79 protein-coding genes, 2 pseudogenes and 2 riboswitches are annotated in these 97,059 nt (G+C 70.7%); of the genes and pseudogenes, 55 read left to right on the forward strand and 26 right to left on the reverse strand.

What is annotated here, in order from left to right; genetic code table 11:
• The coding region (locus ACZ7L1_RS29620) for a maltotransferase domain-containing protein (protein WP_471441324.1) at positions 1–696 on the reverse strand (696 nt) is incomplete at its 3' end.
• Positions 697–928: 232 nt separating this feature from the next.
• Positions 929–2,131: a S8 family peptidase gene (locus tag ACZ7L1_RS29625; protein ID WP_471441326.1), complete on the reverse strand. Its 1,203-nt coding sequence runs from the start codon at positions 2,129–2,131 to the stop codon at positions 929–931.
• 389 nt (positions 2,132–2,520) lie between these two features.
• Here ACZ7L1_RS29625 and ACZ7L1_RS29630 point away from each other — a divergent pair, with 389 nt between their 5' ends.
• Positions 2,521–5,145, forward strand: coding sequence for a glycosyltransferase family 1 protein (locus tag ACZ7L1_RS29630; protein ID WP_471441328.1), 2,625 nt, complete (start codon positions 2,521–2,523; stop codon positions 5,143–5,145).
• A 240-nt stretch (positions 5,146–5,385) separates the two neighbouring features.
• Here the strand turns inward: ACZ7L1_RS29630 and ACZ7L1_RS29635 are convergent, their stop codons facing one another.
• From ACZ7L1_RS29635 to glgX, 8 genes are all read right to left on the reverse strand, one after another.
• Positions 5,386–5,898, reverse strand: coding sequence for a DUF1990 family protein (locus ACZ7L1_RS29635; RefSeq protein WP_471441330.1), 513 nt, complete (start codon positions 5,896–5,898; stop codon positions 5,386–5,388).
• Positions 5,899–5,964: 66 nt separating this feature from the next.
• Positions 5,965–7,623, reverse strand: coding sequence for a M4 family metallopeptidase (locus tag ACZ7L1_RS29640; RefSeq protein WP_471441332.1), 1,659 nt, complete (start codon positions 7,621–7,623; stop codon positions 5,965–5,967).
• 242 nt (positions 7,624–7,865) lie between these two features.
• Positions 7,866–9,908 carry a M4 family metallopeptidase gene (locus tag ACZ7L1_RS29645; protein ID WP_471441334.1) on the reverse strand — a complete coding sequence of 681 codons (2,043 nt, stop codon included), beginning with the start codon at positions 9,906–9,908 and terminating at the stop codon, positions 7,866–7,868.
• A gap of 316 nt (positions 9,909–10,224) precedes the next feature.
• The gene (locus ACZ7L1_RS29650) at positions 10,225–11,979 is read right to left on the reverse strand and encodes an ABC transporter ATP-binding protein (protein WP_471441336.1); all 1,755 of its coding nucleotides are present in this window, start codon (positions 11,977–11,979) and stop codon (positions 10,225–10,227) included.
• On the reverse strand, positions 11,976–13,706 hold the full coding sequence (locus ACZ7L1_RS29655) for an ABC transporter ATP-binding protein (RefSeq protein WP_471441338.1): 1,731 nt from the start codon (positions 13,704–13,706) through the stop codon (positions 11,976–11,978). The genes ACZ7L1_RS29650 and ACZ7L1_RS29655 overlap by 4 nt, the downstream gene beginning before the upstream one ends.
• 48 nt (positions 13,707–13,754) lie before the next feature.
• Entirely contained in the window at positions 13,755–15,623 is a 1,869-nt protein-coding gene (locus ACZ7L1_RS29660) for an ABC transporter ATP-binding protein (protein WP_471441340.1), read from the reverse strand.
• Complete coding sequence (locus tag ACZ7L1_RS29665) at positions 15,620–17,434, reverse strand: ABC transporter ATP-binding protein (protein WP_471441342.1); 1,815 nt, start codon at positions 17,432–17,434, stop codon at positions 15,620–15,622. The genes ACZ7L1_RS29660 and ACZ7L1_RS29665 overlap by 4 nt, the downstream gene beginning before the upstream one ends.
• Before the next feature lie 336 nt (positions 17,435–17,770).
• A complete protein-coding gene (gene glgX / locus ACZ7L1_RS29670; RefSeq protein ID WP_471441344.1) occupies positions 17,771–20,032 on the reverse strand; it encodes a glycogen debranching protein GlgX in 2,262 nt (753 codons plus the stop codon).
• Between the two features lie 150 nt (positions 20,033–20,182).
• Between glgX and ACZ7L1_RS29675 the strand changes: the two genes are divergently transcribed.
• From ACZ7L1_RS29675 to ACZ7L1_RS29700, 6 genes are all read left to right on the forward strand, one after another.
• On the forward strand, positions 20,183–21,397 hold the full coding sequence (locus ACZ7L1_RS29675) for a L,D-transpeptidase (protein ID WP_471441346.1): 1,215 nt from the start codon (positions 20,183–20,185) through the stop codon (positions 21,395–21,397).
• Positions 21,398–21,749: 352 nt separating this feature from the next.
• On the forward strand, positions 21,750–22,979 hold the full coding sequence (locus tag ACZ7L1_RS29680; protein ID WP_471441348.1) for a L,D-transpeptidase: 1,230 nt from the start codon (positions 21,750–21,752) through the stop codon (positions 22,977–22,979).
• 87 nt (positions 22,980–23,066) lie between these two features.
• Positions 23,067–23,834 (forward strand): enoyl-CoA hydratase/isomerase family protein, encoded by a 768-nt coding sequence (locus ACZ7L1_RS29685; RefSeq protein ID WP_471441350.1) that lies wholly within the window; start codon positions 23,067–23,069, stop codon positions 23,832–23,834.
• 313 nt (positions 23,835–24,147) lie between these two features.
• The gene (locus ACZ7L1_RS29690; protein WP_471441352.1) at positions 24,148–24,651 is read left to right on the forward strand and encodes an ATP-binding protein; all 504 of its coding nucleotides are present in this window, start codon (positions 24,148–24,150) and stop codon (positions 24,649–24,651) included.
• Between the two features lie 62 nt (positions 24,652–24,713).
• Positions 24,714–25,580 carry a polysaccharide deacetylase family protein gene (locus ACZ7L1_RS29695; protein WP_471441354.1) on the forward strand — a complete coding sequence of 289 codons (867 nt, stop codon included), beginning with the start codon at positions 24,714–24,716 and terminating at the stop codon, positions 25,578–25,580.
• The gene (locus ACZ7L1_RS29700) at positions 25,580–26,755 is read left to right on the forward strand and encodes a YVTN family beta-propeller repeat protein (protein ID WP_471441356.1); all 1,176 of its coding nucleotides are present in this window, start codon (positions 25,580–25,582) and stop codon (positions 26,753–26,755) included. The genes ACZ7L1_RS29695 and ACZ7L1_RS29700 overlap by 1 nt, the downstream gene beginning before the upstream one ends.
• 7 nt (positions 26,756–26,762) lie before the next feature.
• On the opposite strand, the gene ACZ7L1_RS29705 is transcribed toward ACZ7L1_RS29700, so the two are convergent.
• Positions 26,763–27,404: a GNAT family N-acetyltransferase gene (locus ACZ7L1_RS29705; protein WP_471441358.1), complete on the reverse strand. Its 642-nt coding sequence runs from the start codon at positions 27,402–27,404 to the stop codon at positions 26,763–26,765.
• Between the two features lie 48 nt (positions 27,405–27,452).
• Here ACZ7L1_RS29705 and ACZ7L1_RS29710 point away from each other — a divergent pair, with 48 nt between their 5' ends.
• The 3 genes from ACZ7L1_RS29710 to ACZ7L1_RS29720 all read left to right on the forward strand — a co-directional run bounded on the left by ACZ7L1_RS29710 (position 27,453) and on the right by ACZ7L1_RS29720 (position 29,562).
• Positions 27,453–28,367: a MerR family transcriptional regulator gene (locus tag ACZ7L1_RS29710; RefSeq protein ID WP_471441360.1), complete on the forward strand. Its 915-nt coding sequence runs from the start codon at positions 27,453–27,455 to the stop codon at positions 28,365–28,367.
• A 59-nt stretch (positions 28,368–28,426) separates the two neighbouring features.
• Positions 28,427–28,639 (forward strand): EF-hand domain-containing protein, encoded by a 213-nt coding sequence (locus tag ACZ7L1_RS29715; protein WP_388998701.1) that lies wholly within the window; start codon positions 28,427–28,429, stop codon positions 28,637–28,639.
• 236 nt (positions 28,640–28,875) lie between these two features.
• Complete coding sequence (locus ACZ7L1_RS29720; RefSeq protein WP_471441459.1) at positions 28,876–29,562, forward strand: NADPH-dependent F420 reductase; 687 nt, start codon at positions 28,876–28,878, stop codon at positions 29,560–29,562.
• A gap of 130 nt (positions 29,563–29,692) precedes the next feature.
• On the opposite strand, the gene ACZ7L1_RS29725 is transcribed toward ACZ7L1_RS29720, so the two are convergent.
• A complete protein-coding gene (locus ACZ7L1_RS29725) occupies positions 29,693–30,250 on the reverse strand; it encodes a glycoside hydrolase family 25 protein (RefSeq protein ID WP_471441362.1) in 558 nt (185 codons plus the stop codon).
• A 98-nt stretch (positions 30,251–30,348) separates the two neighbouring features.
• Complete coding sequence (locus tag ACZ7L1_RS29730) at positions 30,349–31,380, reverse strand: phosphatidylinositol-specific phospholipase C domain-containing protein (protein WP_471441364.1); 1,032 nt, start codon at positions 31,378–31,380, stop codon at positions 30,349–30,351.
• 613 nt (positions 31,381–31,993) lie between these two features.
• Here ACZ7L1_RS29730 and ACZ7L1_RS29735 point away from each other — a divergent pair.
• From ACZ7L1_RS29735 to ACZ7L1_RS29760, 6 genes are all read left to right on the forward strand, one after another.
• Positions 31,994–32,278 carry a hypothetical protein gene (locus ACZ7L1_RS29735; RefSeq protein WP_263232186.1) on the forward strand — a complete coding sequence of 95 codons (285 nt, stop codon included), beginning with the start codon at positions 31,994–31,996 and terminating at the stop codon, positions 32,276–32,278.
• A 4-nt stretch (positions 32,279–32,282) separates the two neighbouring features.
• A complete protein-coding gene (locus ACZ7L1_RS29740; RefSeq protein ID WP_471441366.1) occupies positions 32,283–32,639 on the forward strand; it encodes a hypothetical protein in 357 nt (118 codons plus the stop codon).
• Positions 32,640–32,851: 212 nt separating this feature from the next.
• Positions 32,852–33,142, forward strand: coding sequence for a lactococcin 972 family bacteriocin (locus ACZ7L1_RS29745; protein WP_471441368.1), 291 nt, complete (start codon positions 32,852–32,854; stop codon positions 33,140–33,142).
• Between the two features lie 130 nt (positions 33,143–33,272).
• Positions 33,273–35,369, forward strand: a complete 2,097-nt coding sequence (locus tag ACZ7L1_RS29750) for a bacteriocin-associated integral membrane family protein (protein ID WP_471441370.1) — start codon at positions 33,273–33,275, stop codon at positions 35,367–35,369.
• A 52-nt stretch (positions 35,370–35,421) separates the two neighbouring features.
• Positions 35,422–36,072, forward strand: coding sequence for an ABC transporter ATP-binding protein (locus ACZ7L1_RS29755; protein WP_471441372.1), 651 nt, complete (start codon positions 35,422–35,424; stop codon positions 36,070–36,072).
• Between the two features lie 409 nt (positions 36,073–36,481).
• The gene (locus tag ACZ7L1_RS29760) at positions 36,482–37,882 is read left to right on the forward strand and encodes a glycosyltransferase family 39 protein (protein ID WP_471441374.1); all 1,401 of its coding nucleotides are present in this window, start codon (positions 36,482–36,484) and stop codon (positions 37,880–37,882) included.
• A 108-nt stretch (positions 37,883–37,990) separates the two neighbouring features.
• On the opposite strand, the gene ACZ7L1_RS29765 is transcribed toward ACZ7L1_RS29760, so the two are convergent.
• The 4 genes from ACZ7L1_RS29765 to gcvT form a co-directional block, all read right to left on the reverse strand.
• Complete coding sequence (locus ACZ7L1_RS29765) at positions 37,991–39,358, reverse strand: L-serine ammonia-lyase (protein ID WP_471441376.1); 1,368 nt, start codon at positions 39,356–39,358, stop codon at positions 37,991–37,993.
• Positions 39,359–39,464: 106 nt separating this feature from the next.
• Positions 39,465–40,727, reverse strand: coding sequence for a serine hydroxymethyltransferase (gene glyA, locus ACZ7L1_RS29770; protein WP_471441378.1), 1,263 nt, complete (start codon positions 40,725–40,727; stop codon positions 39,465–39,467).
• Positions 40,728–40,742: 15 nt separating this feature from the next.
• Entirely contained in the window at positions 40,743–41,120 is a 378-nt protein-coding gene (gene gcvH, locus ACZ7L1_RS29775; RefSeq protein ID WP_471441380.1) for a glycine cleavage system protein GcvH, read from the reverse strand.
• Positions 41,121–41,229: 109 nt separating this feature from the next.
• Positions 41,230–42,348, reverse strand: coding sequence for a glycine cleavage system aminomethyltransferase GcvT (gene gcvT / locus ACZ7L1_RS29780; RefSeq protein ID WP_471441382.1), 1,119 nt, complete (start codon positions 42,346–42,348; stop codon positions 41,230–41,232).
• A gap of 68 nt (positions 42,349–42,416) precedes the next feature.
• Positions 42,417–42,532: riboswitch (glycine riboswitch) on the reverse strand.
• Positions 42,533–42,644: riboswitch (glycine riboswitch) on the reverse strand.
• A 215-nt stretch (positions 42,645–42,859) separates the two neighbouring features.
• Here gcvT and ACZ7L1_RS29785 point away from each other — a divergent pair.
• From ACZ7L1_RS29785 to ACZ7L1_RS29830, 10 genes are all read left to right on the forward strand, one after another.
• Positions 42,860–43,552, forward strand: a complete 693-nt coding sequence (locus ACZ7L1_RS29785; RefSeq protein WP_471441461.1) for an AAA family ATPase — start codon at positions 42,860–42,862, stop codon at positions 43,550–43,552.
• Positions 43,553–43,618: 66 nt separating this feature from the next.
• Entirely contained in the window at positions 43,619–44,410 is a 792-nt protein-coding gene (locus tag ACZ7L1_RS29790) for an enhanced serine sensitivity protein SseB (RefSeq protein ID WP_471441384.1), read from the forward strand.
• Between the two features lie 211 nt (positions 44,411–44,621).
• Positions 44,622–45,416, forward strand: coding sequence for an enhanced serine sensitivity protein SseB C-terminal domain-containing protein (locus ACZ7L1_RS29795; protein ID WP_471441386.1), 795 nt, complete (start codon positions 44,622–44,624; stop codon positions 45,414–45,416).
• A 323-nt stretch (positions 45,417–45,739) separates the two neighbouring features.
• Positions 45,740–46,747 carry an ABC transporter permease gene (locus ACZ7L1_RS29800; RefSeq protein ID WP_471441388.1) on the forward strand — a complete coding sequence of 336 codons (1,008 nt, stop codon included), beginning with the start codon at positions 45,740–45,742 and terminating at the stop codon, positions 46,745–46,747.
• Positions 46,748–46,816: 69 nt separating this feature from the next.
• The gene (locus ACZ7L1_RS29805; RefSeq protein ID WP_471441390.1) at positions 46,817–48,610 is read left to right on the forward strand and encodes an ABC transporter substrate-binding protein; all 1,794 of its coding nucleotides are present in this window, start codon (positions 46,817–46,819) and stop codon (positions 48,608–48,610) included.
• A 111-nt stretch (positions 48,611–48,721) separates the two neighbouring features.
• The gene (locus ACZ7L1_RS29810; RefSeq protein ID WP_471441392.1) at positions 48,722–49,720 is read left to right on the forward strand and encodes an ABC transporter permease; all 999 of its coding nucleotides are present in this window, start codon (positions 48,722–48,724) and stop codon (positions 49,718–49,720) included.
• On the forward strand, positions 49,717–50,814 hold the full coding sequence (locus ACZ7L1_RS29815) for an ABC transporter ATP-binding protein (RefSeq protein ID WP_471441394.1): 1,098 nt from the start codon (positions 49,717–49,719) through the stop codon (positions 50,812–50,814). The genes ACZ7L1_RS29810 and ACZ7L1_RS29815 overlap by 4 nt, the downstream gene beginning before the upstream one ends.
• A gap of 23 nt (positions 50,815–50,837) precedes the next feature.
• The gene (locus ACZ7L1_RS29820) at positions 50,838–52,304 is read left to right on the forward strand and encodes an ABC transporter ATP-binding protein (protein WP_471441396.1); all 1,467 of its coding nucleotides are present in this window, start codon (positions 50,838–50,840) and stop codon (positions 52,302–52,304) included.
• 105 nt (positions 52,305–52,409) lie between these two features.
• The gene (locus tag ACZ7L1_RS29825; RefSeq protein ID WP_471441398.1) at positions 52,410–53,810 is read left to right on the forward strand and encodes a M1 family metallopeptidase; all 1,401 of its coding nucleotides are present in this window, start codon (positions 52,410–52,412) and stop codon (positions 53,808–53,810) included.
• A 68-nt stretch (positions 53,811–53,878) separates the two neighbouring features.
• Positions 53,879–54,577, forward strand: a complete 699-nt coding sequence (locus ACZ7L1_RS29830; RefSeq protein ID WP_471441463.1) for a trimeric intracellular cation channel family protein — start codon at positions 53,879–53,881, stop codon at positions 54,575–54,577.
• A 289-nt stretch (positions 54,578–54,866) separates the two neighbouring features.
• Here the strand turns inward: ACZ7L1_RS29830 and ACZ7L1_RS29835 are convergent.
• A pseudogene (locus ACZ7L1_RS29835) lies at positions 54,867–55,667 on the reverse strand (alpha/beta hydrolase); the annotation flags it as partial.
• 220 nt (positions 55,668–55,887) lie between these two features.
• Between ACZ7L1_RS29835 and ACZ7L1_RS29840 the strand changes: the two are divergent.
• A complete protein-coding gene (locus ACZ7L1_RS29840; RefSeq protein WP_471441400.1) occupies positions 55,888–56,748 on the forward strand; it encodes a thioesterase family protein in 861 nt (286 codons plus the stop codon).
• A gap of 402 nt (positions 56,749–57,150) precedes the next feature.
• Here the strand turns inward: ACZ7L1_RS29840 and ACZ7L1_RS29845 are convergent, their stop codons facing one another.
• On the reverse strand, positions 57,151–57,354 hold the full coding sequence (locus ACZ7L1_RS29845; protein ID WP_402436710.1) for a cold-shock protein: 204 nt from the start codon (positions 57,352–57,354) through the stop codon (positions 57,151–57,153).
• A gap of 310 nt (positions 57,355–57,664) precedes the next feature.
• On the opposite strand from ACZ7L1_RS29845, the gene ACZ7L1_RS29850 reads away from it, so the two are divergent.
• A complete protein-coding gene (locus ACZ7L1_RS29850; RefSeq protein ID WP_471441402.1) occupies positions 57,665–58,630 on the forward strand; it encodes a helix-turn-helix transcriptional regulator in 966 nt (321 codons plus the stop codon).
• A gap of 57 nt (positions 58,631–58,687) precedes the next feature.
• On the opposite strand, the gene ACZ7L1_RS29855 is transcribed toward ACZ7L1_RS29850, so the two are convergent.
• Complete coding sequence (locus ACZ7L1_RS29855) at positions 58,688–59,314, reverse strand: TetR family transcriptional regulator (RefSeq protein ID WP_471441404.1); 627 nt, start codon at positions 59,312–59,314, stop codon at positions 58,688–58,690.
• A 134-nt stretch (positions 59,315–59,448) separates the two neighbouring features.
• Between ACZ7L1_RS29855 and ACZ7L1_RS29860 the strand changes: the two genes are divergently transcribed.
• The 3 genes from ACZ7L1_RS29860 (at position 59,449) to ACZ7L1_RS29870 (ending at position 61,217) form a co-directional block, all read left to right on the forward strand.
• Entirely contained in the window at positions 59,449–59,616 is a 168-nt protein-coding gene (locus ACZ7L1_RS29860) for a hypothetical protein (protein WP_471441405.1), read from the forward strand.
• Positions 59,617–59,655: 39 nt separating this feature from the next.
• Complete coding sequence (locus tag ACZ7L1_RS29865) at positions 59,656–59,964, forward strand: DUF4190 domain-containing protein (RefSeq protein WP_471441406.1); 309 nt, start codon at positions 59,656–59,658, stop codon at positions 59,962–59,964.
• Positions 59,965–60,053: 89 nt separating this feature from the next.
• A complete protein-coding gene (locus tag ACZ7L1_RS29870) occupies positions 60,054–61,217 on the forward strand; it encodes a cysteine desulfurase family protein (protein ID WP_471441408.1) in 1,164 nt (387 codons plus the stop codon).
• Positions 61,218–61,233: 16 nt separating this feature from the next.
• Here the strand turns inward: ACZ7L1_RS29870 and ACZ7L1_RS29875 are convergent, their stop codons facing one another.
• Entirely contained in the window at positions 61,234–61,890 is a 657-nt protein-coding gene (locus ACZ7L1_RS29875; protein ID WP_471441410.1) for an N-acetylmuramoyl-L-alanine amidase, read from the reverse strand.
• Positions 61,891–61,974: 84 nt separating this feature from the next.
• Between ACZ7L1_RS29875 and mnmA the strand changes: the two genes are divergently transcribed.
• Positions 61,975–63,099, forward strand: a complete 1,125-nt coding sequence (gene mnmA / locus ACZ7L1_RS29880; protein ID WP_471441412.1) for a tRNA 2-thiouridine(34) synthase MnmA — start codon at positions 61,975–61,977, stop codon at positions 63,097–63,099.
• 22 nt (positions 63,100–63,121) lie between these two features.
• On the opposite strand, the gene ACZ7L1_RS29885 is transcribed toward mnmA, so the two are convergent.
• Together ACZ7L1_RS29885 and ACZ7L1_RS29890 are read right to left on the reverse strand one after the other, a co-directional pair.
• Positions 63,122–63,904: an alpha/beta fold hydrolase gene (locus ACZ7L1_RS29885; RefSeq protein WP_471441414.1), complete on the reverse strand. Its 783-nt coding sequence runs from the start codon at positions 63,902–63,904 to the stop codon at positions 63,122–63,124.
• A 36-nt stretch (positions 63,905–63,940) separates the two neighbouring features.
• Positions 63,941–64,264: a DUF427 domain-containing protein gene (locus ACZ7L1_RS29890; protein ID WP_471441416.1), complete on the reverse strand. Its 324-nt coding sequence runs from the start codon at positions 64,262–64,264 to the stop codon at positions 63,941–63,943.
• 51 nt (positions 64,265–64,315) lie between these two features.
• Here ACZ7L1_RS29890 and ACZ7L1_RS29895 point away from each other — a divergent pair, with 51 nt between their 5' ends.
• From ACZ7L1_RS29895 to ACZ7L1_RS29915, 5 genes are all read left to right on the forward strand, one after another.
• On the forward strand, positions 64,316–64,855 hold the full coding sequence (locus ACZ7L1_RS29895; protein ID WP_471441418.1) for an LOG family protein: 540 nt from the start codon (positions 64,316–64,318) through the stop codon (positions 64,853–64,855).
• A gap of 15 nt (positions 64,856–64,870) precedes the next feature.
• The gene (locus ACZ7L1_RS29900; RefSeq protein ID WP_471441420.1) at positions 64,871–65,569 is read left to right on the forward strand and encodes an SDR family oxidoreductase; all 699 of its coding nucleotides are present in this window, start codon (positions 64,871–64,873) and stop codon (positions 65,567–65,569) included.
• 29 nt (positions 65,570–65,598) lie between these two features.
• The gene (locus ACZ7L1_RS29905; RefSeq protein ID WP_471441422.1) at positions 65,599–66,606 is read left to right on the forward strand and encodes a methionine synthase; all 1,008 of its coding nucleotides are present in this window, start codon (positions 65,599–65,601) and stop codon (positions 66,604–66,606) included.
• A 15-nt stretch (positions 66,607–66,621) separates the two neighbouring features.
• A complete protein-coding gene (ligA, locus tag ACZ7L1_RS29910) occupies positions 66,622–68,817 on the forward strand; it encodes an NAD-dependent DNA ligase LigA (RefSeq protein ID WP_471441424.1) in 2,196 nt (731 codons plus the stop codon).
• A 225-nt stretch (positions 68,818–69,042) separates the two neighbouring features.
• A complete protein-coding gene (locus tag ACZ7L1_RS29915; protein ID WP_471441426.1) occupies positions 69,043–71,376 on the forward strand; it encodes a putative bifunctional diguanylate cyclase/phosphodiesterase in 2,334 nt (777 codons plus the stop codon).
• Positions 71,377–71,393: 17 nt separating this feature from the next.
• Here ACZ7L1_RS29915 and ACZ7L1_RS29920 read toward each other — a convergent pair whose 3' ends face one another.
• The gene (locus tag ACZ7L1_RS29920) at positions 71,394–71,978 is read right to left on the reverse strand and encodes a TetR/AcrR family transcriptional regulator (protein ID WP_471441428.1); all 585 of its coding nucleotides are present in this window, start codon (positions 71,976–71,978) and stop codon (positions 71,394–71,396) included.
• 87 nt (positions 71,979–72,065) lie between these two features.
• Here ACZ7L1_RS29920 and ACZ7L1_RS29925 point away from each other — a divergent pair, with 87 nt between their 5' ends.
• The 12 genes and pseudogenes from ACZ7L1_RS29925 to ACZ7L1_RS29980 all read left to right on the forward strand — a co-directional run bounded on the left by ACZ7L1_RS29925 (position 72,066) and on the right by ACZ7L1_RS29980 (position 84,340).
• Positions 72,066–72,437 (forward strand): DUF4267 domain-containing protein, encoded by a 372-nt coding sequence (locus ACZ7L1_RS29925; RefSeq protein ID WP_471441430.1) that lies wholly within the window; start codon positions 72,066–72,068, stop codon positions 72,435–72,437.
• Positions 72,438–72,468: 31 nt separating this feature from the next.
• Positions 72,469–72,963 carry a cupin domain-containing protein gene (locus ACZ7L1_RS29930; RefSeq protein ID WP_471441432.1) on the forward strand — a complete coding sequence of 165 codons (495 nt, stop codon included), beginning with the start codon at positions 72,469–72,471 and terminating at the stop codon, positions 72,961–72,963.
• Positions 72,964–73,238: 275 nt separating this feature from the next.
• Positions 73,239–73,535, forward strand: coding sequence for an Asp-tRNA(Asn)/Glu-tRNA(Gln) amidotransferase subunit GatC (gene gatC / locus ACZ7L1_RS29935; protein WP_004925108.1), 297 nt, complete (start codon positions 73,239–73,241; stop codon positions 73,533–73,535).
• 6 nt (positions 73,536–73,541) lie between these two features.
• On the forward strand, positions 73,542–75,044 hold the full coding sequence (gatA, locus tag ACZ7L1_RS29940; RefSeq protein ID WP_471441435.1) for an Asp-tRNA(Asn)/Glu-tRNA(Gln) amidotransferase subunit GatA: 1,503 nt from the start codon (positions 73,542–73,544) through the stop codon (positions 75,042–75,044).
• Complete coding sequence (locus tag ACZ7L1_RS29945) at positions 75,041–75,283, forward strand: hypothetical protein (RefSeq protein WP_103838024.1); 243 nt, start codon at positions 75,041–75,043, stop codon at positions 75,281–75,283. The genes gatA and ACZ7L1_RS29945 overlap by 4 nt, the downstream gene beginning before the upstream one ends.
• 16 nt (positions 75,284–75,299) lie before the next feature.
• A complete protein-coding gene (gene gatB, locus ACZ7L1_RS29950) occupies positions 75,300–76,814 on the forward strand; it encodes an Asp-tRNA(Asn)/Glu-tRNA(Gln) amidotransferase subunit GatB (protein ID WP_471441437.1) in 1,515 nt (504 codons plus the stop codon).
• Between the two features lie 271 nt (positions 76,815–77,085).
• Positions 77,086–79,326 carry an MMPL family transporter gene (locus tag ACZ7L1_RS29955; RefSeq protein WP_471441439.1) on the forward strand — a complete coding sequence of 747 codons (2,241 nt, stop codon included), beginning with the start codon at positions 77,086–77,088 and terminating at the stop codon, positions 79,324–79,326.
• Positions 79,304–79,878 (forward strand): annotated as a pseudogene (locus ACZ7L1_RS29960) (GNAT family N-acetyltransferase). The gene ACZ7L1_RS29955 and the pseudogene ACZ7L1_RS29960 overlap by 23 nt, the downstream one beginning before the upstream one ends.
• Positions 79,879–79,954: 76 nt before the next feature.
• Entirely contained in the window at positions 79,955–80,530 is a 576-nt protein-coding gene (locus ACZ7L1_RS29965; protein WP_471441441.1) for a hypothetical protein, read from the forward strand.
• 195 nt (positions 80,531–80,725) lie between these two features.
• Positions 80,726–80,902 (forward strand): hypothetical protein, encoded by a 177-nt coding sequence (locus ACZ7L1_RS29970; protein WP_471441443.1) that lies wholly within the window; start codon positions 80,726–80,728, stop codon positions 80,900–80,902.
• Between the two features lie 154 nt (positions 80,903–81,056).
• Positions 81,057–84,101, forward strand: a complete 3,045-nt coding sequence (locus ACZ7L1_RS29975; RefSeq protein ID WP_471441465.1) for a helix-turn-helix transcriptional regulator — start codon at positions 81,057–81,059, stop codon at positions 84,099–84,101.
• Positions 84,102–84,139: 38 nt separating this feature from the next.
• Positions 84,140–84,340: a DUF6191 domain-containing protein gene (locus tag ACZ7L1_RS29980; protein WP_471441445.1), complete on the forward strand. Its 201-nt coding sequence runs from the start codon at positions 84,140–84,142 to the stop codon at positions 84,338–84,340.
• Positions 84,341–84,354: 14 nt separating this feature from the next.
• On the opposite strand, the gene ACZ7L1_RS29985 is transcribed toward ACZ7L1_RS29980, so the two are convergent.
• Both ACZ7L1_RS29985 and ACZ7L1_RS29990 read right to left on the reverse strand, forming a co-directional pair.
• Positions 84,355–85,512: a PQQ-dependent sugar dehydrogenase gene (locus tag ACZ7L1_RS29985; RefSeq protein WP_471441447.1), complete on the reverse strand. Its 1,158-nt coding sequence runs from the start codon at positions 85,510–85,512 to the stop codon at positions 84,355–84,357.
• 131 nt (positions 85,513–85,643) lie between these two features.
• Complete coding sequence (locus ACZ7L1_RS29990) at positions 85,644–86,642, reverse strand: aldo/keto reductase (protein ID WP_471441449.1); 999 nt, start codon at positions 86,640–86,642, stop codon at positions 85,644–85,646.
• Between the two features lie 74 nt (positions 86,643–86,716).
• On the opposite strand from ACZ7L1_RS29990, the gene ACZ7L1_RS29995 reads away from it, so the two are divergent.
• The 6 genes from ACZ7L1_RS29995 to serA all read left to right on the forward strand — a co-directional run bounded on the left by ACZ7L1_RS29995 (position 86,717) and on the right by serA (position 96,947).
• Positions 86,717–87,658, forward strand: coding sequence for a 2-hydroxyacid dehydrogenase (locus ACZ7L1_RS29995; protein WP_471441450.1), 942 nt, complete (start codon positions 86,717–86,719; stop codon positions 87,656–87,658).
• A gap of 547 nt (positions 87,659–88,205) precedes the next feature.
• Positions 88,206–91,265 (forward strand): putative bifunctional diguanylate cyclase/phosphodiesterase, encoded by a 3,060-nt coding sequence (locus ACZ7L1_RS30000; protein ID WP_471441452.1) that lies wholly within the window; start codon positions 88,206–88,208, stop codon positions 91,263–91,265.
• 341 nt (positions 91,266–91,606) lie between these two features.
• The gene (locus ACZ7L1_RS30005) at positions 91,607–93,454 is read left to right on the forward strand and encodes an acetolactate synthase large subunit (protein WP_471441454.1); all 1,848 of its coding nucleotides are present in this window, start codon (positions 91,607–91,609) and stop codon (positions 93,452–93,454) included.
• A 21-nt stretch (positions 93,455–93,475) separates the two neighbouring features.
• Positions 93,476–94,000, forward strand: coding sequence for an acetolactate synthase small subunit (gene ilvN / locus ACZ7L1_RS30010; RefSeq protein ID WP_365922829.1), 525 nt, complete (start codon positions 93,476–93,478; stop codon positions 93,998–94,000).
• Positions 94,001–94,117: 117 nt separating this feature from the next.
• Positions 94,118–95,116, forward strand: coding sequence for a ketol-acid reductoisomerase (ilvC, locus tag ACZ7L1_RS30015; protein ID WP_471441456.1), 999 nt, complete (start codon positions 94,118–94,120; stop codon positions 95,114–95,116).
• Between the two features lie 241 nt (positions 95,117–95,357).
• Complete coding sequence (gene serA / locus ACZ7L1_RS30020; protein WP_471441458.1) at positions 95,358–96,947, forward strand: phosphoglycerate dehydrogenase; 1,590 nt, start codon at positions 95,358–95,360, stop codon at positions 96,945–96,947.
• Positions 96,948–97,059: the final 112 nt, after the last annotated feature.

Here is a 97,059-nt window from a genome sequence, read left to right on the forward strand (position 1 = left end):
CAACGGCAACGGATCCGAACACGTCACCAACTCACGCAACGGATACCGGGCCAGCACCGCACCCACCTCAGGAGTCAACGCCGCCGCGAGACGGGAGGCGGCCGGGCGGCCGGTGTCGCGCAGGGCGTCGGCCGCGGCGAGCAGCACCTGCCGCCCGTCCTCGCCTTCGGGGACGCCGTCGGCTGCGCGCTCGTACAGCCGTGCGCCCTCCTCCAGGACGAGCTCGGTGTCCATCCCCGCCGGGATCTTGATCCCCGCGTGGTGGCGCCAGGTGCTGACCGGATCGCTCCACGCCTCCACCGCGTAGGTCCAGCGGCCCTCGCCGGGCAGGGAGACGGTGGCTCCCCAGCGGTCGGTGCCGGGGGCCAGTTCACGCATCGGTGTCCAGGGTCCCCGGCGGCCTTCGGTGTCGGTGAGGACGACGTTCGCGGCGACGGCGTCGTGGCCCTCGCGGAAGACCGTCGCGGAGATCTCGAACTCCTCACCGACCACGGCCTTGGCCGGGCGTCGGCCGCCGAGGACGAGGGGGCGTACGTCGAGGACGGGGATGCGTCCGAGGACGGGACCGGTGTCCGGCGCCGGGCTCGGCCCCGCGTCCGAGGCGGGTGTCCGCTGGGCGGGGGGACCGGCGTCGGTGTGTTGTGCAGGGATGGTGCCAGGTGCCGGGGGTGCCGGCGAGTGGTGCGTCGGGGGCATGACCGCTCCTGTCCGCGTCAACATGTCCGGGCGGATGGGGTGTCGGAAGGTGGGCCGGCGGGTTACCGGATGAGCCTTCCCGCAGTACGGGTGGGCATTCCGGCACTTTGTTAACTACTCACGCGTACGTCTACGTTCAAGACCGGCCGCATTCAGTACAGCCAAGAGGACCGGCCCCGCCCGCGACAAGGGGCGAGGCCGGTCAGAGTACGCGTGTCCGGTTAACCGGGGGTCAAGGATTGGCGACCTGGAGCAGCTTGTCGGGTGACCCGATCCCCGCGCCCTTGATCTTCCCGGAGGCCGCCTGCCGTACGAGGGCCTGGCTGACCTGTGCCGGGGCGGCCTTGGGATGGCGGGCCAGGTAGAGGGCGGCGGCGCCCGCGACGTGCGGTGTCGCCATCGACGTGCCGGAGAGCGTGGCGGTGCCGGTGTCGCTCGCGTTCGAGTCCGAGGTGATCGCCACACCGGGGGCGAACAGGTCGAGACTCGAACCCCAGTTGGAGAAGCTCGCCCGGGCGTCCTTCCGGTCGCTGGCACCGACCGTGATGGCCTGATCGACCCGGGCCGGGGAGTACAGGCCGGCCGCGAGCCCGTCGTTGCCGGCGGCGACCGCGTAGGTGACGCCGGAGGCGATGGAGTTGCGCACGGCCGCGTCCAGCTGCGCGTTCGCGTAACCGCCCAGGCTCAGATTGGCCACTGCGGGCTTCCTCGCGTGCTTGGTCACCCAGTCGATGCCCGCGATGACCTGCGCGGTGGTACCGGCGCCGTTGTCGTCGAGGACGCGCACGGCGACGACCTCGGCCTGCTTGGCCACGCCGTACGTGGCGCCCGCGATGGTGCCGGCCACGTGCGTGCCGTGTCCGTTGCCGTCCTGGGCGGTCGCGTCGTTGTCGACGAAGTCCCAGCCGTAGCTCGCCCGGCCGCCGAAGTCCTTGTGCGAGATGCGGATGCCGGTGTCGATGACGTACGCCGTCACGCCCACTCCCGCCGGTTCGGGCCAGGTGTAGCCCTTGTCGAGCGGCAGGTTCGGCTGGTCGATCCGGTCCAGGCCCCATGAGGGCGGGTTCTTCTGGTAGTGGTCGAGCGCGACCCGGGTGTCCTGGACGACCGAGGCCACGCGGGAGTCGGCGGCGAGACGCCGGGCCTGCCGCTCGTTGACGGTCACCGCGTAGCCGTTGAGCGCGCTGCCGTAGGTGTGGCTGATTCTCGCCCCGTACTTCTCGGCGATGCCCTTGCCGGCGGGCGACAGGGCCCGGGTTCCCCCCTTGAGCGTCACGATGTAGCTGCCGCCGACGGCGCCGGGAGCACCGGCGCCGAGGACGGTTCCTTCCGGGGCGGCCTGCGCGGGCTGTGCGACGGCCGCGAGCGCCGCGACCGTGGCGATGGTGGTCAGACCGCCCGCCCAGCGCAGACGCGCCTCTCTCATCCGTGCCATGACTCGAGTTCCCCTCCCAACTCGGCGCGGCCCGGGCGCAGTTCACGGCCGGTGCGCCGCCTGAAGCCTCTCGTGCGGGCGCGAACCGCCACAAGGTCGCCTATGCGTGGGGAATCGGCCATATCGGGGGATGGCGGATGTGTAAAAGTTGCGTTGTTTTTCGGTCGGCTCGGGCGCAGAGCGACGGGTTCGCGTCGCAGCCGCGTCCAGCGCTTGAGGACGAGGCCGTTCAGGCCGATCGGGGGTACGGGGCGGAGCCCCCGGCGACGGCCGCCGCACTCCCGGGTGCCTACGAACCCGGCGGTAACCGAGCAGACGCCGTCGCCCCCACAGCGGAGCGCAGCGTACCGTCGGAGACGCTACGTACGTCCTCCGTGAAGGTGGAATTCGTGAAGGCCATCCGCAGGTTCACCGTACGTCCCGTCCTCCCCGAAGCCCTCCAGCCGCTGAGCGACCTGGCGCGCAATCTGCGCTGGTCGTGGCATGCGGAGACCCGTGACCTCTTCAAGTCCGTCGACCCCGAGCGGTGGGCCGCCTCGGGCGGCGACCCGGTGCGGCTGCTGGGGAGCGTGCCGCCCGCCCGGCTCGCCGAGCTGGCCGAGGACCGCCGCTTCCTGCGCCGCCTCACCGCGGCCGCCGACGATCTGCACGACTACGTCACCGGCGAGCGCTGGTACCAGTCCCAGGACCGGTCCTCCGGACTGCCCGCCGCCATCGCCTACTTCTCGCCCGAGTTCGGCATCACGGCCGCGCTGCCCCAGTACTCGGGCGGCCTCGGCATCCTCGCCGGGGACCATCTGAAGGCGGCCAGCGACCTCGGCGTCCCGCTCATCGGCGTGGGCCTGCTGTACCGGCACGGCTACTTCCGGCAGACGCTCTCCCGCGACGGCTGGCAGCAGGAGCACTACCCGGTGCTCGACCCGAACGAGCTGCCGCTCACACCGCTGAGCGAGGCGGACGGCACCCCCGCCCAGGTCTCCCTCGGCCTGCCCGGAGGCCGCCGCCTGAAGGCCCGCATCTGGCTCGCCCGGGTGGGCCGGGTGCCGCTGCTGATGCTCGACTCGGACGTGGAGGAGAACGACCTCGGCGAGCGGGGCGTCACCGACCGGCTGTACGGCGGCGGCAGCGAGCACCGGCTGCTGCAGGAGATGCTGCTCGGCATCGGCGGGGTGCGCGCCGTGCGCACGTACTGCCGGCTGACCGGGCATCCCGAGCCGGAGGTGTTCCACACCAACGAGGGGCACGCGGGCTTCCTCGGCCTGGAGCGGATCGCGGAACTGTGCGAGGGCGGGCTCGACTTCGACTCCGCCCTGGAAGCCGTGCGCGCCGGCACGGTCTTCACCACCCACACCCCCGTCCCGGCCGGCATCGACCGCTTCGACCGGGAGCTGGTGGCGCGCCACTTCGGCCCGGACGCCGAGCTGCCGGGCATCGACGTGGAACGGATCCTGCGGCTCGGCATGGAGACCTACCCGGGCGGCGAACCGAACCTGTTCAACATGGCCGTGATGGGCCTGCGCCTCGGCCAACGCGCCAACGGGGTCTCCCTCCTCCACGGCAACGTCAGCCGGGAGATGTTCTCGGGCCTGTGGCCGGGCTTCGACGCCGACGAGGTGCCGATCACGTCCGTGACGAACGGGGTGCACGCGCCGACCTGGGTGGCACCGGAGGTGTTCCGGCTCGGCGCGCGGCAGATCGGCGCCGAGCGCACCGAGGACGCCATGACGGAGGGCGGGCGCGAGCGCTGGGACGCGATCGCCGAGATCCCCGACCAGGACATCTGGGACCTGCGCCGGGTGCTGCGCGAGCAGCTGGTCCTCGAGGTCCGGGAGCGGCTGTACGCGTCCTGGCGGCAGCGTGGTGCCGGAACGGCGGAGTTGGGCTGGATCGACGGCGTCCTCGATCCGGACGTCCTGACGATCGGCTTCGCGCGCCGCGTTCCGTCGTACAAACGTCTGACGCTGATGCTGCGCGACCCGGACCGCCTGATGGAACTGCTGCTGCACCCCGAACACCCGGTCCAGATCGTGGTGGCCGGAAAGGCCCACCCCGCCGACGACGGCGGAAAGCGCCTGATCCAGGAACTGGTCCGGTTCGCGGACGACCCGCGGGTGCGCCACCGCATCGTGTTCCTCCCCGACTACGGCATGGCGATGGCGCAGAAGCTCTACCCCGGCTGTGACGTGTGGCTGAACAACCCGCTGCGCCCACTGGAGGCGTGCGGGACGAGCGGGATGAAGGCGGCGCTCAACGGCTGCCTCAACCTGTCGGTGCTCGACGGCTGGTGGGACGAATGGTTCCAGCCGGACTTCGGCTGGGCGATCCCCACCGCCGACGGCGCGGGGACGGACGAGGACCGGCGCGACGACCTCGAGGCCGCGGCGCTGTACGAGCTGCTGGAGCAGCGGGTGGCTCCGCGCTTCTACGAGCGGGGCCAGGGCGGACTGCCGGACCGCTGGATCGAGATGGTCCGCCAGACCCTCATGAACCTGGGCCCGAAGGTGCTCGCCGGCCGGATGGTCCGCGAATACGTCGACCGCCTGTACACCCCGGCGGCCCACGCGCACCGGTCGATGACACCTCAGGCGGCGCGGGAGCTGGCGGGCTGGAAGGCGCGGGTGCGCTCCGCCTGGCCGTCGGTCACGGTCGACCACGTCGAGACGTCGGCCACGACGGAGACGGCGGAACTGGGCACGACGCTGGCGCTCCGCGTGCGGGTCGGCCTCGGCGAGCTGGGGCCGGACGACGTGGAGGTGCAGGCGGTGGCGGGCCGTGTGGACATGGAGGACCGCCTGGAGGACGCGACACCGGTGCCGCTGAAACCGGCGGGCGCTCCGGACGCGGAGGGCCGCTGGCTGTACGAGGGGCCCCTGTCCCTGGACCGCACGGGCCCGTTCGGCTACACGGTCCGCATCCTGCCGTCGCATCGACTGCTGGCGTCGAGCGCGGAGATGGGGCTGGTGGCGGTGCCGGCGGAGGACGGGGTGGGGGCGGCGGGGGTGCTCATGCGTTAGCGCCCGCTCGACAACCCGGGGCAGCGGTATCGGCGTCCGACCGGTGGCCGGGCGCCGATGCCGTCAGGTCAGCCCGTTGATGTGACGGCCCGGCCGAGATGCCGGGCGAAGAACGGGACCGCGCTGTCGGCCTCGAACCTGGGCAGATCCCTGGACCTGCCCGCGTCGGCGTGCATCGTCTTCCTTCGAGGAGAAGGCGTCGAACCGTGGTCGTGGTTCGTCGTTTCCGTACGGCCGGAACTACGTCAGCTCGTCCGGCTCCGCGCACAGCCGGCGCAGCACCGCCCCGCACCGCCGTGCGTACGCGTGCTGGAGGCCCCGCGCGGCCGGTCCGCCCGCCCTCGTGTACCACCTGGCGGGCCGGCTGAAGGCCGTGATCGTCAGCCAGACCGTGCCGTCGCCCGTGCGGTCCACCACGAAGGACTCCTCACCGCACTCCGGGTGGCCCGGCAGCGTGCCGTACGCCCAGCCGGCGCGGCGGGGCTCCTCGAGCGTCCAGACCACGCGGCACGGGGCCTTGATCATGCCCGCCAGGGTGATGGTGACGTCGACCCCCGGGGCCGCCCTGTCCTCGGTGACCGAGACTCCGACGCCCATCGCCCGGTGCAGCTCCCAGGTCAGAACCGCCTCGGCGGCCCTGTGGAACACCTGTTCGCCCTCGCCGATGCGGGCACGGACGTGCAGCGGGCGGAAGCCCTCGGGGCAGTGGCCGGGCTCGCGGGTGGCGCCGACATCCTCGTAGGTGAAGGACATGCGCCCCAGCCTAGGGCGGCCCCCGGCGTGACCTTCCCGCCGGGGGCCGCCGTGTCGGCGTACGTGCTAGTTCACGTTGACCGCGGACCAGGCCGCCGCCACCGCGTTGTACTCGGTGCTGCCGGAGCCGTACAGGGATGACGCCGCGCTCAGGGTCGCCGTGCGGGCGCCCTTGTAGTTCGTCGTCGACGTCATGTACGTGGTCAGCGCCTTGTACCAGATCTGCAGCGCCTTGGCGCGACCGATGCCGGTGACCGTGGAGCCGTTGTACGTCGGCGAGTTGTAGCTGACGCCGTTGATCGTCTTGGCGCCGCTGCCCTCCGACAGGAGGTAGAAGAAGTGGTTGGCGACACCGGACGAGTAGTGCACGTCCTTGCTGCCGACGCTGGAGGACCAGTAGTCGGCGGAGCCGCCGTCCTTGCTGGGCTTGTCCATGTAGCGCAGCGGGGTGCCGTCGCCGTTGATGTTGATCTTCTCGCCGATGAGGTAGTCACCGGGGTCGGAGGCGTTGTTGGCGTAGAACTCCACGCCCGTACCGAAGATGTCCGAAGTGGCCTCGTTCAGGCCGCCCGACTCGCCGCTGTAGTTCAGGCCGGCCGTGTTGGAGGTGACGCCGTGGCTCATCTCGTGGCCCGCCACGTCGAGGGAGGTCAGCGGGTGGGTGTTCCCGGAGCCGTCGCCGTAGGTCATGCAGAAGCAGCTGTCGTCCCAGAAGGCGTTGACGTACGCGTTGCCGTAGTGGACGCGGGAGTAGGCCGCCTTGCCGTCGTTCTTGATGCCGCTGCGGCCGAAGGTGTTCTTGTAGAAGTCCCAGGTCACCTGGGCGCCGTAGGCGGCGTCGGCGGCGGCCGTCTGGTCCGTGGACGAGCTGGAGGCCGCCCCCGTGCCCCAGACGTCGTCCGAGTCGGTGAACAGGGTGCCCGTGGACGAGCTGCTGCTGTGCTTCAGGTTGTACGTCTTGTGGCCGCCCCGCGTGGTGTCGTACAGCTGGTAGGTCGACCCGGACAGGGTGGTGTTCAGGGTGACCGTGCCCGAGTACAGGCTCTTGCCGGTGCCGGTCTCGATGCCCTGGTACTCGTACAGCTTCTTGCCGGTGGCCGCGTCGGTGATGACGTGCACCTGGTTCGGGGTGCCGTCGTCCTGGAGGCCGCCGACGACCGTCTCGTAGGCGAGGACCGGCTTGCCGCTGCCCGCCCAGATCACCTTGCGGGGCGCGCTGTCGGCGGCGGTCTTGTCCGAGCCCGCGGCCTTCGCGACGGTCAGCGCCTGCTTCTCGGCCTTGGCGGCGGCGATCTGCGGCTTGAGCGAGGCCACCTTGATGGCCGCGCCGCTCGCTCTGGTCACGCCCTCGGCCTTGCCGGACTTCGAGTGGACGACGAGGTCGCCGCCGAGGACCGGCAGGCCGGCGTAGGTACGCTCGTAGCGGGTGTGGACCGTGCCGTCGACGTCCTTGACGACGTCCTTGACGACCAGCTTCTCCTTGGCGCCGAGGCCTATCTGCCGGGCCGTCTCGGCGGCGTTCTCCTCGGCCGTCGCGATGAGCGAGGTGCGGGCCGCGGCGGACAGGTAGGTCGGGGCGGCGGCGAGGGGCGCCTTGCCGGCGGAAGCGGCCTGGGTCTGGGCCGAGGCGTTCGCGGTCAGGCCCGTGGTGAGGAGGGCTCCGGCGGCGACGGCGGTGGCGATGGCCAGCGTGGTGCGCTGGTGACGCGCGTAGCGGGGAGTCACACAAGCTCCTTCTGTGGGGGATTCCGGTCGGCGTGGGGTTACCAACCGGATCGGTTGTGAAGTTGCGGTGCATGTGCGGCGGCGGTGGAAGCGTGACATGAGGTCGCGTACATGTCAGGAGCTCGAAGTGATGTTGGCCGAAAGTCGACTCGTAGGTGAACATTGCGGGCATGTAAACGGGCGCCGCCCCGAGGTCGCCCACCTCGGTGACGGCGCCCGATCCGCGCTGCTCGGGGTGCGGTTTACGGGAAGGTCAGCTTCCAGCTGTTCAGGGTGCCGACATCCTGCGCCGCCTGGTCCTGGACCTTCAACTTCCAGGTGCCGTTGGCCGTTTCGGAGGAGGCGTTGACCGTGTAGGTCGCCTTGACGTCGTCCGCCGAGTCGGAGGAGCTGAAGTTCTTCAGGCGGTAGGAAGCGCCCGAGGGGCCGACCAGGTCGATCACGAGGTCGCCGCGCCACGTGTGCGTGATGTCGACGGTCACCTGGAGGTTGCTTGGCGCGTTTCCGGTCCTGCCGGAGACGGTGATCGACGATGTGATGGCGGGTCCGTTGTCCGGGATGGAGACCGGGGTCGTGTTCTCGTACGACGTGCCACCGCCGCCGCCCCCACCCGAGCGCGACCCGACCGCGACGGCCGCCCAGGCGTCCTGCACCGCCTTGTACTCGGCGCTGGAGGTGCCGTAGAGCTCACCCGCCGCGGCGAGCGTGCCGGTGCGGGCGCCGGCGTAGTTGGTGGTCGAGGTGAACTTCGTGGTCAGCGCCCGGTACCAGATCTGCAGCGCCTTGTCCCGGCCGATGCCGGTGACCGGAAGGCCGTCCGCCGTCGGCGAGTTGTAGCTCACGCCGCCTATGACCTTGGCGCCGCTGCCCTCCGACAGGAGGTAGAAGAAGTGGTTCGCCACGCCCGACGAGTAGTGGACGTCGAGGTTGCCCACGCCCGAGTACCAGCTGTCGGCGGAGCCGCCGTCCTTGCTGGGCTTGTCCATGTAGCGCAGCGGGGTGCCGTCGCCGTTGATGTTGATCTTCTCGCCGATGAGGTAGTCACCGGGGTCGGAGGCGTTGTTGGCGTAGAACTCCACGCCGGTGCCCATGATGTCGCTGGTCGCCTCGTTCAGACCGCCGGACTCGCCGCTGTAGTTGAGTCCCGCGGTGTTGGAGGTGACGCCGTGGCTCATCTCGTGGCCCGCCACGTCGAGGGAGGTCAGCGGGTCGGCGTTGCCGGAGCCGTCGCCGTAGGTCATGCAGAAGCAGCCGTCGTCCCAGAAGGCGTTGACGTACGCGTTGCCGTAGTGGACGCGGGAGTAGGCCGCCTTGCCGTCGTTCCTGATGCCACTGCGCCCGAAGGTGTTCTTGTAGAAGTCCCAGGTGACGGCCGCGCCGTAGTGCGCGTCGGCGCCGGCGGTCGCGGCGTTGGAGGTGGTGCCGTTGCCCCAGGTGTCGCTCGACTGCGAGAACAGCGTGCCGGTGCCGGAGGTGCCGCGGTTGAGGTTGTACGTCTTGTGTCCGCCGCGCGAGCCGTCGTTCAGCGTGTACGTCGACCCGGACTGCGTGGTGGTCAGGGTGACCTGGCCGCTGTACTGGGTGTTGCCGATGCCGGTCTCGATGCCCTGGTAGCGGTAGAGCTCCTTGCCGGTGGCGGCGTCCGTGACGACGTGCAGTTCGTTCGGGGTGCCGTCGTCCTGGAGGCCGCCGACGACCGTCTCGTAGGCCAGCACCGGCTTGCCGCTCGCCGCCCAGATCACCTTTCGGGGCGCCTGGTCCGCGCCGGTCCTGCTCGAGCCCGCCGCCCGGGCCGCGGACAGCGCCTGCTTCTCCGCCTTGGCGGGGGCGATCGCGGGCGTGAGCGAGGAGACCTCGAGGGCGGCCTGGGTGGCCTTGGCGACCTTCTCGGCCGTCCCCGACTTGCTGGTGTCGACGACCAGGTCGCCACCCAGGACGGGAAGGCCGGCGTAGGTACGCTCGTAGCGGGTGTGGAGCGTGCCGTCGCCGTCCTTGACGACGTCCTTGACGACCAGCTTCTCCTGGGCGCCGAGGCCGATCTGCCGGGCGGTGTCCGCCTTCGCCGCGTCGGCGTCGCGGATCAGCTCGGCGCGCTGCGACGGGGAGAGCTTCAGGGCCGCGTGGGCGGGGTCGAACTTCCCGGCGGCGGGGCCGGCCGGGGCGGCGCTCGCGGCGCCCGACTGGACGGCGGCGGCGAGCAGCGCGGAGACGCCGACGAGGGCGACGGCGGCGGCGCGGTGGGCGGGGGTGTGGGAGGTGCGTCTGCGAGAGGAACTGCTTCTCAACACTGACTCCTTCTGCGTGGCCGCGGATCGCACGGCCAGGGGAGACCGGACGGAGGGTGGGCCGTCCGGGCAGAACAGGGGAACGCGGAACCAGGTGCGGGTGCGCAGTGCGTGAGGGGTGTCTCGGCCCGGCACGGCGTTCGAAGCTGTGGGGTTGCTGTGCAGGGGTCGTGGGAAGCGTGGCAGAGAGCGATGGAGTTGTCAGGAGCGCATCAATAGGTTGGCTGGAAATCGTTCGTTGGCCGGTTGGTCATGTTCGGTATACGAACTGTTCAATCAATGCTGGACACATGCTCCAGGGACTGTCGCGAAGGCCCTACGACGCACCTCGGCCGTGCCACGTCCGCCACAACGCCGCGTACGCCCCGTCCGCCGTCACCAGGTCCTCGTGCGTGCCCAGTTCCGTCAGGAGGCCGTTCTCCATCACCGCCACCCGGTCCGCGTCGTGGGCCGTGTGGAGACGGTGGGCGATCGCGATGACCGTGCGGCCCTTGAGGACCGCCGCCAGCGCGCGCTCCGTGCGGCGGGCCGTCGTCGGATCCAGCAGGGCCGTGGCCTCGTCGAGGATCAGCGTGTGCGGGTCGGCCAGCACCACGCGGGCCAGCGCCAGTTGCTGGGCCTGTGAGCCGTCCGTGCGGCAACCCGCCGGCCCCAGCTCGGTGTCCAGGCCGTCCGGCAGCTCCCGCGCCCAGTCGTCGGCGCCCACCGCGGCGAGCGCCGCCCACAGCTGCTCGTCCGTCGCCGACGGTTCGGCGACCCGCAGGTTGTCGCGGACCGTCCCGAGGAAGACATGGTGTTCCTGGGTGACGAGGACGACCTGGCGGCGCAGCCGCTCCGGCCCCAGGTCCGCGACCGGCACACCGCCCACCGTCACCGAGCCCTCGGTCGGCGTGTCGATGCCGGCCAGCAGCCGGCTCAGGGTGGTCTTCCCGGCGCCGGAGGGGCCGACCACCGCCAGCCGTTCGCCCGGCCGCACGGTCAGGTCCACCCCGCGCAGCACCTCGCCCCCGCGGTCGTAGGCGTAGCGAGCGTCCGTCACGTCGATCCGGTCGTCCGCCGGGACGGCCGGCGTGCCCTCGGGGCCGGACTGCGGGGCCCGGGCGAGTCCCTCCACCCGGGCGAAGGACGCGCCGCTGCTCTGCAACTGCTCGACCCGCATCAGGATCTCGTCCAGCGGTGAGCTGAACTGCTGCAGATACACCGCGGCGGCCACCACCGACCCGAGGCTCATCACCCCGTGCGCGTGCAGCGCGCCGCCGGCCAGCAGCACCCCGGCCACCGGGAGGACGTAGGAGACCTCCACCACCGGGAAGAACACGGACCGCAGGGACAGCGTGTACAGGCGCCGGCGCCGGGAGACGTCCAGCGCGTCCCGGCTCGTCGCCACCCGCCGCTCCTGCAACCGGAACGCCTCCACCGTGCGCGCCCCGGAGGCCGTCGCCGCCACGATCTCGGCGATCTGGGAGTTCGCCTCGCCCTCGGCGAGGTAACCGTCCCTGGCCCGGCGCAGATACCAGCGCAGCACGCACCAGATGGGCATCAGAGCGAACACGCCGATCGCCCCGAGCAGCGGGTCGAGCGCGAAGACCGCGCCCAGCAGGAACAGCGCCTGCACGGTGTTGATCAGCAGCTCCGGGCCGGCGTCGCGCAACGTGGTGCCCACGGTCGCCACGTCGGCGGTGCCGCGCGCGGTCAGGTCCCCGGTGCCGGCCCGTTCCACCACGGCGGCGGGCAGCGCGAGGACCCGGTCGACGAACTCCTCGCGCACGCGGGCCAGGGTCCGCTCCCCGAAGCGGTGCCCCACGTACCGGGCCCAGCGCGACAGCAGCAACTGCGCCAGGGAGCACAGCAGGATGCCGAGCGCCAGGCGGTCCACCGCACCGACGCCGCCCCCGGACCGGACCTCGTCGACGATCCGCCCGAGCAGCCACGGACCGGCCAGCCCGGCCCCGGAGGCCGCCGCGTTCAGGGCCAGTACGGCGGCGAAGGCCCGCCCGTCGGCCCGCACCAGCCGTACGGCGGCCCGCCGCACGTCGACCGGTTCGGCCACGGGCAGCTGTCCCCGGCTCACGCCACGACCTCCTCGGCATCGGCGGTGTCGGCGTCCCGCGCCACCAGCGCCCGGTAGCCCGGCTCCGCCTCGAGCAGCCGCCGGTGGCTCCCGCTGGCCGCGACCTTGCCGTCGACCAGGTAGTGGACGGTGCCCGCGCGGTCCAGGACCAGCGGGGAGGTGGTGGTCACCACGGTCGTACGGCCCACGCGCGCCTCCCGCAGCCGCTGCGCGACCGCCGCCTCGGTGTGCGCGTCCAGCGCCGACGTGGGCTCGACGGCCAGCAGCACCTCCGGGTCGGCGAGCAGCGCCCGCACGAGCCGGAGGCGCTGCCGCTGGCCGCCGGACAGGTTGCGTCCCTGCGCGTCGACCGCCGAGCCGAGCCCGTCCCGCAGGCCCTGCACGATGTCGTCGGCCACAGCGGCGTGCACCGCCCGCCCGATCGCCGCGTCGTCGATGTCCTCCGCCTCCCGGGCGCCGGCGACCAGCTCGCGCAGCGTCCCGGCGAACAGGTCGGCCTCGTTGTCGGCGACCAGGATCCGCTCCCGCACCTGTGACAGCGGGATGCCGTCCAGGCGCACCCCGCCCCACGTCGCTTCCGACGGGACGTACCGGCCCAGGCGGTCGACGACCGCTGCGGTGTCCGCGGGCCGCGCCCCGGCCAGGGCGGTCAGCCGCCCCGGCGGCACCCGCACCCCGGACTCCGGGTCGTGCAGCACGGACGGCTGCGGGGGAGCGTCGCACGTGCCGTCGTCCGGCTCCGGCTCCAACCGCAGCAGCCGTACGACGCGCCGGGCGGCCACCACGCCACGGCTGAGCTGGTAGCCGCACTCCAGGAAGAACGCCACCGGACGCACGATCACGGCGACATACCCGTACACCGCCACCAGCTCGCCCACGGTGATGTCCCCCCGCGCGGCGAGCCGCGCCGCGAGCCAGGTCACGACGGCGAGGAACAGCGTCGGCAGCCCCACCCCGAGCGCCTGCATCCAGCTGGTCACCGACCCGACCCGGTACCCCTGCTCCCGCAGCCGCTGGGAGTCCCGGCGGAAGGCGTCCGCGAACAGCCCCTTGCCGCCGAGGCCGTTGAGGACGCGCAGCCCGCCCGCGAGGTCGCCGATCCGGGCGGTCAGCACGCCCTGCCGCTCCCGGTACTCCGCCTCCGTGCCCTGCAACCGCCCCATCAGCGGTCCGACGATCAGGGCGATCACGGGCACGCCGAGCAGCACGACCGCGGCGAGCCGCACGGAGACCGACAGCAGCAGCCCGGCGACCACCAGGTACGCGACGACCGCGCCCACACCGGGGCCCACGACCGTCAGCGCGCCGGCGATCGTCTGCACGTCGCCCACGCCGATCGTGACCACCTCACCGGCCCCGGCCCGCCGCGGCAGCGCGGCCCCCAGCCGGACCGCGTGCCCCACGACCACCTTCACCGTGCGGAAGTTGGCGTCCATCCGCACCCGGGTCATCACCCGGTGCCGCATGATGCTCAGCCAGGCGTTGAACGCCCCGACCGCGAACAGCGCCGTCGACCACCCGGCCAGAGCACCCATGTCACCCGGCCGAAGACCCTCGTCGACCGCACGGGCCATCAGATACGGCGTCGCCGCCAGCAGCACCATCCAGACGCTGCCGAGCAGCGCCCCGGCCACGGAACGTCCCGGCTGCCGCCTCACCAGCCACCACATGTATCGCCAGCCGCCGCGACAGTCGGGCTCCCCGGGATCCTCGTACGCGTCGATCATCGTCCCGTCTCCCCGTTCTCCCCGTCCTCGCCGTTCTCGCCGATCCGCTCACGCCAGGCTGTCCCGCCAGGCCCGGTGCAGATCCGCGAACCGTCCCGTCCCCGCGATCAGTTCCGCCGGGCTGCCGTCCTCGACGATGCGGCCGCCCTCCATCACGAGCACCCGGTCGGCGATCTCCACCGTCGACAACCGGTGCGCGATCACCACGGCCGTACGGCCCCGCAGCACCGTCTCCATCGCCCGCTGCACGGCCCGTTCGCCGGGGACGTCGAGGGAGCTGGTCGCCTCGTCGAGGATCAGCACCGCCGGGTCGGCGAGCAACGCCCGAGCGAACGCGACGAGTTGGCGCTGACCGGCCGAGATACGGCCGCCGCGTTTGCGGACGTCGGTGTCGTAGCCCTCCGGCAGCGCGGCGATGAAGTCGTGCGCGCCGATGGCCTTCGCCGCCCGCTCCATCTTCTCGCGGCTCGCGTCCGGGCGGCCGATCGCGATGTTCTCGGCGACCGTCCCGGAGAACAGGAACGCCTCCTGGGTCACCATGACCACCCCGCGCCTGAGGTCGGGCAGCGCGAGGTCGCGCAGGTCCACGCCGTCCAGCAGGACGCGGCCGTCGGTCGGGTCGTAGAAACGGGCCAGCAGCTTGGCGAGCGTCGACTTGCCCGCGCCGGTCGCGCCGACCACCGCGACCGTCTGCCCGGCCGGCAGGGTGAGCGAGAAGCGCGGCAGCACCTCGCCGCCCGTACGGTACGCGAACCGGACCTCCTCGAAGACCACCTCGCGGCCCGGCTGGTCGCCCTTCAGGGGCGGAAGCTCGCCGGGGTGGGCCGGCTCCGGCACGGACGGCGTCTGCGCCAGCAGCCCCGCGATCTTCTCCAGCGAGGCCGCGGCCGACTGGTAGGAGTTCAGGAACATGCCGAGCCGGTCGATGGGGTCGTACAGCCGCCGCAGATACAGCACCGCCGCCGCCAGCACACCCAGCGCGAGGGAGCCCTCCGTCACCCGGTAAGCGCCCCACAGCACGATTCCGGCCACCGCCGTGTTGGCCACCAGACGGGAGCCGGTGACATAGCGGGCCATCTCCAGGAGCGCGTCGCCGTTGGTCCGCTCGTGCCGCCGGTTCAGGACGCGGAAGTCGGCGTCGTTGGCCTCCTCCCGACGGAACGCGCGCACCGGGCGGATGCCGTTCATCGTCTCCGCGAACTTCACGATGACGGCGGCGATCGCGGTCGACCGCCTGCGGAAGACGCGTCCCGCCCGGCGCCGGTAGAGCCGCACCAGCCCGTACAGCGGCACCAGGGAGGCCACCGCGACCGCGCCGAGGCCCAGGTCCAGCCAGAGCAGCATCACCGAGATGTAGACGAACGACAGGATGACCGTGACCAGTTCCTGAAGGCCCTCGCTGAGCAGTTCGCGCAGCGACTCGACGTCCGTCGTGGACCGCGAGATCAGCCGGCCCGAGGTGTAACGCTCGTGGAAGTCGATGCTCAGCGCCTGCGCGTGGCGGAAGATGCGGCCGCGCAGATCGAGCAGCACATCCTGGTTGATGCGGGCGGAGGCGATCGTGAACGCGTACTGCAGGACGCCGGAGGCCACGGCGGACAGCAGGTAGCCGACCGCCACCGCGATCAGCGGGCCGTGGTCGCCGTGCCGGAACGCCGGTACGGCGCGGTCGATGGCGTACGCCACCAGCAGCGGGCCCACCTGCACCGCCGCCTGCTGGAGCAGCAACAGGACGCAGGTCAGGGCGGTTCGGGCCTTGAGGGGGACGAGCAGCGAACGCAGCAGTGCGGCGGTGGCTCCCGGGGGTGTGGGCAGGGCGTCGCGGTCGAAGGGGTCGTCGGAGGCGGCGGGGTCCGGGGCGGGTCCGTCCCGGTCCTGTTCCTCGTCGTTCGGCGCGGTCGTCGTGGGCGCCGTCATAGGACCTCCTCGCTGCCCTGGGAGTGTGCGGGGTCTCCGGACATCAGATGGGCGTACTCGGCGTTGGTGCGCAGCAGTTCCTGGTGGGTGCCGACGGCGGCGATACGGCCGCCGGAGAGCAGGGCGACGCGGTCGGCGAGCAGAACGGTGGACGGGCGGTGCGCGACGACCAGGGCGGTCGTGCCGTCGAGCACCCGGCGCAGGGCGGCCTCCACCGCGGCCTCGGTGTGCACGTCGAGGGCGGAGAGGGGATCGTCGAGGACGAGGAAGCGGGGAGTGCCGACGACGGCGCGGGCCAGCGCGAGGCGCTGCCGCTGGCCTCCGGAGAGGCTGAGGCCCTGCTCGCCGACCTGGGTGCGGGTGCCCTGGGGGAGGGCGTGGGCGAAGTCGGCCTGGGCGACGGCGAGGGCGCGCTCCAGCTCCCTCTCGCCGGCGGTGTCGGGGGCGCCCATGAGGACGTTGGCGGCGACGGTGGCGGAGAAGAGGGTGGGTTCCTCGAAGGCGACGGCCACCTGGGAACGGAGCTCTTCCCGGGACATGGCGGTGATGTCCACTCCGTCGAGGGTGATGCGTCCCGAGGTCACCTCGTGCAGGCGGGGGATGAGCGCGGTGAGGGTGGTCTTGCCACTGCCGGTGGCTCCTACCAGGGCCATGGTCTCGCCGGGGCGGACGTGCAGGTCGATGCCGTCGAGGATCGGCGGGGAGTCGCCCGGTGCGTCGGGGTAGCGGAAGCAAACGTTGTCGAACCGCAGGCCGTCGGGTTGCCCGGTGCCGGTGCCGGCCGGGGGGTGGGTCCGCAGCTCGGCGGTACGAGGCGCCTCCGGCTCCTCGTCCATGACTTCGAAGTACCGCTCCGTGGCCGTCGCCGCCTCCTGGCTCATCGCCAGCAGGAAACCGATGGACTCCACCGGCCACCGCAGCGCGAGAGCCGTGGAGAGAAAGGCCACCAGCGTTCCCGCCGACAACCCGCCGTCCGCGACCTGCACCGCCCCGACGACCAGCGCCGCCCCGAGGGCCACCTCCGGCAGCGTCACGATGACCGCCCAGATCGCCGCCAGCAGCCGCGCCTTGGCCAGCTCGGTCCCGCGCAGCGTCCGCGACAGCTCCCGGAACGCCCGGGCCTGGCTGCGGTGTCGCCCGAACCCCTTGATGATGCGGATGCCGAGCACGCTCTCCTCGACCACGGTCGTCAGGTCGCCCACCTGGTCCTGCGCCCGCCGCGCCACCAGCGCGTACCGCCGCTCGAACACCGCGCACATCACGACGACCGGGATGCCGGGCCCCAGGACGACCAGTCCGAGAGTCCAGTCCTGGAGCAGCATGATGACCACACCCACCAGGATCGTCACGCCGTTCACCAGCAGGAACGTCAGCGGAAACGCCAGGAACTGACGCAGCAGCATCAGGTCCGTCGTGCCCCGGGACAGCAACTGTCCGGACGCCCACCGGTCGTGGAAGCCGACCGGCAGCCGTTGCAGATGCCGGTACAGATCCGCCCGCATCTCCGCCTCGACGTGCGACAGCGGCCGCGCCACCAGCCACCGCCGCACTCCGAACAGCCCGGCCTCGGCGATCCCCAGCAGCAGCAGGTACAGCGCGCCGAGCCACACCCCCGCCGGGTCCCGGTCGGTGACGGGCCCGTCCACCATCCACTTCAGGACGAGCGGGATCACGAGCCCCACGCAGGAGGCGACGATCGCGACGAACGCCGCGGTGAACAGCCGCAGCCGCACCGGGCGCACATACGGCCACAGGCGCAGCAGGGTGCGGACGGCGGAACGGTCGCTGGTGGTTGCACGTGTCGTCGGCATCAGTGCGAGCCTACGGATCGGCACTGACACTGCCCACCGAGTTTCGGCCCGGCCGAGGTCCACCGCTGGTCCTACGACCTGGGTGTTCAAGGGGCCGTACGATCTGGCGGTCACGCGGTCGTATCACCCCGTCAGCCGATCGGTTGATGCTCCTTCGAGCGGGACGGCCGATGTGCCGACCCCGGCCCGCCCGGGACCCTCGATGCATGACCAGCATGACCAGCATGACCAGCATGACCAGCATGACCCGGACGACCTGCGTCAACGACCGCGCTGCGGCGGTGGCGGTGGCCTACGACCGGGGCATCCTGGGCTGACGGGCGCCGGGCCGGGCCCTCAGTCGGCGACCTTCAGCAGCAGCACCGCGCGGGCCGGCACCGTCACCGTCGCGCCCGCCCGGTACTCCGTCCCCGGGGCCTCCGCCTGTTCCTCGCGGGAGGTGTCCACGACCAGTTCGTACCGCTCGGCCCACGGCGGCCCCGGCAGCACGAAGCCCACCGGGCGGTCCCCGGCGTGCAGCACCGCGAGAAAGCTGTCGTCCACCACGGGTGCGCCCCGGGCGTCCCGGCCCGGTATGTCCCGGCCGGACAGATACATGCCGAGGGTCGCGGCGGGCGCGTACCAGTCGCGTTCGGTCATCTCCGCCCCTCGGGGGGTGAACCACGCCAGGTCCCTCAAGCCGTCCGCCGCCTGCGGTCGCCCGGAGAAGAAAGCCCGGCGGTGCAGCACCGGATGGCGGTGGCGCAGCGCGATCAGACGGGACGTCAGGTCGAACAGCGACCGCCACCCGGGGTCGGACGGCAGGCTCCAGTCCACCCAGCCGATCTCGTTGTCCTGGCAGTAGGCGTTGTTGTTGCCGCGCTGGGTGCGGCCCATCTCGTCGCCCGCGACCAGCATCGGCACGCCCGTCGACAGCAGGAGCGTCGTCAGGAGGTTCCGCAGCTGCCGGCGCCGCAGCGCCCGTATCCGCTCGTCGTCGGTGTCGCCCTCCGCGCCGCAGTTCCAGGAGCGGTTGTCGTCCGAGCCGTCGTGGTTGCCCTCGCCGTTGGCCTCGTTGTGCTTGCGCTCGTACGACACCAGGTCGCGCAGGGTGAAACCGTCGTGCGCGGTGACGAAGTTGACCGAGGCGTACGGGCGGCGGCCGCCCCACGCGTACAGGTCGCTGGAGCCCGACAGGCGGTAGCCCAGGTCCCGCACGTCCGGCAGCGCGCCCCGCCAGAAGTCCCGTACGGCCCCCCGGTAGCGGTCGTTCCACTCCGTCCACAGCGGGGGGAACGCCCCGACCTGGTAGCCGCCCGAGCCCACGTCCCACGGCTCCGCGATCAGCTTCACCCGGCGCAGCACCGGGTCCTGGGCGATGACCGCGAGGAACGGGGAGAGCATGTCGACGTCGTGCATGGACCGCGCGAGCGCCGCCGCGAGGTCGAAGCGGAAGCCGTCCACGCCCATCTCCGTCACCCAGTAGCGCAGCGAGTCGGTGATCAGACGCAGCACCTGCGGCTGCACCACGTGCAGGGTGTTGCCGCAGCCGGTGTAGTCCGCGTAGCGGCGCGCGTCGGACTGCAGCCGGTAGTAGCCGCGGTTGTCGATGCCCTTCAGCGACAGCGTCGGGCCCAGCTCGCCCGCCTCCGCGGTGTGGTTGTAGACCACGTCGAGGATCACCTCGATCCCGGCCGCGTGCAGGGCCTTCACCATGCGCTTGAACTCGCCGACCTGCTGGCCGGCGGTGCCGGTGGAGGCGTAGGCGGCGTGCGGGGCGAAGTAGCCGATCGAGTTGTAGCCCCAGTAGTTCCTCAGGCCGCGGCCCAGCAGGTGGTCCTCGTGCGCGAACTGGTGCACGGGCAGCAGCTCGACGGCTGTCACGCCCAGCTTCACCAGGTGCTCGATCGCCGCCGGGTGCGCGAGGCCGGCGTAGGTGCCGCGCAGCTCCTCGGGGATGTCCGGGTGCAGCCGGGTGAAGCCGCGCACGTGCAGCTCGTAGATCACCGAGTCCGCCCACGGCGTCTTCGGGCGGTGGTCGTCGGCCCAGTCGTCGTCATCGTGCACCACGACGCCCTTGGGGACGTGCGGCGCGGAGTCCCTCTCGTCGCGCACGGTGTCGGCGACGTGCTGGTCGGGCCAGTCCCGCACGTGCCCGTAGACCTCGGGCGGCAGGGAGAACTCCCCGTCCACCGCGCGCGCGTACGGGTCGAGGAGCAGCTTGGCCGGGTTCCAGCGGGCGCCGGTCCACGGGTCCCAGCGGCCGTGCACCCGGTAGCCGTAGCGCTGCCCCGGCATCACGCCCGGGACGAAACCGTGCCATATCTCGTGCGTCAGTTCGGTCAGCCGGACTCGGGTCTCCCGGCTCTGCGGACCCGGCCCGTCGAACAGGCACAGCTCGACCGCCTCCGCGCCCCCCGCCCACAGAGCGAAGTTGGTGCCCGCGACCCCGTCCGGGCCGGCCCGGAAGCGCGCCCCGAGCGGGGTCGGCGCACCCGGCCACACGGGCACCGTGGGCACCGCGCGCCGCCTGCCGTTCAGCACGGCGGCAGAGCGCGCGGACCGTCCCTCGCCCGCCCGCTCCTCCTGCACTGCCTCCTGCTCGGCTGCGCTGGACACCTGCACGCCTCCCGCGGCTCGCGGAACGACGGAGAACGGGTGCACGGCGTCCCGGCCGCGTACCCTCATCCCGTCGTCCTCCCCCCTGTTCTGCCCAGTGCGCGGCTCGCACTCACGTTTCCCGGGAGCGGCTGGGTCGTTGAGATCGTCGTGACGCACGCACACACGCGCGCGCGGCGCGCAGGCGCCGCACTGGCCGCGGCACTGACTTGGGCGGCCCTCCTGGCCGGCTGCACCGGCCATGGACTCGACGGCGTCTTCGGAAAGAATCCGGCGCCCGCGGACCTCATCCGGATCTCCCCCGACGACGGCAGCAGGGCCGTGCCGGCCGGCCGGCGCCTGCGGGTGCGGGTGGCGAGCGGCCGCCTGGAGTCGGTGACCGTCGTCAGGTCCCAGGACGCCCGGCAGTCCCCGGTCCCCGGCCGTCTCTCGGCGGACGGCACCGTCTGGGAGCCGGACGACCCCCGCCTCGCCCTCGCCGCCCGGTACACGGTCGACGCGGTGGCCCGCGACGGCCACGGCCGCCGCTCGGCCCGTCACGCGACGTTCACCACGTTCGTCCCCGAGCAGCGGTTCATCGGGTACGTCATCCCGGAGGACCGCTCCACCGTCGGCACCGGAATGATCGTGTCCCTGCAGTTCAACCGGCAGATCGAGAACCGGGCCGCCGTCGAGCGCGCGATCCGTGTGACCGCCAGGCCCGCCGTCGAGATCCGCCCGCACTGGTTCGGCAGGGACCGCCTGGACTTCCGGCCCGAGGACTACTGGAAGCCGGGCACCCGCGTCACCGTCACCCTGCGACTGCGCGACGTGGAGGGCGCGCCCGGGGTCTACGGACAGCAGTACCGGACCGTCGCCTTCACCATCGGCCGCAGCCAGGTCTCCGTCGTGGACGCGGCCCGGCACACCATGCGGGTCCTCCGCGACGGCCGGCTGCTCGCCACCGTGCCGATCACCGCGGGCGCCCCGAAGACCACGACGTACAACGGGAAGATGGTGGTGATGGAGATGCTCCCGGTCACCCGCATGAACAGCCGCACGGTCGGCTTCGGCGGCGAGTACGACATCCCGGACGTCCCGCACGCCATGCGCCTGACCGAGTCCGGCACGTTCGTCCACGGCAACTACTGGGCCCCGGAGGCTCCCGGACACAGCAACGTCAGCCACGGGTGCGTGGGCCTGAAGGACGTCAAGGGCGGCCGCTCCGACACCCCGGCGGGCTGGTTCTTCGACCGCAGCCTCGTCGGCGACGTCATCGAGGTCGTGCACAGCGACGACAAGCAGGTCGCTCCCGACAACGGGCTCGGCGGGTGGAACATGAGCTGGAGCGACTGGACAGCGGGCGGAGCCGTCAACCAGCCCTGAACGGGCGGGTGTCAGCGGGAGTATTCGGCGTTTCGAGCATCGAAACGGACTTTCGCCCACGCCTTCGGCCACCGCGATGCAACCTCAGGCCGGTGCCAAGCATCAAGTGCTATGAAACGAAGATGTTGCCCGCGATGACCTGAAAGGGTGACAGCCCGGCTCAGCGGCACGTCAGGGGGGCGCATCCGGCAGTCGACGGTGCGCCTGCGCGCGGTCCCCGGTGGGGACTGAACAGTGACAGCGGCGGGGAGTCATCGGGCCGTGGCGTGTGATTGATTTGCGCAATGCGCGTGCGGGACGCGCCGGCGTTGGGGGGCCTGAGGCGATCAGGCCGTGCGAGGGGAGAGGGAACGTGAACGGGCGACCCATATCGGGCGCGTCGACCGGTGCGCGGGGACGTGGTGGCAAGAGATTCTCGGCGCTGATACTCGGTGCCCTCCTGCTGACCGTCACCGCGTGCGGCGGGGGAGGGGGAAGCGGTGACGCCAAGGACAAGGACTCCGGCAAGGCGGCGGCCAAGCAGTCGCAGGCCGTCGTCACCATTGCCCCGAAGGACGGCGCCAAGGACGTGGACACCGGCGGCGCCCTCGAGGTGACCGCGGCCAAGGGCAGACTCACCCAGGTCAGGGTCGAGGACCTCAAGGGCCACGAGATCGCCGGGACCATCACCGGCGACGGTGCCTCCTGGACCCCGTCGACCCACCTCGCCGCGGCCACCACGTACAAGGTCCACGCGGTCGCCGAGGACGCCTCGGGCCTCACCTCCGCCGCGGACTCCTCGTTCACCACGCTCACTCCGAAGAAGACCTTCGTCGGCGTCTACACGCCCGACAACGGCTCCACCGTCGGCGTCGGCATGCCGTTCTCGGTCCGGTTCAGCCGGGGCATCACCCACCCGGCCGACGTCGAGAAGGCCATCACCGTCAAGACCGAGCCCGCCGTGGAGGTCCGCGGCCACTGGTTCGGCAACGACCGCCTCGACTTCCGGCCCAAGGACTACTGGAAGCCCGGCACCAAGGTCACCGTGAACCTGAACCTCGACGGCGTCGAGGGCCGCCCCGGCGTCTACGGCGAGCAGGCCAGGACGGTGAGCTTCACCATCGGCCGCAGCCAGGTCTCCACCGTGGACGCCAAGGCGCACACGATGGTCGTCAAGCGGGACGGCAAGGTCGTCAAGACCCTCGCGGTCACCACGGGCAAGGCCGGCTACGACACCTGGAACGGCCAGATGGTCATCAGCGAGCGCCAGGTGGTGACCCGGATGAACGGCGAAACGGTCGGCTACGGCGGCGAGTACGACATCAAGGACGTGCCGCACGCCCAGCGCCTGACCGACTCCGGCACCTTCATCCACGGCAACTACTGGGGCGGCGACGCCTTCGGCAACTACAACGCCAGCCACGGCTGCGTCGGCCTGCGCGATGTGAAGGGCGGCTACGACAGCTCGGTGTCGGCCGCCTGGTTCTACGACCACTCGATGCTCGGTGACGTCGTCATCGTGAAGAACTCCCACGACGCCACGGTCGCGCCCGACAACGGGCTCAACGGCTGGAACATGCCCTGGGACCAGTGGATCAAGTAACGGCCGATCCGCAGTGACCGGGCCCGGTGTGCCGCTGTGAGCGAGCACACCGGGCCCGCTGTCGTTAGTCCCCGTTAACCTCCTCCCATGACTGTGCATCTCGAAGTCGCCGAGGGCGTGGGCACCCTCCGTCTGGACCGCCCGCCGATGAACGCGCTGGACGTCGCCACCCAGGACCGGCTCAAGGAGCTCGCCGAGGAGGTCACGCGCCGCGACGACGTGCGCGCCGTGGTCCTCTACGGCGGGGAGAAGGTGTTCGCCGCGGGCGCGGACATCAAGGAGATGCAGGGCATGGACCACACCGCGATGGTCCTGCGCTCCCGCGCCCTGCAGGACTCCTTCACCGCCGTCGCCCGCATCCCCAAGCCCGTCGTCGCCGCCGTCACCGGCTACGCCCTGGGCGGCGGCTGCGAGCTGGCGCTGTGCGCGGACTACCGCATCGCCGGCGAGAACGCCAAGCTGGGGCAGCCGGAGATCCTGCTCGGCCTCATTCCGGGCGCGGGCGGCACGCAGCGGCTGGCCCGGCTGATCGGCCCGTCCAAGGCCAAGGACCTGATCTTCACGGGGCGCCAGGTGAGGGCGGACGAGGCGCTGACGCTGGGCCTGGTCGACCGGGTCGTACCCGCCGAGCAGGTGTACGCCGAGGCGCACTCCTGGGCCGCGAAGCTCGCCCAGGGTCCGGCGATCGCGCTGCGGGCCGCCAAGGAGTCGATCGACACGGGTCTTGAGACGGACATCGAGACCGGTCTCGCCGTCGAACGCAACTGGTTCGCGGGCCTGTTCGCGACGGAGGACCGCGAGCGCGGGATGCGCAGCTTCGTGGAGGAGGGGCCGGGCAAGGCCAAGTTCGTCTGAGGACCCGCCTGAAGGGCGTAACCTGAGAATTGTTCAGCAAGTCCCGCTGATCCACTCCCAGTTGACGCGGCGTCCCGTTTCCTGTCCCTCGATGGGGCGGATTATGGAAGCCTTAAGGCAGCCTTAAGGCTGTCGCGCCGATCTCGCCCGGTGATTGCCCCCAACTGGCTCGTTTCCGCAGGCCAGTTGGGGTGCGACAGTCCCTGGCTTGCGGATGGCATATGCCGGCCGAATGGTGAGGAATGTGTGCTTCCCGGGGGCGCATTCCGTCGTAACGACCCCGAGCCCCCTTCCGGACGGCCATGATGGGTCCATGGCGGGGCTGGAGGGTATGGAGCCGCCGCGGCGGCACGGGGGTGCCACCGCGGCACGCTGGTCGCCTGCGGTCGAGGACGAACAGGCGCTCAAGGCGCTGGAGTTGTACGGGAACCCCGCCGAGGCCGATGTGCCGCTGCCGTCCCGGCCGGAATCCGCCGCCACCGCGCGCAGGCTCGCCCAGGTCGTGATCCTGCGGCAGTGGGGGCTCGGCCCGCGCATGACCGAGGACGCCGTCCTGCTCGTCTCCGAACTCGTCGGGAACGCCGTACGCCACACCGGCGCTCGTGTCTTCGGATTACGGATGCGGCGGCGCCGCGGCTGGATCCGCGTCGAGATCCGCGACCCCTCCCGCGGACTGCCGTGCCTGATGCCCGTACAGGAACTCGACCTCAGCGGCCGTGGCCTGTTCCTCGTCGACAAACTCGCCGACCGCTGGGGCGTCGACCTGCTGCCGCGCGGCAAGACCACCTGGTTCGAGATGCGGGTCGCCGACCGGTGAGCACGACCCGCCCCTTCCAGGAAAAGGTCAAATCGTCGATTTCAGCATCAACACGTCCTTAAATGGGGAGAGTGACCACCCCCGTCCCTCCCTCCTCGTCCAACCGTGAGACCGACCGTGAGACGGACACCGCGCGCACGGTGCCCGGCCGCCGCGCGGCTCTGCGCGCGGGCGCGGGGCTCGCCGCCGCCGGTGCCCTCGCCGCCGCCTGTTCCCCAGGCGACACCGTCGTCAACCGGCCCCTCCCGTCCCGCGCCACCGCAACCTCGCGCTCCGCCACCGGATCGCACGCCCCGGTCGCCGCACCCGTCCCGCGCTCCTTCCCGGGGCAACCCGCCCAGATCGCGAGCGGTCCACGCAGCCGTCCCCGGGTCGCGCTCACCTTCCACGGCCAGGGCGACCCCTCCTACGCCACGGCGATCCTCGACGCGGCCGAGAAGGCGGGCGCCAAGGTCACCGTCCTCGCGGTCGGCACCTGGCTCGACGAGCACCCCGAGGTCGCCGGCCGCATCCTCGCGGGCGGTCACGACCTCGGCAACCACACCCTGCGCCACCTCGACATCAACACCATGTCCGAGCAGCAGGCGTTCGCCGAGATCAAGGGATGCGCCGAGCGGCTGTGGCACCTCACCGGAGGCATCGGCGCCTGGTTCCGTCCGTCCCGGGCGCAACGCGCCACCCCGCTCGTGGAACGTCTGGCCCGCCGCGCCGGCTACCCGCACATCCTGTCGTACGACCTCGACTCGCTCGACTACACCTCACCGGGCGCCGCCGCCATCACCCGCAAGGTCACCGACGACATCCACAACGGAGCGGTGGTGAGCCTGCACTTCGGGTACCCGGACACGGTCGCCGCCGTCCCCGACATCCTGCACGCACTCAAAGACCGCGGCCTCGCCGCGGTGACCATCACGGAGCTGCTGAGCTGATGCATCCCTCGACCGTCACGCGCGTACTGATCGCCGGCGCCGCCCTCGCCGTGCTGGCCGGCTGCAGCAGCGGATCCCCCCACAAGAAGGACGAGGACACCGCCTCCAAGACCCCCGTCCGGAGCGCCCAGCCGCAGGCCCCCCAGGGACTGCCGGGCATGCCGCCCGTGCTCGACCCCAAGGACGTCTACGCCGCAGACCGCCCGGGGCAGCTCTCCCCGGTGGTCAAGGGCTTCCAGTCCCGGGTCTACGTGCCCAACACCAACTCCGACACCGTCTCCGTCATCGACCCGAAGACCTACAAGGTCATCGAGACGATCCGGGTCGGCCGCCAGCCCCAGCACGTGGTGCCCTCCTGGGACCTGAAGACGCTGTGGGTCAACAACGACCTCGGCAACTCCCTCACCCCCATCGACCCGGGGACCGGCGAGGCGGGCAAACCGGTCGCCGTGCACGACCCCTACAACCTGTACTTCACACCGGACGGCAAGTACGCGGTGGTGATGGCCTCCAAGGACCGCCAGCTGGTCTTCCGCGACGCGCACACCATGAAGGTGAAGAAGGCCGTCCCGGTGAGCTGTTACGGCGTCAACCACGCCGACTTCTCGCTCGACGGACGCTACTTCATCGTCTCCTGCGAGTTCAGCGGGGAACTGCTCAAGGTCGACACCGAGAAGATGAAGGTGATCGGCCAGCAGAAGCTGCCCCACCGCGGTGCCATGCCGCAGGACGTCAAGATCTCCCCGGACGGCAAGAAGTTCTACATCGCCGACATGGTCGCCGACGGCATCTGGATCCTGAACGGCGACACCTTCGCCGAACCGTCCTTCCTGCCCACCGGCAAGGGCACGCACGGGCTCTACGTCAGCCGCGACTCCCGCGAGATGTACATCTCCAACCGGGGCGAGGGCACCATCTCCGTCTTCGACTTCAAGGAGAACCGGCTGACCAAGAAGTGGCGCCTGCCGGGCGGCGGCAGCCCCGACATGGGCGGTGTCTCGGCGGACGGCAAGGTGCTGTGGCTGTCCGGCCGCTACAACTCCGAGGTGTACGCCATCGACACGCAGACCGGTCGGCAGCTGGCCCGGATCAGGGTGGGCAGCGGGCCGCACGGCCTCGCCGTCTACCCCCAGCCGGGCCGCTACTCGCTCGGCCACACGGGCGTCTACCGCTGACGCCGCCCTACCGCGCGAGGAGCAGTGCCTCCGCGCCGACCGGCAGGTACCCCGCCGCCTGGAACGCCCGCATGCTGCGGGCGTTCCCCGGTGCGATCTGCGCCCACACCGGCTCGGCCGCCAGTTGCCGGGCCGCACCCACCAGCCGACGCCCGAGCCCCCGCTGCCGTACCCCCTCGTCCACCTCGACCGAGACCTCCAGCCGCCCGGCGACCCCGCGCCCCAGCACGAGCACGCCGCCGTCCGCCGCCCAGGCGCGCACGTCGTCGCGCCGCCGGCGGGCGTAGCCGACCCGGGGATGGTCGGGCTCCTTGATCTCCTCCAGTGCGAGCGACGGCTCGCCCGGCAGGGGAGCCCCGACGAGGAGCGCGTCGATGGTCTCGGCCCCGCGTCCCGTCCGCTCCATGAGGGCGGCCAGGAACCGGGCGTTCATGGTGGCGGCCAGGGGGTCGCAGTCGGTACGCCGCAACGTCTCCCGCACCCATCGCGGATCCTCGTCCGTGAACACGACGGAGTGCGCGGTGAAGGCGAGGACCCCCGCATCCCGGCGGGAGGGCTGCGGCACGACGGTCGTCCGGCCGTCCGGCGGCGGGAAGACGCCCCGTGCCGCCGCGTCCAGGATGCCCCGCAGAGTCTCCGCAACCGCCACCGTACGCTCCTTGAGTCTCCACCCACTGGAAGGCCCAGACTCGCAGACGTGATCGACGACGGCACCGGCCTCTTCACCATCGGCGACCTGGCCCGCGCCACCGGACTGACCGTGCGCACCATCCGCTACTGGTCCAACGAGGGCGTCCTGCCCCCGGTGGCCCGCTCCACGGGCGGCTACCGGCTGTACGACGCCGCGTCCGTGGCGCGCCTGGAGCTGATCCGGTCCCTGCGCGAGCTGGGCCTCGGCCTGGCAGACGTGCGCGGAGTGCTGGGGGGCGAGCGGACGGTCGCGGAGGTGGCGGCCGCGCACGTGGCGGCCCTGGACGCGCAGATCCGGTCTCTGAAGGTGACCAGGGCGGTGCTGTCGACGGTGGCGCGACGGGGCTCGAGTGCGGAGGAGATGGCTCTGATGAACAAACTGGCGCGGCTTTCGGCGGCAGAGCGGAAACGGATCATCGATGACTTCATGGCGGAGATCTTCGAGGGTCTCGACACGGTGGACCCCGACATCCGCAAGCGGCTCCGGTTCGCCGCGGGGAACCTGCCCGACGACCCCACGCCCGAGCAGGTCGACGCCTGGGTGGAGCTAGCGGAGCTGATCCAGGACCCGGACTTCCGCGCACACATGCGCAGGATGGTCGAGTTCAACGCTGCGGACCGGGGACCGGACGTCCCGGCAGGAACGTCCCTGTGGTTCATGAGCCGCCTGGTGCAGTTGGCGGCCCAGGCGCTGCGGCAGGGCATCGCCCCTGAGGCGCCGGAGGCCGAGGACGTGTTGCGCGAGCTGCTCGGCGACGGGGACCGAGCCGCCGTACTGGAGCGTCTGACGGCGGTCTCGAACGTCCGACTCGCCCGCTACCGTGAGTTGACCGCCGTCGTGAACGGCCTCGAACCCCTGCCGTCCCCCGACGAGGAGTTCGCCTGGGTGGTCGCGGCACTGAGGGCGCGCGTGGCCCGTTAATCTGACCTGCGTCAGTACGACAGCAAGACAGAAGAAACGCGACACAAAGGGGCGGACCGGTGGCGGACATCGAGGAAGCACGCAAGCACTTCGAGCGGATCGACGCGGACGGTGACGGTTTCATCACCGCCGCCGAGTTCAAGACCGCCCTGGCTCAGGGGGGCGACTGGAACGTCACCGAGGCGGTGGCCGAGGCCATCATCAAGTCCCGTGACCTCAACGGTGACAAGGTGCTGTCGTTCGACGAGTTCTGGGCACACCTGAGCAAGTGACGCGACAATGTGGGGCGCCGGCCGTTCGGGCCGGCGCTCCCTTCGTCGTGCGCGGCGGCTGTCCGTAGGTTCGATACGCCGACTTCGTCGTCACCGGTACCACGGACGGCCGCCACCGTGCCGCGCACTGCATCGCCTCGGGGTCTCGGACGGACGTCACCCGTTCGCCCGCGGACGGAATAGCCCGCCGTGTCCGGTGGTTGGGGACAGCCCACAGAGGCTGTGCACGAACACCGATCCCCGGAAGGGCGAAACACATCATGAAGATCGGCATCATCGGCGCGGGCAACATCGGCGGCAACCTCACCCGGCGGCTCACCGCCCTCGGCCACGACGTCTCCGTCGCCAACTCGCGCGGCCCGCACACGCTCACCGCACTCGCCGAGGAGACGGGCGCGACCCCCGTCACGGTCGACGAGGCGGCCCGCGGCGCCGAGGTCGTCGTGATCACGATCCCGGTGAAGGCCGTACCGGACCTGCCGCCCGGGCTGCTGGACGGCGCGGCGAAGGGGGTCGCCGTGATCGACACCGGCAACTACTACCCGCAGCAGCGGGACGGGAGGATCGCGGCGATCGAGGACGAGGGCCTCACCGAGAGCCGCTGGACCGAACGGCAGATCGGCCACCCTGTGATCAAGGCCTTCAACGGCACCTACGCCCAGGACATCCTGGAGCGCCCCCGCCCGGCCGGCGCCCCCGACCGCATGGCGCTCCCGGTGGCGGGGGACGACGAGTCGGCGAAGGCGAGGGTCAGGGACCTGATCGAGGAGCTCGGCTTCGACACGGTGGACGCGGGCGGCATCGACGACTCCTGGCGCCAGCAGCCCGGCACCCCGGTGTACGGCCTGCGCGCAGGCGCCGACGAGGTCACCAAGGCCCTGGAGCAGGCGTCGCCCGAGCGCTCCGCGGAGTTCCGCGCGTAGGCGTCGCCTCATCGAAGCGCGTCCGGCGACCCCGCCGGGCCGCCGGACGTCAGCCCTACGGACCTCGGCCGCGGAGTCGGCGAGCGCGACGCCCGGGGCATGGCCCGCCCGGGCGGCGGGCCGGCTCCGGTCAGGCGTCCCCGGCCCACTCCTCGAGCGCCGCCTTGCTGGAAAAGTTCGCCACGTTCCGGTCCACCGGGTCCGACGTGTACTGGTGGAAGCGCCACCCGGCCTTGATCCGGGGCTGTCCCGCGGTCACGTAGTCGGCGATCCACAGGCCGTCCCCGGCGTAGGACGTGGTGTCGATGGTCAGCCAGAAGTGGCGGCTGGTGTAGAGGAGCACGCGGTTGTCCGGGCGGAGCTGCTTCACCTTGCGGATGAAGGCGTCCTTCTCCGCGTTGCTCGCGTGCGTCCCGTCCCCGGTCGTCTCCCAGTCCACCGCGAGCAGATCGTCCGCCCTCTCCGGAGCCTTCCCGACGAAGTACTCGGCCTGGGCGGTGATGTCACCCGGCCACAGGAAGTGGTAGAAGCCGACCACACAGCCGGCGTCCCGGGCGGTCTTCGTCTGGGCGGAGAGTTTCGGGTTCACATACGAACGCCCCTCCGTCGCCTTGATGAAGACGAAGGAGAGGCCGTCCGTGTCGTACGCGGAGGACTGGTACGCGCTGACGTCGATGCCTCGCAGCATGGGGGCTCCCTGAAGAGGTGGTGGGGGGAACGGGCATCGACAGGGATCGATGCCTGTTGTCACCTTTGTACGCGTGGTATGCCCCCTGGGTTCGGACGTCAGCCCCGGTCGACCGCCGAACTGAGGACCGACGCCGACTTCGCCGCCCAGTCGGAGGTGATCACACTGGCGTGGTCGTGGGCGAGCAGCGACAGGCGTGCCGCCACCTCGGCGTCCGTCGGGTCGGTGGACGAGATCGCCGGGGCGACGCCGGCCGCGTCCGTCGTGATCAGGATGTAGTGGTTGGTGTCGTACCAGGACGTGTCGTAGCCGTTGTTGACGTACGTCGCCGCGTCCCCGTCGAAGAACACGAACCACGGGCGGATGGAGGTGTCGTATCGGCCGGTGCGCGGGTCGCCGGGGGCCGCGCCGAGAACCGCGGGGAAGGCCTGAGCCTTGGAGATGTTCCCGGCGGCGTACAGGTCGCGCAGGTAGTCGCCGTACTCGCGGTCGGTCCAGTAGTGGTCGAACGGGTTGTTCATCTCGACCGTGCCGGGGATGAGTTCGAAGACGACCTTGCCCTTGAGGGAGTCCCGGGACGGCCAGGCGTTCGCCTTCGCGGCGGCGTCGAGCGTGGAGTAGGAGGAGCCGAGCAGGTCGGACGGCTTGTAGACGATGCTGCCGAGCTTCTGCTGCACCAGCGCGTCGAATTCGTCGGGTCCGAGGCCGCCGTTGTTGTTGAAGCCGTTCTTCATCTCCACCTTGAAGACGATCGGCCGGTGGTCCGGGTGCAGCTGGTGCCAGGCCGCGATGTTGTCGAGGCAGCTGCCGAGGTCCTGGTTGCGGCTCTTGCTGTACAGCTCGCTCGGACTCTTCGCGGCCTCGCAGTTGTTGTCGTCGCCGAACGGATTGCTGTGACTGACCCGCCAGCGCTTGCTGATGCTGTCGGTGTAGACGTCCAGTTCCAGAAGTGAGGCCCCCGAGTCCAGGGCCTGGGTGAAGTAGGTGTACTTGGCCTTGTCGTACGCGTTGTGCGTCCCGATCGTGGTCACGTCCGCGAACGTGGGCGACGCCGCGTGGGCGTTCCCCGGTACCACCATCAGCATCGCGGCGGCACCCAGCAGCGCCGCCAGCCGTCTCACCACACGCATGAGCCAACTCCCCTTCGTCGTCCATGAGTTGGCGGCAGCGTAGGAGAGGGTGGTTACCATGCGGTAGCCCCTGGACGAAGGGCAGGAGCGCACCGGCCGCACGTTCCAGGAGAACGCGGTTCGCTCCGACGCCAGGATCAGGTCGCTATGGCCGAAATTCCACCCCCTTCGCCGGGCAGCAGCCTGCCCTCCGTCAAGTGTGGTCCACATCACACGTATTTCAGTTGTGTGCAAAGTGACGGCAATGTAGCTTCATGATCGCCACCTGACCAGTGGCAAAAAATCGGGGTACAGCTTCATGCTTCGCCGCTCGACCAGCGGCGAGAATGCAAGATCGTGTTCAGCCGTGTGCGGACACGCCGTCTGGCCTCTTGTGGGCCAAACCGGGGGAATTCTTCATGTCTTTCCATGATGACCGGCAGTGGCAAGAGCCCTGCCGACGAGGCCGAGTGGGCAGTCAAGGCATCCGCGTCAGCTGCGGTTCTGCGGGCCTCCATCGTCGATAAGCCGACAGGAAATCAGCACGTCTCGGCAACCGGGCCGCAACATAAGCGGCCCGATGACGGTCAGTTGTGCCCCCCGTACGGAATATCGATCTCTTGGAGAAACGCTTATGCGTAAGTTGTTCGCCGCCGGCCCTCTTGTCGCCACCGCCGTCGCGGCGTTGCTCTCCTTCGGTGCCGCCGCTCCCGCGGAGGCGGCGAGTGGATGGGCGGCGCATGTGCAATGCACCAAGATGCGCATCTCCGACAACACGGCCCATGGATTCGTCCAGGGGCACGGCGAAGCCAAGACGCAGCCGGACGCCTGGAAGGCGGCCATCAAGAACGCCAACGACCAGATGCCCACCGGCTACCGCGCAAAGCACTGCACGAAGAAGACGATCACGAGGATCTGATGCCATGAGGGCGCGCACTCTGAGGTTCGGCTTGTACGCGGACGAACACGGACTGGCGTGGGTCAGGGGGCTCGTCGAGGAGGCCGCGGCTTCCCGGAGCGCACGAATCGTCGGAGTGACCGTCGCGCACACCCTCCCCGGGAGCGAACTGACGACCTCGGACGTGTACGACATCCTGGCGGAACAGTGGGCCTGGGAGCATCCCGACCAGGACCGCGGCGCGCGGGAACCGGTCGAGTTGGGCGTCCGGTTGGTCTGCTCCCTGCGGACATGGAGAGCGATCCGCAAAGCGGTGATCAAGGCTTTGTGTCCGGAGGGCATGGAGCCCCATGCCTGCCGCGTTCCGTGGATCGCCGCCTGATCCGGTTCGCGCATTCCGACGCCGCCGGCTCGGTGCGGCCATGAATTTCCGGCTTTCCTCCCACCGGTGTATTCGCTGCGCACGGTGGCCTGTTGTAAGGCCAGGAATCTCCGCGATCAATTTCGGCAAGCAAAAAGAATTGATCCGGTCATGTCGGAATCGTAAGATCAATGCGCCAATCAAGGCAAAATCAAACCGAAAAGGAATTCTTTATGAGAATCAAAGGCGGACTCAAGGCCGTTGCTGCGGCCGGCATCATAGTCATGGCCGCTGCCGCCCCCGCGCTGGCCAAGTCGGTCGACGTCAGCGGGGGTAGGTGGAGCTACGACGTGGGCGCGAACTACGCGTATTCGAACTTCTACCACAAGGTCAATTACCACTCGTCTTCCGTGCACGGGGCGATCTGGGCCTACAGCGGCTGCACCAAGAACGGGACGTGGTCCAAGGCCTCGGTGGAGAAGTCGGACATCCGCAACGACGCGTTCTACGACGCCTCCTGCTGACATCGCTCCACACGCGGCCCCTCAGGGTTGCGAGGCCTGACTGCGGGAATGCCGTCCCGCCCGCAGTCAGGCTTTTCACAGCACATCCCACGACACGCGCGCTCCCCGAGTGCCCGAACCTAGGTAACCGATGCTGCACCGAGGTATCAAGTTCGTCCACGCCGCCGTGCTGGTCATCTCCACGATGACGGCCTTTCTGTTCGTGCGAGGGCTGGACGAGGAGTTGGTCCTGGGTAATTCGGCTCAGATCTGGGTGTTCGACTCCAACGATTCGGTGAGCGGTGCACAGGTGACCCGCGCCATCGCCTCGTTCTCGGTCGAGCACAGGGTCTCGGTGGCTCGTGAGCTGCCCGACGCGAGGAATCCCGACGGGCGTCGGCATCTGTATCTGACCTCGGGTGTCCCGAAATCCGATGCTGCGTCATGGCTGGACGAGGGCTACCCGGAGTTCAGCAGACACTACGCCACGGACGTACATCCGATCGCCGATCTCGGACAGCGGGACCCCCGGGGCTACTACTACGTCTTCGGATCGTCGGAGGCCGCGGATGCCTTGGTCGCCGAGTTCGCGGATCTCGGCCTGCGGGCAAGCGTGCAGCACCCACTCTCGTACCGCGAACTCGTCCTTCGATTCTCGGGCGGCGACCTGTTCCGGTCCTTCCTGGTGGTCGCTCTCGCCGCCGTGACGATGACCGGTGCAAGCGTGCTGCTGAGCGCGAAGGCGTACGGGGTACTGCGCCTGCAGGGCAAGTCCTTCATGGACATCCTCGCCCGTGACCTCAGACAGTTGGCGTTGTTCTGGTCGGTCGCAGCCGGTGCAGTGGCCGCCGTCGTGTCGGCTCTTCTCGGCTTCTACAACGGTCTCGCCTGGCTGGGGCTGTTCGCCGCGGTGACCGCGGCCCTCGCAGGCGTGCTCATTGTGCTGGTACTGGCCACCCATGCCGCCGTGCTCGCGCTGACCTTCAAGGTCGAGGTACTGCGTGCCCTCAAGGGCGAGCTACCCGCCCGGGCGGCGTTCGTCTGCACCTACCTGGTGCGTATCCCCGCGCTGCTCCTCGCCCTCGGCATCGCCATGGACATCGCGCTGGCCGGCCAGGACGTGCTGGCGCGTCAGGCCGACCAGGACACCTACGCCAAGGTGGGCGACGCCGTGACCATCCGCCTCAACGGCAGCCTGGTGGGCCAGGAGGAGCAGGTGATCACGCAGGTGGGCCGGTGGCTGCGCCGGGCCGACGCGGCGGGCGAGATCATTGTCGCCGGGCGCCGCGATCTCCAGGACGCCTCCTCCGACGCGCACCTCCCACAGGGCGAGATGCTCGTCGTCAACGACACCTTCCTCGCCCAGCAGCCGGTTCTCGGCCCGATGGGGCGGCGGTACTCTCCGGTGGCTCAGGACGGGAAGGCGTCAGAGGCCCATGCGGTGCGCCTCATCGTCCCCGAATCCCTCGGTCGCCACGCATCGGACATCAGCGCGGCGGTCCCCGATGTCCTGGGCCGACTGGATCCCGAACTCCGTCGGCATTTGAGGGTGGAGACACTCCGAGCGCGAAGTGGCCAGCGCGTCTTCGGCTACAACTCCGGCGGACGCCCGAACGAGGACCGGTCGCTGGTGCGTGACCCGGTCCTCGTCGTGGTGCCGAACGGTTCTAGGATCCTCACCGACGACACCTACACCGCGTTCGCCACCCAGGAGGGGATCATCTTCCCCGACCCCGAGGACGCCCTGAACGCCATGGCGGCCGACAAGAGCGGACTGGGAACGTATGTGACCTCCGTGCGGCCGGTCGGGCAGAGCGCCGCACTGCGGCTGAGGGACGCCGTCAACGGCCTCCGACTGCGGCTCTTCAGCCTCGTCGCAGGCGTGGCCGTGCTGCTCGCCACCGGTGTCGGCGTCTGTTTCATCCACGCGCGCAAGCACGCGCAGGCAGTTTTCGCGCAACACATCAGCGGTTGGAGATTCGCCGCAACCCACCGTTTCATCCTCGCGGTGGAAGCCGTCCTCGCGGCATTCATCGCCTGGTGGGTTCCTATCCAGGTCTGGCAACAGCACCAGGAAATCAAGGAGTTCACCTCCCGCGGCATCCCCGCTCCCTTCCCGCCCCTCCAGATCACCGCATCGGACCTCGGTGTCATTGCCGGGCTGGTCATCACCGAAGTCTGTGTCGTGCTTCTCGCTCTCGCAGTGTTCCACCGGCGCATCGTGACAGAGGGGGCTGCCGAGAGGTGAGCCGGCACAGACGCATTCCCCCCACTCAGCAGGAGCACTCAGGAGCGTTGTCGTGATCGATATTGTCAAGCTGTCGAAGACCTTCGGCACCCGCACTCTGTGGTCCGATGTCACCGCCACCGTGAGCCGCGGCGAGATGCTCGCCCTGGTCGGCCCCAGTGGATCGGGGAAGTCCACCCTCCTCAACTGCATCGGCCTTCTGGACAAGCCGAGCGCCGGGACGATCCGTCATGAGGGAAAGGACATAACCCGTTTCGGCCGGGGCGAGATCCGCCGGTTCCGTCGAGATGTTCTCGGTTACCTCTTCCAGAGCTATGCCCTGATCGAGAATGCCACCGTCGCGGCCAATCTGGAGGTTGCCGTCAAGCCGCAGCGGACCCTGCGGGGCAATGCCGGTACGACCATCGCCGAGGCCCTGGAGCGCGTTGGCCTGGCGGGACGGGAGAAGGAGAAGATCCACCACCTCAGTGGCGGAGAACAACAGCGTGTGGCGCTCGCCCGGCTCATGGTCAAGAAACCGGCGCTCGTGCTCGCCGACGAGCCGACCGGAGCCCTCGACCATGCCAACACCACAGTGGTCATCGACATCCTCCGGGAGTTGAGCGCTGACGGATGCGCCGTTGTCATCGCCACCCACGACGACTACGTGCGCGACCGATGCGACGCCGTCTTCTCGGTCCACGAGAGTTCCGTTGTCGCTTGAGCGGCGACCCCGGCCGTCGATCACACATCCGCCGGGCGTTTCGGCTACGGCGCCATGCTCTCGCACTGGCCTGTGTGCCAGAGAAAAACCGGACATGTACCGAAAGCAAGTGAAGGTCGCCTCTCCTGCGAGTCGAACAGCCTCTGCGGACTCCTCCGCCGTCGCTTCACCGCCCCGTCGGGCGGCCTTTGTCATAGCCGTCACGCTCACGGTGGCCGCGGCGCTGCAACAGCTTCTGATCATCATCGGGTTGGGGGGCCGGCTGCCCGGGTGGCAACCCTGGCCGTACCTGCTCGGAGCTGCTCCCGCTTGGCTGCTGTGCCGTCCCCGCTGGGCAAAGGCCGATGTACCGGCCCCTGTACAGAGGGCACTGGCCCTGCTGCGGCGTGTGCCGGCCGAGGTGTACGCCGTGGGCGTACTGCTCCTGGCGTGCGGCGTCTGGGCGTGGTTGCAGGACGACGAGCCTCACTTCGCTCACGAGGAAGCCGTCTACGCCAACAAGGCCCGCTCCTGGCTGGACGGCACTCCTGACGCGGGCTGGGGCCTCTACCGCCCGATCGGGCTTCCGGCTCTCGGCAGGCTCGCGCTCGCCGTACACGACGACGTCGGCGCCCTTCGCGTCGTCGCGCTGCTTCTGAGCCTGTTCACGCTCGCGGTCGTGTATCTCGTCGCCGCTCAGTGGATGTCGCGCCGCCGGGCCGTCGTGGTGATGCTCTTGCTGCTCAGCGGACTCGGTTTCCTCCGCCGGCTCCCTGAGTTCCTCAACGACATAGGCGCCACCGGGCTGTTGCTCATCGTGGTGTTCCTCCTGGTCCGGACGCAGGAGAAGAAGAACTCCCGGGCGCTGCTCCTGTTGCCGTTCGTCACACTGGCCGCCTTCTACCTGCGGTACGGAGTCGTCGGAAACCTGCTGGCGATAACTTTGGCCGCCGTCATCGCCTACGGGCCCCGTGCCTGGCTCGCCCAGGGGCGGCGCCTGGGTCTCGCGGCGGTGATCCTGGTACTCGGCCTCCTGCCGCACTTCGTCTACGCGACCCGAACCACCGGCTCACCGCTGGGAATCATCTTCTGGGCGACCGACCAGGCCGAACGCAGATTCATAGGCGACGGTCTCGTCTACTACGTCGCGATCTTCCCCTACCGCCTGGCCGGTGACTTGGGAGCCGTCGTCATGGCCGCGGGGCTCGTGGCGATGGCAGGGGCGGTACGACGACTGTGGCGTGCCCGTCGTGCGCATGGCGGGGAACTGCGTGCACATGACCGGCGAACCGCGTTTCTGGGCATGTCCGCCGTTCTGATCTGCGTCGTCCTGGGAATCGCCACGGACGGAGAGCCCCGGTTCATATACCTCTCGGTTGTGCTTCTCACCGTTTTGGGGGTCTCCGAGACGGCGGACCGGGTCGGCCACTGGGCGTCAGGAGTTCTTGCGGCCATCGCGGCCCTGACCGCGGTGACGGTGCTCGGAACCGCTCAAGTCGTCGCCCACGGCGCGATGCCCGGCCCGGAACGACTCGGTGCCTCCACCGTGCCCGTAGCCCGGCAGCTCGCCTCCGACGAGCCCTGTCTCCTGGTCACCGGATACGAGCCCGAGATGGGTTGGTACTCCGGGTGCGACGCGGTCACATACAGCCAGTACCGTCGGATGAAACCGCCCCCCCACACAAGAGTCAGCCTTGTGCTCTTCGAACGAGGTCGCTTGCAACCTGGCCCGGCGGCCCTGAAGCAGCTCATCGCCGGGCGGGCAACCACAACGCGGAAGATCCCCACCCGGGGAGCGGTCGGCGACGCGACGGTGGTCACCCTGCACTGAGACCCGGCCGAGCGACCCGACCACCCCGTGGCGCAGACGGCCGTGTGTCCCCTCAGGACCGGGGGCCGCTCCCGGCGGCCGCGACGTGCAAGGCCGGGGCCTGTTCCCTCAGCACTCGATGATGTTGACGGCCAGCCCGCCCCGCGCCGTCTCCTTGTACTTGACGCTCATGTCCGCACCGGTCTCCTTCATCGTCTTGATGACCTTGTCGAGGGAGACCTTGTGCGAGCCGTCGCCGCGCATCGCCATCCGTGCCGCCGTGACCGCCTTCACCGCGGCCATGCCGTTGCGTTCGATGCACGGGATCTGGACGAGGCCACCGACCGGGTCGCAGGTCAGGCCGAGGTTGTGCTCCATGCCGATCTCGGCCGCGTTCTCCACCTGCTCGGGGGTGCCGCCCAGCACCTCCGCCAGCGCGCCCGCCGCCATGGAGCAGGCCGAGCCGACCTCGCCCTGGCAGCCGACCTCCGCGCCGGAGATGGACGCGTTCTCCTTGAAGAGCATGCCGATCGCTCCCGCGGCGAGCAGGAAACGCACGACCCCGTCCTCGTCCGCGCCGGGTACGAAGTTGATGTAGTAGTGCAGGACCGCCGGGATGATGCCCGCGGCACCGTTCGTGGGAGCGGTCACGACCCGGCCGCCGGCCGCGTTCTCCTCGTTGACCGCCATCGCGTAGAGCGTGATCCACTCCATCGCGTGGGCCGTCGCGTCGCCCTCGGCGCGCAGCTGGCGCGCGGTGACGGCCGCCCGGCGGCGCACCTTCAGACCGCCGGGCAGGATGCCTTCCCGGGACATCCCCCGCGCCACGCAACGCTGCATGACCCGCCAGATGTCCAGCAGCCCGGAGCGGATCTCCTCCTCCGAACGCCACGCCCGCTCGTTCTCCAGCATCAGCGAGGAGATCGACAGGCCCGTCTCCTTCGTCAGCCGCAGCAGCTCGTCGCCCGTGCGGAAGGGGTACTTCAGGACCGTGTCGTCGAGCTTGATGCGGTCGGCGCCCACCGCCTCCTCGTCCACGACGAAGCCGCCGCCGACCGAGTAGTACGTCTTGGAGAGCAGCTCCTTGCCGTCGGCGTCGTACGCCCGGACCGTCATGCCGTTGGCGTGGTACGGCAGCGCCTTGCGGCGGTGCAGGATCAGGTCGTCGTCGAAGGAGAACGGGATCTCGTGTTCGCCGAGGAGCTTCAGACGGCCCTCCGCCTTGATCGCCTCGACCCGCTGGTCGGCCGTCTCGACGTCCACCGTGCGCGGGGAGGCGCCTTCCAGGCCGAGCAGGACCGCCTTCGGGGTGCCGTGACCGTGGCCGGTCGCGCCGAGGGAGCCGTACAGCTCGCAGCGCAGGGACGCCACCGACGCCAGCAGGTCCTCGTTGCCCAGCCGGCGGGCGAACATGCGGGCCGCGCGCATCGGGCCGACCGTGTGGGAGCTGGACGGGCCGATGCCGATCGAGAACAGGTCGAAGACCGAGACGGCCACGGGTGACTCCTCACTACGGGGGGTGGTGCCAGAAGGGGTGGTGCGGGGGTGCGGGCACCGCGCACGCCGGTACTCCCAGTGTGCGCGGTGCCCCGCACAAGGTGACTTACTTGTTCAGACCCGGGTACAGCGGGTGCTTCTCGGCCAGGGCCTTGACCCGGGCCTTGAGCCCCTCGGCGTCGTAGGACGGCTTCAGCGTCTCGGCGATGACGTCCGCGACCTCCGCGAAGTCCTCGGCCGTGAAGCCGCGGGTCGCCAGGGCCGGCGTGCCGATGCGCAGGCCCGAGGTGACCATCGGCGGGCGCGGGTCGTTCGGGACCGCGTTGCGGTTGACCGTGATGCCGACCTCGTGCAGGCGGTCCTCGGCCTGCTGCCCGTCCAGCTCCGAGTCGCGCAGGTCGACCAGGACCAGGTGCACGTCCGTGCCGCCGGTCAGGACGTTCACGCCGGCCTCGCGCGCGTCGGCGGCCGTCAGCCGCTCGGCGAGGATCTTCGCGCCCTCGACCGTACGGCGCTGGCGCTCGCGGAACTCCTCCGTCGCGGCGACCTTGAAGGACACCGCCTTGGCCGCGATCACATGCTCCAGGGGGCCGCCCTGGAAGCCCGGGAAGACGGACGAGTTCAGCTTCTTCGCGAACTCCTTCTTGGCGAGGATGATGCCGCCGCGGGGACCGCCCAGCGTCTTGTGGGTGGTGGAGGTGACGACATCGGCGTACTGCACCGGGTTCGGGTGCAGGCCCGCCGCGACCAGACCGGCGAAGTGCGCCATGTCCACCCACAGGTGGGCCTCGACCTCGTCCGCGATCCGGCGGAACTCGGCGAAGTCCAGCTGCCGCGGGTACGCCGACCAGCCGGCGATGATCACCTTCGGGCGGTGCTCCTTGGCGAGCCGCTCGACCTCGGCCATGTCGACCAGGCCGGTGGCGTCCACGTGGTAGGCGACCACGTCGAACTGCTTGCCCGAGAAGTTCAGCCGCATCCCGTGGGTCAGGTGGCCGCCGTGCGCGAGGTCGAGTCCGAGGATGGTGTCGCCGGGCTGGGCCAGCGCGAACAGGGCGGCCTGGTTGGCGGAGGCGCCGGAGTGGGGCTGCACATTGGCGTACTCCGCGCCGAACAGCTCCTTGATCCGGTCGATGGCGATCTGCTCGGTGACGTCGACGTGCTCGCAGCCGCCGTAGTAGCGGCGGCCGGGGTAGCCCTCGGCGTACTTGTTGGTGAGCACCGAGCCCTGCGCCTCCATGACCGCCAGCGGGGCGAAGTTCTCGGAGGCGATCATCTCGAGGGTGGACTGCTGGCGGTGCAGCTCGGCGTCGACCGCTGCGGCGACCTCCGGGTCGAGCTCGTGCAGGGACGTGTTCAGAAGGGTCATCTGCGGGTGCGCTCCTCAGCCGGCGATGTGGGCGTCGTACTCGTCGGCGGACAGCAGGTCGGCCGGCTCCTCGGACACGCGTACCTTGAAGAGCCAGCCGCCCTCGAAGGGCTCGGAGTTCACCAGCGACGGGTCGTTGACCACGTCCTCGTTGACCTCCGTGATCTCGCCGGTGACCGGGGAGTACAGGTCGCTGACCGACTTGGTCGACTCCAGCTCGCCGCAGGTATCGCCTGCGGTCACCGTGTCACCGACCTCTGGGAGCTGGACGAAGACGACATCGCCGAGCGCGTTCGCCGCGTGCTCCGTGATGCCGACCGTCGCGACGCCGTCCTCGGCGTCCGACAGCCACTCGTGCTCCTTGCTGTAGCGCAGCTGCTGGGGGTTGCTCATGACCTGAATTCTCCTGTACGCGGGGGAGTGGTGGGGAAGGGAGTACTGCTGCAGACGTGCGTGAGCACGGCGGAGGTGCGCGGGATCACGTCCCCCGTCCGCCGAGTGCCTACTTCTGGCGCTTGTAGAACGGCAGTGCCACGACCTCGTGCGGCTCGTGGCTGCCCCGGATGTCCACCCCGACCCCGGGGGTGCCCGGCGCGGAGTGCGCGGCGTCGACGTACGCCATCGCGATCGGCCTGCCCAGCGTGGGGGAGGGGGCCCCGGAGGTGACCCCGCCGATCACCTCGCCGCCCGCGACGACCGGGTACCCGGCCCGCGGCACGCGGCGGCCCTCGGCGACCAGGCCGACGAGGACGCGCGGCGGGTTCTCCTGCGCACGGGAGGCGGCATCCTCCAGCGCGGCACGCCCCACGAAGTCGCCCTCCTTCTCGAACTTCACCACCCGGCCGAGCCCGGCGTCGAAGGGCGTCAGCGAAGTGGTCAGCTCGTGCCCGTACAGCGGCATGCCCGCCTCCAGGCGCAGCGTGTCCCGGCAGGAGAGCCCGCAGGGGGCCAGACCGACGGGGGCGCCCGCCTCGGTCAGCGCCTGCCACAGCTTCTCGGCGTGCTCGGGCGCGACGAACAACTCGAAGCCGTCCTCGCCCGTGTAGCCGGTGCGCGCGATGAGGGCGGGAACGCCCGCCACCGTGCCGGGCAGGCCGGCGTAGTACTTCAGGCCGTCGAGATCGGCGTCGGTGAGGGACCGCAGGATGCCGGGGGACTCGGGGCCCTGGACGGCGATCAGCGCATACGCGTCCCGGTCGTCGCGCACCGCGGCGGCGAAGCCCGCGGCACGCTCGGTCAGCGCGTCGAGGACCACCTGGGCGTTGGAGGCGTTGGCGACGACCATGTACTCGTTCTCGGCCAGCCGGTAGACGATCAGGTCGTCCAGGATGCCGCCGTCCTCCTGGCAGATCATGGTGTAGCGGGCGCGGCCCACGCGGACGGAGGCGATGTCGCCGATCAGCGCGTGGTTGAGGAACCGGTCCGCCTCGGGCCCGGTCACCGTGATCTCACCCATGTGCGAGAGGTCGAACAGCCCCGCCCTGGTACGGACGGCGACGTGCTCGTCGCGCTCGGAGCCGTACCTGAGGGGCATGTCCCAGCCGGCGAAGTCGGTCATCGTCGCGCCGAGCGAACGATGCAGGGCATCGAGCGCGGTGCGGCGCAGGGGGCTACTGCTCATCGGTTGTGCTCCCAGGGCGTGGGTCCCCGCGCGCGAGCGAATGCGAGCGTGGGGAAGGGCGAGGTCGGTCCTCCCCATCTGTCATCGGAACCTGAGAGGTTCGCCATGAACGCCCGCACGGCGGGTCGTCACGGCTTGCACCTTGGGTGGAGCCACCGAGAAGCGGCCCGCTTTCCAGATGTGCCTCGCCCGCGCGGTATCGGGGCCTGAGAGATTCAAGGGAGGGACTTGCTCCTTCGGCGCCCGGGCCCACGTACGTACCCCGTACGTCCCCGGAACTCTCCCGCGCGGATTCAAGCGGCCGGTATGCAGTTGGCGCGCACATCATTGCACGCCTCGCCCGGTCGTGGCAGGCCGCGTGGGCAACCGGCCCGGGGCCGCCTCCGCGACCGGCTTCCGGGCGCATCTGTGACCGGGTTGTGGCAGTAGGCGAACGCCATCGGGAGAAACCGTCCATTACCTTCTCTTTACACTCGGCGGGGATGGGACTTCCTGACCGCAAGGGAGGACGATCACGGTGGACAGGACGACGGCGTACGCCATGACCACGGGCATCGCGGTACCCCGGCAGCCCGGAGCCCCGGCCCGGGAGGCCGGCGCGCCGGTGCCGGAGCCGGTGGTCCGCGACCTGCGCGACCGAGGGGGCCACAGCCCGTACGGACTCACCTTCGGCGCCCGCGACCTCGTCGTGGTCACCGGCCTGCCCGGCAGCGGCAAGTCCACGCTCATGCGGCGCACGGTGCGCGGCGCCCGCGTCGACTCCCAGGACACCCGGGACCGCTGGGACGCCCGCCTGGCCCGCTTCCTGCCGTACGGGGTCTACCGCCCCCTGGTCCGCCTCGCGCACTACGCCGGCCTGCGCCGGGCCCTGCGCGCCGGCAGCGGAGTCGTCGTGCACGACTGCGGCACCCAGACCTGGGTGCGCACCTGGCTCGCCCGCGAGGCCCGGCGCCGCGGCGGCACGCTCCATCTGCTCCTGCTCGACGTCACTCCCGGCACGGCCCTGGACGGCCAGCGCGAGCGGGGCCGAGGGGTCACCCGTTACGCCTTCCTGCGTCACCGCCGCGCCATCCGCCATCTGCTGCGCGCCGTCGAGCGGGGCCGGCTCCCGGAGGGCTGTGGCTCGGCGGTCCTGCTCGACCGGGACGCGGCGGACGTGCTGCGCCGGATCGACTTCGCGGACCGGGCGGAAGGAGCGGAATGAATCGCGGTGCCCGCGCACCCGTTAGCCTTTTCGCCACACCAGTGGTACTCGGCAGGCGGTAGGCAGATGGACATCCCGGCGGACCTTCCCGCGGACTTCCCGGCACAGGCGCACCCCCATCCGCACGGCGGATGGCCGGGCAACGAGCTGGAGGAGGTGCTGTCCGCCTCGCTCGGCATCCCCTCGGCGGGCGGCCGGATCGTCGAGGTGCTCGGGCGCAGCTTCCTGTGGGTGCCGCTGCCGAACGGCGGCGGCCCGCACAGAGGCCCCCTCGACCTGCCCACGCTGGAGATCGAGGGTCAGGCGTACGTCCCGGTGTTCACCTCGGAGGAGCAGTTCCGCCATGCCGCCGGCGGCCACATGTCGTACACCATCGCGCCCGCCGCCGAGTTCGCCCGCGGGCTGCCCCCGCAGGTCGGCATCGCGGTCAACCCGGGCGGCGTGGTCGGCATACCCCTGCCTCCGGAGGCGGTGGCCGAGCTGTGCCGCGTGGGACGCACCCCGCTGGACGGCCCCACGACCGGCGGCCGCGTCCGCCTCTTCGAACCGGACTGGCAGGACGACCCGGTGGACTTCCTCGCCGCCGCGTCCGCCGAGTTCACGGCGACCGGCGTGGTCCTCACGGCACGTCGCTGCCTCGCCGCCGTCGAGACGGCGGACCCGGTGCTGTTCGTCGGCGTGGAGCTCTCCCAGTGGGAGGGCGACCTCCGCACCCTCCCCCTGGACGCCCTGGGCCGCGCCCTGGCCAAGGCCGCGGTCAAGTGGCCGGTCAACCTGGTCCTCCTGGACGTGGCCCAGGACCCGGTGGCCGACTGGATGAGGGAGAAGGTCCGGCCGTTCTACCAGCAGGGGTACTGAGCAGGGCGCCCGTCAGGGGGCGCCCTGAAAGGGGCGCGGGGAACTGCGCGACAAGCCACGACGAACCTGCACCCGTCCACTGGCGGCAAGCCCCGAGCTCCAGGGCCCACAGCCAGCGGCAGCCACTGCGCACCGGCTGTCAGCGGACCCGCCTAACCTGGTTTCATATGCGGAGCACATCGTCAGCGAAGGGGCGGTAAAGGTGAGCGGGGTGAGCGCCAGCGGCACCACGGCCGGCCAGGTCGAACACATGCTGCGCCAGGTGACGCCCGGGCGCTACGACGCCTACGAGGCGCTCCTGCGCGCGCTCGCGACCCCGTCCACCGGCAGGGTCTGGATGCTGTTGTGGCACGGCCAGGCAGGCTCGCCCGACGCCCAGTACGCGACCATGGAAGTGGACGGCCACGGCTACGCGCCCTGCGTCACCTCCGCACAGGAGCTCTCGGCCAGCGGCTGGAGTCGCTCCTACGAGGTGATCGACGGCGCCGACGTGGCCCGCGCCCTCTACCCCGGACACTACGGCCTGTGGCTGAACCCGCATGCGCCGGGCGGTGGCGTCGGCATCCCCTGGCTGGACCTGCGCCGCATCGCCGCCGGTCTGGAGCACCAGCCCGCGGGCCCCCTGCGGCTGTCCGAACCGGCCATCGAGATCCCGCAGTTCTACGCCCTGCTCACCCAGAACGCCCACCGCACGCCCGCCGTGCGCTCCTTGCGTCGCGCCTGGGTGCAACCGGCCCTCGGCGCTCCGTACCTGGCGATCGGCCTGGACGTCTACGACACCTCACCGCCCGCCGTCGACTCGGTGCGGGCGATGATGCAGCAGTCCGTCACGGCCGTCCCGGAGGGCCTGCCGGTGTCGACGGTCGCGCTGTCCGACGAGGACGACCCGGTGGCGATGTGGCTGCGCGTCAACTCCCGCCCGTTCTACGACCGCGAGGCCCACGCCCCGGCACCGGCCCCCGCGGCGGGCGGCTACGGCTATCCGCCGGCGCGCGGGGCGTACTGACGTCCGTACTCCCCGGGCGGAGGGACCGGGTTCGGCACCCGGAGTCCTTCTCCGCGCGTAGATGAGGGTGGATGGCCCCTCTCTCGTGTTAAATGCCCTGATTTGGTGGTGCCCGCACCGCGTTACCAGCTGTCCGGATAACGGATCTCCCCAGTCCGCATCACGTTTATGCATCCTTTCACTGTCAAGTCTGGTCACTGATCGCCGAAGCATTGAAGACTCCGGCTTCAAGGGGTTTCGCCCCTGTGTACGACGGACTGAGTCATGCCGCCACAGCGGCAAGCGCGGGCCGGCCACCGCCGGTTGAGAGGGGTCCCTGCCAGATGACGGCACCATTGCACGAGCCGACTGCGGAAGCGGCCCCGGGAGCGGCCGAGGAAGCAGCGGCTGCCGCCACCGCCGCGAAAGCCGTTCAGGGCCGTTCCCTGGGACGGATCGCCTGGGAGCGTCTCAAGCAGGACAAGCTCGCCCTCACGGGGGGCGTCGTCGTGCTCCTGCTCATCGCGGTCGCCCTGCTCGCGCCCGTGATCTCCAACCTGGTCGGGCAGGATCCCGACGCCTACCACGAGAACCTGATCGACCCGCTCTTCGGTACGCCCAGGGGGTCCCTGGGTGGCATCAGCGGCGATCACCTGCTGGGTGTCGAGCCGGTCAACGGCCGTGACATCTTCGCCCGCATCCTCTACGGCGCGCGGGTCTCGCTGCTGGTCGGCTTCCTGTCCGCCATGGTCGCCGTCATCCTCGGCACCATCCTGGGTGTCCTGGCCGGCTTCTTCGGTGGCTGGGTCGACTCGATCGTCAGCCGCGTCATGGACGGTCTGCTCGCCTTCCCGCAGCTGCTGTTCACCATCGCGCTGGTCTCCGTCATGCCGAACAACATGCTGGGGCTGACCGGCTCCAACGTGCGCGTGTTCGTGATGATCCTGGTCATCGGCTTCTTCGGCTGGCCCTACATCGGACGCGTGGTTCGCGGCCAGACGCTCTCGCTGCGTGAGCGCGAGTACGTCGAGGCGGCCCGCTCGCTCGGCGCCGGGCGCCTCTACATCCTCTTCAAGGAGCTGCTGCCCAACCTCGTCGCGCCGATCATCGTGTACACGACCATGATGATCCCCACCAACATCCTCACCGAGGCGGCACTCAGCTTCCTGGGCGTGGGCGTCAAGCCGCCCACGGCCTCCTGGGGACAGATGCTCTCGAGCGCGATCGACTACTACGACTCGGATCCCATGTACATGGTGGTCCCGGGCGTGGCGATCTTCATCACCGTTCTTGCATTCAACCTCTTCGGCGACGGCGTACGCGACGCGCTGGACCCGAAGGGCTCCCGCTGAACTGCCGTACCCCAAGCTTCCCGTGGCACCTGCACGGGGTCTCTCATCAAATCCGGAGGATCCGAGATCGTGACTACCCAACGCACCTCAGGGCGGCGCAAGCAGGCCATGGCCGCTGCCGCCGTGGTCGCCGCGCTGCTGACCACGGCGGCGTGCGGCGGCGGCAACGACGACAACAGCGGTTCGAAGAACGGTGCGGCCGGCTTCGATGCGGCGAACAACAAGGTCGCCCAGGCCTCTGAGGCCAAGAAGGGCGGCACGCTGAAGTTCGGTGGGGCCCAGGACGCCGACTCGTGGGACACCACGCGCGGCTACTACGGCTTCGCCTGGAACTTCATGCGCTACTACAGCCGCCAGCTCGTCACGAACAAGACGGAGCCCGGTAAGGAAGGCGCCAAGCTGACCCCGGACCTCGCCACCGGGCTCGCCAAGGTCTCCGACAACGGCAAGACGTACTCGTACACGCTGCGCGACGGGATCACCTGGGAGGACGGCAAGCCGATCACCTCCAAGGACGTCAAGTACGGCATCGAGCGCGTGTGGGCGCAGGACGTGCTGTCCGGCGGCCCGACCTACCTGAAGGACTTCCTGGACCCGGACGGCAAGTACCAGGGCCCGTACAAGGACACGTCCGCGGACCACCTCGGTCTGAAGGCGATCGACACGCCCGATGACAAGACGATCGTCTTCCACCTGCCCAAGGCGAACGCCGACTTCGAGGAAGTGCTCGCGCTGACCTCGGCGTCCCCGGTCCGCCAGGACAAGGACACCAAGTCCAAGTACGCGCTGCACCCGTTCTCCTCGGGCCCGTACAAGTTCCAGTCGTACAACCCGGGCAAGGACCTCACCCTGGTCCGCAACGCCAACTGGAAGCAGTCCTCGGACCCGATCCGCAAGGCGTACCCGGACAAGATCACCGTCCAGTTCTTCTCCGACGCCAACCAGCTGGACCAGCGTCTGCTCAACGGTGACCTCGACCTGGACATCAACCAGACCGGCATGTCGCCCCAGGGCCGTACCACCGCCCTGAAGGAGCACAAGGCCAACCTGGACAACCCGGTCTCGGGCTACATCCGTTACGCGGTCTTCCCGCAGAGCGTGAAGCCGTTCGACAACGAGCACTGCCGCAAGGCCGTCATCTACGGCGCCGACCACGTCTCCCTCCAGACGGCGCGCGGTGGCCCCGTCGCCGGTGGTGACATCGGCACCAACATGCTGCCGCCGTCCGTCCCGGGCGCCGAAGGCCAGAAGTACGACCCGTACGAGCTCGCCGGTGCCAACAAGAACGGCAACGCCGCCAAGGCCAAGGAAGAGCTGAAGGCCTGCGGCCAGCCCAACGGCTTCAAGACCACCATCGCCGTCCGCAACAACAAGCCGGTCGAGGTGGCCACCGCCCAGTCCCTGCAGGCGTCGCTGAAGAAGATCGGCATCGACGCGCAGATCGACCAGTACGACGGTTCGCAGACCACCGGCATCATCGGTAGCCCCGACAACGTGAAGAAGAAGGGCTACGGCATCATCGTCATGGGCTGGGGTCCGGACTTCCCGACCGTCCAGGGCTTCGGTCTGCCGCTGTGGGACAGCAAGTACATCCTGCAGAGCGGCAACAACAACTACGCCCTGATCAAGGACAAGGCGATCGACGGCCTGTTCGACCAGTACGTGAACACGCTCGATGACGCGAAGAAGACCGAGATCGCCACGCAGATCAACCACAAGGTCATGGAGGGCGGCTACTACCTGCCCTTCGTCTTCGAGAAGTTCATCAACTGGCGTTCGAACCGGCTGGCGAACGTGTACACGACCGACGCCTACAGCGGTCAGTACGACTTCGCCAACCTGGGCCTGAAGTCCGCGAAGTAAACCCCGGCACACCCGCCGTACGGCACGAAAGGCAGGTGAAGGCCGGCGCGGCGTGAGCGCGGGCCACCGGACAACCTCCGGCGGCCCGCGGTCCGCGGCGGGCCGTTAGCTGTGCTCGCTTACCTCATCAGGCGGCTGTTCGCCGCCGCAGTGATGCTTGTGGTCATCGTCATGGTGGTCTTCGGCATCTTCTTCCTCGTCCCCAAGTGGGCGGGCGTCGACATCGCCGCGAGTTTCGTGGGCAAGCAGGCCGACCCGGCCGCCGTGGAGGCGGTGCGCGAGAAGCTGGGCCTCGGCGACCCGATCTACGTCCAGGTCTGGGAGTTCTTCAAGGGCATCTTCGCGGGCCGCACGTACGCGGCCGGCGGTGACGTCACACACTGCGCCGCACCGTGCTTCGGCTACTCCTTCCGCAGTGAACAGGCCGTCTGGCCGGTGCTGACCGACCGCTTCCCGGTGACCCTGGGTCTCGCGCTCGGTGCCGCCGTGCTGTGGCTGATCTTCGGGATCGCGGCGGGCGTGCTCTCCGCGCTCAAGCGGGGCAGCATCTGGGACCGTGGTGCGATGGTCGTCGCCCTGGCGGGTGTGTCCCTTCCCATCTACTTCACCGGCCTGCTCAGTCTGGCGATCTTCGCCTTCGGCCTGAAGTGGATCGACGCGCAGTACGTGCCCCTCGACCAGAGCATCGGCGGCTGGTTCGGCGGCATGATCCTGCCGTGGATCACCCTCGCGTTCCTCTACGCGGCGATGTACGCCCGGATCACCCGCGCCACCATGCTGGAGATCCTCGGCGAGGACTACATCCGCACCGCCCGCGCGAAGGGTCTGCGCGAACAGACCGTCATCGGGAAGCACGCCATGCGCTCGACGATGACGCCCATCCTGACCATGCTCGGCATGGACCTCGGCGCGCTGATCGGCGGCGCCATCCTGACCGAGTCCACGTTCAACCTTCCGGGCCTCGGTCGCGCCGTGCTCGACGCCATCAGGAACCAGGATCTGCCCATCATCCTGGGCGTCACCCTGATCACTTCCCTCGCGGTGCTCATCGCCAACCTCGTGGTGGATGTTCTGTACGCCGTGATCGACCCCCGAGTGAGGCTCGCATGAGCGAACTCAGCAAGACCGGAGCAGCCGTGGGTGAACCCACGAGTTCCTCGCCCGCGCCGACCGCCTTCCTGGAGGTGCGCGACCTCAAGGTGCACTTCCCGACCGACGACGGTCTGGTGAAGTCCGTCGACGGGCTCAGCTTCCAGCTGGAGAAGGGCAAGACCCTCGGCATCGTGGGCGAGTCGGGTTCCGGCAAGTCCGTCACCTCGCTCGGCATCATGGGCCTGCACACCACGGGCCAGTACGGCAAGCGCAAGGCGCAGATCTCCGGTGAGATCTGGCTGAACGGCACCGAGTTGCTGTCCGCCGACCCCGACCGGGTGCGCAAGATGCGCGGCCGCGAGATGGCGATGATCTTCCAGGACCCGCTGTCCGCGCTGCACCCGTACTACACGATCGGCCAGCAGATCGTGGAGGCGTACCGGATCCACCACGACGTCGACAAGAAGACCGCCCGCAAGCGGGCGATCGAGATGCTCGACCGGGTGGGCATCCCGCAGCCGGACAAGCGGGTCGACAACTACCCGCACGAGTTCTCCGGCGGTATGCGCCAGCGCGCGATGATCGCGATGTCGCTGGTCAACAACCCCGAACTGCTCATCGCGGACGAGCCGACCACCGCGCTGGACGTCACCGTCCAGGCGCAGATCCTCGACCTCATCCGCGATCTGCAGAAGGAGTTCGGCTCCGCCGTCGTCATCATCACCCACGACCTGGGCGTCGTCGCCGAACTGGCCGACGACATCCTGGTGATGTACGGCGGCCGCTGCGTGGAACGCGGCCCGGCCGAGAAGGTGTTCTACGAGCCCCGCCACCCCTACACCTGGGGCCTGCTCGGCTCGATGCCGCGCCTGGACCGCGAGGAGCAGGAGCGTCTGATCCCGGTCAAGGGTTCCCCGCCCTCCCTGATCAACATCCCCTCCGGCTGCGCCTTCAACCCCCGCTGCCCGTACGCCGACGTCCCGAAGGACAACGTCACCCGCACCGTCCGGCCCGAGCTGACCGAGGTCGGCAGCCGGCACTGGGCCGCCTGCCACATGTCGCAGGAGCAGCGGGAGCGTATCTGGACCGAAGAGATTGCGCCGAAGCTGTGAGCGAGAACTCCAAGGACGCGGCAGTGACGATTCCTGCGCAGAGCGACGGTGCCACCCTCACCAAGGACGCCGCACCCGGCGAGACCCTGCTGAAGGTGACCGGCCTCAAGAAGCACTTCCCCATCCGCAAGGGCCTGCTCCAGCGGCAGGTCGGCGCCGTGCGCGCGGTCGACGGCCTCGACTTCGAGGTCAAGGCCGGTGAAACCCTGGGCGTCGTGGGCGAGTCCGGCTGCGGCAAGTCCACCATGGGCCGGCTGATCACCAGGCTGCTCGAGCCGACCGAAGGCACCATCGAGTTCGAGGGCAAGGACATCACGCACCTCGGGGTGAGCGGGATGCGCCCGCTGCGCCGCGATGTGCAGATGATCTTCCAGGACCCGTACTCGTCGCTGAACCCGCGCCACACCATCGGCACCATCGTCGGCGCGCCCTTCCGGCTCCAGGGCGTCACGCCCGAGGGCGGCATCAAGAAGGAAGTGCAGCGGCTGCTGTCGGTCGTGGGCCTCAACCCCGAGCACTACAACCGCTATCCGCACGAGTTCTCCGGGGGTCAGCGCCAGCGCATCGGCATCGCCCGGGCGCTCGCGCTCAACCCGAAGCTGGTCGTGGCCGACGAGCCGGTCTCCGCGCTCGACGTGTCGATCCAGGCGCAGGTCGTCAACCTGCTCGACGACCTCCAGCAGGAGCTGGGCCTGACGTATGTGATCATCGCGCACGACCTGTCGGTCGTCCGGCACGTCTCGGACCGGATCGCGGTGATGTACCTCGGCAAGATCGTCGAGCTCGCCGACCGCGACTCGCTGTACAAGGCGCCGATGCACCCGTACACCAAGGCGCTGATGTCGGCGGTGCCGATCCCGGACCCGAAGCGGAAGAACGCCAAGAGCGATCGCATCCTGCTCAAGGGCGACGTCCCCTCGCCGATCGCCCCGCCGAGCGGCTGCCGCTTCCACACGCGGTGCTGGAAGGCGACGGAGATCTGCCGGACCGCCGAGCCGCAGCTGCTGGAGCTGAAGCCGGGTCAGCGGGTGGCCTGCCACCACCCGGAGAACTTCGAGGACCAGGCCCCGCAGGACACGGTGCTGCTCTCCGCCGCCAAGGAGGCGGCGAAGCTGGTCGCCGACGAGGTGCTGGCGGAGTCCGCGGAGACGTCGGCGGCGGTGGCCGCGGAGGTCGAGGCGGATGCCGAGGCCACCCGTGCGCCGGCTGTGACCGAGGCGCCCTCCCAGGCATCCGCGGCATCCGACGACTCAGACGACTCCGAGGACACGGAAGCACTTTCCGCCGAGGAGACCCCCGAAGCCACGGGCTCGGAGTCCGCGGAGGAGACCTCCGACGAGGCGACCTCGGAGGAGCCCGCCGGTGAGGCGACCTCGGAGGAGCCCGCCGGTGAGGCGCCCTCGGAGGAGCCCGCCGGTGAGGCGGTCGGGGAGGAGTCCGCTCCGGTCAAGCCCGCGGCGGCGGACCGTCAGGAGTCAACCGACAAGTAAGGCATGGCAACTTGGCAAAGTCATGCACATGACCGAACGGGAGAGTGCAGAGTCTGGCGTGACCGTCCGATCGACTGATCGGCGCACGCTCGAAGGGATGACTCCATGGCACTCTCCCGTTCGGCACGTTCGGCGCGCTTAGGGGTTCTGGCCACCGCGGCGGCCTCCTTCCTCGCCGTCGCGGCGTCCTCCGCCCCGGCCCCGGGCTCCGACGGCATCGGTGACTCCTACTTCCCGCAGCTCGGCAACGGCGGCTTCGACGCCCGCCACTACGCCCTCGACGTGGCGTACGCCCCGGACACCGGCCGCCTCGACGGCCGTACGACGATCACGGCCCGTGCCACCCAGAGCCTCACCTCCTTCGACCTGGACCTGCAGCAGCTTCAGGTCACGAGGGTCGAGGTGAACGGAAGACCCGCCCGGTTCACGCGCCAGGGCGACGAGATCCGCATCACCCCGCGCGGCGTTCTCCCCAAGGGCCGGGACTTCACGGTCGCCGTCACCTACGGCGGCGTCCCGCAGCCCCTCGGCGGCCCCATCGTGTTCGGCTCCAAGTACGGGTGGATGAAGACCGCCGACGGCGTGTTCGTCGCGTGCGAGCCCAACGCCGCCTCCACCTGGTTCCCGTCCAGCGACCACCCCTCCGACAAGGCCACCTACGACATCCGCCTCAAGGCGCCCAGGGGCCTGACCGCGGTCTCCAACGGACGTCTCATATCGACGTACGACAAGGGGGACCAGACCGTCACCCACTGGCGGGAGTCCAAGCCGATGGCCACCTATCTGGCGACGGCGACCATCGGCAGGTTCGACGTGCGGACCGGGAAGACGCCGTCCGGGATCCCGATCTACGTCGCCATCGACCCGGTCCTGAAGAACAGCAACAGCGTCGACGTGTACGCCGTCACCGCCGAGGCCACCGACTACTGGTCGAAGGTCTTCGGCCCGTACCCCTTCGAGGAGACCGGAGCCATCGTCGACGACATGCCCGAGGCGGGCTTCTCCCTGGAGGTGCAGTCGAAGCCCGTGTACTCGGCCGTCCGCAACGAGACGACGATCGTGCACGAGCTGGCCCACCAGTGGTTCGGCGACTCGGTCTCGGTGGCGCAGTGGAAGGACATCTGGCTCAACGAGGGGTTCGCGACCTACGCCCAGTGGCTGTGGGCCGAGCACAAGGGAACCCGCTCGGCGCACGACTCCTTCGTCGCGGCGTACGACGCCCGCCCCGCCGACAACGCGTTCTGGCAGGTCAAGGTGGCCGACCCGCAGCGCGACACCATGTTCGCCTCCGCGGTCTACCAGCGCGGGGCGATGACGCTCCAGGCGCTGCGCGAGCGCATCGGCGACACGGCGTTCTTCGAGCTGCTGCCCGCCTGGACCAGGCTCCACCGCTACGGCAACGCGAACACCGGCGACTTCATCCGGCTCGCGGAGAGGATCTCGGGGCAGCGGCTGGACGACCTGTTCCAGAAGTGGATCTTCACCACAGGCAAGCCGTCGCTGTAACCTTGGTGCAATCCTGCGTTTGCCTTGCTTTGTAAGGTGCACCCTGGTGGATGGGTGAGAATGTAAGGGTGCTCCAGCAATTGTTCAGCCCCTCCGTCCAGCACACGCTGGATCTCGTCGGCATCTTCGTCTTCGCGATCTCCGGCGCCCTGCTGGCCGTCCGCAAGAACTTCGACGTCTTCGGCATCGCCGTGCTCGCCGAGGTCACGGCGCTGGGCGGAGGGCTGTTCCGGGACGTGGTCATCGGCGCCGTGCCGCCGGCCGCGTTCACGGATCTGGGGTACTTCCTGACCCCGCTGCTCGCCGCCCTCCTGGTGGTCTTCCTCCATCCACAGGTGGAGCGCATCCAGGTCGCCGTCAATGTCTTCGACGCGGCCGGCCTCGGGCTGTTCTGCGTCGCGGGGACGACGAAGGCGTACGACTACGGACTCGGCCTGACCGCGTCCGCCGCCCTGGGCCTCGCGACGGCCGTGGGCGGCGGTGTCCTGCGCGACGTCCTCGCCAACGAGGTGCCCTCGCTGCTGCGCTGGGACCGCGACCTCTACGCGGTCCCGGCGATCGTCGGGGCCACCATGGTCGCGCTCTGCATACGTTTCGACGCGCTGACCCCGTTCACCTCGGGGCTCGCGGTCGTCACCGCTTTCGTACTACGCCTGATGGCGATGAGGTACCACTGGCGAGCTCCGCGCGCCTGGAACCGGCGGTCCAATGTGGCTGAGGAAGACTCCCCGTGGTCTGGCCGGTCATCTGCTGGCTCAGCCAGGTGAACACCGTCGGGATCTGCGGCCGCCACAGGGCCATGCTGTGTCCGCCCGCGCTGTGCGGGATCAGCACCGCGCGCACCACCGTCGGCGGCTTCGCGATCGCCTGCAGCGCCGCGGCCGCCTGGTAGCCGTCGCCCATCTGGCCCGAGAGGTACAGCGAGATCCGGGGCGGGGTGCGGTAGCCCTTCAGGATGAAGTACGGGTTGTTCTGCCGGCGCAGCTCGACGCTCCGCGCGGCCAGCGAGTTGCGCTCGCCGATCGGGTCGTTGTAGCCGGACAGGCTGATCGCGGCCCGGTAGCGGTCGGGGTGCGCGACCGCGAGCTTCGCGGCGCAGTGCGCCCCCGCGGAGTATCCGGCGGCCGCCCATCCGTCCGGGGCGGGCTGGGCGCGGAAGTTGTCCATGACCATCTTGGGCACGTCGATGCTGAGCCAGGAGTCGGCGTTCACGACGCCCGGGACGTTCGCGCAGCCGGTGTCGACCTTGGCGATGAGGTTGGTGCGCGGCGCCACCAGGATGAACGGCTGCACCTGCCCGCTCTGCATCAGCGGCAGCAGCTGCTCGTGCACCTTCAGTGAGCCGAACCAGGCCTTGGCCGAGCCCGGGTAGCCGGACAGCAGCTCCACCACCGGGAACTTCTTGTCCTTGTAGGCGGGGTCGTTGTACTGCGGCGGCAGCCACACGTAGACCTCGGCGTCGACGCCGGAGACCCGGCCCTTGAGCTGGGTGACCTCCACCCCGCCGGCCGCGTGCATGCCCGGGCCGTCGGCCGGAGTGAATGTCTGTTTGACCTTGGGCAGGGCCTTGACTTGGATGCCGCCCGTGCCGTCCTTGCCGAGGTCGGCGGCCTGCTGCACGTGGTCGCCCGTGCCGAACAGGTCGGACCAGTTGTCGTAGAGGCTGTTGGCGTTGTTCACCAGGACGAAGACGAGGGTGACCGCCGTCGCCTGTGCGAACACGAGCATGAGCACCCGGACGGCCTGGCGCAGCACCATCGGGCCCCGCAGCCGCGACCACAGGAACAGCGGCAGGATGAGGGCGATCGCCAAGAGGACGATCGACGTGATGAGGAACGGCGTCCCGGTCAGGCTCATCGGCTATGCGGCTCTTCCTGTGAACGGGCGGAACGGGCTGTACGTCTTCTGAGAGGGAGACAGCGGGCCGTCGGTCACGGACGAGTGGGGACACTTACCGAGAAATTGCCAAAACCTCACCGGAGAACGGCCGAAATTCGTCCTGAGGTCCGGCGCGGCGTCACGTACTCGACACACTCCAAAGCTACTGCTTAGTAATTACCTGTTGTACGGTTCTGGCATGCCAGAAGCAGCTACCGCGCCGGCCGCGCGGGCGACGATCGGCGACAGCGAGTTCGACCGCGACACCGCCGTCACCCGACGGGAACCCGGCGTCTACGACATCGACCTCTCCGCCGGCTGGACGATCATCAACGCCGTCAACGGCGGCTATCTGCTGGCCGTCCTGGGCCGCGCCCTCGCGGACGCCCTGCCGCACCCGGACCCGTTCACCGTCTCGGCGCACTACCTGACCGCCTCCCAGCCGGGTCCGGCCGTCGTGCGCACGGACGTGGTGCGCACCGGCCGCACCCTCTCCACGGGCCAGGCGTCCCTCTTCCAGTACGACGAGGAGGGCCACGAGGTGGAGCGCATCCGTGTCCTCGCCTCCTACGGCGACCTGGACTCCCTCCCCGACGACGTCCGTACGAGCGCGCGGCCGCCCGCGATGCCGCCTCTGGACCAGTGCTTCGGCCCCGAGGACGGTCCGGCGCCGGTCCCCGGCAGCTCGGCCATCACCGACCGGCTGATGCTCAAGCTGGACCCCGCGACCCTGGGCTGGGCGCTCGGCGCGCCCTCGGGGAAGGGCGAGATGCGGGCCTGGTTCGGCCTCGCCGACGGCCGGGACGCCGACCCCCTGTCCCTGCTGCTCGCGGTGGACGCACTGCCGCCCACCGCCTTCGAGCTGGGAATCTCCGGCTGGGTACCGACGATCGAGCTGACCGTACACGTGCGCTCCCGCCCGGCTCCGGGCCCCCTGCGCGTCTCGATCACCACACGCAACCTGGCCGGCGGCTTCCTGGAGGAGGACGCGGAGGTCTGGGACACCGACGACCGCCTGGTCGCACAGTCCCGCCAACTGGCCCGCGTCAAACTGGCCTGACCCGAACGCCGGGGGCGGAGCCCCACCGGGGTGCAGGGGCGGAGCCCCGCCAGGGGGCCGGGGAGCGGAGTCCCCGGCGGGATCCCAGGGGCAGAGCCCCTGGTGGGGTCGAAGGGGCGAAGCCCCTGGGCATGGGAACGGGTGAGGGTGGCGGGGCGAAACTCGTCCCCGCCGCCCCGACGCGCCCCCCGCCCTACCCGTCCAGCGGCCGACGGCCGAGCCACGCCGCCAGGCGCACGTAGGCGTCCGCCCCCTCGGGGACCGGAACCGCCTACGCGAACGGCAGGTCGTCACCCCGTTCCACCTCCGGCAGGACAAGGCGAGCCACCGCGAGCGCGAACTGCGAAAACGAGGCCCCGGCCGGTGGGTGCACCCCGGCCGGGGCCTCTGTTGCGTGCGGCGTTACAGGGGGCGGATGTTCTCCGCCTGCGGGCCCTTCTGGCCCTGCGTAACGTCGAACTCGACCTTTTGACCCTCGTGGAGCTCGCGGAAGCCCTGGGCGGCGATGTTCGAGTAGTGGGCGAAGACGTCCGGGCCGCCGCCCTCCTGCTCGATGAAGCCGAAGCCCTTTTCCGCGTTGAACCACTTCACAGTGCCAGTAGCCATGTGCCTGTCTCCTTCGAAAGGACTCGTATCGGGTCTCGCACCGTGCGGGATCCGGAGGTGATCGCCCTGGTCCGGAGAGGCGTTGAACAGCAAAAACGCCCGCGATGCGATCACGGGCGAACGGGACTTCGGAACCACGACTGCTGATCACGACGCTACACCGGCTGGCGCCGCTCGGCCACACGGTTTTGGACATTGAGGCGCGTGGCCCTGGAGCCGCACGCGTGCAGAAGCCGCGAAAGCAGGGTCGACCGGGCACGATCTCGGGGGCGCGCTCAGCGCGTGTACGACGGCCCGCGATCCTGTGGACGTGAAGTCAGACCGCCTGCTGTCGATCCTCCTGCTGCTCCAGACCCGCGGCCGCGTCCCCGCCCACGAACTCGCCGAGCGGCTCGAGGTGTCGGTGCGCACCGTCTACCGCGACATCGAGGCCCTCTCGGCCTCCGGCGTCCCGGTGTACGCGGAGCGTGGACGGCACGGCGGCATCGAACTGCTCGCCGGATTCCGTACGGACGTCACGGGCCTGACCGCCGACGAGTCCCGCGCCCTGTTCATCCTGGCCGCCCAGGGCGCGCACGCCGCGCTCGGCCTCGACGCCGCCCTCGGCTCCGCGCTGCGCAAGGTGATGGCGGCGCTGCCCGCTCCGCACCGCCCGGCCGCCGAGGCCACCAGCCGCCGCATCCTGGTCGACGCCACGCGCTGGAAGGGCGGCCCGCAGTCCGCCGTCGACCTGGACACCCTCCAGGACGCGGTGTTCGCCGACCGCCGCCTCAGGCTGCGCTACCGGCACAGCGGGGCCACCGCCCCGCGCACGTACACCGTGGACCCGTACGGGCTCGTCTCGAAGGCCGGCGTCTGGTACCTGGTCGCCGACCGCCGCGGCACCCCCCGGCTGTTCCGCGCGGACCGGGTGCGCTCGGCGACCCTGCTGCCGGACCCGGTCCGGCGGCGCCCCGGTGTCGAACTCGCCGACGTCTGGGAGGTGCTGCGCCGCCAGGTCGAGGAGCGGCCGGACGGCTTCGAGGTGACGGTGCGGGTGCGCCGCGCCATCCTGGACATGTTCCAGCGGCTGGCCGCCTCCGCGCTCGTCGCCCTGCCGGAGGACGACGGCGAGAGCCCCTGGGTGACCGCCCGGCTTTCGTACGGGTTCGTCCGCGAGGTGCGCCAACTGCTGATGTTCGCCGACCGGTTGGAGGTCCTGGCACCGCCCGAAGCCCGCGAGGAACTGGCGCGGGCGGCGGCCTCCGTCGCAGAACTGTACCGGCGCGAGGACTGAGCCCCGGCACGAATTTGCAGGCGAGCAAGGTGGTTCGGCGCCCCTGTCGCCCGCCCGTCACGCCTTCCAGTGGTGGCGGCCGATGCTGATCAGCCGCATCCGCTGGATGGCGAGCCGGGCCACCCGTTCCCGGTCCTCGGCAGCGCCCTCCATGGCCTCCAGGAACTGCGAGGCGGTCATCAGCATCTGGTCGACGTACAGACCGGCGAGCATCAGCAGGTCCTCCTCGCTCCACCCGGCGGACTCGGGGTGCTCGGCCAGAGCGACCTTCACCTCCTCGGCGAACCGGGCGAGTTGCAGGCGTATCGCCTCCCGCACCGGCTGGACGCCGCCGTGCCGTTCGCGGGCGATGAACCGTACGTGTGCGGGGTACGCGTCCACATGACGGGCGATCAGGCCGACGGCACGCTCGATGCGTTCGTCGTTGTCGCCGGTCGCGGAGACCGTGGACTCGATCATCGGATGGAGGCTGCCGAGGGCCTCCTCGACCAGCTCCACGCCGAGATCCGCGGTCGACCGGAAATGCCGGTAGAAGGCGGTCGGCGCGACGCCGACCGCACGGGTGACCTCGCGCAGCCCCAGGCTGCTCAGACTCTGCTCCTCCAACAGACCGAGCGCCGCGTCCAGCAGCGCCTGTCGGGTCTTCTGCTTCTGGACCTGTCGGATGCCGAGGGTGTGACTCATGCCATGCAGTTAACAACTGTTCTCTGTAATTGGAAAGCCATGGGACGCGCTAGACTGGGAAGTCAGTGAACAAGTGTAACCACAACTGTTCACCAAAACGTCACGAGAGGCATCCCGAAGGGGGATCTCGTCCCATGCTGTTCCTCGTCGCCGCACTCCTGCTGCTGGGCACCGTCCTGGGCACCGTGGCCCACGCCCCGCTCTCCTTCACCCTCGTCGCCGCGGCCGTCATCGCCGCATGGCTCGCGGTCTTCACGGTCCGCGAGCGGCACGGACGCCGTCGGCACACGTCGGCCCACTAGAACCGCCGTACGTCCTTCGACTCTCGGGAGCTGATCCTCATGCAACTCACCGCCGTCCGAACCAAGGACACCGCCGCACCCGGCAAGACGACCGCCGCTGCGGCCGGCCGCACCGGCGTGCGCGACGCGAACGGCATGGCCGTGGCGTCCTTCATCCTCGGCCTGCTCGGCCTGCTCGTCCTGAACCTCGTGCTGGGCCCGATCGCCATCGTCCTGGCCGCGGTGGCCCTGTGGCGCGGCACGTCCCGCCGGGGCCGCGCCCTGCTGGGCCTCGGCCTGGGCGTGGCGGACCTGGTGCTCCTGGTGACGTTCATGCAGATGGACCACACGGTGTCCTGGAGCTTCTGACCGCCGCCGTCACCAAGCCGGGTGCGGCGGGCCGCCGAGGCCCGGTCACGCCGGCCACCAAACGGGTGGGGCCTAGAATTGGCGTCACCATGGCATACCTCGACCACGCCGCGACCACCCCGATGCTCCCCGAGGCGGCAGAGGCCCTGACCGCGCACCTCGGCGTCACGGGCAACGCCTCCTCGCTGCACGCATCGGGCCGCCGCGCCAGGCGAACCGTCGAAGAGGCCCGCGAAACCCTCGCGGAAGCCCTCGGCGCCCGCCCCAGTGAGGTGGTCTTCACCTCCGGCGGAACCGAGGCCGACAACCTCGCCGTGAAGGGCCTGTTCTGGGCCCGCCGCGCCGCCGACCCGGCCCGCACCCGGGTCCTCGCCAGCCCCGTGGAACACCACGCCGTCCTGGACGCCGTCCACTGGCTCGGCGAACACGAGGGTGCCACCGTCGAGTACCTGCCCGTCGACTCCTACGGCCGCGTCCACCCCGAGGCCCTGCGCGAGGCCATCGCCCGCGACCCCGACGACGTCGCCCTCGCCACCGTGATGTGGGCGAACAACGAGATCGGCACCGTCATGCCGGTCCGCGAACTGGCCGAGACCGCAGGCGAGTTCGACGTCCCGCTGCACGCGGACGCCGTCCAGGCCTTCGGCCAGGTCCCCGTCGACTTCGAGGCCTCGGGTCTCGCCGCGATGACGGTCTCCGGCCACAAGATCGGCGGCCCGTACGGCATCGGCGCGCTGGTCCTCGGCCGCCAGTACAGCCCTGTCCCGGTGCTGCACGGCGGCGGCCAGGAACGCCATGTGCGCTCCGGCACCCTGGACGTGCCCGCCATCGCCTCCTTCGCGGTCGCCGGACGGCTCGCCGCCGAGCAGCGCGAGTGGTTCGCCCACGAGATCGGCGCCCTGCGCGACGACCTGATCGAGGAGGTCCGCAAGGCCGTCCCGGACGCGATCCTGGGCGGCGACCCGGTGGACCGGCTCCCGGCCAACGCCCACTTCACGTTCCCCGGCTGCGAGGGCGACTCCCTGCTCCTGCTGCTGGACGCACAGGGCATCGAGAGCTCCACGGGCTCCGCCTGCACGGCAGGGGTGGCCCAGCCGAGCCATGTCCTGCTCGCCACCGGCGCCGACCCGGACCTCGCCCGCGGCACCCTGCGCTTCTCCCTGGGCCACACCTCCACCGAGGCCGATGTGGAGGCGGTCGCGAAGGCGATCGGCCCCGCGGTGGAACGCGCGCGCACGGCGGGACTGACCTGACCGGGTCCTCCGAGCCCTACCGGGCCCGCGCCGCCCGCTCCCGCCCTACGAGCCCCATGTACCGCTCCCAGTCCCAGTGCGGCCCCGGATCCGTGTGGTCCGTCCCCGGCACCTGGGCGTGGCCGATGATGTGCTCACGGTCGACGGGTATCCCGTACCGCCCGCAGACCGCGGCTGTGAGCCGCGCCGACGTCGCGTACATCGCGTCGGTGAAGGACGACGCCCGCTCCACGAACCCCTCGTGCTCGATGCCGACGCTGCGCTCGTTGTACTCCCGGTTGCCCGCGTGGAACGCCACGTCCAGCTCGCGGACCATCTGCGTGATGCGGCCGTCCCGGCGCACTATGTAGTGCGCCGCCGCACCGTGCCCCGGATCCTGGAACACCTTCACCGCGCTGCTGTAGCCGCCCTGGGTGACATGGATGATCACACGGTCTATGCCGTAGTCGTCCGGCCGGTCCGCGCGCCGCAGGTTCGCCGGCGACGCGGCCAGCCACCGGGCACCGGGGAAGTCGACCGCGCCCTCCACCCGCGGTTTCTCGACGCCGGGCAGCCGCCACCACACATGCGCCAGCTCGTGCCGCGCCAGCACGGCCGTGCCCACGGCGGCCGCCGTGCCGCCGAGGAGCAGCGCCCGTCTCCCGAGCCGCCGGTCGCCGTCCCTGTCCGTCATGTGATCCCCCATGTGATCCCCGCTGTGATCGTCAACGGATACTCCCCGACAGCGGTTCCCACGGCCCCGTACCCTTGAAGGGCTATGACTGACACCCCGCAGCGCCCCCTCCGCGTCCTCGCCGCCATGTCCGGCGGGGTCGACTCCGCCGTCGCCGCCGCCCGCGCCGCCGAGGCGGGCCACGAAGTGACCGGCGTCCACCTCGCGCTGTCCGCGAACCCGCAGTCGTTCCGCACGGGCGCGCGCGGCTGCTGCACCATCGAGGACTCGCGCGACGCCCGCCGCGCCGCGGACGTCATCGGCATCCCGTTCTACGTCTGGGACCTCGCCGACAGGTTCCGCGAGGACGTGGTCGAGGACTTCGTCGCCGAGTATGAGGCCGGACGCACCCCAAACCCCTGCCTGCGCTGCAACGAGAAGATCAAGTTCGCGGCGCTGCTCGACAAGGCGCTGGCGCTGGGCTTCGACGCGGTCTGCACCGGCCACTACGCGAAGATCGTGACGTTGCCCGACGGCTCCCGCGAGCTGCACCGCGCCTCCGACATGGCGAAGGACCAGTCGTACGTCCTCGGAGTGCTCGACGAGAAGCAGCTCGCGCACGCCATGTTCCCGCTCGGCGACACGCTCACCACCAAGGACGAGATCCGCGCGGAGGCCGAGCGACGTGGCCTCGCGGTCGCCAAGAAGCCCGACTCGCACGACATCTGCTTCATCGCCGACGGCGACACCCAGGGCTTCCTCGCCCGCCGGCTCGGCAGGGCCGAGGGAGACATCATCGACGAGTCCGGCGCCAGGCTGGGGACGCACGACGGCGCGTACGGCTTCACGATCGGCCAGCGCAAGGGCCTCAGGATCGGCACCCCGGCCCCGGACGGCAAGCCGCGCTACGTCCTGGACATCTCCCCGGTGACGAACACGGTCACCGTCGGCCCCGCGTCCGCCCTGGACGTCTCCGCCCTGACCGCGATCAAGCCCCGCTGGTGCGGAACGGCCCCGGCCGGCCCCGGCACCTACACGGCCCAGCTCCGCGCCCACGGCGGCGAGACCGAGGTGACCGCGGAACTGGTCGACGGCCAACTGAGGGTCCGCTTCACCGAGCCGGTCCGCGGTGTGGCCCCCGGCCAGGCCATCGTCCTGTACGACGGCACGCGCGTGGTGGGCTCGGCGACGATCGCGTCCACGACGCGGGCGACCACCGCGGTGGCGTAGCCCGCGGCCACCGGCCCGGAGGCTACCGGTCGAAGAACTCCGCCAGCACCGGCGCCAGCACCTCGGGATCCACCATGTGGGTCTGGCCCTCCAGCGTGCGGTGCGTGCCTCGGGGTGCCGCCTGGGCGATCGCCTCGGCCGCCCTGCGCAGCCACGGAGGGCTCGCATCACCCGCGACGGCCAGGACCGGGGCCGCGATCGAGGCCAGCCGCTCCCGCGGCAGAAGGCCGTCGCCCATCACGGCGTCGTCGTAGGCGAGGGTGTGCGCGATCGCCTCCATGTCCGCCCACATGGGGGACTGGCGGGCGGTCGCGATCACCGCCTCGGCCAGGCCGGTGAGCCTCAGGAACAGCTCCACCGCGTCCCCGCGCCGCCCGGCCGCGAGCGCCTCGGTCAGATTCCGGGTGTACTCCGCGCGCTCCTCGGCGCCGCCCTCCCCGTAGTCGGCGAACGGCACCTCGTACACCGCGACCTGACGAACCGGCAGCCCGATCGCAGCCGCCCGCAGCACCAGCGCGCCGCCCGACGAGACGCCGTACAGCGCCGCCTCGCCGCCCGCGGCCTCGATGAGCGCCGCCAGGTCCTCGACCTCGCGGTCCACGGCGTACGGCGCGGTGTCGCCGCTCGCGCCGCGGCCCCGGCGGTCGTACACGATGACGCTGAAACGGTCCGAGAGGCGCGCGGCCAGGGGCGCCACCGTGGCGCCCGTGGACATCGCGCCGCTCACGAGGACGACCGCCGGGCCCTTACCGGTGCGTTCGTAGGCGATGGGGGTGCCGTCGCGCGAGATGGTCTGCTTGTCCATGCTTTCGAGACTGCCCCAGACCGCGGCGCTAATCGGTCACGACACCTCGACTTCGTAGAAGCAGAGGTGGTCCTTGATCCGGGCGACGTCCGGCTTGGGGTCCGGATACGCCCAGACGAGATCCGGCGCGTCCGGCAGGGACCAGTACGACGCCGTCCCCTTGAAGGGGCAGACCGTGTGGGTGTCCGAGGGTGTCAGGAGGTCCGTCCGGACGTCCTCGACGGGGATGTAGTACCGCACGGGACAGCCGGTCTCGCGCAGTACCAGGGCGCGGTCGCTGTCCGCCAGGATCTGTCCGCCGTGCACCACGCGCACGTGCCGGTCGCCCTGCTCGATGGTGATCGTGTGTCCTTCGGTCATACCGGAACAGCGCTCGCGGGGACCCGGTTCTTCCCGCGTACGGTGGTCGGCATGAACATCTGCGTCTTCCTCTCCGCCGCCGACCTCTCCGAGACCTACACGCGGCCCGCCCGCGAGTTCGCCGAACTGCTCGGCAAGGGCGGGCACACCCTGGTGTGGGGCGGCTCGGACGTCGGGCTGATGAAGGTGGTGGCGGACGGGGTCCACGAGGCCGGCGGCCGGCTGATGGGCGTCTCCGTCGAGTTCCTCTCGCACAAGGCGAGGGAGGGCGTCGACGAGATGGTGGTCGCCAGGGACCTCGCCGAGCGCAAGAAGCTGCTCCTGGAGAAGGCCGACGCCGTCGTGATCATGGTGGGCGGCACGGGGACGCTGGACGAGGCGACCGAGATCCTGGAGCTGAAGAAGCACGGGCACACCGACAAGCCGGTGGTCCTGCTGAACACGGCGGGCTTCTACGACGGCCTGAAGGAGCAGTTCCAGCGCATGGAGGACGAGGGCTTCCTGCCCAGGCCCCTCGCGGACCTGGTGTTCTTCGCCGAGGAGCCGGTGGGGGCGCTGGCGTACCTGGAGGAGTCGCTGGGGATCCAGTGACACGGTGGTGCGAGCATGGCGGGCATGGCTACTCATGTGATCACCGGTGCGGGCTCCGGCATCGGCGCGGCCGTCGCCCGCCGCCTGCAGGCGCGCGGGGACGACCTCCTGCTGCACGCGCGAGACGCGGGGCGGGCGAAGGAACTGGCCGCGGAGTTCCCCGGGGCGCGGACGCTGGTGGGCGACCTCGCGGAGCCCGACAGGCTGTCCTGGGCCCTCTCGCACCAAAGCCTGCCGGACCGGGTGGACTCCCTGCTGCACATCGCGGGCGTGGTCGACCTGGGCCGGGTGGGCGAGCTGACCCCGAAGTCCTGGCACCACCAGCTGAACGTCAACCTGATCGCGCCCGCCGAGCTGACCCGCCTCTTCCTGCCGCAGCTGCGCGCCGCACGTGGCCAGGTGGTGTTCGTGAACTCGGGGGCGGGCCTGAACGCCCACGCGGAGTGGTCGGCGTACGCGGCCTCCAAGCACGGCCTGAAGGCCCTCGCGGACTCCCTGCGCGAGGAGGAGCACGGGAACGGCGTCCGGGTCACCTCGGTCTACCCCGGCCGCACGGCGAGTCCGATGCAGGCCAAGGTCCACCAGCAGGAGGGCAAGCAGTACGACCCGTCCCGGTGGATCGATCCCGAGTCGGTGGCGACGACGGTCCTGATGTGCCTGGACCTGCCGAGGGACGCGGAGGTCAACGACGTGACGGTGCGGCCGGGGCGGTGACCGTACGGCCGATTGCATAGGCTGCCGGGGTGAGTGAGAACAGCCAGTTCACCTTCGGTGCCGCCACCGGCGTGGGGTCCATGCCCGGTGCGGACGCCCGGGAGGCGGCCAAGACCGTCACCGGGAGCTTCGAGGACTTTCCGTTCCTGGCCGAGCTGCCCGCGCGGGGGCCCGGCGCGGACATGATCGGGCGGACCGCGGGGATGCTCGTCGACCTGTACGCGCGCGTGGAGCCGAGCGGCTGGCGGATCGGGGACCGGCCGGGCCGGGACACCCGGCGGGCCCGCTCCTGGCTCGGCGAGGATCTCGACGCGCTCGAGGAGTTCACCGAGGGCTACGAGGGGCCGCTGAAGGTGCAGGCGGTGGGCCCGTGGACGCTCGCCGCCGCGCTGGAGCTGAAGAACGGCGAGGCCGCCCTCTCCGATCCGGGCGCCTGCCGCGACCTCGCCGGCTCGCTCGCCGAGGGCCTGCGGCTCCACCTCGACGAGGTGAAGAGGCGTGTCCCCGGCGCCCGGCTCGTCCTCCAGCTGGACGAGCCGTCCCTGACCGCCGTCCTGCGCGGCCGGGTGAAGACCGCGAGCGGCTACCGCACCCACCGCGCCGTCGACCGGCAGGTCGTGGAGGCCACGCTGCGCGACGCGGTCGGCGTGCACGTGGACGGCCCGGTCGTGGTGCACTCCTGCGCCCCGGACGTCCCGCTCGCTCTCCTGCGCAGGGCCGGTGCCGCCGCGGTCTCCTTCGACTTCTCCCTCCTCACCGAGCGTGACGACGAGGTGATCGGGGAGGCCGTGGAAGGGGGTACACGGCTGTTCCCCGGGGTGGTGCCGTCCACGGACGGCCCATTGTCAGACCCTGCCGGTAGCGTCATGGGTGTCAGGACGCTGTGGCGCAGGCTGGGGCTGAATCCGGGGCTTCTCGCGGAGGCGGTCACGGTCACGCCGACGTGCGGGCTCGCGGGCGCCTCCCCGGACTACGCGCGCAGGGCGCTCGCCCACTGCGTCCGGGCGGCGAGATCCCTCGCGGACAACCCAGAGTAACGGGAGGACAACACGGTGGCCGGCGACAAGCAAGCGGAGACGACGGTGCCCGTCGAGGCCCGGGAGCAGCACGCGCGGCTCGCCGAGCAGATCGAGGAGCACCGCTTCCGGTACTACGTGAAGGACGCTCCCGTCATCAGCGACGCGGAGTTCGACCAGCTCCTGCGCTCCCTCGAAGCGCTGGAGGAGCAGTACCCGGAGCTGCGCACCCCGGACTCGCCCACCCAGAAGGTCGCGGGGGCGTACGAGACGGAGTTCACGGCCGTCCAGCACCGCGAACGCATGCTCTCGCTGGACAACGCGTTCGACGACGAGGAGCTCGCCGCCTGGGCCGAGCGCGTCGCCAAGGAGGTCGGCACCTCCGCGTACCACTTCCTGTGCGAGCTGAAGGTCGACGGTCTCGCGGTCAATCTGACGTACGAGCACGGCCGCCTCACGCGCGCGGCGACCCGGGGTGACGGCCGCACCGGCGAGGACATCACCCCGAACGTCCGTACGATCGCGGAGATCCCGGACCGTCTCAAGAGCGACCACGTCCCCGACCTCGTGGAGATCCGCGGCGAGGTCTACTTCCCGATGGAGAAGTTCGAGGAGCTCAACGCCCGGCTGGTGGCGGGCGGCGACAAGCCCTTCGCCAACCCGCGCAACGCGGCGGCCGGTTCCCTGCGCCAGAAGGACCCGCGCATCACCGCCACCCGCCCGCTGCACATGGTGGTCCACGGCATCGGCGCCCTGAAGGGCCTCAAGGACGGCCTCACCCGTCTCTCCGAGGCGTACGACCTGCTGAAGTCCTGGGGCCTGCCCACCGCCCGGCACAACAAGGTGGTCGACGACCTCGACGGCGTACGGCAGTTCATCGCCTACTTCGGGGAGAACCGCCACTCCGTGGAGCACGAGATCGACGGAGTCGTCGTCAAGCTCGACGAGATCCCGCTCCAGGGCCGCCTCGGCTCCACCTCCCGCGCCCCGCGCTGGGCGATCGCGTACAAGTACGCGCCGGAGGAGGTCAACACCAAGCTCATCAACATCCGCGTGGGGGTGGGCCGTACGGGCCGGGTCACGCCCTACGCCCAGGTCGAGCCGGTGACGGTGGCCGGCTCGGAGGTCGAGTTCGCCACCCTGCACAACCAGGACGTGGTCAAGGCCAAGGGTGTGCTCATCGGCGACACGGTGGTGCTGCGCAAGGCCGGTGACGTCATCCCGGAGATCCTCGGCCCGGTCGTGGACCTGCGCGACGGCACCGAGCGGGAGTTCGTGATGCCGTCCGAGTGCCCCGAGTGCGGCACACCGCTGCGGCCCATGAAGGAGGGCGACGTCGACCTCCGTTGCCCGAACGCGCGTACGTGCCCCGCCCAGTTGCGTGAGCGTCTGTTCTACCTCGCGGGGCGCAAGGCGCTGGACATCGAGCACTTCGGTTACGTGGCCGCCGCCGCCCTCACCAAGCCGCTGGAGCCGGCCGAACCGCCACTGAAGGACGAGGGCGACCTGTTCGACCTCACCGTCGAACAGCTGCTGCCCATCAAGGCGTACGTCCTCGACCAGGACAGCGGCCTGCCCAAGCGTGACCCCAAGACCGGCGAGGAGAAGATCGTCACGGTCTTCGCCAACCAGCAGGGCGAGCCGAAGAAGAACGCGCTCGCGATGCTGGAGAACATCGCGGCCGCCAAGGAGCGTCCGCTCGCCCGCGTCCTCACCGGCCTGTCGATCCGTCACGTCGGCCCGGTGGCGGCCGAGGCGCTGGCCCGCGAGTTCCGGTCCATCGAACGGATCGACCAGGCGAGCGAAGAGGAGCTGGCGGCCACCGACGGGGTCGGGCCCATCATCGCCGCCTCCCTCAAGCAGTGGTTCGCCGAGGACTGGCACCGCGACATCATCCGCAAGTGGAAGGCCGCGGGCGTCCGTATGGAGGAGGAGGGCTCCGGCGAGGACGAGGGGCCGCGTCCGCTGGAGGGGCTCACAGTGGTCGTCACCGGAACGCTCGGGCAGTACACACGGGACGGGGCGAAGGAGGCGCTGCAGAGCCGTGGCGCGAAAGTGACCGGTTCTGTCTCCAAGAAGACGTCCTTCGTCGTGGTGGGCGAGAATCCTGGATCGAAGTACGACAAGGCCATGCAGCTGAAGGTCCCCGTGCTGGATGAGGACGGTTTCGCCGTCCTGTTGGAACGAGGGCCGGAAGCAGCCGCGGAAGTCGCGCTTCCCACCGGGCAGTAGCGGTTGAAGGTCACCCGTTCGGCGCATACCAGATGCATACGGGTGGCCGGGTCGCATTCGGGCAACCGTCGACGACCGCTGCCCGGGAAAGCCTTCCGCGGCCTACTGTTGAGCTGTGCGCCTGCCGTGCCCGGACGCGTGGTGGGTTTTCAGTCGCGGTGCCGTTGACGGTTCGTCGGGCAATCGGGCCGCGTGGCGAGGGCACCGGCTGTGAGAGGGACGGGAATGGAACCGACCAAGAGCGCCGCCCCGGACTCACGGCTGCGCCTGCGCCGGGTGTCCGGCGCCTGGCGGGCGGGGCGCCGGATCGTGCGGCCGTCCGGGCACGCGGGTACGGGCGGCCCGCGTGCCGTGCCACGGGCCATGCCGGAGGCGCCCTCCGGCTCCGGCTCCGGAGCCCCGGCGGGGAGCACCACGGGTACAACCTCGCTGCCGGCCCTGCCGCCCGGCACCGGCGCGCTCGCCGACGGGAGTTCCTGCGGACTGCCCGGCCAGGACGGGGAGCGGCACATGTCGTGGCCCGCGCTGCCCGCGGTCGTGGTCGCTGCCGCCGGGTTCGTCCTCGGCGCCGGCTTCTACCGCGCGTTCGGCGAACACCACGCGCTGTTCCCGTCCGGCGCCGTCGGCTGGTCCCTGGCCGTGCTCACCGGCATCATCGTCGGCCACCTGGTCATGCTCGGCCGCTCCCGCTGGTGGGGCGGCACGGGCTCGGGCGCCGCCCTCACCCTCGCCGTCCTGCTGTTGTACGGCTGGGTGCCCGCCGTGATGGTCAGCCTCACCGTCGTCGTCCTGGTCGGCGCAGCCCGGTTGGACCGCTGGCGGCAGGGCATACTGCACGGCGCGGTCGACCTCCTCGGCATCGGCGCCGGAGCCCTCGTACTGGCCGCCTTCGGGCGTGTGCCGACCGTCGAGACGCCCTGGGACCCGGGCACCTGGACCCTCTACGCCGCCCCCCAGGTCGTCCTCGTCGCCACCGCGTACCTCGCCGTGACCCGGCTGCTCCTGTGGTACCTGCACGCGCCGCGCACCGGCGGCCTGCCCACCGTTGCCCGCACCGCCCTGGTCCGGCACGGACTCGTCGCCGTCGCGCTGCTCGGCATCGCCCCGCTGGTCTGCGTCGTCGCCGTCGCGGTGCCGGTCCTGCTGCCGCTGTTCTCCATCCCGCTCATCGCCCTGGACTCCACCCTGTGGATAGCGCGCGCCCGCGCCGAGGAGCAGCTGCGCGACCGGCTGACCGGGCTGCCCAACCGGCAGTGGCTGCTGGAGCGCACCTGGACGGCCCTCGACGACGCCGAGCGGATCGGGGCACGGGCCGCCCTGATGCTGATCGACCTCGACCGCTTCCGGTCCGTGAACGACACGCTCGGCCATCTCGCGGGCGACCGGCTGCTGCTGCAGATAGCCGAGCGGCTGCGGCTGGCCCTGCCGCGCGGGGCGGAGGCCGCGCGGCTCGGGGGCGACGAGTTCGCGGTCTTACTGCCGGTCGCGGACTCCACGACGTCCGCGTCGAGGGCGGCCCGCAACCTGGTCGCCGCGCTCGGCTCACCGCTCGATCTGGACGGGCTCACGCTCGTCCTGGAGGCCAGCGCCGGGGTCGCCGTCTTCCCCGACCACGCGCTGGACGCGGAGGGGCTGCTGCGGCGGGCGGACGTCGCGATGTACCAGGCGAAGCGGGACCGCACCGGGGTGGAGGTGTACGAGTCCAAGCGGGATTCGAACACTCCCGACCGGCTCGGGCTGCTGGGTGATCTGCGGCGCGCGCTGGACGCGCACGAGGTGCAGTTGCACTACCAGCCGAAGGTGCGCTTCGACGGCCAGGTCGCCGGGCTCGAGGCGCTCGTGCGGTGGGTGCATCCGGAGCGAGGGAAGGTGCCGCCGGACGAGTTCATCGCGATCGCGGAGTCGTCCGGGCTGATGCCGCACCTGACGGAGTACGTGCTGGAGACGGCGCTCGAGCAGGTGGCGCGGTGGCGGGCGCAGGGGCTCACGGTGCCGGTCGCGGTGAACGTCTCGCCGCGCGACGTCCACACGCCGGGGTTCGCCGGGTCGGTCGCGGCGCGGCTGGCGCGGCACGGGGTCCCGGCGGGGGCGCTTCAGCTGGAGATCACGGAACACGTGCTCCTGGAGGACCCCCAGCGGGCCGCGGACACCCTGGCGGGGCTGGCCGGGCACGGCGTGAAGATGTCGCTGGACGACTTCGGTACGGGCTACTCGTCGCTGGTCCATCTGCGGCGGCTGCCGGTGAGCGAGCTGAAGATCGACCGGTCGTTCGTGGCGCGGCTCGCGGTGGACGCGGAGGACGCCGAGATCGTGCGCTGCACGGTGGACCTGGCGCATTCACTGGGCCTGCTCGTCGTCGCGGAGGGCGTCGAGGACGACGAGACATGGGAGCGGCTGCGGGACCTGGGCTGCGACGCGGTGCAGGGGTGGCTGGTCGCGGCGGCGATGCCGGCGGAGGAGACGACGGCGTGGCTGCGGGCCCGAGGAGTGCGAGGGTGGCAGCGCCCCAGGGCCGCGCTGCCCGCGGCCACCGCGGACGACCCCGGGCGGCTCGGCTGACCCGACAGCCGCCGTGATCAGTTCGTTCCCGCCGCGAAGTGCGCGATCAGCAGGGCGAGCCGGCGTTCATGGGCCTCGGTCGGCAGGCGTCCGCTGCGCATCAGCGTGACCAGCCCGTGCAGCGCGGCCCAGTAGGTCTCCGCGAGCAGGCCCGGGTCATCGCCCTCGCTCGCGATGGGCTCCACGGTCCGGAGCAGTTCACCGAAGGCTTCCTGCAGGGCGGCGGGCGCCTCGGGCGTGGCGAACGGCAGGTCCACGGGGTGGGTGAACACCGCGTCGTACAGCGCGGGCCGCCGCCGCGCGAAGGCGGTGTACGCCTCGCCGACCGCGGCCAGTGCCGCGCGCGTGCCGTCGGCCGCCGTGCGCGCCGCCCGCAACTCGACGGCCAACTCGGCGCAGCCCTCTACCGCGACCGCCGCCATGATGGCGTCCTTGCCCTTGAAGTGGCTGTACAGGACGGGCTGGCTGTACTCGATCTCGGCGGCGAGCCGCCGGGTGGTGACGGCGTCCCAGCCCTCGGCCTCCGCCAGCTCCCGCGCGGCCGTCACGATCAGCCGCTCGCGGTCCGCTCGTTCGCGCTCCCGGCGCGTCTGAATCGTCATGCCTCGAATTCTAGCATCGCTAGTATTTCTGCCGACGATCTGCTAGCTTCGCTCTTGTCCCTAGCCCTGCTAGAAAAGAGAAGAGACATGACCATCGCCGCGTACTCCCTGGCCGTCGTGCTCAACCTGTTCTGTCTGTTCCTCGGGTACCGGTTCCTGTTCCAGCCCGGCCCCGCCGCGGCCGGCTACGGCGTTCCCGCCCGGCCGGACGGCGACGCCGGCGCCTACCTGACCGTCAAGGGCCTCAGGGACGGCACCTACGGCGTCGCGGGCCTGGCGCTGCTGGCGTTCGTCGGCGCCCGTGCCGAGGCCTGGTTCATGCTCGCAGTGGCGCTCGTGCCGCTCTTCGACACGCTGATAGTCCTGCGTCACGGCGGCACGAAGGCCGTGGCCTTCGGGATCCACTTCGCCACCGCGGTCGTTGTCCTCATCAGCGCCGGTCTGCTCTTCGCCGTCTGATCACACCCGTACCGACACCAGGGAGTCACACATGTCGATGTTCGTCCCGAAGTTCGACGAGTCCGTGATCGTCCGGGAGGCGGAGGCCGAGGTGGTCGGCCGTGCCCCGACCACGATCCGGCTGCTGGCCGACAGCAGCCGGACGGGTGGGGCGCTGTCCACGCAGCGTGTCACCCTCGCGGCGGGCGCCGACGGAGCCAAGCCGCACTGGCACGACAACTCCGCCGAGATGTTCTTCCTGCTCGACGGCGCCGCCGACATCCTCTCCGGGGAGGACATCGTCACCGCCGGACCCGGCGATCTCGTCATCGTCCCGCCCGGCAAGCCGCACGCCTTCGCCGCCGTACCCGGTGCGGACGCCGACCTGCTCATCGTCATCACTCCGGGCGTCGAGCGCTTCGAGTACTTCCGTCACCTCCAGCGCATCGCCCTCGGAGAGGCCACCCCGGAGAGCCTGCTGAAGGTACAGGACCTCTACGACAACCACTTTCTGCGCAGCGAGGCCTGGGAAGGGCGCCGAAGCTGAGGGGCGGGCGCCCGGCCCGGCGTCGAAGCCGAGGGGCGGCCCCGGCAAACCGTTTCACGGCGACCGGTCCCCGCCCCATAGGATTAGGACCTGTCGACACATTCCCGCCTGCCGTGAGACGCCTGGCACGCACTCCCCCGAGCTCTTCGAGCCGGGGGGACCCCCAGCCGGGTCGCACGCACCAGACGCCGCACGGCCCGCCCTCCGGGCGGACGACGGGAATGTGCCGACAGGTCCTAGGCCCAAACCACACACTCACCCCAGAGGATCGCTGCATGCCTGGCATCACGCGCGAGGAGGTCGCCCACCTCGCCCGGCTGGCGCGTCTGGAGCTGAAGCCCGAAGAGCTCGACCACTTCGCCGGCCAGCTCGACGACATCATCGGCGCGGTCGCCCGCGTCAGCGAGGTCGCCGACCAAGACGTACCGCCGACCTCTCACCCGCTGCCGCTGACGAACGTCATGCGCCCGGACGAGGTCCGCCCCTCGCTCACCCCCGAGCAGGCGCTGTCCGGCGCCCCGGCCCAGGAGCAGCAGCGTTTCAAGGTGCCGCAGATCCTGGGGGAGGAGTAGCCCGCCATGACGGACAAGAACAGCATCATCCGGCTCACCGCCGCCGAGACGGCCGCGAAGATCGCCTCCGGCGAGCTGACCGCCGTCGAGGTCGCCGAGGCCCACCTCGACCGGATCGAGGCCGTCGACGAGAAGGTGCACGCCTTCCTGCACGTCGACCGTGCGGGTGCGCTCGCCCAGGCCCGGGCGGTCGACGAGAAGCGGGAGCGCGGCGAGAAGCTCGGCCCGCTCGCCGGTGTGCCCCTCGCGCTGAAGGACATCTTCACCACCGAGGGCATCCCGACCACCGTCGGCTCCAAGATCCTCGAGGGCTGGATCCCGCCGTACGACGCCACCCTCACCAAGAAGCTGAAGGAAGCGGACGTCGTCATCCTCGGCAAGACCAACATGGACGAGTTCGCCATGGGGTCGTCGACGGAGAACAGCGCGTTCGGGCCGACCGGCAACCCGTGGGACCTCACCCGTATCCCCGGCGGTTCCGGCGGTGGGTCGAGCGCCGCGCTCGCGTCCTTCCAGGCGCCCCTGGCCATCGGCACCGACACCGGCGGCTCCATCCGCCAGCCCGCGGCCGTCACCGGCACGGTCGGCGTCAAGCCGACCTACGGCGGTGTCTCCCGCTACGGCATGGTCGCCTTCTCCAGCTCCCTCGACCAGGGCGGTCCCTGCGCCCGTACGGTCCTGGACGCGGCCCTGCTGCACGAGGTCATCGCGGGCCACGACCCGCTGGACTCCACCTCAATCGACGCCCCGGTCCCGCCGGTCGTCGAGGCCGCGCGCAACGGCTCCGTCGCGGGCATGCGCGTCGGTGTCGTCAAGCAGTTCCGCGGCGAGGGCTACCAGGCCGGCGTCCTGCAGCGCTTCGACGAGTCCGTCGCGCTCCTGAAGGAGCTGGGCGCAGAGATCGTCGAGCTGGACTGCCCGTCCTTCGACCTGGCGCTGGCCGCGTACTACCTGATCGCCCCGAGCGAGTGTTCCAGCAACCTCGCCCGCTTCGACGGCCTGCGCTACGGCCTGCGCAGCGGTGACGACGGCACGCACTCCGCCGAGGAGGTCACCTCCCTGACCCGTGCCGAGGGCTTCGGCCCCGAGGTCAAGCGCCGCATCATGCTCGGCACCTACGCGCTGTCCAGCGGCTACTACGACGCGTACTACGGCTCCGCACAGAAGGTCCGTACGCTCATCACCCGCGACTTCGAGAAGTCGTTCGAGAAGGTGGACGTGATCGTGTCGCCCACGACCCCCACCACCGCCTTCCCGATCGGCGAGCGCGCCGACGACCCGATGGCGATGTACCTGGCGGACCTGTGCACCATCCCGGTCAACCTGGCCGGCAACGCCGCCATGTCGCTGCCCTGCGGTCTGGCGCCCGAGGACAACCTCCCCGTCGGCCTGCAGATCATCGCCCCGGCGATGAAGGACGACCGTCTCTACAAGGTCGGCGCCGCCGTCGAGGCCGCCTTCGTGGAAAAGTGGGGGCACCCGCTTCTCGAGGAGGCTCCGTCGCTGTGAGTAAGGCACTGTCCAAGGCCAAGGGCTTCAAGAAGTCCAAGTCCGGTACGTACCTGTCCATGGCCACCACCGCGTTCGGCGCGATCAGTGTCGCGAAGCAGGTCAAGAAGGCCCGCCTCGAACACGACACGCTGCGCCTGATCGACGCCGCCGTGTCCGCCGCCGCCATCGTCACCGGCCTGGCCCTGCTCGTGCGGGAGCTGAAGCGCCTGGGCGACGACGACGTCCTGCTGGGCTGAGAGGGAAAGTTTCACCGTGACCACCATGACCGACCTGGTGTCGTACGAGGACGCACTGGCGTCGTACGACCCCGTCATGGGCCTCGAGGTCCATGTCGAACTCGGCACCAGGACCAAGATGTTCTGCGGCTGTTCCACTGCGCTCGGCGCCGAGCCGAACACCCAGACCTGCCCCACCTGTCTCGGCCTGCCCGGCTCCCTCCCGGTCGTCAACTCGACCGGCGTGGAGTCCGCGATCAGGATCGGTCTCGCGCTGAACTGCGAGATCGCCGAGTGGTGCCGCTTCGCCCGGAAGAACTACTTCTATCCGGACATGCCGAAGAACTTCCAGACCTCCCAGTACGACGAGCCGATCGCCTTCAACGGCTACCTCGACGTGCAGCTGGAGGACGGCACCACCTTCCGCGTGGAGATCGAGCGCGCCCACATGGAGGAGGACACCGGCAAGTCGACGCACGTCGGCGGCGCCACCGGCCGTATCCACGGCGCCTCCCACTCCCTGCTGGACTACAACCGCGCCGGCATCCCGCTGATCGAGATCGTCACCAAGCCGATCGTCGGCGCCGGCGAGCGCGCTCCCGAGGTGGCGAAGGCGTACGTCCGTGAGCTGCGCGAGCTCATCCGGGCGCTCGGCGTCTCCGAGGCCCGTATGGAGATGGGCCAGATGCGCTGTGATGTGAACCTGTCGCTGATGCCCAAGGGCGCGGAGAAGTTCGGCACCCGCAGCGAGACCAAGAACGTCAACTCGCTGCGGTCCGTCGAGCGCGCCTGCCGCTACGAGATCCAGCGCCACGCCGCCGTGCTCGACAGCGGCGGCACGGTGACCCAGGAGACCCGCCACTTCCACGAGGACACCGGCACGACCACCTCGGGCCGTACCAAGGAGGAGGCCGAGGACTACCGGTACTTCCCCGAGCCGGACCTGGTGCCGGTCGCGCCCGCGCGCGAGTGGGTCGAGGAGCTGCGCACCTCGCTGCCCGAGCTGCCGCTGGTGCGGCGCAACCGGCTGCGCGAGGAGTGGGGCGTCTCCGCCACCGACATGCAGGCGATCTTGAACGCCGGCGCCCTGGACCTGATCGTCGCCACCATCGACGCGGGTGCCGAGGCGGCCGCCGCACGCAAGTGGTGGATGGGTGAACTGGCTCGCAACGCCAACGAGTCGGGTAAGGCCCTGGAGGAGCTGCCGATCACCCCTGAGCAGGTCGCGCGCGTGACCAAGCTGGTGGAGTCGGGCGACCTGAACGACAAGCTGGCCCGCCAGGTCATCGAGGGCGTCCTCGCGGGCGAGGGCACCCCGGACGAGGTCGTGGAGAAGCGCGGTCTGAAGGTCGTCTCCGACGAGGGCGCGCTGACCGCCGCCGTCGACGAGGCCATCGCCGGCAACCCGGCCATCGCGGACAAGATCCGCGGCGGCAAGGTGGCCGCGGCCGGAGCCCTGGTCGGCGCCGTAATGAAGGCCACCCGCGGCCAGGCCGACGCGGCCCGCGTCAAGGAGCTGATCCTTCACAGGCTCGGCGTCAGCGAGGGGTGAGAGACAGCGCGGAACGCTCCCGAGGGGCAGTACACCGAACCTGGTGTACTGCCCCTCGTTCGCTTACAAAAACCTTATGGGGCGACAGAGTTACTGGGATTGTCCTGTGACTTGGGTCCCATTCCCGTGAGTAACCCCACGAAAGTGACAAACGATCTTTTTCGGCTGCGAAAGTGTTGTGGATTGCTCATGTGTTCTTTGCGGGCTGTTCAGTTCCCTCAGCGGCTGTCCCCGGGCAAAGATCCACGAATTACCCCAGGGAGCACGATCTGTGGCAGCCCTTGCACGTTGGTGTGTCCGCCACCGCCTTCTCACCGTTCTGCTGTGGCTGATCGCCTTCGCCGGCGTCACCGCGGCGGCAACCGTCACGGGCTCCGCGTACTCGAACAACTACGGCGCCCCCGGCACCGAGTCCGACCGCGCCTACCGGTTGATCCAGAAGAGCTTCCCGCACCTCGGCGGCGACAGCGACACCGTCGTCTGGCACAGCTCCGGTGGCAGCGTGCGCGACACCGACGTCCAGCAGACGATGACCCGCACCCTGGACCGCATCGCGGACCTGCCCGGCGTCGCCTCCGTCACCAACCCCTACGAGGGCAACCGCGGCGACGCGATCAGCCAGGACGGCCACACCGCGTACGCGACGGTCACCTTCGCCCACGAGGCCCAGGACATCAAGAAGGGCGAGGCCCAGGCCGTCGTCAGCGCCGCCAAGGCCGCCGAGACCCGCGGGCTCCAGGTGGAGCTCGGCGGCAGCGCCGTCTCGCTCACCGAGGCGCAGGGCGGGCACCTCGCCGAGGCCATCGGCGTGGCCGTCGCCGCCGTGGTCCTCTTCCTCGCCTTCGGCTCCCTCGCCGCCTCCCTGCTGCCCATCGCGACCGCGCTGATCGGTGTGGGCACCGCCTACTTCGGCATCGACCTGCTCGGGCACGCGATGACCGTCGCCGACTTCGCGCCCATGCTCGGCCTGCTGATCGGGCTCGGCGTCGGCATCGACTACGCGCTGTTCATCGTGACCAGGCACCGCCGCAGCCTCAAGCGCGGCGTCCCGGTGGCCGAGGCCGCCGTGAACGCCGTGCACACCACCGGACGGGCCGTCGTCTTCGCGGGCGCCACCGTCTGCATCGCGCTGCTCGGCATGCTGATCCTCCGGCTCGGCTTCCTCAACGGCGTCGCGGTCGCAGCCTGCCTGACGGTGCTGCTCACCGTCGCGGCCTCCGTCACCCTGCTGCCCGCCCTGCTGTCCTTCATCGGCCCGCGCGCCCTGAGCAGGCGCGAGCGGCGCAGGCTCTACGAGCACGGGCCCGAACCCGAGATGCCGACCGGGCTCGCGGCCCGCTGGTCCGCGTTCGTCGAGCGCCACCCCAAGAAGCTCGGCGCCCTCGCCCTGGCCGTCATGGCGCTGCTCGCACTGCCCACGCTCTCCCTCCACCTGGGCACCTCCGACCAGGGCAACGACCCGAAGTCGGCGACCACCCGACAGGCGTACGACCTCCTCGCCGAGGGCTTCGGCCCCGGCGTCAACGGCCCGCTCACCCTGGTCGGCAAGGTCGGCGGCGCCGAGGACAAGCTCGCCCTGGACAACCTCGACTCCACGCTCGCCGCGACCAAGGGCGTCGCCGCCGTGACGCCGGTGACGTACAACGGCAGCGGCACCACCGCGTACCTCACCGTCGTACCCGACTCCGCCCCGCAGTCCCAGCAGACCAGCGACCTGGTGAAGCGGCTGCGCTCCGACGTGCTGCCGCCCGCCGAGAAGGGCACCACCCTCGACCTGTACGTGGGCGGGGTGACGGCCGGCTACGACGACTTCGCGAGCGTGATCGTCGGCAAGCTGCCGCTGTTCGTGAGCGTGGTCATCGGCCTGGGCTGCGTGCTGCTCCTGCTGGCATTCCGGTCCTTCGGCATCCCGGTCAAGGCCGCCGCGATGAACCTCGCCGCCGTCGCCGCCGCCTTCGGCGTGGTCGTCGCGATCTTCCAGTGGGGCTGGGGGAGCGAGCTGCTGGGCCTCGGCAGCGCCGGACCGATCGAGCCCTTCCTCCCCGTGATCATGGTCTCGGTGCTCTTCGGGCTGTCCATGGACTACCAGGTGTTCCTGGTCAGCCGCATGTACGAGGAGTGGCTGGAGACCGGCGACAACCGCCGCGCCGTGCGCATCGGCCTCGCCGAGACCAGCCGGGTGATCAACTCGGCCGCCGTCATCATGATCTCCGTCTTCCTGTCCTTCGTGCTCGGCGGCGACCGCGTGATCGCCATGTTCGGCATCGCGCTCGCCTCCGCCGTCGCCCTGGACGCCTTCGTCCTGCGCACCCTCCTCGTCCCCGCCCTGATGCACCTCCTCGGCACCGCCAACTGGTGGCTGCCCTCCTGGCTGGAACGCCGGCTGCCGCGGATCAGCATCGAACCGCCCGAGTGTCGTGCGACGATCCCTGGGCGGCGTCCCGAGGAGGACATCCTGGTCGACGTACTGCTGAAGGAGCGGGAACAGGATGTACGCGATATCCCTGGGTGACGACGGAGCAGAGCTGCGGCCCCTGGAGCTGTGGCACGCCGAGGAGCTCCTCACGCACCTCGACCGCGGGCGGGAGTTCATCACCCAGCACATCCGGTTCGGGGAGAACGCCACCGACGTGGACTCCGCCCGGGAGATCCTCAAGGGGTACGCCGACAAGCGCGCCGCAGACAGCGGCTTCCTGCACGGGCTGTGGCTGGACGGCAAGCTGGTCGGCGGACTGCTCTTCCGCGTCTTCGACGCCGCCGCCGGCAACTGCGAGCTGGGCTGCTGGCTGGAGCCCGCGGCGGCCGGGCGGGGCCTTGTCACCCGTGGGGCGCGGGTGCTCATCGACTGGGCGTTTGACGAGCGCGGCATGCACCGTGTGGAGTGGTACGCGTCGTCCGCCAACGAAGCGAGCATCAACGTGGCGCGACGGCTCGGCATGACCCGGGAGGGGGTGCTCCGCGAGGTGTACCCGCACCGGGGTGTCGTCAGGACATCGAGGTCTGGTCGGTGCTCGCCCCCGAATGGCGTGCGGCACACGCGCGTGACGACCGCGACGACCACTAAGAGTCGATCATCAAGGATCGATCACCAGAGTCGATCATTAAGGGACCTCTCAGACAGCGTCCGTACGGTGCGAGGCATGGGAACCAAGACAGTGGACGAGACCAAGGCCGCGAGCGGCGTCGAGGCGACGAACGACGAGGAGAAGGCGGAGGTCACCAAGGCCGACGAGGCGACTGAGGCCGCCGGGGCGAGGGAGGTAGAGGCCATGGAGGCTGCCGAGGTCGCGGAGGCTGACGGCGAGGCCGCGCCGCAGGGCCCCTCCGGCATCGGTCAGGGCGCCGGGGCGGTGGTTTCCGCCGCGCTCGGCCTTGTCTCACTCAGCGGCAGCTGGCTCGGCACCGTGGCCGGAGCGCGCCAGCAGCTCATCGGCCAGTTGCGGACCTCGTCCCAGGCGAGCGTCGCCAAGCAGATCAAGGCGGTCTACGGCGACGCCTGGCACGCCACCGCGCTGTGGGGCGGCCTGTTCGCGCTCGCCGCGCTGATCGTGGGCGTCGTGGTGCTGGCCCGGCCGGCGTTCGGGGCGCCCGGGAAGCCGCAGGCCGCGTGGATCAAGTCGGTCGCGTGGGGCGGTGTCGCGCTGGGTGTCATCGGCCTGTTCCTGGCCGTGCTGAAGTACACGGACATCCTGCTCGGGCTGCCGTCCGCCGGTTGAGGAACGCGGTATGAGGGGTCTTAGGGCGTCTCCGGCACTCCCGCCGGAGACGCCCTAAGACCCCTCTTCGCATCTAAGGCCCCTACCGAGCCCGAAGATGCGGAACTTTCCCGATGCGACGAACCCCCCTCGGAAACGAAGGTTGAGGCAGCGCAGAAAGCGATGCCGCACCACAACTGTCCGAGGGGGACGCACATGTTCGCGTACGAGCTGCACAAGATCCGTTCCGCCCAGCTGATCCGCGAGGCCGACGACTACCGCCTCGCCCGCACGGCCCAGCGCCGCAGCCGGCAGTCCGCCGACCACGCGGCTCGCCGGGCCCGGTCCCATAGTTCCCGCCGGGGCCGGAGCGTGTTCACCCGCGCGGCGTGAACACGCGGCCTTGCGGGGACGGCGGCACGGGCCCCGCGCTCCCGGCGCACGCCGACCCCGCCCGATCCGACGCGGCGGCCGTCCCGGAACCACCGGGGCCGCTTCGCCGTCACCGGTGCGGATAATCGGTGCCGGTCCGTCAGTGCCTCGTGACATGCTCGGGGGCGTGGAGACCAGGTCCGTCAGCCCCGTTTTCGTCGGCCGCGACGAGGAGTTGGGGGCGTTGCACGACGCGCTCGCCCGCGCCGGAGCCGGGGAGCCCCAGGCGCTGCTCGTCGGGGGCGAGGCGGGCGTCGGCAAGACCCGGCTGCTGGAGGAGTTCACGACGGCCGCGGCCCGCCGGGACGCGGTCGTCGCGCTCGGCGGCTGCGTGGAGATCGGCGCCGACGGGCTGCCCTTCGCGCCGTTCTCCACCGCCCTGCGCGCCCTGCGCCGGCAGCTCCCCGAGGAACTCGCCGAGGCGGCAGCCGGCCAGGAGGAGGAGCTCGCCCGGCTGCTGCCCGAACTGGGCGAGGCCCGGCGCGGCTCGCGGGACGACGAGGAGGGCATGGCCCGCCTCTTCGAGCTCACCGCCCGCCTGCTCGAGCGGATCGCCGCCCGCCGCACCGTCGTCCTCGCCCTGGAGGACCTGCACTGGGCCGACGCCTCCACCCGCCACCTGCTCGCCTACCTCCTGCGCACGCTGCGCAGCGGCCGTCTGGTCGTCGTCGCCACCTACCGCTCCGACGACATCCACCGCCGCCACCCGCTGCGCCCCCTCCTCGCCGAGCTCGACCGCCTGCGCACCGTCCGCCGCATCGAGCTGGGCCGGTTCAACCGCACCGAGGTCGAACGCCAGATCGCCGGCATCCTCGCCGCCGACCCCGACCCCGCCCAGGTCGACGACATCTTCGCCCGCTCCGACGGCAACGCGTTCTTCGTGGAGGAACTGGCGGTGGCCGCCCAGGACGGCTGCTGCACCGGCCTCACCGACTCCCTGCGCGACCTCCTCCTCGTCCGTGTCGAGGCGCTGCCCGAGACCGCGCAGCGGGTCGCCCGGACCGTCGCCGAGGGCGGCTCCACCGTCGAGTACCGCCTCCTCGCGGCCGTCGCCTCACTCGCCGAGGACGACCTCATCGAGGCCCTGCGTGCCGCCGTCGGCGCCAACATCCTCATCGCCACACCGGACGGCGACGGCTACCGCTTCCGCCACTCCCTGGTCCGCGAGGCCGTCAGCGACGACCTGCTCCCCGGCGAGCGCTCGCGTCTGAACCGGCGCTACGCCGAGGCCCTGGAGGCCGACCCCACGCTCGTCCCCTCCGACCAGCGGGCCACCCGCCTGGCCAGCTACTGGTACCACGCGCACGACGCCGCCAAGGCCCTGCCCGCCGTCCTCGACGCCGCGGTGGAGGCCCGCCGCCGGCACGCACACTCCGAACAACTGCGGCTCCTGGAGCGGGCGATGGAGCTGTGGGACCTCGCCCCCGACGACGTGCGAGCGGCCCTGCGACCCGTGGACCACGCCGAGGTATACCCTCCCTGCGGCTGCGACCCGGCGACCACACCCCTGCGCTACCTCGACCTGATGGCGGAGGCGGCCGTGGCGGGCCGGCTGTGCGGGGAGCGGGAACGCGCTCTGAAGATCACCAGGCGGGCCCTGCGCCTGCTGGAGGAGGACCCCGACCCGCTGCGGGCCGCCTGGTTCTGGGTGCAGCGCTCCCGGCTCGTGCAGAACACGGGCCGCGGAGACGGATGGAAGGAACTCGCCACCGCCCAGGAGCTGGTACGGGGACTGCCGCCCTCCGAGGTGCACGCCGAGGTGCTCGCCATGGTCGCCGGCTGGTCGATGCTGCACGAACCCGGCCCCGACGCCTTCTCGGCCGCCGAGCGCGCCGTGGAGTACGCGCGCATGGTCGGCGCCCGTGACATCGAGCTCAACGCCCGCCTCACCCTGGGCGGCCTCCTGGTCGACGCGGGTGACATCCACACCGGGCTCGCGGAGATCCACGAGGTCAAGGAGCAGGCGGCCGCCCTCGGCGAGGCCTATGTGAGGGGCCGCCTGCATGTGAACCTGCCGTCCCACCTCGAAGGCATCGGCCGTTCCCGGGAGGCTGTCGAGGTGCTCCGCGAGGGCCTGGAGATCACCCGGAAGCTGGGGCTGACGGACTCCGAGGCCTGGGTGTGGGGCAACCTCGGCGATTCCCTCTACTCCCTGGGCCGCTGGGACGAGGCCGCCGAGGCCGGGCTCAACTCCGAGCGGGTCGGCCAGAGCGCCAAGCCCCGCGCCTTCCGGGCCACGATCCACGCGCACCTCGCGCTCGCCCGCGGCGACCTGACCGAGGCGGGACGGCAGCTGGCCGCCGCCCGCGCGTACCTGGGCACGCACGACACCATGCCGCAGCACGAGTTGAGGCTGGAGCACGTCACGATCGGGATCGCCGCCGGCGAAGGCCGCCTCACCGAGGCCCGCGCCGCCCTCGCCACCGCACTGACCAGGGGGTTTCCGCCCGGCACCCAGCGCTACGGCTGGCCGCTGCTGCTCGCCGCCGCCACCGCCGAGGCCGACGCACTCGGGCTGCCCGCCGCCGAGCCGGGCCGCGCCGAGACGCTGGAGCGGATCCGCGGCACCGCGAAGACACTCGCCGCGAACGTGCCGGTGTGGCAGGCGTACGCATGCTGGGTCCGCGCCGAACTGCTGCGCGCCGAGGGCCGTGGCACACCGGACGTCTGGGCGGAGGCCGTGACCGCCTTCGAGGCCCTGGACCGCCCGTACGACCTGGCCCGGGTCCGGCACCGGCTCGCCGAGTCCCTGCTGGCCCCGGGCGGCGACGAGGACGCGCGCGAGCGGGCTGCCGAGCTGCTGCGGCTGGCCGGGGCGGTGGCCGACCACCTCGGTGCCCGGCCGCTCGCCGACTCGATCGCCCTGCTTGCCCGGCGCGCCCGTCTCACCCTCACCCGCGCGCCGCAACCGGCCGCGCTCGACCCCGCCGAGTCCCTGGGGCTGACCAACCGGGAGCGGGACGTGCTCCGCCTGGTCGCGATCGGCCGCAGCAACCGGCAGATAGCGGAGGAGCTGTTCATCTCCCCGAAGACCGCCAGCGTCCACGTGTCGAACATCCTGGCGAAGCTGGGTGTCGCGGGGCGGGGCGAGGCGGCGGCGGTGGCGCACCGGTTGCGGTTGTTCCCGGCGGAGGCGCCCCCTGTCCAGGCCGCGGGCTGAGGCTTAGGCTGACGGGAATCCGGCCCGAGGGAGGCGCCGTGTTCAACATGTTCGAGGAACTGTTCGCACCGGGCCGCAAACACACCCACGATGAGCAGAAGCGTCTGGAACTGACCCGGCTCGACGTCACGGACGGCGATCCGGGCCGTGGCCCCATCGACCTGGCGTCGGGCACGGTCGTCATACGCCTGCCGAAACCGGCTGCCGCCGACCCCGGGCCCGAGCCCGACAAGGACTGAACGGGGCCGCCGGCCTACGAAACCTCCACCTCGAGGATCCGGTCGTCGGACGGCGACGGCTTGCCCCGGCCGTCCGTGTTGCTCGTCGTCAGCCACAGCTTGTCGCCGCCGGCCGCGACCACGGTGCGCAGACGGCCGTGGGCGCCGGTGAGGAAGGCCTGTGGGGGCGCCGAGGTCTGCGCGCCCTTCAGCGGGATGCGCCACAGCCGCTGCCCGCGCAGACCCGCCATCCAGATCGAGCCCTCGGCGTAGGCGATGCCGCTGGGGGAGGCCTCGTCGGTGTGCCACTGGGCGATCGGGTTCTGGTACCTGGGGTCGCTCGACCTGCCCTCGGTGTCCGGCCAACCGTAGTTGCCGCCCGGCTTGATCGCGTTCAGCTCGTCCCAGGTGTCCTGGCCGAACTCGCAGGCGTACAGCCGCTGCTTGTCGTCCCAGGCCAGGCCCTGCACATTGCGGTGCCCGTAGGAGTACACCACCGAGTTCCCGAAGGGGTTGCCGGGGGCGGGCTCGCCCTCGGGGGTCATGCGCAGGATCTTGCCGCCCAGCGAGTTCCGGTCCTGGGCCAGACCCCGGGCGCCCGACTCGCCGGTGCCCGCGTACAGCATGCCGTCGGGGCCGAACGCGATACGGCCGCCGTTGTGGATGAAGCCCTTGGGGATGCCCTTGAACACGGTGTCCGGTGCGCCGAGCTGCTCACCGGCCGGTTTGCGCGGGTCGTACAGCATGCGGACGATGCGGTTGTCGGAATCGGTGGTCAGGTAGGCGTAGACCATGTGGTCCGAGGCGTGGTCCGGGGAGAGCGCGATGCCCAGCAGACCGCCCTCGCCGTCGGCGGCGACGCCGGGCACCGTGCCCAGGAGGGTCTTCCGGCCGGTCCTGTCGTCGACCCGGGTGATCGTGCCGTCGTCCCGGGAGGAGACCAGGAGCCCGCCGCCGGGCAGCGGAGCCAGGCCCCAGGGTGTCTTGAGGTGATCGGCGACCGTGCGCACCACCCGCACCGACCCCTTGGCCGGCGGTGTCTCTTCGGCGGTCCGCCCGGAGGACGACGGCGCCGCCGAGCCGGCCGAGGAACTCTCGCCACCACCCGGCGTGCCTCCCCCACCGGAGGAGCAGCCGACCGCCAGCAGCGCGGTCGCGGCCACCGCCGCCGTCACCACTCGACGTCGCACCATCCAGGTCCCTCCGCCACGGGCTTTCCTCCCTTACCCACGCCTCTACCTACGCCTCGGACCCCTCTGGGGTTCCCGCCGCCGGTCCTCCCTCCAGCGACCGTCACATTCCGGCCATACGGTACGGGATCCGTTCAGTCCCACGACCCCTGCGCCGCCGGCAGTCCCGCCAGTTCCGTCAGGTCCTCGGGGGTCAGCCGCAGCACGGCGGCCGCCGCGTTCTCCGTCACCCACCGCCGCTGTTTGGCGCCCGGGACCGGGATCACGTGGGGGCCCTGGGACAGCACCCAGGACAGGGCCACCTGGGCGGGGGTGACGGAGTCGCCGTGACGGTGCGCCACCCGGCGCAGGCCCGCCACGATCGGCTGGTTCGCCGCCATCATCTCCGCCGTGAAGCGGGGGTGCCGGGCGCGCAGGTCGTCCGGTTCGAAACCCTCACCCGGGGTCAGCGTGCCGGTCAGGAAGCCGTTGCCGAGCGGCATCGCCGCCAGGAAGCCCACGCCACGCGCCGCGCACCACGGCAGCAGCGCGTCCAGAGCCTGAGGCGACCACACGGACAGCTCCGCCTGCACCGCGCTCACCGGGAACACCTGCTGCACACGCTCCAGCTGCCGGATCGTTCCGGCGTACCGTCGCGTCCCGGTCCGCCGCCCGCCGCGCACTCCCACCGCGCACAGCCCCAGCGCCCGCACCTTGCCCGCCCGCACCAGGTCCGCCATCGCGCCCCAGGTCTCCTCGACGGGCACCTCCGGGTCCGCGCGGTGCAGTTGGTAGAGATCGATGACGTCCGTCTGCAGACGACGCAGCGACGCGTCGCAGGCCCGTTTCACGTATCCGGGGCGGCCGTTGGCCACGATGTGCTGTTCGCCCACCAGCAACCCCACCTTGGTCGACACGAACGCCTCGGCGCGCCGCTCCTTCAGCACCCGGCCCACCAGCAGCTCGTTGGTGAACGGCCCGTACATGTCGGCGGTGTCCAGCAGTGTCATCCCCAGGTCGAGCGCCCGGTGGACGGCCCGCAGCGACTCGTCGCCCCGCTGCCGGGAGGTGGAGTACCCCCAGCTCATCGGCATGCACCCGAGTCCCACGGCCCCCACTTCGAGCGTCGCCGCGCCGATCGTCCTGCGCTCCACCTGGCCGTGCCCTCCTTTGCTGGCACCCCAAACTAACCAATGCGGCACCGGATCCTTGGCATAGCCTCCTGACCATGACCGACGACGTTTGGCTTCCGTTCCGCACCGACGAGATAGGGGGCCTGCCCGAGGGCCTGAACTACCGCTACTGGGACGGCGGGCAGGACTTCCCCGCCGACCCCGCGGACTGCGCGTTCTACGCCGTGCCGTACATGAAGCGCCAGGACGTCAAGGTCCGGCCGCTGGAGCAGATGCGAAACCTCCGGGTCATCCAGACACTGACGGCCGGCGTCGACGACATCACCGCCCACCTGTCGTCCGTCGTGCCGGGCGTGCGGCTGTGCAACGCGCGCGGAGTGCACGAGGCGAGCACGGCCGAGCTCGCGCTCGCCCTGATCCTCGCCTCGCTGCGCGGCATCCCCGGCTTCGTACGGGCTCAAGCGGAGGAGCGCTGGCAGAGCGGGTTCCATCCCGCGCTCGCCGACAAGTCGGTCCTCATCGTCGGCTACGGCGCGATCGGTGCCGCCATCGAGGACCGGCTCGCGCCCTTTGAAGTCGCGCGGGTGGCGCGCGTCGCGCGCCGCGAGCGCAACACAGCGCGCGGCCTTGTGCATCCTCTCTCCCGATTGTCGGAACTTCTTCCCGACGCCGATGTCGTCGTCCTGGTCACCCCGCTCACCGCGGAGACGAAAGGCCTGGTCGACGCGGAGTTCCTGGCCCGGATGAAGGACGGGGCGCTGCTCGTCAACGTGGCGCGTGGCCCGATCGTCGACACCAAGGCCCTGCTGGCCGAGCTGGAGTTGCGCCGCATCACCGCCGCCCTGGACGTCACCGACCCCGAACCGCTGCCCGCGGGGCACCCCCTGTGGCATGCGCCGGGCGTGCTCATCAGCCCTCATGTCGGCGGCCCCACCTCGGCGTTCTGGCCCCGCGCCAAGCGTCTGCTCAGCTCTCAGCTGAACCGTTTCGCGCAGGGAGAACCGCTCGAGAACGTCGTCCTGACGACCGGTGACTGAACCGGCGCGGCGGGCGCGGGCGAGGGGGCGGGGCAGGCCCCGGGCACGGCCGGCGCGGCGCACGATTCGAGCCATCCCCGCCACCCGCGCATGCGCCCGCCAACGGTCGCACCACCGGCGCACACACCGCTTCCGGCGCACCCCCCGTCCGCTTCCGGTACGCTCCGCAGTCCCCCGAACGCGTTAAGTACCCGCATTGTGCCTGGTCGTCACTGAGAGTAGATGGACTATGTCCCTGAGTGACGAGACTGGTGTATCGTCCCCGACAGGGCTGCGCCGTGCACCGTTCGGCGCCGGGGACGGAACTTTCAGACACACGAGGGGGGCGACGGGCGATGCACGGCCTATGGACGAACGACCCGACGCGGCGCGGCCGCGGGCGACGACCCTGGCGGACCGCGACGCGCAGACGCGGTCACAGCGCTCACGGCAGCCGTCGTCACCACGCCCGGCACTGTCACCACCCCGGGGACACCGGCGGCAAGGGGCACGTCCACCCGGCACGCCGGACGCAGCGGGACCCGGCGCCACGGACCGGGAGGGACCGGTGAGGTCCCGGGGAGTGCTGCCGGCCCGCCGTCCGTCACCGGGCGGCCGGGCGAACCCGGCTCCGCAACTCGTCCTGGCCCTGGTGTGCGCGGGATACGCCGTCGGTTCCGCCGTCGACTGGGGCTCCGGGACCGTCGCGCTGATCATGGGTGACTTCGGGTTGAGCGCGGCGGCCGGCACCGCGTCGGTCTCCTGCCTGCTGTACGCCCGCAGCCGCCGCAGCCGCTTTCGATCGGCCTGGCTGCTGTTCGCCCTCTCCTCCGCCATGGCCGCGCTGGGCAACGGCGTCTGGGGCTGGTACGAGGTCGTTCTCGACCGCCCCGTCCCCTCGCCCAGCTGTGCCGACCTGTTCTTCCTCTGCTTCGCTCCACCCGCGATCGTAGGACTGCTCGTGCTCGCCAAAAGGCCCGTCACCAAGGCGGGTTGGGTATGCCTGGCGCTCGACGCGTGGCTGATCGGCGGCTCGCTGCTGACGCTGTCGTGGAGCCTCGCGCTCGCGCAGGCGGCCAAGTTCGACGGGCCGAGCGTGGCGCACACCGCGCTGTCGCTCGCGTACCCGCTGCTGGACATCGCCCTGATCAGCATGGTGGTCGCCCTGCACCTCAGGCGCTCGGCGGTGAACCGCTCCGCGGTCAACACCGCCATCGGCGCACTCGCCCTGACCGTGCTGTGCGACGCCCTGTTCACCTCGCCGCTGCTGCACAGCAGCTACCACTCGGGCCAGCTGCTGGACGCGGGCTGGTTCTCCGGCTCGCTGCTCCTCGCCTACGCACCCTGGGTCGGCGCCCGGCCCGGCCGGAAGCCGGACGACGAGCACACGCGCGTGGTGCACGAACACGTCCCGGAGCAGCGGCAGAGCGAACCCCGGGCCACCGGCCACGGGGAAGGGCACCGGGACCACGACCCGGCGCCCGGGCTCCCGCAGGGTCCGGCCCACGACCGGTACCCGGCCCCACCCCCGCCGGACGCCGACCACGACCGGTACCGGGCCACGCGCCCGATCGCCGGATCGCTGGCCGCCCTCACGCCCTACCTGGCCGCCGCGGTCTGCACACTGGGGATCCTCTACAACGTCCTGAACGGCCACAGCGTCGACCGCGTGGTGCTCATCACCGCGGGCGCCGTCGTCCTCGCGCTCGTCGTGCGCCAGGGAATCATGCTGCTCGACAACATCACCCTCGCCCAGGAACTGGCGCAACAGGAGAACCACTTCCGCTCCCTGGTGCAGGGCTCCAGCGACGTCATCATGATCGCCGCGCCCAACGGCATCCTGAAGTACGTCTCCCCGGCCGCCGCCGGCGTCTACGGCCGGCCCGCCGAGGAACTCGTCGGAACCGAGCTCGCCGCGCTCATCCACCCCGACGACCTGGGCTGCGTGGTGCACGAGGTGCGGCGTTTCCTCACCGCCAGCCACACCCAGGAACCGACCACTCGCATCGAGTGCCGCTTCCGCTCCGGCGACGGCGGCTGGCTCAACGTGGAGTCCACCGTCAACCGCCACCAGGGCGGCCTGATCTTCAACAGCCGGGACGTGACCGAGCGGGTGCGCCTGCAGGCCCAGCTGCAGCACAGTGCCGAGCACGACCCGCTCACCGACCTGCCCAACCGCGCCCTGTTCACCAAGCGCGTCCAGCAGGCCCTCTCCGGCCGCCGCTCCACCGACCGCGGCACCGCCGTCCTGTTCATCGACCTCGACGGCTTCAAGGCGGTCAACGACACCATCGGGCACCAGGCCGGCGACGAGCTGCTCGTCCAGGCCGCCCGCAGGCTCCACGAGTCGGTGCGGCAGGGCGACACCGCCGCGCGCCTCGGCGGGGACGAGTTCGCGGCCCTCATCGTCGGCGACGGCACCCGGGACCGCACCGCGCGCGAGAGGCACATCCTCGAGCTCGCCGACCGGCTCAGGGTCACCCTCTCCCAGCCGTACGACATCGACGGCAACGATGTCCGTGTGGCCGCCTCCATCGGCGTGGCCTTCGCCGAGCCGGGCCTCGGCGCCGGTGAGCTGCTGCGCAACGCCGACCTCGCCATGTACCGTGCCAAGGCCGCCGGCAAGGGCCGCGTCGAGCTGTACAAGCCCCAGATGCAGCAGGACGTCGTCCGCAAGGCCGAGTTGGCCACCCGGCTGCGGGCCGCGCTCGACGACGGCGAGTTCACCCTGCTGCACCAGCCCGTGGTGTCGCTGGAGGACGGCCGGATCGCGTCCGTCAGCGCCCGGGCGCGCTGGCGGTCCTCCCAGGGCGTGCTCTTCACACCCGACGAGTTCCTGCGTGTGTCGGAGGACAGCGACAAGGCCGCCGAGCTGGGCCGCTGGATCCTCGAGGAGGCCGTACGGCAGGCCGCCGAGCGCGCCGACGACGGGCTCGCCGTACCCGTCGCCGTCCGGGTGAGCGCCCGCCGGCTGCTCGACCGCTCCCTGCCGCTCGGCTCCATCGAGGCCCTGCTCACCCGGCACGGTCTGGCTTCCGGCGCTTTGATGATCGAGCTGTCCGGCATCGATCCGCGCATCTCCCTGGAGGAGCTGGAGCGCAGACTCGGCAACCTCCGCCGGATCGGCGTCCGTATCGCCCTCGACGGCCTCGGCAGCGGCTACGCGGCCATCGCGGCGCTGCGTCGGCTCCCCCTCGACGTCCTGAAACTGGACCGGAACCTCGTCGAGGGGGTCGTCGAGTCCGCACGGCTGCACAAGATCACGGGTGGGCTGCTGCGCATCGCCGGCGACCTGGGCCTCACCTCCGTCGCCGACGGGGTGGACCTGCCCGAGCAGGTCGTCGCTCTGCGCGCCATGGGCTGCACGCACGGTCAGGGCATGGCATTCTCGGGCCCACTGGACGAGTACCGGCTGCGCCGGACGCTCACTGCCGGCCACTACCCGGTGCCGCTCGGCCCGGCGGAACCGGCCTTCGCGGGCGGAGTGCGAGAGCCGAAGGAGCGTGTCGGTGTCGAGAGCGCATGGGGGTCCTCCCGCTCGGGCGAAGCCGAGAGCGGGGGAGCGCGGAGGTCCGAAGGGCTGAGCACGGTCGTGGCCTCGACGCCGACCGCGGCGCCCCGTAGGTGAACGAGTCATGGGGAGGGCCGCCGGGGTGTACACCAGTGGCGTGCCTGCCGTTTTCGGAGGCGGGGCGGCCCTACGCTCACATAATGAGACTCCCGTCCCACCCACTTGACAGTGATGCCGTGCCGGGGGGAGGGTCTGTGCCATGCGCACCCGAATTCTCGTACTTGGACAGCGCGTCGGCTGAGCTGGGACCCACCGGACATGAACCGGAAGACCCAGCGACCACCCCCGGCGCGCTCCCCTCGCTTGCCTCACGGCACGAGGGGTTTTTTGTTGCACAGGCACCAGTCGAACAACGCCCAAACCTCGCCAAAACCCTCAGCATCGAGAAGAGAATGCCGATGACCGAGCAGGCCACCGGGGCCCATCACCCGCAGCCGCGGCCCCGATCCGGAGGACAGCAGTCCGCGCCCGAGCACGTCACGGGTGCGCAGTCCCTCATCCGCTCTCTCGAGGAGGTCGGCGCCGACACGGTATTCGGCATTCCGGGTGGTGCCATCCTTCCGGCGTACGACCCGCTGATGGACTCCACGCGGGTGCGCCACGTGCTGGTGCGGCACGAGCAGGGCGCGGGCCACGCGGCCACCGGCTACGCCCAGGCCACCGGCAAGGTCGGCGTCTGCATGGCGACCTCGGGACCGGGAGCAACGAACCTGGTGACCCCGATCGCGGACGCCCACATGGACTCGGTGCCGCTGGTCGCGATCACCGGCCAGGTCGCCTCCAAGGCGATCGGCACCGACGCCTTCCAGGAGGCCGACATCGTCGGCATCACCATGCCGATCACCAAGCACAACTTCCTGGTCACCAAGGCGGAGGACATCCCGCGGGTGATCGCGCAGGCGTTCCACATCGCCTCGACCGGCCGCCCCGGCCCGGTCCTGGTCGACATCGCCAAGGACGCCCTCCAGGCGCGGACCACCTTCTCCTGGCCGCCGGTGATGGACCTGCCCGGCTACCGCCCGGTGACCAAGCCGCACGCCAAGCAGATCCGCGAGGCCGCCAAGCTGATCACCTCCGCCAAGCGGCCCGTCCTGTATGTCGGCGGCGGCGTCCTCAAGGCGCAGGCCACCGCCGAGCTGAAGGTCCTCGCGGAGCTCACCGGGGCGCCCGTCACCACCACTTTGATGGCGCTCGGCGCGTTCCCCGACAGCCACCCGCAGCACCTGGGCATGCCCGGCATGCACGGTTCCGTGGCCGCCGTCACCGCCCTGCAGAAGGCCGACCTGATCGTCGCCCTCGGCGCCCGCTTCGACGACCGCGTCACCGGCAAGCTGGACAGCTTCGCCCCGTACGCAAAGATCGTCCACGCGGACATCGACCCCGCCGAGATCGGCAAGAACCGCGCCGCCGACGTGCCGATCGTCGGAGACGCCCGTGAGGTCATCGCCGACCTGATCCAGGCAGTGCAGAAGGAGCACGGCGAGGGCCACCAGGGCGACTACACCGCCTGGTGGAACGACCTGAACCGCTGGCGCGAGACCTACCCGCTCGGCTACGACCTGCCCGAGAACGGCACGCTCTCCCCGCAGCAGGTCATCGAGCGCATCGGGCAGCTGGCGCCCGAGGGCACGATCTTCGCTGCGGGCGTCGGCCAGCACCAGATGTGGGCCGCGCACTTCATCCAGTACGAGAAGCCCGCGACCTGGCTCAACTCGGGCGGCGCCGGAACCATGGGCTACGCGGTCCCGGCCGCGATGGGAGCGAAGGCCGGCGCCGCGGACCGTACGGTCTGGGCGATCGACGGCGACGGCTGCTTCCAGATGACCAATCAGGAGCTGACCACCTGCGCCCTGAACAACATCCCGATCAAGGTCGCCATCATCAACAACGGCGCCCTCGGGATGGTCCGCCAGTGGCAGACCCTCTTCTACAACCAGCGGTACTCCAACACGGTGCTGCACTCCGGCCCCGAGGACGTCGACCCGGCGGCCAGGGGAACCCGCGTCCCCGACTTCGTGAAGCTGTCGGAGGCCATGGGCTGCTACGCGATCCGCTGCGAGTCCCCGGACGACCTGGACAAGGTCATCGAAGAGGCGAACTCCATCAACGACCGCCCCGTCGTCGTCGACTTCATCGTCCACGAGGACGCCATGGTGTGGCCGATGGTCGCCGCAGGCACCTCCAACGACGAGATCATGGCCGCCCGGGACGTCCGCCCCGACTTCGGCGACAACGAGGACGACTGAGAGAGAGCTGAGTCAAGAACCATGTCCAAGCACACCCTCTCGGTCCTGGTCGAGAACACCCCGGGCATCCTCGCCCGGATCGCCGCCCTGTTCTCCCGCCGCGGCTTCAACATCGACTCGCTCGCGGTCGGTGTCACCGAGCACCCCGACATCTCCCGCATCACCATCGTGGTCAACGTCGAGGACCTGCCCCTGGAGCAGGTGACGAAGCAGCTCAACAAGCTCGTCAACGTGCTGAAGATCGTCGAGCTGGAGCCGTCGCAAGCCGTTCAGCGTGAACTCGTTCTGGTGAAGGTGCGCGCCGACAACGAGACGCGCTCCCAGATCGTGGAGATCGTCCAGCTGTTCCGCGCCAAGACGGTCGACGTCTCCCCGGAGGCCGTCACCATCGAGGCCACCGGGTCCGGCGACAAGCTGTCGGCCATGCTGAAGATGCTGGAGCCGTACGGCATCAAGGAGCTGGTGCAGTCCGGCACGATCGCGATCGGCCGCGGCGCCCGTTCGATCACGGACCGGTCCCTGCGGGCCCTCGACCGGTCGGCGTAAGACGGTGTCCGGGCGGCCGGGACAACCGGCCGCCCGTATTCCGAGACCCCGAAACTTCCTTTCCGCCCGCCGTCATACGGTGGGACGCAACACCTGCACTCAAGGAGAGAACCCAAAGTGGCCGAGCTGTTCTACGACGCTGACGCCGACCTGTCCATCATCCAGGGCCGCAAGGTCGCGGTCATCGGCTACGGCAGCCAGGGCCACGCCCACGCGCTGTCGCTGCGCGACTCGGGTGTCGACGTGCGTGTCGGTCTGCACGAGGGCTCGAAGTCCAAGGCGAAGGCCGAGGAGCAGGGCCTGCGCGTGGTGACCCCGGCGGAGGCCGCCGCCGAGGCCGACGTGATCATGATCCTGGTGCCGGACCCGATCCAGGCCCAGGTCTACGAGGAGTCCATCGCCCCGAACCTGAAGGACGGCGACGCGCTGTTCTTCGGCCACGGCTTCAACATCCGCTTCGGCTTCATCAAGCCCCCGGCCGGCGTCGACGTCTGCATGGTCGCCCCGAAGGGCCCGGGCCACCTGGTGCGCCGCCAGTACGAGGAGGGCCGCGGCGTTCCGTGCATCGCCGCCGTCGAGCAGGACGCCTCGGGGGGCGCGTTCGCGCTGGCGCTGTCGTACGCGAAGGGCATCGGCGGCACCCGCGCCGGCGTCATCAAGACGACCTTCACCGAGGAGACCGAGACCGACCTGTTCGGCGAGCAGGCCGTCCTCTGCGGTGGCACCGCGGCGCTGGTGAAGGCGGGCTTCGAGACGCTGACCGAGGCGGGCTACCAGCCGGAGATCGCCTACTTCGAGTGCCTGCACGAGCTGAAGCTGATCGTCGACCTCATGTACGAGGGCGGCCTGGAGAAGATGCGCTGGTCGATCTCCGAGACCGCCGAGTGGGGCGACTACGTCACCGGCCCGCGCATCATCACCGACGCCACCAAGGCCGAGATGAAGAAGGTCCTCGCCGAGATCCAGGACGGTTCCTTCGCCCAGGCCTGGATGGACGAGTACCACGGCGGTCTGAAGAAGTACAACGAGTACAAGCAGCAGGACTCCGAGCACCTGCTGGAGACCACCGGCAAGCAGCTGCGCAAGCTCATGTCGTGGGTGAACGAGGAGGCGTGACCTCTGATGCGGCGGTGCCCTTTGCCGGGGGCACCGCCGCATTATTCTTGTTGTCCACACCGGCCAGCCACGTCCGGGTGATCCTTCCGCACAGGCGCAATACGCCCCTCGCCGCGCCACTAGACTGCTGCACAACAATCGCGTCAGGCCCACAGCGTCGTGCGTCTTCCACGCGGCAAGCACCCCTCCACCGCCAGCGGCCGTCGGGACGGCCGTCCGCATTGGACTTGTGAGGACTCACGTGAGCTCGAAACCCGTCGTACTCATCGCTGAAGAGCTGTCGCCCGCGACCGTCGACGCCCTAGGCCCCGACTTCGAGATCCGCCACTGCAACGGCGCCGACCGGGCGGAGCTGCTGCCCGCGATCGCCGACGTCGACGCCATCCTGATCCGCTCCGCGACGAAGGTCGACGCCGAGGCCATCGCCGCCGCGAAGAAGCTGAAGGTCGTCGCGCGAGCCGGCGTCGGCCTGGACAACGTGGACGTCTCCGCCGCCACCAAGGCCGGCGTGATGGTCGTCAACGCCCCCACCTCGAACATCGTGACCGCGGCCGAGCTGGCCTGCGGTCTGATCGTTTCCACCGCCCGCAACATCCCGCAGGCCAACGCGGCGCTGAAGAACGGCGAGTGGAAGCGCAGCAAGTACACCGGCGTCGAGCTCGCCGAGAAGACCCTGGGCGTCGTCGGCCTCGGCCGCATCGGCGCGCTGGTCGCCCAGCGCATGTCCGCGTTCGGCATGAAGGTCGTCGCCTACGACCCCTACGTCCAGCCTGCCCGGGCCGCGCAGATGGGCGTGAAGGTGCTGTCCCTGGACGAGCTGCTCGAGGTCTCCGACTTCATCACCGTCCACCTGCCGAAGACCCCTGAGACGCTCGGCCTGATCGGCTCCGAGGCGCTGCACAAGGTCAAGCCGAGCGTGCGCATCATCAACGCCGCGCGCGGCGGGATCGTCGACGAGGAGGCGCTGTACTCGGCGCTCAAGGAGGGCCGCGTCGCCGGTGCCGGCCTCGACGTGTACGCGAAGGAGCCGTGCACGGACTCCCCGCTGTTCGAGCTCGACCAGGTCGTCTGCACCCCGCACCTCGGGGCCTCCACCGACGAGGCGCAGGAGAAGGCGGGCATCGCGGTCGCCAAGTCGGTGCGCCTGGCGCTCGCCGGCGAACTGGTGCCGGACGCGGTGAACGTCCAGGGCGGTGTCATCGCCGAGGACGTCAAGCCGGGTCTGCCGCTCGCCGAGAAGCTCGGCCGCATCTTCACCGCGCTCGCGGGCGAGGTCGCGGTCCGGCTCGACGTCGAGGTGTACGGTGAGATCACCCAGCACGACGTCAAGGTGCTCGAACTGTCCGCGCTCAAGGGCGTGTTCGAGGACGTCGTGGACGAGACGGTGTCGTACGTGAACGCCCCGCTGTTCGCTCAGGAGCGCGGTGTCGAGGTGCGCCTGACCACCAGCTCCGAGGCCACGGACCACCGCAACGTGGTCACCGTCCGCGGCACGCTCGCCGACGGCGAGGAGGTCTCGGTGTCCGGCACACTGGCCGGCCCGAAGCACCACCAGAAGATCGTGGCGGTGGGCGACTACGACGTGGACCTGTCGCTCGCCGACCACATGATCGTGCTCCGCTACACCGACCGCCCCGGTGTGGTCGGCACCGTCGGCCGCATCCTCGGCGAGGCCGGCATCAACATCGCGGGCATGCAGGTGGCCCGCGACATCGCCGGCGGCGAGGCCCTCGCGGTCCTCACGGTCGACGATACGGTGCCGCAGAACGTGCTGACGGAGGTCGCGGAGGAGATCGGCGCGACGTCCGCCCGCTCGGTGAACCTGGTCTGACAGCGGTACGCACGACGAGCCGGGGTACGGGGCCCCGCAGGGGAGGGAAGCCCGGCTCCCTTCTCCCCCTTTTCCTCCCCCATCTCTCATGCCCGGACCCGGGCTACGACCG

The organism is Streptomyces sp. NPDC107546 (assembly GCF_055639175.1).

Bases quoted from the DNA above. Each gene is read 5' to 3' on its own strand.
- ACZ7L1_RS29815 (WP_471441394.1), top strand. From the start codon at position 49,717: ATGAGCGAACTCAGCAAGACCGGAGCAGCCGTGGGTGAACCCACGAGT.
- ACZ7L1_RS29655 (WP_471441338.1), bottom strand. From the start codon at position 13,706: ATGATCGACGCGTACGAGGATCCCGGGGAGCCCGACTGTCGCGGCGGC.
- ACZ7L1_RS29845 (WP_402436710.1), bottom strand. From the start codon at position 57,354: ATGGCTACTGGCACTGTGAAGTGGTTCAACGCGGAAAAGGGCTTCGGC.
- ACZ7L1_RS29965 (WP_471441441.1), top strand. From the start codon at position 79,955: ATGGGAACCAAGACAGTGGACGAGACCAAGGCCGCGAGCGGCGTCGAG.
- ACZ7L1_RS29745 (WP_471441368.1), top strand. From the start codon at position 32,852: ATGAGAATCAAAGGCGGACTCAAGGCCGTTGCTGCGGCCGGCATCATA.
- ACZ7L1_RS29625 (WP_471441326.1), bottom strand. From the start codon at position 2,131: ATGGCACGGATGAGAGAGGCGCGTCTGCGCTGGGCGGGCGGTCTGACC.
- ACZ7L1_RS29685 (WP_471441350.1), top strand. From the start codon at position 23,067: ATGACTGTGCATCTCGAAGTCGCCGAGGGCGTGGGCACCCTCCGTCTG.
- ACZ7L1_RS29925 (WP_471441430.1), top strand. From the start codon at position 72,066: ATGACCATCGCCGCGTACTCCCTGGCCGTCGTGCTCAACCTGTTCTGT.
- ACZ7L1_RS29700 (WP_471441356.1), top strand. From the start codon at position 25,580: ATGCATCCCTCGACCGTCACGCGCGTACTGATCGCCGGCGCCGCCCTC.
- ACZ7L1_RS29970 (WP_471441443.1), top strand. From the start codon at position 80,726: ATGTTCGCGTACGAGCTGCACAAGATCCGTTCCGCCCAGCTGATCCGC.
- ACZ7L1_RS29790 (WP_471441384.1), top strand. From the start codon at position 43,619: ATGGACATCCCGGCGGACCTTCCCGCGGACTTCCCGGCACAGGCGCAC.
- ACZ7L1_RS29915 (WP_471441426.1), top strand. From the start codon at position 69,043: ATGGAACCGACCAAGAGCGCCGCCCCGGACTCACGGCTGCGCCTGCGC.
- ACZ7L1_RS29895 (WP_471441418.1), top strand. From the start codon at position 64,316: ATGAACATCTGCGTCTTCCTCTCCGCCGCCGACCTCTCCGAGACCTAC.
- ACZ7L1_RS29730 (WP_471441364.1), bottom strand. From the start codon at position 31,380: ATGCGTGTGGTGAGACGGCTGGCGGCGCTGCTGGGTGCCGCCGCGATG.
- ACZ7L1_RS29975 (WP_471441465.1), top strand. From the start codon at position 81,057: ATGCTCGGGGGCGTGGAGACCAGGTCCGTCAGCCCCGTTTTCGTCGGC.
- ACZ7L1_RS29855 (WP_471441404.1), bottom strand. From the start codon at position 59,314: ATGAGTCACACCCTCGGCATCCGACAGGTCCAGAAGCAGAAGACCCGA.
- gcvT (WP_471441382.1), bottom strand. From the start codon at position 42,348: ATGAGCAGTAGCCCCCTGCGCCGCACCGCGCTCGATGCCCTGCATCGT.
- ACZ7L1_RS29800 (WP_471441388.1), top strand. From the start codon at position 45,740: ATGACGGCACCATTGCACGAGCCGACTGCGGAAGCGGCCCCGGGAGCG.
- mnmA (WP_471441412.1), top strand. From the start codon at position 61,975: ATGACTGACACCCCGCAGCGCCCCCTCCGCGTCCTCGCCGCCATGTCC.
- ACZ7L1_RS29870 (WP_471441408.1), top strand. From the start codon at position 60,054: ATGGCATACCTCGACCACGCCGCGACCACCCCGATGCTCCCCGAGGCG.
- ACZ7L1_RS29840 (WP_471441400.1), top strand. From the start codon at position 55,888: ATGCCAGAAGCAGCTACCGCGCCGGCCGCGCGGGCGACGATCGGCGAC.
- ACZ7L1_RS29750 (WP_471441370.1), top strand. From the start codon at position 33,273: ATGCTGCACCGAGGTATCAAGTTCGTCCACGCCGCCGTGCTGGTCATC.
- glyA (WP_471441378.1), bottom strand. From the start codon at position 40,727: ATGACCCTTCTGAACACGTCCCTGCACGAGCTCGACCCGGAGGTCGCC.
- ACZ7L1_RS29900 (WP_471441420.1), top strand. From the start codon at position 64,871: ATGGCGGGCATGGCTACTCATGTGATCACCGGTGCGGGCTCCGGCATC.
- ACZ7L1_RS29885 (WP_471441414.1), bottom strand. From the start codon at position 63,904: ATGGACAAGCAGACCATCTCGCGCGACGGCACCCCCATCGCCTACGAA.
- ACZ7L1_RS30005 (WP_471441454.1), top strand. From the start codon at position 91,607: ATGACCGAGCAGGCCACCGGGGCCCATCACCCGCAGCCGCGGCCCCGA.
- ACZ7L1_RS29695 (WP_471441354.1), top strand. From the start codon at position 24,714: ATGGGGAGAGTGACCACCCCCGTCCCTCCCTCCTCGTCCAACCGTGAG.
- ACZ7L1_RS29995 (WP_471441450.1), top strand. From the start codon at position 86,717: ATGACCGACGACGTTTGGCTTCCGTTCCGCACCGACGAGATAGGGGGC.
- ACZ7L1_RS29985 (WP_471441447.1), bottom strand. From the start codon at position 85,512: ATGGTGCGACGTCGAGTGGTGACGGCGGCGGTGGCCGCGACCGCGCTG.
- gatC (WP_004925108.1), top strand. From the start codon at position 73,239: ATGCCTGGCATCACGCGCGAGGAGGTCGCCCACCTCGCCCGGCTGGCG.
- ACZ7L1_RS29725 (WP_471441362.1), bottom strand. From the start codon at position 30,250: ATGCTGCGAGGCATCGACGTCAGCGCGTACCAGTCCTCCGCGTACGAC.
- gatA (WP_471441435.1), top strand. From the start codon at position 73,542: ATGACGGACAAGAACAGCATCATCCGGCTCACCGCCGCCGAGACGGCC.
- ACZ7L1_RS29665 (WP_471441342.1), bottom strand. From the start codon at position 17,434: ATGCCGACGACACGTGCAACCACCAGCGACCGTTCCGCCGTCCGCACC.
- ACZ7L1_RS29635 (WP_471441330.1), bottom strand. From the start codon at position 5,898: ATGTCCTTCACCTACGAGGATGTCGGCGCCACCCGCGAGCCCGGCCAC.
- gcvH (WP_471441380.1), bottom strand. From the start codon at position 41,120: ATGAGCAACCCCCAGCAGCTGCGCTACAGCAAGGAGCACGAGTGGCTG.
- ACZ7L1_RS29930 (WP_471441432.1), top strand. From the start codon at position 72,469: ATGTCGATGTTCGTCCCGAAGTTCGACGAGTCCGTGATCGTCCGGGAG.
- ACZ7L1_RS29690 (WP_471441352.1), top strand. From the start codon at position 24,148: ATGGCGGGGCTGGAGGGTATGGAGCCGCCGCGGCGGCACGGGGGTGCC.
- ACZ7L1_RS29660 (WP_471441340.1), bottom strand. From the start codon at position 15,623: ATGACGGCGCCCACGACGACCGCGCCGAACGACGAGGAACAGGACCGG.
- ACZ7L1_RS29825 (WP_471441398.1), top strand. From the start codon at position 52,410: ATGGCACTCTCCCGTTCGGCACGTTCGGCGCGCTTAGGGGTTCTGGCC.
- ACZ7L1_RS29875 (WP_471441410.1), bottom strand. From the start codon at position 61,890: ATGACGGACAGGGACGGCGACCGGCGGCTCGGGAGACGGGCGCTGCTC.
- ilvN (WP_365922829.1), top strand. From the start codon at position 93,476: ATGTCCAAGCACACCCTCTCGGTCCTGGTCGAGAACACCCCGGGCATC.
- ACZ7L1_RS29740 (WP_471441366.1), top strand. From the start codon at position 32,283: ATGAGGGCGCGCACTCTGAGGTTCGGCTTGTACGCGGACGAACACGGA.
- ACZ7L1_RS29890 (WP_471441416.1), bottom strand. From the start codon at position 64,264: ATGACCGAAGGACACACGATCACCATCGAGCAGGGCGACCGGCACGTG.
- ACZ7L1_RS29920 (WP_471441428.1), bottom strand. From the start codon at position 71,978: ATGACGATTCAGACGCGCCGGGAGCGCGAACGAGCGGACCGCGAGCGG.
- ACZ7L1_RS29735 (WP_263232186.1), top strand. From the start codon at position 31,994: ATGCGTAAGTTGTTCGCCGCCGGCCCTCTTGTCGCCACCGCCGTCGCG.
- ACZ7L1_RS29860 (WP_471441405.1), top strand. From the start codon at position 59,449: ATGCTGTTCCTCGTCGCCGCACTCCTGCTGCTGGGCACCGTCCTGGGC.
- ACZ7L1_RS29865 (WP_471441406.1), top strand. From the start codon at position 59,656: ATGCAACTCACCGCCGTCCGAACCAAGGACACCGCCGCACCCGGCAAG.